This window comes from Flavobacterium sp. W21_SRS_FM6, from assembly GCF_052119645.1.
Classification (GTDB): domain Bacteria; phylum Pseudomonadota; class Gammaproteobacteria; order Enterobacterales; family Alteromonadaceae; genus Paraglaciecola.
This window is the reverse complement of record NZ_JBGQOM010000002.1, coordinates 1-115,343: the sequence shown is the minus strand read 5'-3', so window position 1 is coordinate 115,343 and position 115,343 is coordinate 1. Positions and strand designations below refer to the sequence as shown.

The 115,343-nt window shown below is 42.7% G+C and carries 90 protein-coding genes and 1 rRNA gene (1 of these 91 running past the window's edge); 45 read left to right on the top strand and 46 right to left on the bottom strand.

The features are described from left to right. Positions 1–271: the 3' portion of a hypothetical protein gene (locus ACEN2L_RS03715; RefSeq protein ID WP_306020417.1), read on the top strand. It extends 68 nt beyond the left edge of the window; 271 of the gene's 339 nt are visible here — the last part of the coding sequence; the start codon falls outside the window, past its left edge; the stop codon is at positions 269–271. A 20-nt stretch (positions 272–291) separates the two neighbouring features. Here ACEN2L_RS03715 and ppx read toward each other — a convergent pair whose 3' ends face one another. Genes ppx through ACEN2L_RS03700 form a run of 3 tightly spaced genes read right to left on the bottom strand, consistent with a single transcriptional unit; the run spans position 292 to position 4,480 of the window. Next, complete coding sequence (gene ppx, locus ACEN2L_RS03710) at positions 292–1,818, bottom strand: exopolyphosphatase (protein ID WP_306020418.1); 1,527 nt, start codon at positions 1,816–1,818, stop codon at positions 292–294. Beyond that, positions 1,802–3,916: a polyphosphate kinase 1 gene (ppk1, locus tag ACEN2L_RS03705; protein ID WP_441741795.1), complete on the bottom strand. Its 2,115-nt coding sequence runs from the start codon at positions 3,914–3,916 to the stop codon at positions 1,802–1,804. Before ppk1 ends, ppx begins: the two co-directional genes overlap by 17 nt. Before the next feature lie 60 nt (positions 3,917–3,976). Further along, complete coding sequence (locus tag ACEN2L_RS03700; protein WP_306020421.1) at positions 3,977–4,480, bottom strand: glycine cleavage system protein R; 504 nt, start codon at positions 4,478–4,480, stop codon at positions 3,977–3,979. 301 nt (positions 4,481–4,781) lie between these two features. On the opposite strand from ACEN2L_RS03700, the gene ACEN2L_RS03695 reads away from it, so the two are divergent. The 16 genes from ACEN2L_RS03695 to ACEN2L_RS03620 all read left to right on the top strand — a co-directional run bounded on the left by ACEN2L_RS03695 (position 4,782) and on the right by ACEN2L_RS03620 (position 23,255). Continuing rightward, complete coding sequence (locus ACEN2L_RS03695; protein WP_441741793.1) at positions 4,782–5,459, top strand: TIGR00153 family protein; 678 nt, start codon at positions 4,782–4,784, stop codon at positions 5,457–5,459. A gap of 12 nt (positions 5,460–5,471) precedes the next feature. Continuing rightward, positions 5,472–6,740, top strand: coding sequence for an inorganic phosphate transporter (locus ACEN2L_RS03690; RefSeq protein WP_306020424.1), 1,269 nt, complete (start codon positions 5,472–5,474; stop codon positions 6,738–6,740). A 228-nt stretch (positions 6,741–6,968) separates the two neighbouring features. Beyond that, positions 6,969–8,315, top strand: a complete 1,347-nt coding sequence (locus ACEN2L_RS03685; protein ID WP_441741791.1) for an OprO/OprP family phosphate-selective porin — start codon at positions 6,969–6,971, stop codon at positions 8,313–8,315. Positions 8,316–8,471: 156 nt separating this feature from the next. Continuing rightward, positions 8,472–9,383, top strand: a complete 912-nt coding sequence (locus tag ACEN2L_RS03680) for a hydrogen peroxide-inducible genes activator (protein ID WP_306020426.1) — start codon at positions 8,472–8,474, stop codon at positions 9,381–9,383. Positions 9,384–9,489: 106 nt separating this feature from the next. Beyond that, on the top strand, positions 9,490–10,032 hold the full coding sequence (locus tag ACEN2L_RS03675; protein WP_306020427.1) for an RNA polymerase sigma factor: 543 nt from the start codon (positions 9,490–9,492) through the stop codon (positions 10,030–10,032). Then, a complete protein-coding gene (locus ACEN2L_RS03670; RefSeq protein ID WP_306020428.1) occupies positions 10,025–10,681 on the top strand; it encodes a hypothetical protein in 657 nt (218 codons plus the stop codon). Before ACEN2L_RS03675 ends, ACEN2L_RS03670 begins: the two co-directional genes overlap by 8 nt. 10 nt (positions 10,682–10,691) lie before the next feature. After that, positions 10,692–11,630, top strand: a complete 939-nt coding sequence (locus ACEN2L_RS03665) for a hypothetical protein (RefSeq protein ID WP_306020429.1) — start codon at positions 10,692–10,694, stop codon at positions 11,628–11,630. Between the two features lie 177 nt (positions 11,631–11,807). Further along, the gene (locus ACEN2L_RS03660) at positions 11,808–12,932 is read left to right on the top strand and encodes a beta-ketoacyl-ACP synthase III (protein WP_441741788.1); all 1,125 of its coding nucleotides are present in this window, start codon (positions 11,808–11,810) and stop codon (positions 12,930–12,932) included. A gap of 51 nt (positions 12,933–12,983) precedes the next feature. Then, a complete protein-coding gene (gene prsK, locus ACEN2L_RS03655; protein ID WP_441741787.1) occupies positions 12,984–15,002 on the top strand; it encodes an XrtA/PEP-CTERM system histidine kinase PrsK in 2,019 nt (672 codons plus the stop codon). A gap of 30 nt (positions 15,003–15,032) precedes the next feature. After that, positions 15,033–16,388, top strand: a complete 1,356-nt coding sequence (gene prsR, locus ACEN2L_RS03650) for a PEP-CTERM-box response regulator transcription factor (RefSeq protein ID WP_441741785.1) — start codon at positions 15,033–15,035, stop codon at positions 16,386–16,388. A 66-nt stretch (positions 16,389–16,454) separates the two neighbouring features. Further along, entirely contained in the window at positions 16,455–16,826 is a 372-nt protein-coding gene (locus tag ACEN2L_RS03645) for a CidA/LrgA family protein (RefSeq protein WP_441741783.1), read from the top strand. Further along, the gene (locus ACEN2L_RS03640; RefSeq protein WP_441741781.1) at positions 16,819–17,547 is read left to right on the top strand and encodes an LrgB family protein; all 729 of its coding nucleotides are present in this window, start codon (positions 16,819–16,821) and stop codon (positions 17,545–17,547) included. The genes ACEN2L_RS03645 and ACEN2L_RS03640 overlap by 8 nt, the downstream gene beginning before the upstream one ends. Before the next feature lie 50 nt (positions 17,548–17,597). Further along, a complete protein-coding gene (locus ACEN2L_RS03635; protein WP_441741780.1) occupies positions 17,598–19,316 on the top strand; it encodes an Lcl domain-containing protein in 1,719 nt (572 codons plus the stop codon). Then, the gene (locus ACEN2L_RS03630; RefSeq protein WP_441741778.1) at positions 19,313–19,822 is read left to right on the top strand and encodes a DUF1566 domain-containing protein; all 510 of its coding nucleotides are present in this window, start codon (positions 19,313–19,315) and stop codon (positions 19,820–19,822) included. Before ACEN2L_RS03635 ends, ACEN2L_RS03630 begins: the two co-directional genes overlap by 4 nt. An 87-nt stretch (positions 19,823–19,909) precedes the next feature. Beyond that, the gene (locus ACEN2L_RS03625) at positions 19,910–20,698 is read left to right on the top strand and encodes a YggN family protein (RefSeq protein WP_441741776.1); all 789 of its coding nucleotides are present in this window, start codon (positions 19,910–19,912) and stop codon (positions 20,696–20,698) included. A gap of 499 nt (positions 20,699–21,197) precedes the next feature. Further along, positions 21,198–23,255, top strand: coding sequence for a putative bifunctional diguanylate cyclase/phosphodiesterase (locus ACEN2L_RS03620; protein WP_441741775.1), 2,058 nt, complete (start codon positions 21,198–21,200; stop codon positions 23,253–23,255). Positions 23,256–23,480: 225 nt separating this feature from the next. On the opposite strand, the gene ACEN2L_RS03615 is transcribed toward ACEN2L_RS03620, so the two are convergent. From ACEN2L_RS03615 to ACEN2L_RS03600, 4 genes are all read right to left on the bottom strand, one after another. Further along, positions 23,481–23,939 (bottom strand): hypothetical protein, encoded by a 459-nt coding sequence (locus ACEN2L_RS03615; RefSeq protein ID WP_441741773.1) that lies wholly within the window; start codon positions 23,937–23,939, stop codon positions 23,481–23,483. Further along, positions 23,936–25,138 carry a hypothetical protein gene (locus tag ACEN2L_RS03610; protein WP_441741771.1) on the bottom strand — a complete coding sequence of 401 codons (1,203 nt, stop codon included), beginning with the start codon at positions 25,136–25,138 and terminating at the stop codon, positions 23,936–23,938. The genes ACEN2L_RS03615 and ACEN2L_RS03610 overlap by 4 nt, the downstream gene beginning before the upstream one ends. Before the next feature lie 199 nt (positions 25,139–25,337). Beyond that, positions 25,338–26,408: a FecR family protein gene (locus ACEN2L_RS03605; protein WP_441741769.1), complete on the bottom strand. Its 1,071-nt coding sequence runs from the start codon at positions 26,406–26,408 to the stop codon at positions 25,338–25,340. Next, complete coding sequence (locus tag ACEN2L_RS03600; RefSeq protein ID WP_441741768.1) at positions 26,405–27,001, bottom strand: sigma-70 family RNA polymerase sigma factor; 597 nt, start codon at positions 26,999–27,001, stop codon at positions 26,405–26,407. Before ACEN2L_RS03600 ends, ACEN2L_RS03605 begins: the two co-directional genes overlap by 4 nt. A 220-nt stretch (positions 27,002–27,221) precedes the next feature. On the opposite strand from ACEN2L_RS03600, the gene ACEN2L_RS03595 reads away from it, so the two are divergent. Continuing rightward, on the top strand, positions 27,222–30,308 hold the full coding sequence (locus ACEN2L_RS03595) for a TonB-dependent receptor (protein ID WP_441741766.1): 3,087 nt from the start codon (positions 27,222–27,224) through the stop codon (positions 30,306–30,308). Positions 30,309–30,536: 228 nt separating this feature from the next. Beyond that, positions 30,537–32,687, top strand: a complete 2,151-nt coding sequence (locus ACEN2L_RS03590) for a pectinesterase family protein (protein WP_441741764.1) — start codon at positions 30,537–30,539, stop codon at positions 32,685–32,687. 107 nt (positions 32,688–32,794) lie between these two features. Here ACEN2L_RS03590 and ACEN2L_RS03585 read toward each other — a convergent pair whose 3' ends face one another. The 12 genes from ACEN2L_RS03585 to ACEN2L_RS03530 form a co-directional block, all read right to left on the bottom strand. Beyond that, positions 32,795–36,178 carry a mechanosensitive ion channel domain-containing protein gene (locus ACEN2L_RS03585; protein ID WP_441741762.1) on the bottom strand — a complete coding sequence of 1,128 codons (3,384 nt, stop codon included), beginning with the start codon at positions 36,176–36,178 and terminating at the stop codon, positions 32,795–32,797. Positions 36,179–36,256: 78 nt separating this feature from the next. Further along, positions 36,257–37,429 (bottom strand): radical SAM family heme chaperone HemW, encoded by a 1,173-nt coding sequence (gene hemW / locus ACEN2L_RS03580; protein WP_441741760.1) that lies wholly within the window; start codon positions 37,427–37,429, stop codon positions 36,257–36,259. Beyond that, positions 37,422–38,024, bottom strand: a complete 603-nt coding sequence (locus ACEN2L_RS03575) for an XTP/dITP diphosphatase (protein WP_441741758.1) — start codon at positions 38,022–38,024, stop codon at positions 37,422–37,424. The genes hemW and ACEN2L_RS03575 overlap by 8 nt, the downstream gene beginning before the upstream one ends. Positions 38,025–38,061: 37 nt before the next feature. Continuing rightward, on the bottom strand, positions 38,062–39,321 hold the full coding sequence (gene srmB, locus ACEN2L_RS03570; RefSeq protein ID WP_306023650.1) for an ATP-dependent RNA helicase SrmB: 1,260 nt from the start codon (positions 39,319–39,321) through the stop codon (positions 38,062–38,064). A gap of 100 nt (positions 39,322–39,421) precedes the next feature. Beyond that, positions 39,422–40,288, bottom strand: coding sequence for an ADP-ribosylglycohydrolase family protein (locus tag ACEN2L_RS03565; RefSeq protein ID WP_441741756.1), 867 nt, complete (start codon positions 40,286–40,288; stop codon positions 39,422–39,424). A gap of 234 nt (positions 40,289–40,522) precedes the next feature. Next, positions 40,523–41,815, bottom strand: a complete 1,293-nt coding sequence (locus ACEN2L_RS03560) for an O-acetylhomoserine aminocarboxypropyltransferase/cysteine synthase family protein (RefSeq protein ID WP_441741754.1) — start codon at positions 41,813–41,815, stop codon at positions 40,523–40,525. Positions 41,816–41,913: 98 nt separating this feature from the next. Continuing rightward, positions 41,914–45,063 carry an efflux RND transporter permease subunit gene (locus tag ACEN2L_RS03555; protein ID WP_441741753.1) on the bottom strand — a complete coding sequence of 1,050 codons (3,150 nt, stop codon included), beginning with the start codon at positions 45,061–45,063 and terminating at the stop codon, positions 41,914–41,916. After that, positions 45,060–46,577, bottom strand: a complete 1,518-nt coding sequence (locus tag ACEN2L_RS03550) for an efflux RND transporter periplasmic adaptor subunit (RefSeq protein ID WP_441741751.1) — start codon at positions 46,575–46,577, stop codon at positions 45,060–45,062. The genes ACEN2L_RS03555 and ACEN2L_RS03550 overlap by 4 nt, the downstream gene beginning before the upstream one ends. Beyond that, complete coding sequence (locus ACEN2L_RS03545; RefSeq protein ID WP_441741749.1) at positions 46,574–47,965, bottom strand: TolC family protein; 1,392 nt, start codon at positions 47,963–47,965, stop codon at positions 46,574–46,576. Before ACEN2L_RS03545 ends, ACEN2L_RS03550 begins: the two co-directional genes overlap by 4 nt. Before the next feature lie 109 nt (positions 47,966–48,074). Continuing rightward, a complete protein-coding gene (locus ACEN2L_RS03540) occupies positions 48,075–48,449 on the bottom strand; it encodes a hypothetical protein (protein ID WP_441741747.1) in 375 nt (124 codons plus the stop codon). A 91-nt stretch (positions 48,450–48,540) separates the two neighbouring features. After that, positions 48,541–49,893: an exodeoxyribonuclease VII large subunit gene (xseA, locus tag ACEN2L_RS03535; RefSeq protein WP_441741746.1), complete on the bottom strand. Its 1,353-nt coding sequence runs from the start codon at positions 49,891–49,893 to the stop codon at positions 48,541–48,543. A 145-nt stretch (positions 49,894–50,038) separates the two neighbouring features. Beyond that, on the bottom strand, positions 50,039–50,602 hold the full coding sequence (locus ACEN2L_RS03530; protein ID WP_306023641.1) for an outer membrane beta-barrel protein: 564 nt from the start codon (positions 50,600–50,602) through the stop codon (positions 50,039–50,041). Between the two features lie 326 nt (positions 50,603–50,928). On the opposite strand from ACEN2L_RS03530, the gene guaB reads away from it, so the two are divergent. Together guaB and guaA are read left to right on the top strand one after the other, a co-directional pair. Further along, positions 50,929–52,398, top strand: coding sequence for an IMP dehydrogenase (guaB, locus tag ACEN2L_RS03525; RefSeq protein WP_306023640.1), 1,470 nt, complete (start codon positions 50,929–50,931; stop codon positions 52,396–52,398). 198 nt (positions 52,399–52,596) lie between these two features. Further along, a complete protein-coding gene (gene guaA, locus ACEN2L_RS03520) occupies positions 52,597–54,177 on the top strand; it encodes a glutamine-hydrolyzing GMP synthase (protein WP_441741743.1) in 1,581 nt (526 codons plus the stop codon). Between the two features lie 247 nt (positions 54,178–54,424). On the opposite strand, the gene ACEN2L_RS03515 is transcribed toward guaA, so the two are convergent. Next, on the bottom strand, positions 54,425–56,497 hold the full coding sequence (locus tag ACEN2L_RS03515) for a M13 family metallopeptidase (RefSeq protein ID WP_441741741.1): 2,073 nt from the start codon (positions 56,495–56,497) through the stop codon (positions 54,425–54,427). A 250-nt stretch (positions 56,498–56,747) separates the two neighbouring features. Here ACEN2L_RS03515 and ACEN2L_RS03510 point away from each other — a divergent pair, with 250 nt between their 5' ends. The 5 genes from ACEN2L_RS03510 to ACEN2L_RS03490 all read left to right on the top strand — a co-directional run bounded on the left by ACEN2L_RS03510 (position 56,748) and on the right by ACEN2L_RS03490 (position 61,283). Further along, the gene (locus tag ACEN2L_RS03510; RefSeq protein WP_441741739.1) at positions 56,748–57,572 is read left to right on the top strand and encodes an oxidoreductase family protein; all 825 of its coding nucleotides are present in this window, start codon (positions 56,748–56,750) and stop codon (positions 57,570–57,572) included. Between the two features lie 65 nt (positions 57,573–57,637). Then, positions 57,638–58,630 carry a metal-dependent hydrolase gene (locus ACEN2L_RS03505; RefSeq protein WP_441741737.1) on the top strand — a complete coding sequence of 331 codons (993 nt, stop codon included), beginning with the start codon at positions 57,638–57,640 and terminating at the stop codon, positions 58,628–58,630. A 218-nt stretch (positions 58,631–58,848) separates the two neighbouring features. Further along, positions 58,849–59,055 (top strand): cold-shock protein, encoded by a 207-nt coding sequence (locus ACEN2L_RS03500; RefSeq protein ID WP_007104897.1) that lies wholly within the window; start codon positions 58,849–58,851, stop codon positions 59,053–59,055. Positions 59,056–59,466: 411 nt separating this feature from the next. Next, entirely contained in the window at positions 59,467–60,879 is a 1,413-nt protein-coding gene (locus ACEN2L_RS03495) for a diguanylate cyclase (protein WP_441741734.1), read from the top strand. After that, a complete protein-coding gene (locus tag ACEN2L_RS03490; RefSeq protein ID WP_441741733.1) occupies positions 60,876–61,283 on the top strand; it encodes a DUF1801 domain-containing protein in 408 nt (135 codons plus the stop codon). Before ACEN2L_RS03495 ends, ACEN2L_RS03490 begins: the two co-directional genes overlap by 4 nt. Positions 61,284–61,314: 31 nt before the next feature. Here ACEN2L_RS03490 and ACEN2L_RS03485 read toward each other — a convergent pair whose 3' ends face one another. Together ACEN2L_RS03485 and ACEN2L_RS03480 are read right to left on the bottom strand one after the other, a co-directional pair. Next, positions 61,315–62,247, bottom strand: a complete 933-nt coding sequence (locus tag ACEN2L_RS03485) for a mechanosensitive ion channel family protein (RefSeq protein ID WP_441741731.1) — start codon at positions 62,245–62,247, stop codon at positions 61,315–61,317. Positions 62,248–62,554: 307 nt separating this feature from the next. Next, positions 62,555–63,313 carry a substrate-binding periplasmic protein gene (locus ACEN2L_RS03480; RefSeq protein ID WP_441741729.1) on the bottom strand — a complete coding sequence of 253 codons (759 nt, stop codon included), beginning with the start codon at positions 63,311–63,313 and terminating at the stop codon, positions 62,555–62,557. A 193-nt stretch (positions 63,314–63,506) separates the two neighbouring features. Here ACEN2L_RS03480 and ACEN2L_RS03475 point away from each other — a divergent pair, with 193 nt between their 5' ends. Next, the gene (locus ACEN2L_RS03475) at positions 63,507–63,809 is read left to right on the top strand and encodes a YkgJ family cysteine cluster protein (RefSeq protein WP_306023631.1); all 303 of its coding nucleotides are present in this window, start codon (positions 63,507–63,509) and stop codon (positions 63,807–63,809) included. Here the strand turns inward: ACEN2L_RS03475 and ACEN2L_RS03470 are convergent. The 6 genes from ACEN2L_RS03470 to ACEN2L_RS03445 form a co-directional block, all read right to left on the bottom strand. Beyond that, entirely contained in the window at positions 63,806–65,023 is a 1,218-nt protein-coding gene (locus ACEN2L_RS03470; protein ID WP_441741727.1) for a methyltransferase, read from the bottom strand. The two genes, ACEN2L_RS03475 and ACEN2L_RS03470, sit on opposite strands and share 4 nt — an antisense overlap. Next, positions 65,020–66,414 (bottom strand): MFS transporter, encoded by a 1,395-nt coding sequence (locus ACEN2L_RS03465; RefSeq protein ID WP_441741725.1) that lies wholly within the window; start codon positions 66,412–66,414, stop codon positions 65,020–65,022. The genes ACEN2L_RS03470 and ACEN2L_RS03465 overlap by 4 nt, the downstream gene beginning before the upstream one ends. 67 nt (positions 66,415–66,481) lie before the next feature. Further along, the gene (locus tag ACEN2L_RS03460; RefSeq protein WP_441741723.1) at positions 66,482–69,346 is read right to left on the bottom strand and encodes a TonB-dependent receptor plug domain-containing protein; all 2,865 of its coding nucleotides are present in this window, start codon (positions 69,344–69,346) and stop codon (positions 66,482–66,484) included. Positions 69,347–69,468: 122 nt separating this feature from the next. Continuing rightward, the gene (locus tag ACEN2L_RS03455; protein ID WP_441741721.1) at positions 69,469–70,515 is read right to left on the bottom strand and encodes a FecR family protein; all 1,047 of its coding nucleotides are present in this window, start codon (positions 70,513–70,515) and stop codon (positions 69,469–69,471) included. Continuing rightward, positions 70,512–71,075 (bottom strand): RNA polymerase sigma factor, encoded by a 564-nt coding sequence (locus ACEN2L_RS03450; protein ID WP_306023626.1) that lies wholly within the window; start codon positions 71,073–71,075, stop codon positions 70,512–70,514. Before ACEN2L_RS03450 ends, ACEN2L_RS03455 begins: the two co-directional genes overlap by 4 nt. A gap of 159 nt (positions 71,076–71,234) precedes the next feature. Beyond that, complete coding sequence (locus ACEN2L_RS03445) at positions 71,235–73,814, bottom strand: TonB-dependent receptor plug domain-containing protein (RefSeq protein WP_306023625.1); 2,580 nt, start codon at positions 73,812–73,814, stop codon at positions 71,235–71,237. Between the two features lie 550 nt (positions 73,815–74,364). Here ACEN2L_RS03445 and ACEN2L_RS03440 point away from each other — a divergent pair. Both ACEN2L_RS03440 and ACEN2L_RS03435 read left to right on the top strand, forming a co-directional pair. Further along, a complete protein-coding gene (locus ACEN2L_RS03440) occupies positions 74,365–74,907 on the top strand; it encodes a YaeQ family protein (protein WP_441741718.1) in 543 nt (180 codons plus the stop codon). A gap of 123 nt (positions 74,908–75,030) precedes the next feature. Continuing rightward, entirely contained in the window at positions 75,031–76,173 is a 1,143-nt protein-coding gene (locus ACEN2L_RS03435; RefSeq protein WP_441741716.1) for a 1-acyl-sn-glycerol-3-phosphate acyltransferase, read from the top strand. An 81-nt stretch (positions 76,174–76,254) separates the two neighbouring features. On the opposite strand, the gene ACEN2L_RS03430 is transcribed toward ACEN2L_RS03435, so the two are convergent. Further along, a complete protein-coding gene (locus tag ACEN2L_RS03430) occupies positions 76,255–76,482 on the bottom strand; it encodes a hypothetical protein (protein ID WP_441741714.1) in 228 nt (75 codons plus the stop codon). A 136-nt stretch (positions 76,483–76,618) separates the two neighbouring features. On the opposite strand from ACEN2L_RS03430, the gene tadA reads away from it, so the two are divergent. Beyond that, positions 76,619–77,185, top strand: coding sequence for a tRNA adenosine(34) deaminase TadA (tadA, locus tag ACEN2L_RS03425; protein ID WP_441741712.1), 567 nt, complete (start codon positions 76,619–76,621; stop codon positions 77,183–77,185). Here the strand turns inward: tadA and ACEN2L_RS03420 are convergent. Together ACEN2L_RS03420 and mltF are read right to left on the bottom strand one after the other, a co-directional pair. Then, a complete protein-coding gene (locus ACEN2L_RS03420) occupies positions 77,182–77,334 on the bottom strand; it encodes a hypothetical protein (protein WP_306023621.1) in 153 nt (50 codons plus the stop codon). The two genes, tadA and ACEN2L_RS03420, sit on opposite strands and share 4 nt — an antisense overlap. Before the next feature lie 206 nt (positions 77,335–77,540). Beyond that, positions 77,541–78,998: a membrane-bound lytic murein transglycosylase MltF gene (mltF, locus tag ACEN2L_RS03415; protein ID WP_441741710.1), complete on the bottom strand. Its 1,458-nt coding sequence runs from the start codon at positions 78,996–78,998 to the stop codon at positions 77,541–77,543. A 180-nt stretch (positions 78,999–79,178) separates the two neighbouring features. On the opposite strand from mltF, the gene purL reads away from it, so the two are divergent. Both purL and ACEN2L_RS03405 read left to right on the top strand, forming a co-directional pair. Continuing rightward, positions 79,179–83,078 (top strand): phosphoribosylformylglycinamidine synthase, encoded by a 3,900-nt coding sequence (purL, locus tag ACEN2L_RS03410; protein WP_441741709.1) that lies wholly within the window; start codon positions 79,179–79,181, stop codon positions 83,076–83,078. Between the two features lie 279 nt (positions 83,079–83,357). Next, positions 83,358–83,504, top strand: coding sequence for a hypothetical protein (locus ACEN2L_RS03405; protein ID WP_306023619.1), 147 nt, complete (start codon positions 83,358–83,360; stop codon positions 83,502–83,504). 77 nt (positions 83,505–83,581) lie between these two features. Here the strand turns inward: ACEN2L_RS03405 and smrA are convergent, their stop codons facing one another. Continuing rightward, the gene (smrA, locus tag ACEN2L_RS03400) at positions 83,582–84,166 is read right to left on the bottom strand and encodes a DNA endonuclease SmrA (protein ID WP_441741707.1); all 585 of its coding nucleotides are present in this window, start codon (positions 84,164–84,166) and stop codon (positions 83,582–83,584) included. A 182-nt stretch (positions 84,167–84,348) separates the two neighbouring features. Between smrA and ACEN2L_RS03395 the strand changes: the two genes are divergently transcribed. Further along, entirely contained in the window at positions 84,349–86,241 is a 1,893-nt protein-coding gene (locus ACEN2L_RS03395) for a leukotriene A4 hydrolase C-terminal domain-containing protein (RefSeq protein ID WP_441741705.1), read from the top strand. Positions 86,242–86,363: 122 nt separating this feature from the next. Here the strand turns inward: ACEN2L_RS03395 and ACEN2L_RS03390 are convergent, their stop codons facing one another. Continuing rightward, positions 86,364–87,470 (bottom strand): nucleoside hydrolase, encoded by a 1,107-nt coding sequence (locus tag ACEN2L_RS03390; RefSeq protein ID WP_441741704.1) that lies wholly within the window; start codon positions 87,468–87,470, stop codon positions 86,364–86,366. 310 nt (positions 87,471–87,780) lie between these two features. Between ACEN2L_RS03390 and ACEN2L_RS03385 the strand changes: the two genes are divergently transcribed. Together ACEN2L_RS03385 and ACEN2L_RS03380 are read left to right on the top strand one after the other, a co-directional pair. Beyond that, entirely contained in the window at positions 87,781–88,638 is an 858-nt protein-coding gene (locus ACEN2L_RS03385; RefSeq protein ID WP_441741703.1) for a hypothetical protein, read from the top strand. 49 nt (positions 88,639–88,687) lie between these two features. Further along, on the top strand, positions 88,688–90,175 hold the full coding sequence (locus ACEN2L_RS03380; RefSeq protein ID WP_441741702.1) for a methyl-accepting chemotaxis protein: 1,488 nt from the start codon (positions 88,688–88,690) through the stop codon (positions 90,173–90,175). A gap of 59 nt (positions 90,176–90,234) precedes the next feature. On the opposite strand, the gene zapE is transcribed toward ACEN2L_RS03380, so the two are convergent. The 4 genes from zapE to xseB form a co-directional block, all read right to left on the bottom strand. Continuing rightward, complete coding sequence (zapE, locus tag ACEN2L_RS03375; protein WP_441741701.1) at positions 90,235–91,491, bottom strand: cell division protein ZapE; 1,257 nt, start codon at positions 91,489–91,491, stop codon at positions 90,235–90,237. 86 nt (positions 91,492–91,577) lie between these two features. Further along, positions 91,578–93,443 (bottom strand): 1-deoxy-D-xylulose-5-phosphate synthase, encoded by a 1,866-nt coding sequence (gene dxs / locus ACEN2L_RS03370; RefSeq protein WP_306023613.1) that lies wholly within the window; start codon positions 93,441–93,443, stop codon positions 91,578–91,580. 63 nt (positions 93,444–93,506) lie between these two features. After that, positions 93,507–94,397: a (2E,6E)-farnesyl diphosphate synthase gene (ispA, locus tag ACEN2L_RS03365; protein WP_441741700.1), complete on the bottom strand. Its 891-nt coding sequence runs from the start codon at positions 94,395–94,397 to the stop codon at positions 93,507–93,509. Further along, positions 94,394–94,648 (bottom strand): exodeoxyribonuclease VII small subunit, encoded by a 255-nt coding sequence (gene xseB / locus ACEN2L_RS03360; RefSeq protein WP_306023611.1) that lies wholly within the window; start codon positions 94,646–94,648, stop codon positions 94,394–94,396. The genes ispA and xseB overlap by 4 nt, the downstream gene beginning before the upstream one ends. Positions 94,649–94,965: 317 nt before the next feature. On the opposite strand from xseB, the gene pomA reads away from it, so the two are divergent. Next, entirely contained in the window at positions 94,966–95,730 is a 765-nt protein-coding gene (gene pomA, locus ACEN2L_RS03355) for a flagellar motor protein PomA (RefSeq protein ID WP_306023610.1), read from the top strand. A 3-nt stretch (positions 95,731–95,733) separates the two neighbouring features. Further along, positions 95,734–96,678, top strand: coding sequence for a flagellar motor protein MotB (locus ACEN2L_RS03350; RefSeq protein ID WP_441741699.1), 945 nt, complete (start codon positions 95,734–95,736; stop codon positions 96,676–96,678). A 37-nt stretch (positions 96,679–96,715) separates the two neighbouring features. On the opposite strand, the gene ACEN2L_RS03345 is transcribed toward ACEN2L_RS03350, so the two are convergent. The 6 genes from ACEN2L_RS03345 to ACEN2L_RS03320 form a co-directional block, all read right to left on the bottom strand. Beyond that, on the bottom strand, positions 96,716–97,270 hold the full coding sequence (locus ACEN2L_RS03345) for a DUF3833 domain-containing protein (protein ID WP_441741698.1): 555 nt from the start codon (positions 97,268–97,270) through the stop codon (positions 96,716–96,718). Next, entirely contained in the window at positions 97,267–97,806 is a 540-nt protein-coding gene (locus ACEN2L_RS03340) for a chalcone isomerase family protein (RefSeq protein ID WP_441741697.1), read from the bottom strand. The genes ACEN2L_RS03345 and ACEN2L_RS03340 overlap by 4 nt, the downstream gene beginning before the upstream one ends. Further along, positions 97,806–98,987, bottom strand: a complete 1,182-nt coding sequence (locus tag ACEN2L_RS03335; protein ID WP_441741696.1) for a class I SAM-dependent methyltransferase — start codon at positions 98,985–98,987, stop codon at positions 97,806–97,808. The genes ACEN2L_RS03340 and ACEN2L_RS03335 overlap by 1 nt, the downstream gene beginning before the upstream one ends. Before the next feature lie 74 nt (positions 98,988–99,061). Then, entirely contained in the window at positions 99,062–99,790 is a 729-nt protein-coding gene (locus ACEN2L_RS03330) for a DUF1365 domain-containing protein (RefSeq protein WP_441741695.1), read from the bottom strand. Then, the gene (locus tag ACEN2L_RS03325) at positions 99,790–101,052 is read right to left on the bottom strand and encodes an NAD(P)/FAD-dependent oxidoreductase (protein ID WP_441741694.1); all 1,263 of its coding nucleotides are present in this window, start codon (positions 101,050–101,052) and stop codon (positions 99,790–99,792) included. Before ACEN2L_RS03325 ends, ACEN2L_RS03330 begins: the two co-directional genes overlap by 1 nt. A gap of 16 nt (positions 101,053–101,068) precedes the next feature. Further along, the gene (locus tag ACEN2L_RS03320; protein WP_441741693.1) at positions 101,069–101,791 is read right to left on the bottom strand and encodes an SDR family NAD(P)-dependent oxidoreductase; all 723 of its coding nucleotides are present in this window, start codon (positions 101,789–101,791) and stop codon (positions 101,069–101,071) included. Between the two features lie 185 nt (positions 101,792–101,976). Between ACEN2L_RS03320 and ACEN2L_RS03315 the strand changes: the two genes are divergently transcribed. The 3 genes from ACEN2L_RS03315 (at position 101,977) to ACEN2L_RS03305 (ending at position 103,895) form a co-directional block, all read left to right on the top strand. After that, the gene (locus ACEN2L_RS03315) at positions 101,977–102,549 is read left to right on the top strand and encodes an LON peptidase substrate-binding domain-containing protein (RefSeq protein WP_441741692.1); all 573 of its coding nucleotides are present in this window, start codon (positions 101,977–101,979) and stop codon (positions 102,547–102,549) included. A gap of 73 nt (positions 102,550–102,622) precedes the next feature. Further along, the gene (locus ACEN2L_RS03310; RefSeq protein WP_441741691.1) at positions 102,623–103,219 is read left to right on the top strand and encodes a sigma-70 family RNA polymerase sigma factor; all 597 of its coding nucleotides are present in this window, start codon (positions 102,623–102,625) and stop codon (positions 103,217–103,219) included. Further along, the gene (locus ACEN2L_RS03305; RefSeq protein WP_441741690.1) at positions 103,212–103,895 is read left to right on the top strand and encodes a ChrR family anti-sigma-E factor; all 684 of its coding nucleotides are present in this window, start codon (positions 103,212–103,214) and stop codon (positions 103,893–103,895) included. The genes ACEN2L_RS03310 and ACEN2L_RS03305 overlap by 8 nt, the downstream gene beginning before the upstream one ends. A 68-nt stretch (positions 103,896–103,963) precedes the next feature. On the opposite strand, the gene ACEN2L_RS03300 is transcribed toward ACEN2L_RS03305, so the two are convergent. Next, the gene (locus ACEN2L_RS03300) at positions 103,964–104,731 is read right to left on the bottom strand and encodes an outer membrane protein assembly factor BamD (RefSeq protein WP_306023599.1); all 768 of its coding nucleotides are present in this window, start codon (positions 104,729–104,731) and stop codon (positions 103,964–103,966) included. A gap of 168 nt (positions 104,732–104,899) precedes the next feature. Here ACEN2L_RS03300 and rluD point away from each other — a divergent pair, with 168 nt between their 5' ends. The 3 genes from rluD to clpB all read left to right on the top strand — a co-directional run bounded on the left by rluD (position 104,900) and on the right by clpB (position 109,415). Next, a complete protein-coding gene (gene rluD / locus ACEN2L_RS03295) occupies positions 104,900–105,883 on the top strand; it encodes a 23S rRNA pseudouridine(1911/1915/1917) synthase RluD (protein WP_441741689.1) in 984 nt (327 codons plus the stop codon). Between the two features lie 2 nt (positions 105,884–105,885). Beyond that, a complete protein-coding gene (gene pgeF, locus ACEN2L_RS03290; protein ID WP_441741688.1) occupies positions 105,886–106,647 on the top strand; it encodes a peptidoglycan editing factor PgeF in 762 nt (253 codons plus the stop codon). A 197-nt stretch (positions 106,648–106,844) separates the two neighbouring features. Next, positions 106,845–109,415: an ATP-dependent chaperone ClpB gene (gene clpB, locus ACEN2L_RS03285; RefSeq protein WP_306023596.1), complete on the top strand. Its 2,571-nt coding sequence runs from the start codon at positions 106,845–106,847 to the stop codon at positions 109,413–109,415. A 65-nt stretch (positions 109,416–109,480) separates the two neighbouring features. Here clpB and prsT read toward each other — a convergent pair whose 3' ends face one another. Together prsT and xdp1 are read right to left on the bottom strand one after the other, a co-directional pair. Then, a complete protein-coding gene (gene prsT / locus ACEN2L_RS03280; RefSeq protein WP_441741687.1) occupies positions 109,481–112,270 on the bottom strand; it encodes an XrtA/PEP-CTERM system TPR-repeat protein PrsT in 2,790 nt (929 codons plus the stop codon). A gap of 96 nt (positions 112,271–112,366) precedes the next feature. Continuing rightward, positions 112,367–113,353 (bottom strand): exosortase-dependent surface protein XDP1, encoded by a 987-nt coding sequence (gene xdp1, locus ACEN2L_RS03275; RefSeq protein ID WP_441741686.1) that lies wholly within the window; start codon positions 113,351–113,353, stop codon positions 112,367–112,369. A 329-nt stretch (positions 113,354–113,682) separates the two neighbouring features. Here xdp1 and pssA point away from each other — a divergent pair, with 329 nt between their 5' ends. Both pssA and ACEN2L_RS03265 read left to right on the top strand, forming a co-directional pair. Next, entirely contained in the window at positions 113,683–114,495 is an 813-nt protein-coding gene (pssA, locus tag ACEN2L_RS03270) for a CDP-diacylglycerol--serine O-phosphatidyltransferase (RefSeq protein ID WP_441741685.1), read from the top strand. A gap of 565 nt (positions 114,496–115,060) precedes the next feature. Further along, a 16S ribosomal RNA gene (locus ACEN2L_RS03265) occupies positions 115,061–115,343 on the top strand; the annotation flags it as partial.

Below are 115,343 nucleotides of genomic sequence, written 5' to 3'. Positions count from 1 at the left end.
TTTGGGGCCTGATGGCATCGATCACATCGAAAAATTTTGTAAGTTTGCCAAGCAAGACGTTGCCACGCTGGATTCTGACTTTGTTCGTTGGGTTATCACACCGCGCTTTGATAAGTCATTACTTGAAACCGAATACAAAACTAACAATAAACGCTTGGATCACGATAAAGCGCAGAAGTATTTACGGGTATTTGGCAAGGAACTGGATGACTTTGAAGAGCATTTACAAGACAGGCTAGCGGAGCTAATTGACGAATTTCTGGGTCGTTAACTCCACTTTGCTTTGAATGCCTAATAGTGAAGCTTGAAGTCAATATCCTTTAAATATTCAAGTTCTCTTTCTAAATCAGCGCTAAAGACTGGTTTTTGGCTCAGCCAATCATCAGGCAGGTGTAGGGTAATTTTCTTGTCTAGTGCCGTTATTTTAATTTCAGGCAAGATGTCATCTTGACGTTTTATGTTCAATAACACCCCAATTCTGAGCAAGGTAATTAACTTCAATACTTGGCTCTGTTGTAACAACGTAAATTCTACGATGTCTGCTTTACGGATTTTCTTGCGATGAAAACGCACCAAGGTGGCCAGAATACTTTGCTGCTCTTGGCCAAAACCGGGTAAATCAATATTTTGCAGAATGTAACTCGAATGGCGTTGAATACCACGAGTATTAATGTGTAAACCAACTTCGTGCAGTAGGGCAGACCAACCCAACAGACTTTTTAACTCAGGGTGATTAATATCCCAACCTTTGCGAACCTGTTGAAATAGATCCATGGTTGTATTTAAAACCCGCTTTGCTTGTTCGATATCTACGTCATATCGCACCGCTAAACTTTCAGCACTGCGCTGGCGAATATCCTTTTGCGCTAACTGGTCGCCCATTTCATATAAAACACCTTCACGCAGCGCCGCAGATGAAAACTCCATTTCAGTAATGTGTAAGCTCTTAAATACGGCAATTAGAATGGACAATCCCGCTGCAAAAACCGGGCGACGGTCATCACTCAAACCTTCTAATTTTAAATCTTTACTGTTACCCGCCGCACAGCATAGGTCCATCAGTACGTTTAAGTCACTCAACGACACGCAGTTTTCACGATTGGTGGAGTCTAGTTGAGAGGCCAGCTCAATGATGCTTTTAATGGTGCCAGAGGTGCCTATACAGGCTTTCCAACCGATCTGATTAAACTTCTTGTCGATGAGTTCTAATTCTTGCTGGGCGCTAGTAATGGCTTTGGTAAAAAACTTAGCTTTGATTTCGCCCTGTTTGAAAAATTTATTGGTGTAACTCACGCAGCCCATTTGCAAACTACGTAAAATTTTGGTCTCAAATCCTTCACCAATAATAAATTCGGTAGACCCACCACCAATATCCACGATAAGGCGTTGGCCTGTTTGATGATTGGTGTGTGCCACACCTTGGTAGATCAAACGTGCTTCTTCGGCCCCTGAAATCACTTCAATGGGGAAGGGAAAGACTTTTTTGGCTGCCTGCAGAAATTCTTTTGCGTTACTCGCTCTTCTAAGGGTATGAGTGGCGACGACTCTTACCGACTCAGGTGCAAAATCTTGCAGACTTTCTGCAATAGTGGCAAGCGTATCAAGGCCACGTTGTTGGGCTTCTTCTGACAATGCGCCGTCAACACCCAGCCCATCAGCAAGGCGCACTTTTTGTTTGACCCGATGCAATATTTGCACTGAGCCTGCGACAATGCGCGCTACCACTAAGTGAAAACTATTGGAACCAAGATCCAGCGCAGCCACTTTTAGGGACTCTCTTACTTCAACGGTGTCAAAGGCGTTATTCAGATTTAGCATTTTGTTTTGTTTCCAACCCTTTTAGGTAGTCATAAATTGCAACTTGCGAACGAGTTTGTTTGCGATTGCCGCGTTTAACATATTTATTTGTTTGCTCGGCATCAATGACTCTGGCCTTAACCGTATCATGCCATTGGATATTTAAAATATTTAGTATGCGATTTTTAATATCAGGGTCAAAAATCGGGCAACCTACTTCAATTCGATTGTCCATATTGCGGGTCATCCAGTCAGCTGACGAAATAAAAACTTTTCTGTCGCCTCCATTTTCAAATACGAGGACCCGAGGGTGCTCTAAAAAGCGGTCAACGATACTAATGATACTGATATTTTCGCTTAAGCCTTTTACCCCTGGGATCAATGAGCAGATCCCGCGAATGATAGCCTTTACTTTCACACCTGCTTGACTTGCCTTATACAAATCGTCAATCAGCAATTCATCGTCTAAGTTATTTAATTTGAGAAAAATTTCGGCTTTTTGGCCTTCTTTACAATTTTGTATTTCTTGGCGAACCAGCAACTGAATTTTAGTCCGCGCATTAATAGGTGATACTTGTAAATGCTGAAACTTCACGCGCCTGTAGGGCTGTTGAATAAAGGTGAAGAGGTTTTCAGCTTCCTCTGTTATTTCAGGATTACGCGTAAATAGGCTAAAGTCTGTGTATATTTTGGCGGTTTTTTCGTTAAAGTTGCCAGTGCCTAAATGCGCGTAATTGACTAATTTGCCATTTTCTTCGCGGCTTACCACACAAACCTTACTGTGAATTTTTAATGCTGGCATACCAAATACGACTTTAACACCCGCATCGGTCATGGTTTTTGACCATTCTATATTGGCTTGTTCATCAAATCTTGCTCGTAGCTCAACCACGACGGTGACTTTTTTACCGTTATCCACCGCGTCAATTAACGAACCCATGACCCGTGACTTACTGGCAACACGGTAAATGTTCAGCCGAATATGTTTGACTTGCGGGTCAAAGGCCGCTTGGCGCACAAATTCTGTGAAGTGTAGAAACCGATGATAGGGGTAATACAACAAAATATCTTTGGCGGTGATGGCTTCAAATACCGTGTCGTATTTTGCAAAGTCAGTCGCTGTCATCGCCGGTAGTATAGGGTTTTCGAGATATTCACGGCCGATATTAGGAAAACCGATAAAGTCTTTAAAGTTACGATAGGCACCGCTGGCGATCAAGCTGTCAAACGACGATATCTTTAAACGTTTTTGCAAATCTTTCAGCATGTCTTCAGGCATTCGACCATCGTAAACCACGCGCACAGGCTCAGCGATTAAACGTTGCTTCATACTGTCAGACATCTTATCTACGTAACTTTCGTCAATTTCATCATTGATCGAATATTCTGAATCTCGGGTCATCTTAAATGAATAAGCGCTTAATTTATCAAATTTGATAAAGCCCCTAAAAATGCTCTCAAGGTTTTGCCGAATAATATTGTCGAGCAAAATAATGTATTTTTTCTTACGGCTTTTTTCTGGGGGTATTACCACAAAGCGGGACATAACCTGAGTGGGAACTTCTATAGTGGCATAACTAGTGGGCTTGCCTTCGTTATAAATACCAATATATAAATAGGTGACCGAATCATTTAATCGAGACACTAATTTTACTTTGTTATCCAGCAGAATAGGCGCGATATGCCGTAGAATTTTGTTTTTGAAATAGTCTCGCAACCACTGAGTATGAAAGGGGTTTAAATCTTTCTCATCGAGTAAATAAATACGATAGCGAGCTAAACGGGCAACAACGTCTTCGTATACTCGATCAAAATCTTTGGTCATCACGAGTACCCGTTGTTGAATTTTTTCCATCAACAATTTGGTGTCGTCGGCTTTTTGTGTATCGCCTTCGTTTAAATGAATGTAAATCTTACGTTTCACATCAGCAACGCGGACCCGATAAAACTCATCCATGTTACTTGAGTAAATACCTAAGAAGCGTATTCGCTCAATGATGGGATTTTTTTTATCAGCCGCTTCTTGTAATACGCGTTGATTAAATGCTAACCAGCTTAGTTCTCTTGGATAGTAGGTAGTGGTTTGTAATGGCATGGTTCTATTCAATTTATCCGTCATAAGACAAAACGTCGATCCTCAGGTGAGAATGTGACGTTTTGATGACAGCACAGCTAATAATTAAACTAAGTCCACGTCTATCATTAAGTCGTTGGCTATATTTTCAAGTGCGTCACGTAAATTAGACAAGTCAACCTCTGGTGCAATCTCGACAATGGCTTTTGCATTGAAAAGCGGGCTACCTGAGTTGGGGGCGCTGGTGCAACTCGAATCAAATTTAACAATATTCAAATTAAACTGATTTAGGACTCGCGTTAGCTCTTGCACTATACCTGCTTTGTCATTTCCCATGATAGTAATTTCAACGGTTTGTTGGTTCTTTAATTGGCTTGTTTGAGCCGAGACTAAATGGATACGCAGATCAGGGTGTTGGCTAAATAATTCAATCAGTTCGGCGTGTTTGTCTTCTGGCAAATCAATGTGCACAAAACCGGCAAAATGCCCGGCCATATGTGAAAAATTACTGCCTAGCCAATTTCCATTTCTTTGGTAAACGGCTTTAGATAGGTTGCTGATTAAACCCGGTTTATCGGGGCCAACTAAGGTAAAAATCAATGGTTTCATCTTATATCCTATTAATTTGATCAGTTTATCAATGACATAAAAGCATAACTTAATCTTGCTACTATGGGATGTAATTTAATTTGTGGTTTATTAAGAAGGTCTACCAACCTTCTATACTGATGAGTTTCTATCTTAGCAAGCCACGGAAACGCAGTGAATTATTATGACGAGAGTTTTAAATTTAGAAAAATTTGTTCACTGTAACAAAAGTGTCTTATTTCTGTAATAGAATGCGCGTCCAAGGGTGTGATGCGTGTTTATTCGTTTAAAGCATCAACTTAACTAAAGAGAAAAGTAAATTATGCCAATGAATTCTTTCTTAGGGGTGTTTGCAAAATCACCATTAAAGCCATTAGAAGATCATATTAACCTTGTGCATCAGTGCAGCCAGGGCTTATTGCCTTTTTTTGAAGCGGTTTACGCAGAAGATTGGAAAGCAGCGCAAGAGCAACAAGCTGCCATTTCAAAATTAGAAAAGCAAGCTGACACCATAAAGCGTGAATTACGGATAAATTTGCCAAGCGGTATTTTTATGCCTATTCAACGCCAAGACGTATTGGATTTGCTTACTCAGCAAGACAAAATAGCCAACAAAGCGAAAGATATTTCTGGACGAATTTTAGGCCGCCAGTTAACAGTGCCTAAACAGTTACAGAGCCAGTTTCTTGAATATTTGCAACGTTGCTTAGACGCCACTGACCAAGCGAAACAAGTTATAAACGAACTTGATGAATTACTTGAAACAGGTTTTAGAGGCCGTGAAGTAAAACTAGTTGAAGACATGATTGAGCGTCTTGACAGCATCGAAGATGACACAGACAGATTACAAATAGGGCTGCGCAGAAGCTTGTTATCCATTGAGAAAAATCTTAATCCTGTGGATGTCATGTTCTTGTACAGTATTATTGAATGGGTCGGCGAATTGGCCGATATTTCTGAACGAGTTGGTTCTAGGCTCGAATTAATGTTAGCCAATTAAGAGACGGATTTCATGGATATTTTAAATACATACGGTTTTATGTTGATCGTAGCTGCGGCTGCGGTTGGATTCTTAATGGCTTGGGGTATTGGTGCTAACGATGTTGCTAATGCTATGGGAACCTCGGTAGGTTCAAAAGCCTTAACAATCAAACAAGCAATCTTCATTGCCATGATTTTTGAGTTTGCCGGCGCCTATTTGGCGGGTGGCGAAGTGACTTCAACTATCCGTAAAGGGATTATTGACTCTGCTTTCTTTGTCAATACTCCTGAATTGCTTGTATACGGTATGATCGCCTCGCTATTGGCGGCGGGTATTTGGTTAGCCTTCGCTTCTTATTTAGGCTGGCCAGTGTCAACTACCCACTCTATTGTTGGTGCAATCGTTGGTTTTGCTGCGATTGGTGTGAGTTCTGATGCCGTTGAGTGGGCAAAAGTAACGGGTATTGTAGGAAGTTGGATCGTCACTCCTGCTATTTCTGGCTTTATTGCTTACTTAATTTTCCAAAGTGCGCAAAAGCTGATATTTGATACTGAAAAACCTTTTGATAATGCCAAACGTTATGTGCCTTTTTACATGGCAGCGGCTGGTTTTATTATGTCTTTAGTGACCATCAAAAAAGGTTTAAGCCATGTTGGTTTGCACATTGAAAGCAGCACTGGCTACCTAATTTCAATTGCGATTGGTCTTGTGGTTGCCATTATTGGTAAGGTTATTATTAATCGACTCAAGTTTGACCCGCAAGCAGGTCGCGCTGCTCACTTTGCCAACGTAGAAAAAGTCTTTGCGGTACTGATGATTGTTACTGCTTGTTGTATGGCGTTTGCCCATGGTTCAAACGATGTGGCGAATGCAATTGGGCCATTGGCTGCTGTAGTCAGTATTGTCAACAGTGGTGGTGAAATCGGTTCTAAATCAGCCTTAGTATGGTGGATATTACCCCTAGGTGGTATTGGTATTGTTGCAGGTTTAGCACTTTTTGGTCATCGAGTTATCAAAACGATTGGTAATGGGATTACCCATTTAACCCCAAGCCGCGGTTTTGCTGCAGAACTTGCTGCTGCAAGTACGGTGGTTATCGCATCAGGTACTGGTTTGCCTATCTCTACCACGCAAACCTTAGTTGGCGCAGTACTGGGTGTAGGTATGGCAAGAGGTATTGCGGCACTTAATTTAGGTGTAGTAAGAAATATCGTTATTTCATGGGTGGTAACACTTCCTGCAGGTGCTGGTTTATCAATTATGTTCTTCTACATGATTAAAGGTATCTTTGCCGCCTAAAACGCACTTTTTAATCAGTCAAAGTTAGGCTGAATTGCTATAAAACTAGGCCAGAACGTTACAACGTTTCTGGCCTTTTTTAGTGACAAAAAACGGCATCCTTTCGCTGTCATTTATCCTTATAATGTAAGTCACAAAAAGTTCATTAAAGCTTCATAAAATTGTCATTTAAGTCATTTTGGTCTATATTGCGCGCAATTTAAATCCTGCCAAAAACTGGAATGAGACGTGTCTAAAAAAAACATAGTGTTAACTTCATTTTTCTCCGCTTTTTTAACCTTATCTTTGCCATTGACGGCGCTTGCACAAGAAAAAGAAGGACAAAATGACACGGCTTTATTGGAACGCCTTAACCAATTAGAACAAGAAATTAGTGCCATAAAAGACAAGCTAAATGCGGTTGCAACAGACAAGGTAGAAATAGACAAAAAACTAAGCACTAAAAATGATACGTCGGTGAAATGGAAGGGCGCACCTGAAGTAAAAAGTCAGGGCGGGTGGAGTATTAAGCCACGAGGCAGAATGTTGTATGACTTTTCTAACCTCTCTTCTGTGCCATCGAGCATTGATATCCCCGGAGAAGGATTTTCTAATGAGGCTCGACGGGTACGACTTGGTATTCAGGGCTCTATGCCAGGCGGTTTCGCTTATAAATTGGAAGCTGATTTTCTGGATGGCACGACGTTAACTGATGCTTACCTTGATTACAAAAGCGATGGATTAAAAATCATTATTGGCCAGCATAATAATTTTCAAGGTTTAGAAGAATTATCCAGCAGTAATGATACAAGCTTTATTGAACGAGCAGCCTTTACTGATGCCTTTGGTTTTGAACGTAAGGTTGGTATTTCAGCATCATATAAAGTCGCTGATATTAATCTAGAAGGTGGGGTATTTACCGATAACATCGATAATTTGAACGACGGCAATAACTCACACAGTGTTGATGTAAGAGCCTATCTGGCCCCGAAAATAGAGGGTAAGCAATGGCATGTTGGTGCATCAGTGCACTGGCGAAATCTCGCAGACAGCACTGACACAGTCAGATATCGTGCGCGCCCTATGGTGCACACGGTTGATACTCGATTTATTAATACCAACAATATTGCCGGTGCCGACACTGAAACAGGTTTGGGCCTAGAGTTTGGCCTGATTGCTGATCGTTTTCATGCCATGGCTGAAATGTATTCATTAATGCTCGATAGAAACGGTTTTGAAGATGCATCTTTCTTTGGTGGTGCGATTGAGGCGGGTTATTTTTTAACAAATGATGCTCGCCAATATCAAGGTGGCATATTCAAGGGGGTGAAAGTCAGTGAACCCTTGGGTGCCGGTGGTATGGGCGCGTGGCAAATTAATGTCAGGTTTGACCGTCTAGACTTGGTCGACGCCGATATTGTTGGCGGTACTCAAAATGCGTATATGACCTCACTTATTTGGACACCGGTTAATAACGTTAGATTTTTAGTGAATTACGGACATATTAAGTACAGCGATGCCTTGGGTATTGTTGAGGGCGCGCCGCAAGATTTTTCGGTCAATGTGGTGGGGGCGCGCACTCAGGTCAGTTTTTAACGATCATGTAATGGGCTAATTGGCTCACCGAGTGGCTCACTGAGTGGGCCAATTAGCTCTCACGCCTCTGAGTTTAAATTTCTCACTCAAGTGTTTTTTTATCTACCAAACTAATCTAAACTTGTCGAACTAATCGTTTTTATAGATGAGTTTTTCATGAAATGGCCCAATCTTAAACATTTACACTACTTAGTTATTCTTCACCAAGAACAACATTTCCACCGTGCTGCCCAACATTGCCATATTAGCCAATCAACCTTAAGTACCGCGATTCAAAATTTAGAAGAGCAGTTTGGTACCCAATTATTAGAGCGTGACCATAAAAACTTTGTCTTCACGCCATTTGGTTTAGAGTTGGTCGAACGCAGTAGGGCGCTACTGACTGATGCCCATGAGCTAGTGGATTTTGCCCAAAGTGCTGGAAACTGGCAGGCTGGTAAATTGAAGTTAGGGGTGATCCCCACGATTGCGCCATTTTTATTTGAAGGTTTGATCAGTCAAATAAAACAAAATTTGCCTGATATCACTTTACAACTTCAAGAAGACACCACCACTAATTTATTAAGCCAGTTAAACGAAGGCGCCTTAGATCTATTGATTTTAGCCTTACCCATGGAAACACCGGGGTGTAAGCAATTAGTACTCGGTCATGATCCTTTTCATTTAATTGCCCACAGTGACTTAGTGCCTAATTTACCTGTTCCGCTTGATGTGTCTGCCTTGCCCAAAGAAAGTATATTTTTATTACAACAAGAACATTGCATGACCGGCCATGCGGTCAGTGCTTGTGGCTTGTCGTATAAAGACCAAGTTAGCTCATTGTCAGCCAGTAGCTTGTACACCTTAGTGCAATTAGCGAACAGTAAACTGGGCTACACCTTCATGCCAGAATTAGCCATTAAACATCATATTTTGAAAACCACACCTTTAGTTTCGATGCCAGCGGAAGATAAAGCCTATCGAGAGATTGGTTTGGTGTGGCGTACAGGTACAACGCGGGTGAGGTTGTTTCGCCATTTAGCCAATCTACTGGCTCCTCTGATCCCAATTCCCACCTTAGAAAGATAATGTCCTCTGTGGTCAAAAAATAGTGTTTATTTAGTTAATATTTTCAAACTATTTTTTGATCCTCTTCGACTTAAGCTGTGAACCTAAAAAACAGGGAAACTAACCAGTGTTTGAGAAAAGCGATGAACAGCTTATAGCGAAAGCACTGCAAGGCAATAAACAGGCTTGGGTCAATTTACTTAAGCGCTACGAAAAATCTATTTATAACTATGGCATTAGGATGACGGGCAAAAATGAAGACGCCCTGGATCTAATGCAAGAAGTATTTATTTCGGTTTATCGAAACCTTGCCACGTATCGTCATGAAGGCAGTTTTAAAAGTTGGTTATTTCGTATAGCCCATTTTCGGTGCATCGAATTCTATCGTCGTAAACGTCCTATGGAGGGCTTAGATGATGTGCCAGAAATTGAGTCTGAACAAATCCCCAATGAACAATATATTGATAGTGTCAAAGAAAACAAGCAGCTGATCCAAGCGATGCAGCGATTGCCCTTAGCCCAAAAAACGGTGATTGAATTGAAATTTTTTGGTCAATTTACCTTTGATGAAATTGCCGAACTAACGGGCATGTCGGCAAATACCGCAAAGTCCCGCATGTATGGGGCTTTAGAAAAGTTGAAAACCTTAATGGAGGTTGATTATGCCTGATGTTACCAACGAGCAATTACTTGCTCTGTGGCTAGACGGTCGTTTAAATGCACAACAACGATTAATGTTTGAGCAACGCTGTGTAGATGATGAGGTCTTTGCGCAACAAGTTGAGGCGGCGAACAACATAACGGTACATGCTCAACATTTTATTGAACAAGATGTGCCACATTGGGATCGTGCAGCAAGTTTTACCGAGGTCAAAAATACGCCATGGTGGCATTGGCAAGGGCTGTCTGGTCTATCTATTGCCATGTCTGTGGCTGCCATGTTGATGGTGGTGACAGGTTTACAAATTAAGGTTGATGACGGCGCGCTGACAATCAGTTTTGCTGATAATCAGAGCCAGCTGCAAATTGAACGGTTAGTAGAAGATAAGTTGCAAGAGTACAAAACCGAGCAACAGCTGGCGATGAATCGGTTTACCCAATCTTTGCAACAACAACAATTAGATGCGAGCAGTCAGTTGACCCAATATTTATTGACGTCAAGCCGCAAGGAAAGACGCGAAGACTTTGCCGAGCTGATTAAGTTTGTTAACGAACAGCGCTCAGACGATCAACTTTTTTATGCTCGTCAATTGAATCAATTACAGCAAGATATCTATACCAATCCCGCTCAATCGGGTTTGAATAGCAATAAAGAGTGAGGATATACCCATGAAATTTAACCTTAAAAATACCGTTTTAGCCATGACCTTAGCGGGCTTGACCATGACTCAGGCGAATGCCCAAGCGCCTACTAACATAAAGGATGTGCGTAACGAATTGGGTATAATGCTGAATATTTTGCAAGCCTCGTTACGTCAAAATAATAATAAAGAACTCAGATTCAGAGCCAATAGCGTCACTTACTTAGCAAATCAAGGGGTGGTTTTTGGCATTAGTAGTAATAACCATGGCAAGGTCTTCGGTTTTGATTTAGGCAATATGCTAAGTGATATTTCAGCCGCCATGCCGGTGGCGCCACCGGTTAATAATTCGGGCACCGGTTTTGGTTTTGATTTTGACGAGGTGGAGTTTGAAGAAGCCATTCGTGATGCCTTTGAACGTGACAGTGAATTTGCACAAGACACTCGCGATAAAATGCGTGAGCTAAGTGAGCGCCAACGTGATCTTGCCTGGGAGCAACGAGAATATGAACGTAACCGTCGTGATCTTGAGTTTGAAAAACGCAGCGCAGATGGTGAACGTCGCAAAGAGCTTGAAAAAGAGTTAAATAAACTTGCTAGTGAAGTAAAAAAACTCGAGAGCAAACGGGTAGAACTAGAGAAATACACAGAAGAGCTCGCACAAGAACAAAGTAAAGTCGCTGCCGAGCGAGAAACCGCGAGACAAAAGTTGTATAGCCAATCTTTAGCTGCTTTTGAAGATACCGTGGGGACCATGTTATGCCGTTATGGCGCGGGTTTGAAAGCCTTACCCGATGATGAAAATATTAGTTTTGTTCTCAATGATTTCATCCAAGCCCAAGATAACAGTGCAATCGGTACTCATGACAAAGTCTACGTGTTTAAAAATAAAGACGTTAAAGCCTGCGTAACGGGTAAAAATAACAAAGAGCAATTGTTGAGTGCGGTCACCACTTACTTGTTTTAAGGGGGCTACGATCGTTTGTCGAGGAAAGATTGAGTGCTTATTTGCCCATATGGCCAGCCTATGCTGGCCTTATGGGGTTCAATGACTCAATTTCACTTGATACAAGAGGCATTTTTGCTCATGACATTTTCAATTTAAAACGTTAACCTAGCATGATTTTTTATTTTGGGATTGAGTATGGCAACGTCAGTGGTAATGAGCGGTTCTGGTCTGTGGACCCCGTCACATAGCATATCAAACGAAGAATTGGTTCAGGCTTATAATGCCTATGCTGAACAATTCAACACAGACAATAGTGCCGCCATTGAACGTGGCGAAGTCAGTGCAAAGCCTTTTTCCAGCGCTGAATTTATCGAAAAAGCCTCTGGCATTCGCAGTCGTTTTGCCTACGTCAAAGAAGGCATCTTGGATATCAACCGAATGCGGCCCAGTATTGCCCCACGCTTAGATACAGAATTAAGCGACCAAGCCGAAATGGCGATTTATGCTGCTAAAAAAGCCCTTGAAGCGGCCAATAAAACTGCCGCTGATATTGATGTTGTGATTGTATCTTGTGCCTATACGCAGCGCTCTTATCCGGCCTTAGCTATTGAAGTACAAGACGCGCTAGGTATAAAAGGCTTTGGTTTTGATATGTTAGTAGCCTGCTCGGCTGCCACATTTGCTTTGCACCGAGCATATGAAATGATTGCAGCAGGAACGGCTAAGGGCGTATTGGTCATCAACCCAGAATTAACCTCACCGCAGGTTAATTATTGTGATCGGGATAGTCATTTTATCTTTGGTGATGTAGCAACGGCGATGGTGGTGGAAGCGGCAGAAACCGCTAATGCCGAACATGTCTATGAAATCATGAGTACCAAGGCTGTTACTTCATATTCAAACAATATTCGTTCAAACTTTGGCTATGTTAGCCGAGCAAATGACACTAATCCCTTTGCTGGGGATATGTTGTTTCATCAAGAAGGGCGCAAAGTTTTTAAAGAAGTATGCCCGATGGCGGTGGAGCATATTAGCGAGCATCTTCAACGTCACTCATTAGACTCTACTCATATAAAACGTTGGTGGTTACACCAAGCCAACATCAATATGAATACTTTAATCAGTCGTAAACTACTGGGCCGTGAGCCGAGCATTGAAGAAGCGCCGATTGTATTAGATAGCTATGCAAATACCGCTTCAGCGGGCTCGATTATCGCGTTTAGTTTGCATCATCAAGATTTGGTCAGTGGTGACATTGGTTTGTTGTGTTCCTTTGGTGCTGGTTATTCCATAGGCAGTTTATTGTTGAAGAAACGCTAAGCAACAATCAGGTAAATAACCAAAACATGAAGTCTGCCAAGGATCGATAATATGTTAGCTGTAGTGGGTTATGCCGTTAGTGCCATTGGATATGCATTTTTATTGCTGTTGATCTTAACGGTACGCAAGTCTGGTTTAGCAAAATACTTATTGGTTTTGGCGACCGCAGCGACCAGTGTCTGGTCGGGTGTACCATTTTTTTTCGCTGAGTTGTCTATCGAAAAAATCATTTTTTTTGATAATGTCAAAAACCTATTTTGGTTATTGTTTTTAGCCTCTTGTCTTAAAGATAACTTTAAAAACATTCAACAAGTGTTGGCGCGCAAAGAAACGTGGTTGATCGTATCTTTGCCGCTCTTTGGTATGCTGATCCCTTATCTGGGGCATTCGTTAGAGTCGTGGCAGTATTTAATCCAAACCACCATCGCCCTTGAGTTTCTTGTTTTGTTGGAGGTTATTTACCGGCAATCGGGCGACAATCGCTGGGCGCTCAAACCTCTCATCTTATATTTAGCGGTAATCAGTATTTTTGATTTTTTGACCTTTGCCAATGCGTTAATGATCGATCAAGTCCATGTTTACTATTTATCTTCTCGCGGTTTTATTTACGCGGCACTCATTCCTCTTTTAGTGTTAGCTATCAGGCGGGTCAAAAACTGGGGGGTAGAAATTTATATCTCCAGAGATATTGTGTTGCATAGTACCTTGCTGCTGGTGGCTGGTGGGTATTTGTTGTTTATGGCGTTGGTGGGCTATGTCGTTAAATATATTGGTGGCGAATGGGACACCAGCATCCAAGTAGTCTTGATATTTTTATCGTTAACCTTATTGCTTGCACTGTTTATGTCTACCAGTTTTCGTACTCGTATTAAGGTCTTTATTACGAAACACTTTTTTGCCAATCAATTCGATTATCGCCATGAGTGGGTCAAATTAACTGAGTGTTTAGAAAGTCCGCAAACTGAAATTAATGAGATAAATCTCACTGCGTTGAGGGGCTTTTTACAAGCAATAGAGTATCAAAGTGGCTGTTTACTGCGTTACCAGCACGGTGAATTGATCAAGCTAGCGGATGTTGATCACTCTGATTTAAATGACGATGAAATAACCGTCTTATTGACGTTATCTGAGTTTTTTAAACAGAAGGCTTGGATCATTGATTTAACTGAATTGCGGACCCATCCACACAATTATGAAGGGCTCAAAATTAATCACGCTTTACTCAATCAAGCTCGGTTCCAAATCATTGTGCCTTTGTATAAAGACAATGAATTTTGGGGGATGGCCGTAATGTTAGGGGCGCAGCATGCGACTAAAAAGCTGAATTGGGAACTACGTGATTACATCAATGCCGTTACGGCGCAAGTCTCTAACTTTTTGTTTCATCAGCAGGCTGCTAAAGAGTTGGCTGAAAATGCACAATTTGCTGCCTTTACCCGCATGTCAGCATTTGTATTGCACGATTTAAAAAACGTGTTGGCGCAAATCGACCTTATTTTATGTAATGCTGAACAGCATAAAAATAATCCTGAATTTATTGAAGATACCTTTGAGACATTGCATCATACTAAAGCGAGAATGGAAAAAATGCTGAGTCAATTGACTGAAAAGCATAGCACTGTGGCCAGTTCTGAATCTCTCGTGTTATTGTCTCAGTGTATTGAACAAGTTGTGCAGCAACGTTGCGCTACGTTATACCCGACACCCAATGTGTCGGTGAACAGCGAGACTGAAGTGGTACTCGACAAAGAAAAATTCGCCAATGTGATGTATCACCTTATCAGTAATGCACAACAAGCTACTCGAGATGATGGTCAAATTGACGTGATCTTGGATAAGTCTGACAATGAAAAATATATGCTGGTAAGAATAGTCGACAACGGCTGTGGTATGAGTGAAGCGTTTATTCAAACAAGGTTGTTCAAGCCTTTTGATACGACAAAAGGTAACGCAGGAATGGGGATTGGCGCTTTTGATGCCAAAATGTTCTTAGATAAGATTGGTGGACAACTTAGTGTAGAAAGTGAAGAAGGTCAGGGTTCAACCTTTACTTTACGCATTCCAATTTAATGATGACGAAATGATTCGAAGGGCATAGACATGGAAAAAATATTGGTCGTTGAAGACGACTTAGGAATACAAAAGCAACTGAAATGGAGCTTTGCCGGTTACGAAGTCATTTTTGCTGAAGATAGAAGCAGCGCGATAGCGCAATTACGTCGTTTTGAACCTAAAGTGGTGACCTTGGATTTAGGATTACCACCGGATCCGGCTAATGCTACTGAAGGCATGCAAACCTTGGAAGAGATTTTATCTTTAGCACCACAAACAAAAGTTATTGTAGTAACGGGCAACAATGATAAAAAAAATGCCTTAAAAGCCATCAATCTTGGGGCATACGACTTTTATCAAAAACCGATAGACTCAGACACTATTCAAATTTTGGTGAGTCGCGCGATTAATTTATTTAATTTAGAAATGGAAAACCGCCACTTAGCCGCAGTGGCCCCATCTATGGATAAAATTATTGGGCAAAGCGAAGGCATATTAGCCGCCAGCCGCAAAGCGGAACGGATTGCGCAAACCGATATCAGCACCTTATTACTAGGTGAAAGCGGTACAGGTAAAGAAGTCTTTGCTCGCAGTATTCATGAACACAGCTTACGAAAAGATAAACCTTTTATCGCCATTAACTGTGCATCGATTCCAGAGAATTTATTAGAGAGTGAGTTGTTTGGTTATGAAAAGGGCGCCTTTACTGGGGCGAACAAAACCACGCCTGGTAAGATAGAAACGGCGCAAAACGGCACTTTATTTTTAGATGAAATAGGCGATATGCCCATTGGTTTACAAGCTAAAATGTTGCGTTTTTTGCAAGAAAGAGTGATTGAAAGAGTGGGGGGGCGCAGTGAAATACCGGTGGATATTCGGGTAATTTGTGCAACGCACAGGGACGTACCCAGCATGGTGGCTGAGCAAACCTTTCGCGAAGATCTATATTATCGAATCGGTGAAATCAGCATTAATATTCCCCCTTTGCGTGAGCGCAATAACGACGTTATTTTATTAGCGAGAACCTTTCTAGCCCAATACAACGACGAATTTAAAACTAAAATAAAAGGCTTTAGCGATAGTGCGATCAAAGCAATGACGCAGCACAAATGGCCGGGCAATATTCGAGAGTTACAAAATAAATTAAAAGCTGCAGTGATAATGGCTGAGGGCTCGCATATTCAAGCTGATGACTTGAATTTAAGGGTCAATGATGAAGTCCCCTCCATCGATACCTTAAACTTGCGAGAAGTTCGTGAACAAGCTGAAAGCAGGGCTATTCGAAATGCGTATCAGGTAGCTGAGCACAATATGTCAAGAACGGCAGAGTTACTTGGGGTAACCCGTCCTACACTTTATTCTTTGATTGATAAATATCACTTAGATGATATCAAAACCGCTTAGGTGAGATATTTTTCTAAGGTATGATGATGGGCGGCTGGTTCACTCAGCTGCTTAATTTAGGTCTTTATGGCACATACGTTTTACCTTTCACTCGCGTTTGTGGCTCTTATCTGTAGTTGGCTAATTGGCAATTTTTTGAGCCCTTATGTAAACCTTCCTCCTTCTTTAATGGGCTTATTTGTGATGCTCGCTGCTTTGCTAATCCTCAAGCGAGTTCCATCATCATTGTTTATTGTCAGTGCTTGGGTGTTGCGCTGGATTGCTCTGTTATTTATTCCAGTTACAGTAGGCGCCGCTGCATTTATTGGTGAACTTGGTCCTTGGCTCGGCTTGTTGCTTTTTGCGGTGTTGCTCAGCACCGTTGTGAGTTTGTTATTGACCGCATGGCTCGCGCAAAAGCTGCTGCTTAATAGCTCCGGAGATTCAGCTGATGGTTAACTGGCTGGCTAGCGAATTACCTTGGCTGACTCAAAGTGTATTGCTGCTGATTACCATTACTACGTATATTCTTGCTGTGAAAATCAATCGCCTAAGGGGCACATTACTGTGGTTGCATCCTATTGTGCTAAGCAGTATCGCTATGCTTGCTATCTTAACCTTATTTGAGCATAGCATCGAAGCTTATGCCCAAGAGGTTGGTTTGTTAACATGGCTTTTAGGGCCAGCGACCTGTGCACTGGCCATCCCAATTTTTCGTCATTTGCGCTTAATTCATCAAGCAGGTATAAAAATGATCCTAATCATTTGTGTGGGGGGACTGACCGGCCCCTTAGTGACATGGCTAATTTTATATGCTGTCACCGCGCCAGACTGGCTGCAATTAAGCGTGCTGACAAAGTCCATTACTACGCCTTTGGCAATTGATACCAGCCGTTTGATTGGCGCTAATCCCTCATTAGCCGCGGGGATCGTCATATTAACCGGATTGTTAGGTGTGCTGGTCAGCGGACCAATATTTCGTCTATTCAATATCCATGATAGTAGTGCTCGAGGCCTTGCGTTGGGCACTGCAAGTCATGCCATTGGCACTGCCCATGCCATTAGCTTCGGAGAAAAAACAACAGCGTTTGCTACCGTCGCCTTATGCATCAACGGTGTTGCTACGGCTATTTTATTGCCGTGGATAATATCCGCATTTTTACCTTTATCTGGTACATAATCTGCATAGCCATAACCAAGGTTGCTGATAATCGTACTGTGTTTTATTTTATGAATTTAATTTTAAGCAAAAAAACTGGGGTCCGTTTAGCCTTCTTGAGCTTTGTAATGTTGTTAGTGGCTTGTGGGGGAGGATCATTAGATAGTGATACAAATTCTCCAGCTGCTAAGGTCATTGTTAATGCCGGCAGTAATAGAAGTGTGGATGAAAACACCACGATAACCCTCAGTGCAGAGGCTATTGGGGTAACTGAACCTTTGCGCTATGCGTGGCGCGCTAGCCCGAGTTTAGTTATTACTCATGAAGATACCAGTGTCGCTACCGCCAGTTTTGTGACGCCTACTACGACAAGTATTTTAAGCTACATATTGACCTTGGAAGTCACCGACGCGGATGGCAACAAGGGTTCAGATACGGTTGAATATCAGGTTTTGCCTGTCAACATCGCACCAAGCGCACAAATCGTGGTCAATCAAATTCAGGGGTTCGCGCTAAATCAGTTTCCTGCTGGTATTGAAGTTGTCCTTGATGGCAGTACCAGCTTTGATACCGATGCCTCAGATGGCAGTCAAACAGTGACGCAATTTAAGTGGCAACAAACTGCCGGAGAGGAAGTCTTAGGTGGCATTAGTACCGATGGCGATAGCTTAGCGTTTATCAGTCCTGTTTTAGATAATAACAATAGCCTTAGTTTTACATTAACAGTGACAGATGAAGAAGGGGCACAAGGCAGTGCTTCCGTTACTCTAAGTGTTCTTAGTGCCAGTAATACTGTGCCGGTAGTTAATGCTGGCGTTGATCATCAAGTGTTTTCTGGTGAGTCTATTATTTTAGCGGGTGAGGCGAGTACCAGTGTTGCGGCTGCGCGTCCTTTGCTTTACCAATGGTTAAATGATTCTGAATTAAACCCATTGATCAGCGATCCTAAACAACTACGGACGCATGGAGTCGCACCAAAAGTTAGCTCTACTCAAACGATGACATTTACCTTAGCGGTAAGCGATGCCTCGGGAAATGTAGTAGAGGATGCCGTTAATGTTGTGATTAATCCGCTATTGATCAGACCTTTAAATGATACTGGCATCTTATTACAAGCAAACAACTCCGCCAATACCACTGAACAACAACACGACTTTCCTGGCCAAGATGCTCAGCGTGGTCAAGACATTATCGCTACAAATGGTTTACTTGAGAAAGCGGGCAGAGGAGATGCTGGCTTTGATTTTACTCGCCTAGATAACATTGGTGATGAAGTGGATGATAGTCAACAAACATGGTCGTGTGTAAGAGATAATGTCACCGGCTTGATTTGGGAAGTGAAATCAGCGGCCACCTCTACTGATTTACATAGCAGTGCTCATACGTATTCGTGGTATTTAAGTGAGCAAGGTGACGAATTTAGCGGTGCGCAAAGTCCTACACTAGCAAGTTGTAGTTTAACTGAATGCAATACTGCCGCTTATGTTGCTGCTGTTAATAGTGCTGGCTTGTGTAACTTTAATGATTGGCGAATGCCTAGCCATCAAGAGTTACTGTCGATCGTGCATTTTGGTCGGACAACACCGCCGATGATTGACCCAGACTACTTTCCTAATACCGCAGATTCGACTTTAGCACCAGCATGGTACTGGACCAATCAATCCAGTGCTGATGGTGCGGATTCTGATAGCTCACGTACGGCATGGGCAGTAGATTTTAACTCTGGTAATGACAACTTCTTAATGAAAACAAATGTGGCGTTTATACGCTTGGTGAGGGCAGGTCGATGAAGCTCAGTCTTTTACTCTTTACGGTATGCGTGTCATGCTCGGGATTGGCCCAAACCTGCCTCGAAAGTATTAATGAAACCACGCCTAGCAGTAACTTTACGATAAACCTAAATGGCACGGTAACCGACAGTCGATTGGGCTTAATGTGGATGCGTTGCAGCTTGGGCCAAACGTGGAATAGTGCTTCGGCGAGCTGCACCGGGGACGCGCTTGAGTTAAATTGGCAAGAGGCCTTACAAACAGCCCATGGTTATATCTACGCGAATCAGACTGGATGGCGAGTTCCTAACGTCAAAGAATTGGCCAGCATTACCGAAGGTCAATGTGTGCGACCTGCCATCAATACTGAAATTTTTCCAAATACCCCAGCCGATGACTTTTGGACTTCCAGTCCGGCGGTGTCAGATCCCCAACGAGCGTGGGTTATTGCCTTTTTTAATAGCAGTAATTCAATTAAAGAAAAAAGTCTATTTGTGTATACCCGTTTAGTACGAACCGCAAATTAACCTAGTATTTCGAAAGCTTATCGGATCCTCCGTTGCTATTTTTAGCTGACAAGGCAAACTAAGCACAAAGATTTATTAGAGAAAACTATGGCGTTTAGATTTCTGCTTCTGTGTTGTTTCTGTGGCTCTGCTTACGCAGATCTCGACTGTGAAGTGGCCCTTAATTTTGGTTTAGTTATTAACCAGCAGCAAATTCGGGTTATTGATAATAGCCGAACAGTGTATCAAATCAATGGTGACTCCCAGCTTATGGTGGGTGGTCATTGGATTGAACTGCACGACGAACACCAACAGCAAAATTTAGCTGAACTTGCCAAGGGCTTGCACCTAGTGGTACCCAAAATGATTTTATTGGCAAACGAAGGCGTTGAACTGGCTGTTGATACCGTTGAGCAGGTCTATTCGGGACTCATGGGCAAAGACCATAAAAGTCAGCAAAAACTCCAAGCCTCCCTAGAGCGTGTACAAAAAAGTGTCCGAGAGAAATTTATTCATGCTAACGATACCTATTATATGGGGCCAGGTCGTCTAGAAAATGTCGATGATTTTGTTGATCGCGAACTTGAAGAGCAAATCGAACACGTGATGAGCACGTCTGTAGGTGGTATTTTATCGGCGATTGGCGGTTTGGTGGCAAGTGAGCAAAACACTGAGCAAAAAGTGGATGAACTGGCGCAAAAACTCGAAGACGTCGGTAACGTTATTGAACGGAATGTGGTTCCTAAGGCACAGTCCTTGAAACAAAAAGCTGAGTGGTTTTGTAATAAATTTAAAGAGTTAGATCGTGTCGAAGAAAACTTGCGGCAGAATGTGCCTGAGCTCAAAGCATATAATATTCTCAATACCAGCTCTAATACAATTAGCATCCCTCAATAAGCGTATCTACATCGACTTTGGCCGTGATACGCTCTCGTCAGTCAATATCTACCTGCCTAACTGCTAGCCCAGGCTGACAACAACGTCAATATTTATCATTGTTTTTTGCCTTGGATTTGCTTCTGTCAAGGATGTAAAGTCAACACGCCCGGATAAAACAAATTAAAATGTTTCATTGTGTGTCGTAATCTGCGCCGCTTTATTTCATAATATGTAACGGTTGTAGTGTCTGCGGCATGAGGGGGAACATAAGTAGCAGACCTCCCGATATATATTTACGACAAGATTATTCAAAGGAAAGTTAGGTCTTGGTACTACACTAAGACTATTAAACGCTTTTATCGTTTCAGAATTGACTGAGAAACGTTGAAGTAATTGGTTACTTTGGGCATCGCACCGACATATTCCATTTTATCCGGCAGCTAGTTTGTCGACGTTTATTTCGTTTGCGGGCTCTGTATTTATAACTGAAAAACGTATTTTGGAGTCTAGGCTGTCAATGATAAGTTCCGTCAAAGTTCCTTTGATATTGATTATCGTAATAACAACATTGAGCGTAGCGTTATTCTCGCTGACTATTTCCATTAATCAACACGAAATTCTCTATCGTGAATCGGTTAAGTCCGATTTGGACGGCCTATCTGAAAATTTATCTAACGACTTGGTTAGCGTTTTAGTCTCCTCCGATAATGAAATTGAACTAGACACGATTTTGTTGCGTTTAGACAGATACGAAAATGTAAAATTTGCGCATATTTTTACCGTCGATGGTGAACGTTTAAGCAGTTATTTTGGAAAGTCTGGGCGGCCAAATCAAACAGAAAATAAGCCATCTCTGGCTAATTTTTTAGATATTTATCCAATAGGTATGACAATCGAACGCTCACAGCTTATTGCCTTCAAGGTGATTGGGGATACGCGTTTAGCCCAAGGTTATTTGGTCATTGTGAATGACCTAAATAAACCCTTAGAAAAAAGTAAAAGGCAAATGCTGGAGAAAATCTCTCCCTTGTTAATTCTGATTGTGACAGTAGCACTGCTCGGATTGTATCTATTTTTAAATCGACTGTTATCTCCTCTTAGCGAACTATCCCAATTTGCCAATGAAGTTAAGCGAACGCACGACTATTCCTTAAAGCCTAATATTAATGGCAAATACGAAGTTGCTGAGCTCAGTGACGATATTGGCCATATGATGGATGCTATCAATGCCGAGGTGGAGCGTAATAAAGAATACACCATGCGCCTTTTATCTCAGCAAAAGGCGATGGAAAAATTAGCTAATTTTGATAGTTTAACCGGCTTACCAAATAGGCAATTTTTTGTAGAGTTGCTGCGAGTTGAAATTGCAAGAGCTAAACGTGTCGACTCTGATGTCGCTTTACTGTTTTTCGATTTAGACGGTTTTAAAGACGTTAATGATGCCTTTGGCCATGAAGTCGGTGACAAATTACTGATTAAAATTGCCGAGCGGGTAAAAAGTTATCTACGTGATGGGGATGTTATTTCTCGCTTAGGCGGTGACGAATTTTTAATTATGTTGCATAACAACCCTAATGAATACGTTATGACTGACATTGCCCAGCGGATTGTCAATGGCTTGAGTGAGACCATTAAAATTGAAGAATGGCAAATTAATGTGGGAGCCAGTATTGGTATAGCAAAGGCAAGTCAGTCTAATTTTAATCTGAGTGAATTTATCAGTAATGCTGACTTAGCAATGTATCGTTCAAAATTGGAGGGCAAAAACCGCTACACCATTTTTGTAGAATCAATGATGGAAGACAATAAACGTAAATTGTTAATTGCCAAAAATATTGATGAAGCCTTAGCTCACGACAAGTTTACGTTATTTTATCAACCTAAAGTTGATGAAAAGGCCATAGTGAAAGGTTTTGAAGTTCTGTTGCGTTGGCATGATAAGGAACTGGGTTTTATATCACCAGCAGAATTTATTCCCATCGCAGAGAACTGCGGTAAGATTAATTCAATTACCTCGTGGGTATTACGGCAAATGTGCATCGAGTTCACAGAGTTGCAAAGTACGCAAATTGAGCATGTCCGTTTGGCGGTCAATTTATCAGCAATAGACATAAAAAATGAAACGTTGTTTACCGAAATTAGCCAATTACTTGAAGACTACGACATTAACCCTAAGTGGATTGAATTTGAAGTGACTGAATCGGCCTACTTAGAAAACTTAGATATAGCCAATGGCTTCTTTGCTAAATTGCATGAATTGGGAGCAACGATCGCACTGGATGATTTTGGCACCGGTTATTCCTCTCTCGCTTATCTGACCCAAATTAACTTGGATACCTTAAAGATCGATAAACAATTTGTTGATAATCTCGGCGTGTCTGAGCGCAGCAGCCTTATCACCACCACAGTTATTGATATGGCAAGCAAGTTAAATCTGCAAGTTTGTGCAGAAGGGGTAGAAACCAGAGAGCAGGCGGATTATCTCATTGACCATGGTTGCCACTTATTACAAGGCTATTTGTTTGGTCGACCTGTCAGCTTAGAAGACGTCAAAAAAGCTGCCCTCTTAAATTGACCTTGCCTTTGGGTTGGCTGAGCCTCTCACTACCGGTATAGGTGCACTTAGCTGCGGTGTGATTTTAGTGATAGTGCGTTACTACCCCAGCCACTGCGATTTTAAGCGCAAAAATGTCGGCTGCGCTATTGCTTGGGGCAACTCGCCGATACCTACCGAATTGAACAACTAGGGATGTCAACTCAACGTGGGATAAAGCAAACCTTTGCTTATCCCACTAGTCAGTTAATTAGAGTTAGGGAGCATATAAATAACTTGCAAGCTATCCGGTAACTGTACCGTTGAAGGTAAATAGGTTACCGCCCCAGGAGTATTTTCAACATACTCAAGCAAAGCATCTATATCGTTCAATTCTTTAGGTTGCGTTTTACGACCAGAGAAGCGCATTTGCGCCCAGAAAGACTGAATACGATCCTCCGTCATGCCAATCACCTTAGTATTAAAATTCACTCTTACTAAGCTACTGGGAGGTAATGTCACCACTTTAAGTTCATGGCCGACAAATGAGCCCATAAATAAACTCTTAACCTGTTGCTTTGACAATTCTAATTCTTGTTGCTGAAGATTCGCAACCACCACAATTCTCAGTTCTTCATCATTAACCTGAGTAATAGCATTGGTTGAAAATGCTGAAAATAGCAACACTAACAAGGAGGTTTTAATTGAAGGAATGTGCATTTTCAAAATACCCACTCCCATGCAACCTGAATTAAATTGGCTTTATAATCGAATTTTTCTAAGTCTTGAATATTGAAGTAAGAACGCTCACCTTTCACACCACGTAAGTGAGTCACTTCAGCCTTTAGTGCCATTCCAACTTTAACGTCCCAACGAACGCCTAAAGCATAACTGGTTAGAACATCATTTGGGAAGGTATCAAAAATCGTTTTATAACCTGCAGACAAGGCGTCTATTTGCGGATCTAGGCCAGCGCGTATTTCGACAACAGGCTCAGCAAAGTCTGCATTATTGCGCCCATAGGTAAAATGGTAAGTGAATGAATCCACAGTTTTACCAGCAGATACATAATAACTAATAATGTCGGGAACAAAAATGACGGGCGAAGTCACTTGAGTGATTTCCGATTTAACAAAATAATCAATGTTATCGTAGGTCATGCCTAATTGATTAATTTGTACCTTACCTTGAGTCTTTAGCGAGTCTGCTGATAGGGTGTAATTAAGTTGGTATAAAATATCAGCCAGGGCTTTCATTTCAGGAATTTCGACTGAAAAGTCGGTGTTAACTGTAGACGCTCTAAACGTAAAATTTTGACTTTTAACCGTTAACACTAACCCCAACATGTTAGTGACTTCGGTGTCTATTTTTTGCACGCTACTAACAGATAACTCGTCTTTAAATTCACCCCAATAGGCCTCGAACTCCGCATTAAAATCCTCGGCAGAAATTTCATAGGTTAAATCGATACCATCAAATTGATCAAATAAATAACCGCTATACACTTGCTGAGGAGGATTAATCCAAGGATAAGCATAGCCAACATCTAAAGTATCACTGTACAAGTGAAAGGGCGCACGCTGCCTGCCTAATTTAACATTTAATTCTGGAATAGGGTGGTAACTTAAATACAGCCATTCAACACCGGAGTTTCGGTTTTCCGAACTATGGGCTAATAATTGGCTGGTTAAGGAAAAGGTCTCACTTAAATCCACATCGAGCTGCAAACCAAGTAAGGAACCTTCACCTGCACTGATATTATTATCATAACCTTCGTAGCTGGCATTTTTGTCGTCTAAGGTACCTAGCACAACACGAGAAAAACCGGAAAAACGAAACTCCGGTGTATCAGCATACGAATAAGTTGCACTTAAGCCGCTAAAACCACTTAAGGCTAATAAAAATAGGATTCTACTCAGTTTCAAAAAAAGCCCTTAACTTAAACGTTTCTGTTAATGATTCTAAGTGAGAACAATGATTTACACAAGGCGATAGGCCACCGCTTCTTGTTTTACAATTCACATTTAAAAAAACCGTTCATCTTTGCTAAGAATCATAGAAAAAGCCATTACTATCCTTAGCGCTGAAGTACCTATGTTTTTTTATTACTGATACTTCATTACCTTACTTGGAAACCAGTAAGATGTTGCCATTTTGAGTTCTTTCATGATGAATATTGAAATTTTGCGATAAGGTATTTAACAACACCTCGATATCATCTGTTTTAAATACGCCTGCAATCTTTTGGTTTCTGAGATTTTCCTCTGGAATAATAAATTTTGAGTCAGTGTAACGAGAAACTTCATTCATCGCATCCTGCAGTGTCTCGCCTTTAAAAATGAGTTTTCTATCTAACCAGCCTAAGGACACTTTGATATCCTCACCACCAAGGTTTGCTCTTTTTTGTTTACTCGTTTGAGATGACTTTATGATGACCATGTCACCAGGGGTCGCCGCATGTGTCACACCCGAAGGTAGATCCATTGCCATCTTAATACCACTTGCAGCATCAACTGACCGTTTAATATTTTTTAATTCAGCAATAAGTACTTTGCCATCGGTAACTAACAATTCGATACTTTCATTCAACACTTTTTTTACATTAAACGCAGTACCAACAGCTTGAAATACGGTGTCATCGGCAATGACGCTCAATGGTCGACTGGTATCGTGGGCAACATCAATAAAAATTTCACCCTTGACCAACTTAATGAGTCGCTCATTGGCGTTAAAGTCTACAGTGACGAAACTATTGGTGTTGATGGTTAATATACTACCGTCGGATAAATTAATGGTAGAATGTTGGCCCACTGCAGTTTGATAAGTGGAATGTGAGGACATAACTTTATCGGCAGTAAGAAATGATTCATCTTCTGTGAGAGAAAAGGTAGTAAATAACCAAACAAATAAAGAACAAAAGATGACCGAAGCGGCAATGAGGTAAGTTCTGCGTTCAAATTTTCCGGAATTGTTATGAATAGCGGGTTGGAATAGGGTAGACAACTGTGAAAAGCTATCTAATTTATCCCATGTACTTGCCATCATAAATAGCTCTCGTTCATTGCGCTCATTTTTCAACCAATGCTGTAACTCTTTTAATTCAGCTTTAGTCAAGCCTCGGTCTAGCCTAGTAACCCATATAGCGGCTTGTTTGTTGATTTGAGCCTGATCGCTGATGTCATATACATTACTCATTTGGCATTTCCTGATTTAGAATAAGATTGTGCCTTAAACGTTTGCATTCTGCGCATTTCATTACACTTTATCAGGCCATTTGCGATGTGGTTTTCCACCGTGTTTTCACTTAAATTTAAGCTTTTGGCGATTTCTTTCTGGGTATAGCCATACACTTTTTTCAACACAAATACTTTTCGACATTTAACCGGTAATTGTCGAACAACTTCACAAAAACGTGAAAATTCTTGGTCGGTGGCAAATCCTTCAAAGGTGGGGTCACCTTCTTGTTTTAAGGACGCAATATCTTCAAGTTTTAATTCTTCAATACTTTCGTTAAGCCTGTTTGATGCTTTATTTCTATGATCTAAAGCTAAATTTTTGGCCATTTTCAACATAAAAGAACGAGGGTATTCTATATTCACCTCAGACTTTACTAAACAGAGCTTAACATAGGTTTCTTGTACTATATCTTCAATATCATCGGGAGGTACTATGCTAGAAATAGTTTTAATTACCAACTTTCGTATTCCCAAAAAAACATCTGTCATATTGCCAGACATAATATCCTTAAGCCTTATAAGTACTCTATTAACTATTAGACGAAACATCATAGGCTTTCCACCAAAACCTATGGCACTTTATTTAGTCTCTTAGTAGCCAGTTCATCTGGTAAGTTTGCATACATTTTTAAAAATGAGTAACCCCCACTTTTGTTGAAATCCTTATGTATAACTAATGCCTAATTAGTTACGACAAATTCGTTTCATTTCGATAACTAGTGTTATTATTTTGTAAATAATTTTGGTGGAATCCACCGCCTTGTCCGTCTCTATGAACAGAGTAAGAAAATATCTTACTTCAGAGGTTGAGTTGAAAGTACTGATAAAAATAACATTTATTGTCGCTGCAACAGCTATGTCGTCTTTAGTTAGGGCCGATACTGCTTATTATGAAAAAGTACATCAATTCAATATTTCTCAAAAGAGTGCGGACCAATCATTAATTGAACTAGCATCACAAGCAGACTTTACCTTGGTCTTTCCCTATGACTCAGTGAAGTTTGTGACAGCCAACTCAATTAATGGGCAATACACAATCCTCAAGGCCATCGAATTATTGATTGATGGAACGCCATTACAGGTAAGTATTAACGCCCAAGGTTTGCTCTCTATTGATAACAAAGAAAATAAGAGTCGACCCACTACCATGAAAAAATCGAAAGTTTCACTCGGCATCTTTGCTGCCTTAGCTAGCATGATTGGTTTTACCAGCGAAGCACAAGAGATCCCGCAAGACAAAACACTCGAACAAGATGAAATAGAAGTTATCAACGTAACAGGATTCCGAAATGCTTTGGTTAAAGCCCTTGATGCAAAACGCGATGCATCAAATGTGCGCGAATCGATAATGGCTGAAGACATGGGCAAGTTTCCTGATTTAAACGTCGCTGAAGCCATTCAGCGTATTCCCGGAGTGGCCATTTCTCGTGAAGGTGGTGAAGGTCGAAATATAACCTTGCGAGGTTTTAGTCCCGGGTTTACTCGCACCACATTAAATGGCATGGAAGTACCAGCAGGTACAGACGGTCTCGATTCGGGCGGTGTAACTCTAAACAATAGCCGAGCTTTTGATTTTAATGTATTTGCTTCAGAGCTATTTAATCGAATTGATATTCAAAAAACCCAAACGGCCTCAATTGAAGAGGGTGGTATTGCGGGTACGGTAGATATGTATTCTGCTCGACCTTTCGACAGTACTGGTTTTCATTCTTCAGTATCATTAAAGGGAGGTTATAATACGGTAACCAAAGAAAACGACCCTAGATTTGCCTTTCTGGTCAGCAATACTTTTAACGATGATACCTTTGGTGCTTTATTGTCTGTTGCTGTTTCTGATCGTACCGTGCGTCAAGAAGGCTTTGGCAGTGTGCGCTGGCAACCAACCAATCAAATTGGTGATGGAACATGGGGCGATACCTCGCAGCTATCTACTATTAATGGTACACCAAGCAACTATTGTGGTGCGGAAGAAGCCATATCTTGTTTGTGGGTTCCACGCCTGCCTCGAGCTGATTTTTTTGGTAATGACCAAAGTCGTATCGGGGTAACGACCTCACTGCAATACAAACCCTCTGACGACATGTTGTTTACCCTTGATGTTCTGCATTCTGAGCTGGAAAACGACAGACGTAGCTACAATTCAATGGAATGGTTTATTAATCGCGGGGCACCAGGAAATTTCCAAGGACAAACACCACTTGAATTTACCGTAGATGAATCAGGTAAAATATTAGTTGCCGGTAGTTTTGATAATGTGACCTCTTGGTATGAAAGCCGTTATCAAGTATCTGATTCGACCTTCGATCAGTATGTTTTTTCAGGTGATATGCAACTCAACGACAGCCTGAAACTCGATGTAATGGTAGGCTATGCTAAAAATGATTCAGATAGAGAAGAAATTCGCTACTACTATCGTTCTGTGCCACATTTTTACTCTTATGACTACAGCAGCGCAGATGCAGCTAATGTTAGCTACGGTGATTACGATGCCACCGATCCTAACAATTTTGTGGATGCGGTTAATGCAGCAAACCGTAGTCATAATGTTAAAAAAACTAACCTTACCAGTAAAATTGATTTGCAATATTTAGGTGACAGTTTTGATATTAAAACAGGTATTGCGTTTAATGATCGCGAAGTAGACAGCCAAACCGGTAACGGCAACTTTGTTACCTTTGACCCCTCACAATACGCTACTGCTTTCCCTTACTCAGATTTTGGTCATGGCCTAGATGGCGCAACTTTAGTACCTTTCTTAGTGGCTGATTTTGATAAACTAGAACAAGATGGCATCCTCACTCATGATTATACCCCTAATACCGCCGCAGGTTGGGTAGTGGGCGAACAAACCAAGGCCTTATATATTGAATATAATGGTGGCGTTGATGTTGGCGATATGTTTTTACGCACTAACTTTGGTCTGCGCTATGTGAATACAGAAGTCACGTCAGAAGCCTTAGTGGGTGATAAAATGGTTTCAGTAAAACGCAATTACAATAACTTCTTACCATCGATGAATTTAGCCTTGGATGTTAGTGATGACGTTATTGCGCGCTTGTCTTATGGTCGAAGTATGACGCGCCCAAGTCTGGCAAGTTTAAATATCGCTGCACCGACCTTTGGCTATACAACGTTCACTGTCAGTAATTTAGGCAATCCTGGTTTAAATCCTTATGAATCAAATGATATCGACTTAGGGATAGAGTGGTATTTTGCGGAAGAATCGGTATTGGCATTTAATGTCTTTAACAAAGAGGTTGTTGTTTCCCTTGAAAACGAAGAAGTTGAAAAGTTAATTGACCAAGAATTTTGGCCGGTTATATATTCTGATCCCCAATACATCGCAACCGCCCCGATAGGCGATCCTGCAACTCAAGTTTATTCGCATAATATTCCCATTAATAATAATGATGGATTCACCGTAACAGGTTATGAATTAAGCTACCAACAGCCATTTACTTTTTTTGATGGTTGGTTATCAAACTTTGGTGTAGTGGCTAACTACACCCATGTCAGTGCAAAGGAAGTAGAAGGGGTATCACCTAATTCTTATAACTTTACTCTGTACTATGAAGAAGAGGATTATGGTGCGCGTATATCAATGAATAAACGTGATGACTACCTAGTAAATAAAGATGGCGGTAACGGCAATCTGCAAGAACGCAAATACGGCCCGACTCATGTGGACGTGTCAGCTTTTTATCACTTTAATGAAAATATTACCTTTTCACTTGAAATCATAAACTTGACTGGCGAAATTGAACGTATCTACGGAACAGGTGACGGTGACATGGATTTAACCCGTGAATACAGTCATACCGGCACCGAATATTTCCTCGGAGCTAGATATAACTTCTAAACGATAGGCTAAAACACGAAAGGGATGCTTACACATCCCTTTTTTACAACGATAAAAGGATATTCTTCAATCCTTTATGCCAATGCGCACTGGAGTAGATAGCGATGACGTTTTTTAGGGCGCGTTCAACATATTTGTTAACAAATACCTTAGCTGTTTTATTACCGGTGACATCTCCTCGTATTTTTGACAACAGAAAAAGTAAGTCGGCTTACAAAAGGGTGAAAAATGAGCACATATCACAATCGAAGTAGAATAAAGATTTTTAGCTTTATTTTACTATTTGGGCTTTCTATTTGCCATTTTCATATTGGGGCCACAACGCTTGACGAAAGTGACCCCGAAATCAAAGCCATTGTTGATCCGAGCAACCCTGAGGCTTTCAAAACAATCACTGAGGCCCTTAGCGCTGCGCCTAATAATTTGACCTTACCCTATACGATTAAAATTATGGCGGGGGATTATTATGAAAAAGTGGAAATATCCAAACCTTTTATCAGGCTTGTAGGAGAGAGTGCCACTACGACTCGACTCTATTTTGACGCGTATGCGGGATTAAAAACGTCTAGCGGCCAAACACTTGGTACATCAAAAAGTGCGACACTTACTATCAACGCACCGAACTTTAGCGCAGAAAATTTACACATTGAAAACACCTTTGATTACCCTTACTACGATGGGCTTGCTCAAGATAATCCTAGTCGTTTGAACGGTTTGCAGGCGGTGGCGGTGTTGACCAATCAAGGCAGTGATAAGGCATTTTTTAAAAATGTCAATATTAGTGGATATCAAGATACCATATACCTTAAGTCAGGCCGTTCATTTTTCTTGAATACAACCATCAGTGGTCACATAGATTTTATTTTTGGAGGCGGAACAGCGGTTTTTTATCGTTCAAATATTGTGACGCGATTTCGTCCAAATCAACCTTATCCCATAGGCTATCTCACGGCACCAAGCACGCCGATTGAACAAAAATTTGGCTTGGTATTTATAGACTCGAGTCTTAAAAAGGAAGCCGGTGTAGAGAAAAACAGCATGGCACTGGGAAGACCTTGGCATCCCACAACGTCTTTTGAAGATGGCCGTTATGCTGATCCACGAGCAATAGGACAAACGGTATTCATCAATACCTTTATGGACGACCACATACAGCAAGATCCTTGGCACCCCATGCATGGAAAATCTAAAACGGGGGAAATGATAATGTTTAGTCCCTTAGAAGCACGATTTTTTGAATATGCTTCATATGGCCCGGGTGCAAATCCGTCTAAAACTAGGAGACAACTTGCTTCAGCTGCAGGTTTTTCAGTGAGTAATATTCTGGCAGGTTGGCAGCCTCCAATCGATAACCAGTTGTATAGCGGTCATGTGGATACCAGAAAAGTCATAGACCAACTGTCTGGTGAAATGGCAGATTTCACCATTGAAACTGAGTTTGTAAAGAATGTCAGCAATTACCCCTTTATCACCCCCATAAATCAGACAAGCACAGATAACCTTGATGACTCAGTGATATCTCATCTCAATGTAGTCTATAAAACAGTGCAAGGGATTGAATTATACCTTGATGTATTCTCACCCAAAACAATAGCTAAACCTGTTCCTGCGGTTGTTATGGTTCATGGTGGTGCTTGGCGCTCGGGAGATAAGTCACATCAAGTGCCAACTGCTAAGTGGTTAGCAGAGCATGGTTACGTGGGTGTTGCAGTGGGATACAGGCTGTCAAAACAGGCGTTATATCCAGCAGGACTAGAAGATATTAATGATGCAATACTCTGGTTAAAACAGCATCATCAACGCTACTCTGTCGATCCTAATAGGATTGCAATTTTAGGCGCATCCTCTGGCGCACATATGGCGACATTGTTAGGTACGATGGGTACTGATCCCAATAGTGATTCACCTTACGAGGCCGTTAACGCCATTATAAATATTGATGGTGTGGCAGATTTGGCCTCACCACAAGCACGTGAATTTGAAGATAAACCCAATAAAATTTCATACGCCGCTCTTTGGTTGGGGGGCCATTATGCCCAAGAGCCTAGGCTTTGGCATCAAGCATCGCCTATTGAATATGTAGGGAGATATACCCCGCCTACATTATTTATTAATTCATCTTATGACAGATTCCATATTGGCCGCCCCGCTTATGTGGAAACCCTATCCCAATATGGTATTTACTCAGAAATTCACACCATACCCGATACCCCGCATCCGTTTTGGCTTTTCCATCCTTGGGCTGATACAACACGAGATATTTTACTCAACTTCTTAAATAAAGTATTTGCTCCGCCACTGTCAGAAGTAGACAAGTTACTCATGCCCTGTGCACAAGCTTGTGTAGAAGGTGAGGCCTTTAATGGTGCCCAACAATGATAGGTAATTAGAGTAAGCAACGCTTAAATCACTAGTTTGAGATGGGTTATCAATCTGCCGTCAAAGTGCTTGTCAGTGTTATACCAATGATAAGCACAGCACAAACTTTACTTCTTATTATCTAATGGCTCTGTATTTACAGCTTTGTCCTCTGGCAATGGATTAGGACTTGCGCCAATAATATGAATATCGCGTTGTGGGAAGGGAATTTCAAAGCCATTTTGGCTAAGAGCTTCGTTAATTAAGGTATTGATCTCATGGGTCACCGGCAGCCGTTTTGCCGGGCTGTCGACAAAAATACGTAATTCAAAATCCAATGAGCTTTCACCATGGTTGGTGAAAAATACGCTTGGGGCTGGGTTGGTTAGCACGTCAGGATGCGCCTCAAGTACACCAAGTAACAGGTCTTTTGCCGCCCGAGTATCTGAGCCATAAGCAATGCCTATTTTAACTACGAGTCGTGTTACTGGATTATGTAGTGTCCAGTTCGTGACGTTCTCGGTTATGATCGATTTATTTGGCAAAAGGACTTCTCGATTATCAAAATCGGTAATGGTCGTCGCTCGAATTTTGATATTACTTACCGTACCACTTAAATCACCAATGGTAACGGTATCGCCGACCCTGACCGGGCGTTCAAACAAAATAATTAAACCAGAGACAAAGTTGGCCACAATTTCTTGTAAACCAAAGCCGAGCCCTACACCGAGCGCTGCCACTATCCACTGTAATTTAGACCAATCGATACCGAGTTGACTTAAACCCAATACCAGTGTGGTACCCATAATGACATAACCTAAAATAGTCACTGCGGCATAACGGGCTCCTGGGTCAAGACTGACTTTGTCGAAAAAGCTGATCTCCAGCATGCCTCTGGCGTTTCGAGCCGCGATGAAGCCCCCCAGTAAAAAGAGTAACGAAACGATAATGTTCCATAGCGTCACATCTTCGCTGCTCGGAATACCATCCACCGTCATGTCTTTTTGCCACAAAACAATTTCGTTGACGATACCAAGGGCGGGTAGCAGGGGTAACCAGATAAACCATAAACCGGCGATAAAAAGTAAACTTGATAAGCCCATCGCACTCTTTCGCATTTTGCGGTCGGCTTCTTGATTATCACTGGGGCTGTCAGGAATAAGTTCGGGAACCGCTTCTCCACTGGCCGCTTTTTCTTCTTGTTGAGCGCGCTGGGCTTCTTGTTTAGCACGGCGAATTTTGGCTTTACGCAATAAATAACGGCGGTAAGCCACCATCAAAACCCGCATGGCAATACCATAAAATATGGAGACAAAAATGAGTGCCACACCTGATTGAAACAGCTTTGTGAGCAGCTCAACAGCGGTATCAAAAAAGCCAATAAGGGGCATTAATCCGATTAAAACTGGCGCGATAACCATGACGGGAAAGGCCAGTTGCGACAGCAGCGATTTAGGGCTATGGCCAACGATATTAACGGCTACGCCAGTTTTGGGTTTGAAAAAGCTAAAACTAAATATAGCAATACCCAATGACATCGTAATAAACGCGAAGATGGCTATGCCGTAGCGCAATTCTATTTGATTGCTGGCCATGGCAGAAGCAAAGATAAAGGTGGCTAGTCCTTGGTACCAGGCAAACCACGTTAAAAGTTCACCTAGTTTGGCACGAGCTTTATCACTCCATGCAAAATGTGCAACAAAAATCCCGTTTTTACGGCACATCGAGCGAAAAAATAACAAGGTTAAGCTTAAGCTTGAAACCGCAGCTAAGGCGGTCACTATCGCATTTGAAAATACATTGTCGTCGGCGCCGGCTCTGATTAATCCGGCAATCGCGCCAATCGCCAAAGGTAACGGTAGCGCCAGTATAATAGTTTCGAATAGGGCTAAAGGCGTTGCCCAATGGGTATCTTTACCTACATTGCCAATATGCATACTTAAGCGGCCCAAGGATTTTTTTAATACAGGGCGAAGTAATAGTAATAGGGCAAATAAAAATACCGCCACTAGGCTTAAAAGGGTATTTTTATTGATGCCTTGCCAAAGGTCATGACCCACTTGCGCCCATGATGCGCTGTCGGCATACCATTGCAAGCTCGTCATCAAATAAGGCAGTACGTTATCGGCAAGCTGTGTATAAGAGGGGAGCCATACCAAACGTCTATCAAGAAGGGCTTTTAGTTCAGCGGTACTGTTTTTAACGTCAACAATCATTAATTTTTCGTCGACCAAATTTTCAAGTTGATTATTAGCGGCGTCTATCAACTGCTGGAGTAAAACCGCTTGAGACGTCTTTAAGCTCCCTAAAGTACTGATTTCCTGTTGAGATAGCTTGTTAATATCTGTGCTGAGGGCGTTACTTTTTTTGGCTGATACAAGCGCTATGTAGGGCTTTGTTTCGTTGATCGTGCGCAGGTTATCTTGCCAAACGATCAGGTTAAGTTGATGTTTAACAATTTCTTCATTGATGTTTTCTAAACGATTACTAAGTGGGCTTTCTTGCGGTAAGCCAGACCGTAGGCGGTGTAATAATATGCCAAGCTCGTCGGTAATTTGCCCGGTAGCTAAAATTTGGCTGACAATCTGTGATGATTGTTTAATGTTTTGCTGTTGTTGCCTTAATCGTAAGCTGTTGTCATCAATTTGCGGAGTGTTCAGTACAATCGTTTGTAAATTGTTGGCCAGGCTAAGATTCTCTTTCGCGATGGTATTTAATACGCTTGAACCTTCAGTTTGTTGCACATCCCGTTTGGCATTTGCGATAGCGAGATTAGCCCCAGTGGTACGCTGTTTTTCAAGTTGAGTTTGAACTTGTTGGATGTCTATTTCACCCACTTCTAATTGCTTTTTAAGTTGGGCAACTTGCGCGTCTACCAAAGCTTGTCTAGCGGGAATGGTGGCGACTTCACGCTCTAGCAGAGCCACTTTGCTGCGCAAATTTAGCAGTTTGGCCTGCAGCGCTACAATATGACTTTGTACGTCCAGTTCATCATTACCAACTGGCTTTTTGTCTAAGGCCTCAACCGTTAGGTCGATTTCATTTTTTGTAGAATTTAACTCGTCGCTTATGGCATTAGGGCGGCGGCTCAAGAGGGTTTTTTGTTGCTGCAGTTCATCAAATTGCGTGAGCATATTGGTTTGTTTTGCCTGCAACAACATGAGTTTATTATCGAGTTGCTCAAGTGGCTGATTTTTCAGTGAACTGGCTGACTCGGCCTTGATGTTTTGTGTTTCAGTGGCTAATTTTGTGAGTTTTTCATCGATGTTTTCAGCGGTATTTTCATATTGAAGTAACTGATTTTCCGCCGCTGCCGCTTCATTTAGCGAGGCTTGGGCGTGCTCTACCTGTTCTTTGACGGCGACCTGCTGTGCGTCAGAGAGTTTGCTTGTTGATAGGCTGTCATTGATCGCATCAACACTGCTCTTGATACTCTCAACGGATTGGGCACAAAGGCTGGCATTGAAAAGTAAGCCTGCGATACAGAATAATGTTAGTGATTTAAATCGCATTACTACCTCCAGATAACTGAGAAAACAGGGCTAGAAATCTACATTAGGGGCAATTTCATAAGCCCTAGTGGCTTTACCTCACACTAATACTTCTAACAGAGTATTCAAATACCGCCGACCTAAGGGCGTCACTTGCCAATGAGAAGGCGTTTCTGACAACAAGCCTTTTTGTATCGCCTTGTCGAGATTATCTTGCACATCTGGGGTAATGGCGAGGCCGGTATAGCGCGTATAATCCGCTTTAGGACAGGCTTCTACCAAGCGTAAGCGATTCATAAAAAACTCAAAGGGTAAGTCACTGGGCTCAACAGCATGAGAACTGACGGTGTAAGATTTAGTCAAATCCATATAGCCTTTTGGATGTTTTACTTTAACCGTTCGCAATATTTGATTGTTATCGGCGTGAGTGATTTTGCCATGGGCACCGCACCCAATCCCTAAATAATCACCAAAACGCCAGTAGTTGAGGTTATGTTGGCACTGCTGCCCTTTTTTGCTGTAAGCAGAAATTTCGTATTGTTCGTAGCCTGCAGCCTCAAGTAAGGCATGCCCTTGTTCTTGAATATCCCACAGTAATTCATCTTGCGGCAGCTTGGGCGGCTTTGAATGAAATTGAGTATTCGGTTCGATGGTCAGTTGATACCAAGACAAATGCGGAGGTTGTTGTTCAATCGCTTGTTGAATATCAAATAGTGCATCCACTAAGTGCTGCTTGGGTAAGCCGTGCATCAAGTCAATGTTGAAACTATTTAAACCCACGCTTCGAGCAATTTTCGCTGCTTTACGGGCTTGTTCATCATCGTGAATACGGCCTAAATCAAGTAATTTGTCGGCTTGAAAGCTTTGCACTCCGATAGAAATACGATTTATACCGGCTTGCACATAGTCAGCAAAACGTTGACTTTCGACCGTGCCTGGATTGGCCTCTAGGGTGATTTCAGCATCAGGACGTACATTTACGCGTTGTCGTACGCCAGCTAAGAGTTTATCGATGGCTTGGGCGCTAAACAAACTCGGTGTACCACCCCCAATAAAAATACTGTGGATGGCTCTATCACCAATTAGCAAAGCATCGGTGCTTAAGTCTGCTAGTAAATGACTCACATATTCAGCTTCAGGTAAAACGTGCTGTTTTTGACCGTGAGAATTGAAGTCACAATAGGGGCATTTTTGTACACACCACGGAATGTGAATGTACAAAGAAAGCGGCGGTAACTGTAGGCTCGGTGTCTGAATAGTCGTATTAAGCAAGCTGACTTTCCATTGCCTGAACGAGTAATTTTAGTGCCTTACCACGATGACTTAAGGCATTTTTTTGCTCAGGGCTCAACTGAGCAGAGCTGCAATTTTGCTCAGCTAGCCAAAAGATTGGATCATAGCCAAACCCGTTTACGCCCATCACTTTGGTTGTTATTGTGCCATGCCATTCACCTTGGCAAATAAGGGGCGTGGGATCATCTGCATGGCGCAAATAAACCAAGACACACAAAAAACGGGCTTGGCGTTTTGCTGTGGGTACGTCTTTCATCTCAGCCAGTAATTTAATGATATTGCTATCATCGTTAGCTTTCTCACCTGCGTAGCGAGCTGAGTACACCCCAGGTGCGCCACCCAGCGCGTCAACTGCTAAGCCAGAATCATCAGCAATCGCGGGTAATCCGCTTATACGGGCAGCATGACGCGCTTTGATGATGGCATTTTCTACAAAGGTGGTGCCCGTTTCGGCCACGTCACCAATGTCAAATTCACTTTGCGCCACAACATCTAAAGCAAAAGCATTGAGCATATTACTCAGTTCTTTCACTTTGCCTTTATTACCGGTGGCTAATACGACTTTTTGACTCACGACTATCCTTTAATGAAGGGGGTATTAGAAAGAAACCTTAAGCCTCGGGGGATTTTTTCCCACGGCCCTTTTTCTTTTTCGCTTTTGTTTTGACTTTTTTACCCAAGCTTTTTTTCACTTTAGCGCTTAACTTTGGCTTTTTAGATATTTTGGCTTCTTTGTGTTTAGGTCTAAGCTCATCAATCACGCGGCGTTTAAGGGCTTGTTTAGTGTAACGTTCTATCTTAGGCACTATGGCAATATCATGAGCCTCAATTAAAGAAATCGCGGTGCCTTTTTTACCAGCACGGCCGGTGCGACCAATACGGTGCACGTACACATCAGCAGTGCGAGGCATATCGTAATTAATCACATGGCTAATATCGTCAACGTCGATACCCCGGGCGGCAACATCGGTAGCCACCAAAATTTTCACTTCTTTTTCGCGGAATCGGCGCATTGCGTCATTACGTTTATCTTGTGGCATTTCACCTTGTAACCACGCCACCGCAAAGCCATCACGCTCAAGCAATTGTTTAAGCTCGTTTAAACGATCGCGGGTTTTGACAAACACCACGGCAGATTCAATTTGGTGGGTAAGAATATGGCACAACAGGGCATATTTGTGTTTTGCATCATCGGCTAAATGCAGCCACTGATGAATTTTTGCATTTTCTTTTCGGCTTGGATCGGCAGTTAGCTCTACTGCTTCATTTAATAATTCATTGGCAAAACGAGCGATACCATTGCCTTCTAGTGTGGCAGAAAACAACATGCTTTGTTTACGCCAACGAGCTTCAGCCGCAATTTGGTTGACTACCGCAGAAAAACCCATGTCGAGCATGCGATCGGCTTCGTCTAACACCAAACACTCAATATCGCGACAATCAAACTTTTCAGTTTCGATATGTTCGAACAAACGGCCAGGCGTGGCGACTAATATGTCGAGGTTGCCTTCTAACAAATCTAAATCAGTTCCGTAGTTGATGCCGCCAGTAATAACCCCACAGTTAATATGAGGACAATATTTACTAATGGCCTTGGCTTGTTCAAAAATCTGTAAGGCTAATTCTCGCGTAGGGCTTAAAATCAACACACGAGCTGAACCCGGTTCGCGTCTAGGGTAATCTAATAAAAATTGGCAAATAGGCAGTAAAAATGCGGCGGTTTTACCGGTGCCAGTTGGTGCTGATGCAAGAATATCCTTGCCTTCCATTGCCGCAGGGATCACTAATTGCTGAATACTGGTAGGCTCTTTATAACCTAATTCGGCTACCGCACGGCATAAATCTTCGTCTAAATCGAGTTCTTCGAACATGTGTCATCTTTCTCTTTACAATATGGCGCGATTATAAAGGACTCGACAGCGTAAGGGCAGTATTAATCGACTCTAACACTATATGTTTTAAGAAAAGTGCTCATAGTAAGGTAGTATTTAACCTTAACCATGCCGAAGGGATATCATTTATTGTTCTGGTACTTGGGGCCATAAAAATAATGGCAGCGATCATCGCTCGGCCACTGGTATCTCCCCCTGCTTTGGCATTAGCAATGAGCATGTCTTCGAGTTTATCGTACTTTGTTAACAGGTGAATGATGCTCGGAAATCCGCCTTCAATTCCACAGGCGGGGCCAAATTCTCGTATAGCGTCAATGGTGTCATCTGAGGATGATCTTATACCTTGCTCAACGTAGCGCTGAATGTTCGTATTATACTGCGGTTTTAGTTGTGAAATAGCCTGAACGACGTCTTTGCCTGAGAGCACCTCGACTAATAAATCAGCAAAAAAGGTCGCTGGCGCAATGATTTCATCTGCATTATGGGTACTGCTCACAAAGAGCACGACGTTTTCTAAAAAACCTTGTCTTGAGTCTGATACTAACAATAAGGGGGCGATTCTGCCGACAATAGAGGTGTCGGTTGAAGATGAACCTGTTGGCGTAATGCCGGCCTGTATATTTTCCAAAGTGCCTTTCATTGCCCCGTCAATATAGCCCTTGTAAGTGGCCATTTTTATTTGCCAAAATGCGATGTACTCACCTACATCAAAATGGTTTTTGTCTTGTAAAAACTCATATAGCCATAATGTTTGATCACCATAATGGGTAAAATCACCTGCATGTTTTCCTTCATGCCACTTCGCTTTTGCGTCATTAAGTTGTTGCCAATCAATATCAAGTGCATCTAATTCTTTGGCATCATAAATCCAATGCGGCCCCAATGAATAGGTATCAGCGACCAGGGAAGTTAAGACGAGTTCGGTGGCTTTTTTGTGATCAAACATGCTCGTGTCCTTTAGGGTTAGATAGGCAAACAACTTGTTGATGAGTTACGCACTATAGTAAACACATTTTGCTGGTTATTTGAACCGCAAGTCCTTGGGTATTTGACTGTTTCACGAACGGCGTTTAGAAAATGGCTCAGGGAAATTTAAAGCTGTAAGAATTTGGATTCGTATTCTACATCACACGATGACCACTAAACCCCACCTAATGATGGCGTTTAGTGTGATGCGCGATTAAGCCGTGGCTTTGTCTAAGGCTTGGCTGACGTCGGCAATGATGTCATCGATATGTTCTATACCGACCGATATGCGCACAAGATCTTCTGATACCCCCGCCTTCGCCAACTCTACAGGGCTGAGCTGACGGTGAGTGGTACTTGCTGGATGACAGGCCAGCGATTTAGCATCACCAATATTCACTAAGCGTAAAATCATTTGCAGAGCATCGATAAAACGGCCACCTGCTATTTTGCTCTGCTCTGGTGAGTCCGCCTTAATGCCAAAGCTAATGATACCAGAGGCCTTGCCACCAGTGATTTTTTGGCAATTTGCTTGGTAAGGGCTAGAGGGCAGGGCGGCATAGTTAACCCAACTTACCTCAGGGTGTTGTGTTAGGTATTTGGCTAAGGCTAGAGCATTACTGCAATGGCGCTCCATTCTTAAGCTTAGGGTTTCTAAACCTTGTAGTAGCAAAAATGCACTTTGCGGCGCAAGGGCAGCACCGGTGTTTCGCAGGGGCACTACGCGGCAACGGCCAATAAAGGCGGCAGGGCCAAACGCCTCGGTGTACACAACACCGTGATACGATGGGTCAGGTTCGTTCAGCAGCGCAAAACGTTTTTTATTGGCTACCCAATCAAATTTACCCGAGTCAATGATCACTCCACCAATGGTGGTGCCATGGCCGCCGATATATTTAGTTAACGAGTGGATCACAATATCAGCGCCGTGGTCAAAAGCCCGACATAAAACTGGCGTCGCTACGGTGCTATCTACGATTAATGGCACGCCATGTTTATGGGCAATGTCCGCTAAGGTTTGTAAATCGACAATGTTCCCTGCTGGATTACCGATAGATTCACAAAAAAGCGCTTTGGTGTTGTCATCAATCAGAGCCTCTAAACCGGCAAAATCGTCAAAGGCAGCCATGCGTACTTCAACGCCTTGACGTGGCAGAGTATGCGCAAATAAATTGTACGTTCCGCCATATAATTGGCTGGTACTGACGATGTTATCGCCTACTTGAGTGAGCGCCTGAATGGCATAAGTAATTGCAGCCATGCCTGAGGCTACTGCTAAAGCGCCAATACCACCTTCAATTGCCGCTAGGCGCTGCTCTAGCACATTGGTGGTTGGGTTCATAATACGAGTGTAAATATTTCCAGCGACTTTCAAGTCAAATAAATCAGCGCCGTGCTGGGTATTGTCAAAGGTATAAGAGGTGGTTTGATAAATAGGCACCGCGGCCGCTTTGGTTGTCGCCTCTGATTCGTAGCCGTGATGTAATGCGAGTGACTCAAGTTTCATGTTCGTTCCCTTGTGTGAAAGTTGGCACTGACATTTACTCCCGTTAACATCAGTGCGCCCATTGAAGGAAAAACTCTAACATTTAGCCATCTAGATATCTAAGTATTGGGTTGCTTATTTTTAGTACTTTTTGTTAAAAATTGCTGCCAAAGCATATAAACGACGGGGACCAAAATGAGTGACAACAGTAAAGCGCTGAACATACCGCCTACCATGGGCGCAGCGATGCGGCTCATAATTTCTGAGCCCGTACCAGAGCCCACCATCACAGGCAGTAAACCTAATATAACAGTGGCCACAGTCATCACTATCGGTCTGATGCGCATCCCTGCACCTTGCTCAATAGCTTGGATCAGTTGTTTGTTATTTAATGGTGAGGCGCTATCAGGCGAAGCCGACTGTATTTGCTGATAAGACTGATTGAGGTACACCACCATCAGAACCCCAATCTCAATAGCCACACCCGCCAGCGCAATAAAACCGACGCCAACTGCCACTGATAAATTAAAATTCAGCAGATAAACTAGCCACAAACCGCCAATTAGGGCAAAGGGCAGAGTGAGCATGATCATCACCACTTCAGCCAAACGACGAAAGCTCAAATACAATAAAATTATAATAATGGCTAAGGTAAGAGGCACTACATAAGCCAGCTTTTGTTTAGCTCTTTGCATATATTCGTATTGACCTGCCCAGCTTAAGCTATAACCAACAGGTAACGTTAACGAGTTGGCTAAGGCTTGAGTTGCACGGTCGACATAGCCACCAATGTCTGTGTTGGCATCGAGGTCGATATAGATCCAGCCATTGATCCGAGCATTTTCACTTTTTATGCCAGGCGCGCCATCTTCTATGTACACCTTAGCCACGTCAGCCAGTGCGATATGCTGGCCCGATGGGGTGACAATAGGCAGGAGTGCCAACTGTTCGGGACTATCTCGATAATCTTGCGGGTAGCGCAGATTAATAGGATAACGCTCTAAGCCCTCAACCGACTGACTGACGTTCAAACCACCAATAGCGGTGGCGACAACTTGTTGCACATCGGCAATATTTAACGCGTAACGAGCGGCTAAATCACGGTTAATATCGACTTTGATATAGCGTCCTCCTGCTACTCTTTCTGCATAAACAGAGGCCGTGCCAGGCAAGGCGCCCAATATCTTTTCTATTTTTTGTCCGATACCTTGAATGACATTTAGATCGCCACCAGCTACCTTAATGCCAACAGGGGTTTTAATCCCAGTCGCGAGCATATCAATGCGGGTTTTAATGGGCATGACCCAAGCATTGCTTAAACCTGGAAATTGCACAACTTGGTTGAGTTCGTCCCTCAATTGCTCGGTGGTTAAACCGGTTCGCCATTGATTTTTAGGTTTAAATTGAATAAAGGTTTCAATCATGGTCAGCGGCGCCGGATCGGTCGCTGTGTCAGCTCTGCCAATTTTGCCAAATACCGTTAAAACCTCTGGGACGGTATAAATTAACTTGTCGGTTTGTTGTAATATTTGCCGCGCCTCACCCACCGACAGTCCTGCGTAAGTAGTAGGCATGTACATCAAGTCACCTTCATCCAAAGGTGGAATAAATTCGGTGCCTAATTTAGTCAAGGGGTAAAAGCCAACCATCGCCACAAGTACAAAAACCATGAGTGTCGTTTTTGGATAAGCTAATACCTTATGCAGCAGAGGCAGGTATAAAGCGACCAATACGCGGTTAAGTGGGTTGCGTTTTTCGCTTAGTATTTTGCCGCGAATAAAGTAACCCATTAACACTGGAATAAGGGTAACAGCTAAACCTGCTGAGGCGGCCATCGCAAAGGTTTTGGTATAGGCCAGCGGGGCAAACATCTTGCCCTCTTGGGCTTCAAGAATAAACACAGGTAAAAAGCTTACGGTAATGATCAGTAAGCTAAAAAATAGCGCAGGGCCGACTTCACTGGCAGATTTAGCCACAATATGCCAGCGATTTTCAGGTGTCAGCGGCGTACGCTCAATGTGTTTATGCATATTTTCAATCAATACAATGGCACCATCGGTCATGGCGCCAATGGCAATCGCAATACCGCCCAAAGACATAATATTGGCGTTGATACCTTGCCAATACATGATCACAAAGGCCATGAGTATGCCAAGGGGTAAACTGATGACAGCAACTAAGGATGAGCGTAAATGAAATAAAAAAGCCGCACATACTAAGGCCACTATCAATAATTCTTCCGCCAGTTTTGACCATAAATTATTAACCGCACTGCTAATCAGTTCGGAGCGATCATAAACAGTAACCACCTCAACACCTTTGGGCAAGCTGGCTTGTAAACGCTTTAATTTTGCCTTTACCCCTTCAATTGTTTGCTGAGCATTGCCGCCAGAACGCATGACAATAATGCCACTGGCCACTTCTCCTTCACCATTGAGTTCAGCGATCCCGCGGCGCATTTGTGGGCCTAAGTGAATATCGGCTACGTCACGTAACTGTAAGGGGGTGCCTTGTGCATTGAGACCCAAAGGAATCGCGGCTAAGTCTTCTAGGTTTTCAATGTAGCCATTGGTAACAACCATGTACTCAGCTTCAGCCATTTCAATTACTGAGGCGCCGACGATATGATTACCTTGAGTGATCGCCCGTTGAATATGGCTAAGCGGTATGTTGTAGGCTCGCAATTTATTTGGGTCAACCGTGACTTGATATTGCTTGACCATACCGCCTAGGCTTGCCACTTCAGAAACCCCCGGTACGGTTTGCAATTCAAATTTTAAAAACCAATCTTGAATGGCCCGAAGCTGACTTAAATCGTGCTGGCCGGTGCGATCAACCAAAGCGTATAAATACACCCAGCCTACGCCAGTCGCATCAGGGCCTATTTGCGGTTTGGCGGCATCGGGTAAGGTGCCAGATACTTGTGATAAATACTCCAATACACGGCTTCTAGCCCAATACGCATCGGTTTTGTCATCAAAAATCACATAAACATACGAGTCGCCAAAAAACGAAAACCCCCTCACTGTACTGGCACCAGGTACGGATAACATAGCGCTGGTTAGGGGGTAAGTGACTTGGTCTTCTACTACTTGTGGGGATTGCCCGGGGTAGGAGGTTTTAATGATGACCTGCACATCAGATAAATCTGGAATGGCGTCTATTGGCGTATTTTTAATGGCGAAGAGTCCGGCACCAATCATTATCACGGTGCACAGTAAAACAAAAATACGGTTGGTCACCGACCAATGAATAATACGCTCAATCATAAGCTGTCACCCTCATCAATGATCATCAGCTTTACGATAATAAATTCACTTTCTTGCTCAGCATTTTGGTGTATTTCAAAGGTAAAATGGATACGTTGTTGAGGTGCTAAGTCATTAATGCTGAGGTGGTCGGCTAAGGTAAAATCCATGGTGGTAGCGGGGCGCTGCCATTTTTCAATAGCGTCTCTGGCGATCGTTAAAATACGGCCTTCACTATCAATATTCACAATAGTGCCATTCACCATCGCACTGGGTACATCGGGGTTCATGTTGTCAGCCATCGCCATGTCAGCCATGACTGGTTGATGGAATACATGCTCTTTATGCTCCATACGTTTAAAGTCAGAGCTAATGCTGCTTTCTGAATCAAGTAGAAATTGCGCTGAGGTGACGATGGTATCGCCCTCTGCAAGTCCTGCTAGTATTTGTGCTTTGTCGTGACTGAGCATACCAAGTTGCACGGCAACAGACTTAAATTGGCCATCACCTAAGGCTAATACTACGCGGTCTTGTTTACCTGTGCGTATCACAGCTTCACGGGGCACAACTAAAGTAGGCGTTTGAGATAGAGCTTGAATACTAATCTGTGCAAACATGTTGGGTTTAAGCTTGCGCTGCGGGTTGTCGAACCTCAATCTTACTCTTACGGTGCGGGTTAGGGGATCGAGAGTGGGATAGATATAATCCAGTTTTCCATGCCATGATTCCCCGGGCAAAAAGCCAAGGGTCATGGTGGCACTTAAATCTGCTTTTACCATTGCCGCTTGGCGCTCAAAAATTTCAGCTTCTACCCATACTTCGTCTAAGGCACCAATCGACAATAAGGTGGTGCCTGGTTTAACGTAAAATCCCTCACGAATATTTAGGTTATCTACTACTCCAGATTGCGGAGCAGTAAAAATTACCGTTTGCTGCACTTGGTTAGTTTTAGCCAGTTTTTCAATACTTTTTAACGGCATTTGCAAGGCTAACAGTCGGGCGGTTGAGGCTTCTATTAGACTGGTGTTTTGGCGTTTTTGTGCCAGTAAAAACTCTTCTTGCGCATTCACTAATTGTGGCGAGTAAAGCGCATACAGCGCCTCGTCTTTGCTTACCTGCTGGCCCGTTGTGGTGACATACAGTTTATCTACCCATCCTTCAATCCGCGGATGAATATGCACCAACGAATCTTCGTTGTATTGCACATATCCGACAGTTTCGATACTGAGATATAAACGTTCACGGCTAACTTTGGCGCTTCGAAGCCCTAAATTATTGACGACATGGGGTTTGATTTTGACGATACCTTCATCGGCGTTTTTCTGCTGCTCAGCAAACACCGGCACTAGCTCCATGCCCATAGGCGACTTGCCAGGTTTATCCCGCCGATAATTCGCATCCATCGGCGCTACCCAATATAAGGGCTGTTGCTCATGGGTGTCTGCTGGACTTGGCTCTGATGACCATTGCAACATAGTGAAAGTCAGTGCACTACCCACCACGATGCCACCGATGCCAGTATTGATGATCTTCATGGTTGCTCACCTCTGTTTTGAGTGTTGTTTATGCGGTCAGTCGAGGCTGCTGCATCATTAAAATAGTAATCGAGTTGCACTAGGCTTAATGCATGGGCAGTGTGTAGTTGAATTAATTCAAGTTCGGTATTGAGCTGGGCAATGTTGGCGCGCATAACATCACTAAAATTACCATCATCAGTGGTATAGGCCGTTAAAGCGGCTTCAGACTGTTCTGCCATTTGCGGTAAGATCTTGGTTTCATAGTGTTCGATACGTTGATTGATACTGTCGAAAGTTTGCCAAGTACTCTGCAATTGCGCTAGCAAAGAACGCAGCGCGAGTAATTTATCGGTTTTTACTGACTCAGCTTGCAGGCGCGAAGCGAGCAGCGCCTTATCTTGTTTTTGGGCAGTAAAAAAAGGGATATCCACACTCACACCAATCGAAAAAAAGTCAGCGCGGTCATTTCCTATGGGGTCATTATCCCGCAAGGCATAACTGGCGTTAACGGCCCATTGAGGTTGATATTGTTGCTGGGCAATTTGAATGGCACTGCGTGATACCTTAATTTGTTGCTCGATTGCCAATATTGCAGGATGTTGGGCTAAACGTTGAGCCAATGCACTGCGATCTTGTTGCCTCAACAGGTGTTCAATAGCTGGTTCAAGGGTTGGTAGGCTTGGCCATGCCCGGTTGTAGTCGGGCATATCCATATCAATCCACTGGCTGTTTAATTGCACCCCTGTATACAGCCATTGGCTAAGTTTGGCTAGGTTGGTTGCTCTATCGGCTATTGAAGCACTCAGTCTGTCCTCTAAACGTGCCAGTTCAAGTTGTGCGTTGACAATATCTTGTTGACGCGTGCTGCCTTGAGCTGACGAATAATGGGCTTCGACGATTTCAACGAGTTGCAAAAACAAAGGTCGACTTTGTTCAATGATCTTGATGCGTTGCTGGGTACTGACCATCGTTAACCACAACTCTGCTACCATCACCTTAATTTTGGCCTGTCTGTCTTGGCGTAAATAGGGGTGTTGCGCAGCCTGTTGACGCATTTGCTGTCTTTTAAGGCTAAGGCTGTCACCACGGGACAACTGTTGGCTCAGCCCAACTTTGAATTGGGTCATGGGCTCTTGATTAAATCGAAAGGTGTCAGTGGGTAAATTAGCCAGGCCAACAGAGATAAGCGGGTCGGGCAAGGTTGCAGCAGCATCACTGCTTGCGATGAGTGCTTGTTCTTGCAAACGATTTCCAGCCAGCCACGGATCATTTTCTATAGCAAGTTGCTGGACTTGCGACAAGCTCAGCTCAGCTGCATTAGCGGTATAGGGCAGTACTAAAAAACTTAAATAACAAACCTTGCAAAAAAAACTAGCTGCGATAGGTAAATTGGTAGAGTAAAACATGGTCGATTCTCTTTCTCACCAGCGCACCCAAAAATAATGGTGCCCCTGGAAGTTTGGTTTATTTATGAGGACGAAAAGGCCCTTAAAAATTAGATAGATCTAGGGTGAGTTAAATCGATTGAGGGGGTTTTTGCTGTTGCTGAATAAAGGTAGTTAGGCTAGAAAATTGATAATGCGCAAGTAGGGTGTTACTCATTTTGCGGGCCTTGTGATGAGCACAATTGAGTAACAATACAGTGAAGCAGGCACTACTTGGGCAGTGGCAATCTGATGCACAGCATTCATCGTCTGCCTCAGAGTGATTTTGATTGTTTGCAGTGCTTTGAGGCATTTCATGACAGGGCATGTCGGGGGACTCCGCCGTCATACTCGTTGATGAACTGGTGTTGACATCGAGTGGGCACGCCATCGCAGACACAGTCAACCACTGGCTTAGCAGAAGCACTGTTATCAATACATAATGGGTAAACCACTTGCGTTTCATGTTTAAACGGACTTGCCTTTTGTAGTTTAATGGTAACCTTACTGGCTTACTTTAACCGAGTATCGCCGTAGAGTCATGCCCTTCGTTGCGTTTACTTATCTGGCTTTATGCTTAAAATTTCGCTGTTCACCTCACCATCAACAAAACGAGTAGTGAGTTTATCGCCTTGATTTAACTGGCTGACACTTTTCACAATCTTTTGCTGTTTAAAGTTAATACTGTAACCCCTCGCGAGCGTAGCAAGTGGACTAACGGTATCTAACAGTTGCCCCGCATTGGCTAATCGTTGATGTTTATTTTCAAGCAGCTTACGCCATTGATTCAGCAAGCGTTGCTCAAACTCATTGACTGATTTGAGCCGCTGAGCTCCCCCTTTTTGCGGATTATTCAGGCTTAAACGCTCGCTTAGATTTTGTTGTTTGACCTTTTCTGTGGCAACACGCGCGACCATATTTTTTTCTAAGCGCTGACTCAATTGATCCACCGCTTGAAATTTTTGCTCAAGTTGTTTTTGTGGATGATTACGCTGCAATCGTTGCAACATCAAGGTTTGCTCGTAGCCTAGCTCGTTTAACCTAGCACGAAAACGTTTGCTTAATTGTTGCTGCAGGGTATTAATCGCGAGTACTAAAGCGCTTTGATCGCGGCTGACTAATTCAGCGGCTGCAGAGGGGGTCGGAGCACGCAAGTCAGCGACAAAATCGGCTATGCTCACATCCACTTCATGCCCGACCGCACTGACAATGGGAACCGTCGAGTTGAAAATCGCACGGGCAACATTTTCATGGTTAAAGCACCATAAGTCTTCGAGTGAGCCACCGCCGCGGCCTACAATCAACACTTGCACTTCTTTGCGCCTATTCGCTATTTGAATGGCATGGCAGATTTGAGTTACCGCCGCCTCACCTTGCACTTGGGTAGGGTAAATTACCACCTCGATGGCGGGGTTACGTCGCTTAAGTACCGTAAGAATGTCGTGCAAAGCTGCGCCAGTGGCAGACGTTATCACCCCCACTTTTGAAATGGCTTCTGGTAAGGCTTGTTTTTGTTGGTGCGCAAATAATCCCTCGGCGGCCAATTTGATTTTTAATTGGTCAAATTGTTGTTTGAGCTGACCTTCACCCTCAGGCTCCATGAAATCAACGATTAGCTGATAGTCTCCACGTGGCTCATATAAACTGATATTGGCACGTACTAAAATTTTGTCGCCTTCTTTAGGGCGTTGACTAACACGTTGATTGGCGCCTTTAAACATGGCGGCTTTTATCTGCGCTCGTTCATCTTTTAAGGTGAAATACCAATGCCCTGAGCTTGCTGCGACAAAATTAGAAATTTCTGCCGACAACCAAATTTGTCCAATTTCGGTTTCTAGCACATTTTTGGCTAAGCGGTTTAGTTTACTAACAGTAAGCACTGCGCGAGTGGCAGATTGAGGGTGGGGCATCACGCATCACTGGCTTGAAAAATCATGCTAAAAGTCTACCTGCTAATAAAGAGGCATACCACCTCAAAATTACGCTTTATGATTGTTTTACGATGCAAAAAAAAGGAGCACCGCTTGGTGCCCCTTGGTGTTGTCATCGTAATAGTTAGAACATGTACTGAATTGACACCGATGCCACGTCTAAATCAGGATCAATGTCATCTTCTAGTTCAAAACGCTCATATTCGATACGGGCTTGGATGTTTTTAGTAAACGAATATTGCAAGCCTGCCCCGTAAAAAATGTCTCCTCCATCCTGTGAAGACGTCACCGTGCCTACTGCCGGAATATCTGCACTCACATCAGCGTCCCATTCAAACCACCCGCCTTTAGCAAAGATTGAAAGGTTTTCAGTTAGTGGTAAAGACGCAATCGCGGCAAGTGACAAACCATCAATTTCGGCGTTGTTGTCTATGTCGTTAGCTTCATCAAAATTTTGGTAGGCTAACTCAAGGCTAATGTAGCGATTAAATTGCGCGCCGATGTAGCCTTTTAGTACCGCTGAGTCATCATCAAAATCAATGTCATTTTCGCGGTCTTCAAATTGAATAGAGTATTGGCCGTAACCTGCACCTACATAAATGCCTGGTGCATCCATTTCAGCTTGAGCTGCGCCAGATAGGCCTAAAAACGCTAAAGAAAGTGCCGAAAGTGATAAGATCTTTTTCATGGTAAAACTCCTGTATTTATTAAAAAGAACTGGTTTATTCAAAACAGTTGCAGAGCCTATTGCAGAGCGTATGCCAAGTTTACATTGCACGTATTTCAGGCAAAAAAGCGCTGTTTTAGATAAAAAATAAACAAATAGAACGAAATTTATGCATCGAATAAAGGGGCCAAATGTAACGATTTCGCTGTCGTGTAATTTTTACAAGGTGGGTTTAACCGCAAATATTGGGTTTAATCAGCAGAAAAAGCAGTTTGCTAGTTTACCTTATGGCTTAATTCCGCTAGAATCGCGCCGCAATTAAAACCCCCTTTAAAGGTGAAAATTGCATGTTACGGATCGCCAAAGAAGCCCTAACGTTTGACGACGTTTTGATCGTACCCGGGCACTCTACTGTCCTCCCTCATACCGCAGAATTGAAGACTCAATTAACACGTGGTGTAAGCTTAAATATTCCCCTTGTTTCTGCTGCTATGGATACTGTATCCGAAGCGCGTTTAGCTATTGCTTTGGCGCAAGAAGGTGGTATGGGTTTTATTCATAAAAATATGACCCCAGAACAACAAGCTGAGCACGTTCGTATTGTTAAAAAATACGAAAGCGGCGTGATCTCTGATCCGGTTACCGTGCTACATACTGCCACAATAGGTGAAGTGAACGCCTTAGGACTACAGCATGGATTTTCTGGCTTTCCGGTAGTGGATGAAGACAATAACCTCATTGGTATTGTGACTGGTCGAGATTTACGTTTCGAAAAACGTTTCGACCAGCCTATCAGTAGCGTCATGACTCAGAAAAAAGACTTAGTTACCGTCAAAGAAGGCGCTAAGTCAGAATTAGTGCTTGAGCTAATGCACGAACACCGCATTGAAAAAATTCTGGTCGTGGATGATGCCTTTAAATTAACGGGCATGATTACCGTAAAAGATTTCCAAAAAGCCGAAAGTAAACCCAATGCTTGTAAAGATGAGCGTGGACGCCTACGTGTGGGCGCTGCGGTGAGTGTTGGCCCGGGCACAGATGAACGTATCGCCCTGTTAGTTGAGGCGGGGGTTGATGTGCTTTTGATTGATACTTCACACGGTCATTCACAAGGTGTAATCGACCGCGTTAGGAAGGTACGGGATGCTTATCCAGATGTTCAGCTTATCGCCGGTAACGTCGCAACAGGCGAAGGCGCTAAAGCGTTAGCAGATGCAGGTGTGGATGCGGTAAAAGTGGGGATCGGCCCCGGCTCGATTTGTACTACTCGCATAGTAACAGGTTGTGGTGTACCACAAATCACCGCAGTATCTGATGCCGTCGAAGCATTAAAAGGAACGGGTATTCCGGTTATCGCTGATGGCGGCATTCGATTCTCAGGCGATATCGCTAAAGCTATCGTCGCTGGAGCGAGTTCTGTGATGGTAGGCAGTATGTTAGCCGGTACGGAAGAAGCGCCCGGTGAAGTAGAACTTTACCAAGGCCGTTACTATAAGTCTTATCGTGGTATGGGGTCGTTAGGGGCCATGAATCAAAACAATGGTTCTTCAGACCGTTACTTCCAAGACAGTAAAAATGCTGAAAAATTAGTCCCTGAAGGCATTGAAGGTCGTGTGGCTTATAAAGGCCCGATTGCGACTATTATTCATCAGCAAATGGGCGGTTTACGTTCAGCCATGGGCTTAACGGGCTCTGCGACTATTGACGAACTGCGCACCAAGCCGATGTTTGTAAAAGTCACCGCTGCGGGCATGGGCGAGTCCCATGTGCATGATGTAAGCATTACCAAAGAAGCGCCAAACTACCGATTAGGTTGATGCTGAGCATCCTAGAAGTGGCAGCAGCATTGTCGTCATTATGAATCCCCATCATGTATTATTTTTGCGTTCATGGGGCTATATAATTTGACGGCTTTGTTTTCCATCCGTGCTGCAACTCCTATGATTGACAGCATTTACATTGTAATTAGGAATTGAGCGTTCTCAGTCCTTTTTTTTTTGCAAAAGAGTAACTACATGACCACGAATATCCATGACCAACGAATTTTGATCCTTGATTTTGGCTCGCAATATACCCAGTTGATTGCGCGTCGTGTGCGTGAAATCGGTGTTTACTGTGAACTTTGGGCTTGGGATGTGAGCGAAGCACAAATTCGCGAATTTAATCCAAATGGTATTATTTTGTCTGGTGGTCCTGAATCAGTGCATGCAGCCGATTCGCCTCGGGCCCCACAATACGTATTTGAAGCAGGCGTACCCGTATTTGGGATTTGTTATGGTATGCAAACCATGGCAGAGCAACTCGGCGGCGCGGTACAAGGTTCTGACAAACGTGAGTTTGGTTATGCTCAAGTCGAAGTTATCGCACCTGATATGGCATTATTGAATAACATCGAAGATCACATTGGCGGTAATGGCAATGCCTTACTGGATGTGTGGATGAGCCATGGCGATAAAGTGAGTGCGGCGCCTCCTGGATTTATTACTGCGGCAAAAACGGATAGCTGTCCGTTTGCGGCCTTTGTAAACCCTGACAAACAATTTTACGGTGTACAATTTCACCCTGAAGTGACCCATACCCGTCAAGGTCAGCGCATCTTATCGCATTTTGTACTAGACATTTGTGGCTGTGAAAAACTATGGACTCCGGGCGCGATTATTGAAGATGCCGTTGCTCGTATGAAAGCGCAAATTGGCGACGATGAAGTGATTTTAGGTTTATCAGGCGGCGTTGACTCCTCTGTCGTAGCCATGCTGTTGCACCGCGCCATTGGTAAGCAACTTACCTGTGTTTTTGTCGACAATGGCTTGTTGCGTCTTAATGAAGGCAAACAAGTCATGGACATGTTTGGCGACCACTTTGGTTTAAATATTCGTAAAATTGAAGCCGAAGAGCGTTTCTTGTCTGCCTTGGCTGGCGTTGATGAACCAGAAGCTAAACGTAAAATTATTGGTCGGGTATTTGTTGAAGTATTTGACGAAGAATCGAAAAAGCTAGTGGACGCTAAATGGCTTGCCCAAGGAACTATTTACCCTGATGTCATTGAATCTGCTGGCTCTGCTACCGGTAAAGCCCATGTGATTAAATCTCACCATAATGTAGGCGGCTTACCCGCTGACATGAAAATGGGCCTTGTTGAACCACTGCGCGAATTGTTTAAAGACGAAGTCCGTAAAGTGGGCTTAGAGCTGGGTTTACCTTACGACATGTTATACCGTCATCCTTTCCCTGGACCGGGTTTAGGGGTGCGGGTATTAGGTGAAGTGAAAAAAGAATATTGCGATTTGTTACGCCGCGCGGATGCTATTTTTATTGAAGAGCTGCACAACGCGGACTTATACAATAAAGTCAGCCAAGCCTTTACGGTATTTTTGCCGGTTAAGTCGGTTGGCGTCATGGGCGATGCGCGCAAATACGATTGGGTTGTATCGCTTCGTGCGGTAGAAACCATCGACTTTATGACGGCACATTGGGCCCACTTACCTTATGACTTTTTGGGTAAAGTATCGAATCGTATTATTAATGAAATTGACGGGATTTCACGGGTCGTTTACGATATTTCAGGTAAACCACCTGCCACCATTGAATGGGAATAAGCATCTAAGCTCTAAATGCTATTTACCTGATTAGATGTCATGAAACGTGCAGCTTCGGCTGCACGTTTTGCGTTAAGGCAAGCTGTTTTTTTAGGAGCGGTTTTGGTCGCGAACGTATTGTTGGTCGTTTTTTCTACTCGCCACATCCTTTTATCAACAACTCAGTCTCAACACTTCACTTTAGTCATATTGGGCGCCAAACTAGCATGTTAAAAAGCGCCGAAGCGCTTTTTACGTCAAGCTTGCCTTACCAAATTCTAACTCGTTGTTCAGGTGCGAGGTAAAGGGCATCCCCTTCTTTTACGTCAAATGCGCTATACCATGCATCGTGGTTACGAGGTGCTAAGGCCCTAAATTTGCCTGGTGCATGGGTGCCTGCTTTAAGCTGCGATAGCATACTTTGCTCGGTCCGTTTTTCACGCCAGACTTGCGCCCAAGCTAAGAAAAAACGTTGATCTCCAGTAGTGCCATCAATTATCGGGGCTTCCTGTGAATTCAAGCTTAGTTTGTAGGCATGATAGGCCATCGCTAAGCCACCCACATCACCAATGTTTTCTCCTAAACTATTGCGGCCATTAACAAAATTTCCTTCTATGGGTTCGTAAGCGCTGTATTGCGCGGCGAGGGCATCTGCTTTAAGTTCAAATGCGGCCCTATCTTGGTCTGTCCACCAGTTTTGTTGAATACCGTTGGCATCAGACTTAGAACCTTGGTCATCAAAGCCGTGGCCCATTTCATGACCAATAACGGCGCCTATCGCACCGTAGTTAACGGCAGGATCGGCATTGGGATCAAAGAAAGGCGGCTGTAAAATTGCGGCAGGGAATACGATTTCATTGAAAGAACTATTGTAATACGCGTTTACACGTTGCGGTGCCATACCCCAGCGCTCCCGATCGGTTTTTGCTAGTTCTTTAGCGGCACTGTCACTTCTAAAGAATTGGCGCATACGCACTACATTTCCCACTAAGTCGTCAGCTTTGATGTCGAGACCCGTAAAACTTTGCCAGACATCGGGGTAAGCGATTTTAGGATTAAAGGCAGCTAATTTTGCTTGAGCATTGACTTTGGTCGCTTCGCTCATCCAGTCTAGGTTTTCGATACGTTCGCCCAAGGCTTTGCGCAGGTTTTCTACCAGTTCAGCCATTTGCGCTTTTGAACTAGCGGGAAAGTGTTTTTCCACATAGGTTTTGCCAATGGCGAATCCTAAAGATTGGGTACCGGACATTTCGGATATTGCTCGTTTCCATCTAGGACGCGGCTCTTGTTGACCGTTTAAGGTTTTTCCGTAGAAATCGAAATTGGCATTAAAAATATCGTCGGACAGCAAATCGGCATGATTAGAAATAGTGTGATAGGTAAGATAGTCTTTCCAAACGCTTAACGGTTCATTGTTAATGATGTTGATAACATTTTTGATGGGCTCAGGCTGAGATACATTTAGGTGAGGAACTTGATATTCAGTTTGCGCAAAATAGTTATCCCAAGCAAAGTTGGGGTATTGGCTAGAAAGATTTGCTCGCTCTATTTGGTTTAAGCTTAAATCGCGGTTTCTACGTTTTTCTCGTGGCCATTGTGCTTCGGCAATTTTGGTTTCAAGCGCCAAGATGTGTTTTGCTCTATCTGCGGCATTTTCTACATTGGCAAAATTCAGCATTTGCTCGATGTGCTGCACATAGGCGGCCCTAATGCTAATAAAGCGTTCGTTATCTTCTAAATAATATGAGCGGTCTGGCATGCCTAAGCCACTAACCGCAATAGACATTTGATACTGGTTTGGATCAAGCCGGTTAAAGCCCATACCGCCAGAAATCGGGCTCACTGAACCATCTAACCAAGCTCGGCCGAAAGCCTCAGTGAGTTGTGGCATTGTGCTGATGTTATTGAGTTTATCCAGTACCGGCTGAATGGGGGAAATACCTGCTTGATTGATTTGTTCTGCATTCATAAAAGACGCGTAGAAATCAGCAATCATCTGCTGTTCATCACTTAATTCTGACGCCATACTGATTTCTTCGATGATGGCTTTAATTTGGGTTTCGCTTTGTTCTGCTAATTTATCAAATGCGCCATACCGCGTTTTATCGCTGGGCATGTCAAAGTTTTTGTACCACGTCCCTCCTGCATATTGGAAAAAATCATCACCAGGTTTAGTTGTCTCATCACGTGCATCTAACTCGATACCAAAACGTCCGAGTTGGGCGCTGGTAGTCTCGGTTGCAGCTGGCAGTGAAACGGTTTGGCTTTGTTTCGTGGGTTGACTGCATGCACTGAGTAACAATAGGCTAGCGACGCTTGCAGCAAGTATCGTTTTTTTCATAGAACCCCTGTTTTTTGTAATTTATGGTATTTTGTTAACGTAAATTAACCTAATTAAGGTCATTTTACTTATAGTTTTATTAATCAGTCAGTTACCTTATTAGGCAAATATGTATTCATCCTTAGACCAACTGCTTCGTGAGTATTTTGACGATAATCATTTGTTTAAGCGCAAGATTCTGCAGCGCTTATGGAGCAACTACGGTGAAATTGCTCGTTATTTTAGCCCCAAACTTAATAGGAGCATAATAGTGAAGCATGTTAAACCGCCCTCTGAAGTGCTTCATCCTCGGGGGTGGCATAGTGATGTCAGTCATCAGCGCAAAGTGACTTCCTATGCTGTAGAAGCTAATTTTTATCAATCTTTTGCCTCTTTTTGTGACGAAGCGTGTTACGTGCCGCAATTTGTCGGTTTAATACAGTGCTCTGAGCAAGGTGAGCAACAGACACTTATTATGGAAGACCTCGACACCTCAGGTTTTAACCGAGTACACCACAAAATAAATGAGATCCAAATAAAAGCGGTGCTGAGTTGGTTAGCTCATTTTCATGGGCGTTTTATTAATACCGAAACGCCCGGCTTATGGCCAATAGGTAGCTATTGGCACTTTGCCACGCGTCAAGATGAATACCAAGCAATGCCAAAAGGAGTGTTAAAAGACAAAGCAAAATATATTGCCGATACCATAGAAGCTGCACGCTTTCGTACCTTAGTGCATGGTGACGCTAAGTTGGCCAATTTTTGTTTCAGTCAAAGCGATGCTGTCGCGGCAGTGGATTTTCAATACGTCGGTACAGGGGTAGGGGTTAAAGACGTGATGTACTTTTTAGGAAGCTGCTTGCAAGACAAACAGTTATGGGCATCACATGATCAATTTATCGATTACTATTTTTCAGTACTTAAGCAGGTGATGAGCCAATACAGTCAAACTGAGTTTGAGCATCTAGAGCAAGAATGGCGTGCGCTTATTCCTTTTGTATGGGCTGATTTTCATCGCTTTTTGTTAGGTTGGAGTGCTGAACATCCTAAAATTAATGACTTTATGCACACGCAAACAGCATTAGCGTTGGAATAATGAACTTATACAAACCAACCGTCGTTGTTAGCTAGTAACTAATCATAGTGAAGATGGAGTGAGCTTTGGATTCTTTGACACAAATCGTTTTGGGAGCATCCGTTGCTGCAGTGTGCGTACCGCAAGGTGCTAAACGTAAGGCGGCGATAATGGGTGCTGCGCTAGGTACGTTACCAGACCTTGATGTTTTTATTGATTACGGTGATGCGGTAACGAACTTTACTTATCATCGTGGATTCAGTCATTCCTTATTTATTTTAATACCTGTCTCGTTAGTGCTTTGGACTCTGCTTAAACGCTGGTATCGCCCTGTGCAAGTCGCGCCTTACGCCTGGTGTGCTGCGATTTTTTTGGCCTTAATCACTCACCCTTTATTAGATGCCCATACCGCTTATGGTACCCAGCTGTTTTGGCCCTTAAGTTTCCCCCCCGTGTCTTGGAGCACCATATTTATTATTGACCCGCTTTATACTTTGCCCTTGTTAGTAGGAACCTTATTTATGTTAATTAAACCTAGGGCTTCTATTTCGCCTAAGGTTTTAGCAGCAGGAGTTGTCCTTAGTTCTGTCTATTTAATGTGGACATGGGCCGCTAAATTTTTTGTCGATCAGCAGGTATTGGTTTCAACCAAGCAAAATCAAACACAGATATTCAGCACCCCCACGCCTTTTAATTCGCTACTATGGCGTGTGGTTGTATTGCAAGATACCCATTATTTAGAGGGCTTTTATTCCTTATTAGATCCTGACCAAGCCATCGAATTTAACCGTTTTAAACTGAATAATGACTTATTGAACCAGGCCAAAGACTTCAATGCAGTGAAGCGTTTGGCGTGGTTTACTCATGGATTTATGCAAAGTGAGATTATAGAGGGCCAATTAGTAGTGTCTGATATTAGAATGGGGTTTTCTGATAATTATGTGTTTAACCATGCGGTAGCAGAGCTTGAAGTATCGCAGTTCTCTGAAATCGACAGTGTCTTGCTACCTTATCAGTTTAAGTCGCAAGACTTGGATTTCGTTTGGCGGACCTTAACAAGAAAAAGCAAACAGAATTAAACGAGCCCTTTGCTTCACATATCTGGCAAATATACTGGGATTTTTATAGGAAAGGAGGATTTATTGTTGTTTTGGCAACTAATTGCCAGATAGTGAAGTTAGTTGTATTGCTAAAGCCCTAATGCGTGTAAGCTACGCCCCATCAGTTTCTGGGTATGCGGATTGGTGAGTTCGGATACTATTAAACAACATTTCACCAAATTAAAAGAGTAAATTAAATGAGTAAAGGTACAGTTAAGTGGTTCAACGCAGATAAAGGTTTCGGCTTTATTACTCCTGAAGATGGCGGTAAGGACCTTTTCGTTCACCACTCTGAAATTCAAGCTGGTGGCCAGTTCGCCTCTTTGAACGACGGTCAAGCGGTTGAATTTGAAGTTGGCCAGGGTCAAAAAGGCCCATGTGCAAACAAAGTTGTTGCAATCTAATTTGACGATACAAGGGCTTTTGGGCGCTTGAATGATAAAACGGCTGCGTAAAGACGATTTACAAAGCTAATTTGATTGAATACAAAGGGTGCTGGTTTGGTTATACCGCTTCATTGAGTGGGTATAGTGGCCACAGCACCTTTTTTGTTGAATGCCAGTGATCCTTGGCTCACTTCTCATCCACTCATTACCACTCTCTAGCGCCAGCCTACTATTAACCTTTGCGTGATTCAGCCAGATTGACGCTGGTGTAAAATAGTTCTCTCCTGTTTTCTATTTCTGTTAACTACATACTAATGGCATTGATTTACATCAAAATTTATTTTTAAAAATACCTCGGTTTTGTCGATTTTTGGTCTACTCTTCGTTTTAGCGGTTTACATTGACTTTTAACTAGCAGAAGGATGTCTGATGGGGAATTTTGAAAGTCCAATTCTAAAAAATCTGCTCGAAAATGCTAATATTGCCGTTGTAATACATCGGTGGGACACCTCGGTGGTCTATGCTAATCCAACCGCTTTGCGTTTGCTGCGACTTACTCATGAGCAAATGTTAGGGAAAGATGCTCTTGATCCTGTATGGCGCTTTATTGATGAAGACAAACATCCTTTGTCCAGTGACCAATTTCCTGTCACACAGGTAAAGCGATTCAAAGGACCTGTGAATAATATGATTATGGGGGTGATAGACAGTGCTCAAGTAAAACCGTCTTGGTTTATGGTCAATGCCTATCCGGAAATAGCGAGTAAAGAAAAAGACAGTTTTATTGTTATTACCTTTAGCGATATTACCGAGCAGAAAGGCTTGTTCTCGTTTAAAGCTATTGCAGATAATTCTGCCGAAATAGTGATTGTTACTGAAGCGGACGATCTGGCTGCGCCATTAGGGCCTCGCATTGTCTACGTAAACGAGGCTTTTGTGAAACTAACAGGCTATAGCCGCGAGGAAGCAATAGGTGAGACGCCTCGGATACTGCAAGGTAAAGAAACTGATCCGGCAGAGCTTAAGCGCATCAGTACAGCGCTAAAAAATCGTTCAAGTGTGTCAGCTAAAGTACGTAACTACACAAAAACCGGTCACCCTTACTGGTTGGACATTAATATTTTCCCTTTAACGAATCGCTATAATGAAGTGACGCATTTTGCGGCAATTCAAAGAGATGTCACCCAAGAAATTTATAGTGCCGAGCAATTAGAAAGCAATAACAAAAAGCTTAAAGAGCTAAAAGTTGATCTTGAGAGGTTAATAAGAGAAAGAACAATTGAGCTACATGATGCCAATAAAAAACTCTTTCAATATGCCTACTACGACGTATTAACGCAAATTCCGAATCGAAGATGCTTTTTAGACCAAGCCGAAAAACTACTTAGTAGAGCCAAACGAGGGAGCATGTTTTTTTTGGTCGGTATCGTGGATGTCGATTATTTTAAAAACATTAACGATACGTTTGGCCATGATATGGGCGACAAAGTGTTGATAAAGGTAGCTGAGTGTTTTTCTTTGTTCTTTAGACAAGAAGATGTCTTCGGTCGTTACGGTGGAGAAGAGTTTGGCTTTTGTATATTACTGGAAGACGACTCTCAGGCAGTTGGTATTTGTGAGCGATTAAGAGTGAGTATTTCAGCACTTTGTTTTACCTCAGAAACCCATGAAAACTTTACTATCACTGCGAGCATTGGGGTATGTGTAAGTGAGGCAACGCCCTCACTCTCGGTTGATACTCAGCTCAAGAAGGCTGATATCGCGCTTTACAAGGCCAAAGGGGATGGCAGAAATAAGGTTGAAGTGATGTTAGTTAGCGCAATAGAAAAACAAGATGGATGATGAATGAACAGGTGCTAAGTACATTGAGTTGTTACCCTGACTCGGTTCAAACAACCCTACTGCAACTTAGAACTATTATTTTCGATGTCGCGGCAACTCACCAACTAGGTGAAGTGCACGAGAGCATCAAGTGGGGTGAGCCAAGTTATAGCGTCAAAGGCGGTACGCCAGTTCGCATGGGCTGGAAAGTCACTAATCCACAACAATGTTTCCTGTTTTTTAATTGCAACACTTCCCTGGTTGAGACCTTTCGAGAACGTTATGCCGAGCTGCTAATTTTGCAAGGCAATCGAGCTATTGTGCTCAATCTCGACTCTCCTATTCCAGTATTAACATTACGCCAATGTGTGAAAATGGCATTCACTTACAAAACCATCAAGCACTTACCTCCCTTGGGAAACTAAACGCGAATAATCAAAGTCAGATGGTGCACACTTACTTGGCAGAATCATCTGGTTTTATTTTGGCTTGAGCCACTTTGCTCGACAACATAGTATCAAGCTTTTCACCGCCCTTAGCCCCAAAATCAAGGGTTCTGATGGGGAAGGGGATAAGAATGTCAGCGTCTTCTAACGCTTTTTTGATTGTTACTATGGCTGTATGTCTTGCTTGCATGTAACCCGTTTCGCCCGGATAGTCTATCCAAAACCACACTAATAAATTGATACTGCTGTCGCCGAACCCTTCAGCGTACACTGCGGTTTCTTCCTTTTTAATGACGAAATCCAGCTCATTCACTTTTTCCACAATCAACTCCGCGGCCTTTTGAGGTTCGTCTCCATAGGATATACCTACTGGAACCTCAATTCGGCGGATCCCTAATACGGAATAATTGGTTAAGGTTTCCCTAAACAGAATTTTGTTGGGAACAATTTTGAGTTGGCCAAAAAATGTTTCCACTAAGGTATTGCGTAAATTAATGGTTCTTACGTTACCAAAAACATCATCAGCTTTAACCACATCACCTATTTTAAAGGGTTTTCGGATCCCCATGGCAATGCCTGCAATCAGATTCTCCGTCATGTCTTGAAAGGCAAATCCAATGGCCAAGCCTACAATTCCTGCTCCCGCCAATAGTGATGTTACGGTGCCAGACAAACCTAAAAAATCTAGCGCGATAAATAGGCCTATTACTAATACGACAATTCTGAATATGGAGGCTAGCAAGTCGGCAATTTGGCGGGATTCTAGAGTCGAGTGGAGCAGTTTTCGTAATGCATTACTCGCGACACGAGATATGAAGGCAAAACTAATGGCAATAAATAAGGCTACTACGAAATTGGGTAGATTTTTTATACTAACTTCTAACCACAGCTGCAATTTTTCATTGATGAGGTGCCAAAATTTATCTAGTGCTTCAAATTTCATTGTTTTTCCTATCGTCGTCTCTTGTGCTCGGGTCAAATGATGCTTACAAGCCAATTTGAAAGGCTTGCATAAATTGACACTTGGTTTTTATCTCTGACGACAAGGCATTCAAATCATGTACCAGCCCTTTATTCCTCATTTTAAAAGGGCTTGAGCCAATAAATCACTTTTAACTTTGCTTGAAAAATGAAATATTTACAAAGCACTGTGCAATATACACAAGTTGAAACCCTTAGGTATTTTTGCAATGGGCCACAGTGTAGGACACTTTTAAGGGGGTAAATACAGGCTAACCCTGATTGAGTGCTTAGGGGAGGGGATTTACAAGTGTGAGACAGGGGGTCTCAAGTGGAAAATTAGGGCTTGTTGCGTGGCTTGCTAAAGACTTTTCGGCTTTTCCACTATTTTTAAAAACGTGCAAGTACTGGTCGATAACAGATTTAACCTCAGTAAATTCGGGGCGCATCACAAAGTACAGATTAACCATGCTGGTAGGTTGCGGACTTTGATACACTTTAATATCGCAATATGTCTGCTTTGAAAATATCTCAGCCGCATTGTAGTTGTTCATAGCCATATAATCACAGCGACCATTTTTAAACATTGTGGCCATGGTTTGCTGACCACTGGCATCAACGCGCTTTATTTTTTTCTCTGCAAAAGAGTCAGTTAAGCCGCTATAGATAAAGTTTTGGTGGGTGCAAATAAGTTTATTGTTCAAGTTAGTCGTAGAAAACGATTCATCGAACGGACTGAGGCTATACAAGTACGTCGCGTGTTGAATTATTGGCTCACTAAAAATGAATTTATCCGCTTGGGCCAACCATGCTTTATTAGCCAAGTAGATATCTGCTTTACCACTTAATAAAAATTGTTCACTGCGCATTTGGTTAGAATCAATGTATTCGGTATCAAATAGTCCTTGCTCGTGCAATTGAACAAAAAAGTCGACGACCAAACCTGCATATTTTTGATTTTTTGCATCGAAGTACAAATAAGGCATTGAACCTGGAGAGTTAACTGATATTACGAGGTGTTTGTTTGTTGCTGAATAAACATCAGACACGCAGCTTGCATATAAACTAAAGAGCAGTATTGTTTTTATTAGGTAAGGGTGAAACACGTGCGCTGCTACTATCGTCGCTTAATTGTCATGATATCACATATTACTGAGCATAAGACCTTGATACAACCACGAAATTCACTCCTTACAAGGTATTTGCGTTAACATAGCGCTTCACTCAGGTTACGAATTAATTATGACAATAGAATATAGTGTCCTTCCAGACCCCACCATCACCTGCCAAAACTGCCAAGCCTGTTGTTGTCGACTTGAAGTTAGATTGTTGACTGATACTGGGGTACCTCAGTATTTTATTACTGAAAATGCCCATCATGTAGAGGTCATGAAGCGTCATGCTGACGGCTGGTGTGCAGCGCTGGATCGCAATACCCTAATGTGTACTATATATGCTTACAGGCCCTTAGTTTGCAGAGAATTTGAAATGGGCTCCTATGAATGTAAGATTGAACGAGCAGAGGTTTTAGGTATCACCGATTAGATTGAATAAGGCTGAAGATTAGCCTTTAAAGTGGCTTGAATAAGAATGTTACGAGGGGTCACTGCAGGTGAGCAGAAACGAGTAACACTCACCTTATAGCCCTGTTCTTCAAGCATCAGAGCGCGATCGAGGGCCAGCCACACTTCGATGGGCCGTCTAAATAAAAACCGCACTAAATCTAAGGCTGAAACTTGTTTAAAGCGGGTTTCACCTTGTTGTAAGTAGTCACTCCAATCAATGTTTAGTGGTAACTCAATATTGACTAAGTGGGCACAGTGGCGGCAAAAGTCACTGAATTCAGCCTTGGCCCAACTCATCGGTAGGGAAGGGACAGACAAAAATTCATTCTTAGCCAGTAAAACCCGTTGCAAACAGTCAAAACCCAGTCGCATGATTTGCAATTGCTTGCGTTGCCTTTGCACTGTGGCCCCTGCGGTAACGGTTTCCATAACAGCGGTATGCAGTTCAGTCTTGTTAAGTCCTAAATCCAAGGAGCGGCCGAGAGTGGATAAGGGCTGATAGACTGTCCCGCGGCGTTTATGGTAACAGCAGGGGGCAAGGTGTAACGCATTTACGTTGTGCGCAATACTCAGTTGCAATAAGTGCTCGTGCAGTTCACCACAGGCATGTAAGGCCACTACATGTTGCGATTGCCGTAAATATTGCTCAGCCTCAGGATTCAGTACGTCAATGCAGTGGGAATGCAGCGGTACATTGTGCTGCTGAGCCCTTTGATTGGCTTGTTCAACTAGGTTTGAGTCCCATTCTAGTGCCTCTATCTTCGATTTATGCACATGTTGTAAATAAAATCCCAAATGGGATTTACCTGCACACCATTCAGTAATAGTGGGTGAGGTGTGGTCCATGCTCTGCGTAAACGCTTTAATTTGCTGCCACTTCCGCCCCGGTATGCCAGCATAAAAATGAGGAGAAACATCGGATAACGTTTTTACAGGGGCCAGCTCAAGTTGAGATAAGGCAAAAAGTGCTGGGGCTGCGGGAATATTGTCGGATAAAAACGCTGTTAGTGTCTCAGAGCAGCCACCTAACTGGTCTATTTGGTCGTGGGATAAGGCGTATAAGCGCTTAACTAAATCAGGGTCTTCAGTCATCCATGCTAGGGTGTTATGATAAAACGCAACGGGTCGCCAAAAATGCTGGTGATGTAACAGCTGCTCACTGAGTTGCTGGAACATAGTGACGAGTTGACTCATTGTTGTGGCTGATTACTTTTAGTTTCTCGTCCCCTAAAAGCAGAGAAAAAACTAGCCAGTACAACGCAACCCACTGATATGTATAAAGACAATGAGATGGTATTCAACAATGCAGGATATTGTTGTTCAGTGAGTCTCGCATCCCCAAGATACAAATGAACGAGCAAATTAACTACACTCATTCCCACTAGATTTCCGATGGTACGCGATAAATTCATACTGGCAGATGCCACACCTAGTTCTCGACTATTGACCGCGCCCATGATGGCATTATTGTTGGGCGTAGAAAATAAACCGAAGCCTAGGCCAATTAACAATAATGAGGCGCCAATATAGGTGGCTGAGGTATTGATCCCGATTTGACTGAGAATAATAAAGCCGAATGCCACAATCGCACAGCCCGCTGAAGCGATTTTTCGCGGTTGCACACGGTCAGAGAATTTACCCGCAAAAGGCGCAACGATAGCCATTGAAAAAGCCTGTAAAAGAATAATTTGACCGGCATGGGCGGGACTAAACCCTTTTACATACTGCAAATACAAGCTCAGCAAAAAAGACAGGGGGTAAACACTGGCGTACATTAAAAACGATGTGCTCAAAGACATCGAAAACACCCGACTCTCACGAAACATTTGCACCCTGATTAGAGGTTCTGAATGGCGGCTTTGATGAAACACGAATAGCACCATGGTTGCAATGGCCACAGCCAATAAACCAAATCCTAACACGCTAGGCAGCAAACTCAGACCAAACACGAGAGCACTGGTGGAAATGGCGAAAATGCTGGTGCCACGCCAATCAAATTTTGAATGGCGTGCTGATTTCCACTCACCTTTAAGGCCTAATTTGATCACGAGTATTAACAAACACACTAAGGGGACTTGAAACAAAAACACCGCTCGCCAGCCCCATAATTCGGTCAGCCATCCGCCAATAGCAGGTGCCACCGTTAAACCTACATAAACGCAGGTGGCCGCTAATCCAAGCGCAAACCCTCGTTTATCGGCAGGGGTCACTGAACTTAGAATTGCCACACCGGTACCAAAAATCATCGCCGATGCGGCACCTTGTACAAATCGCCAAAACAAGACCCACTCGATCACGTCAGCCCAAGCACACATTAACGACGACAGTGCGTTTAGAAGCAAACCATAGGTATAAATACGTTTCCGGCCATAATTGTCTGCCAATTTTCCAAAAGGCAACATGAACGCCACATTGCTAAGAAGAAAAATGGTGGGTAACCAGCCGACTAATCTCGCATTTGCATGTAAGTCTGCTGCCAGATCAGGAATGGCAATATTGACCGAAGCCATACCCAGTGGACCGATAAAGGAACCAAGGCACACAACAATTAGTGCAATAGTGGTAGCTGGAAGTGGTTTAAACAAAGTGTCAGTGGCCTAGTTGATAGCACAAAGAAGTAAAGTGTACCTAAGCACTAAGTCTGTTACACGGTTAATATTCATAAATTGCACGTAAATAATAGAAGCCGCCGCTCAATCCTTGAGGCGCTGTTGCTGGGTATTTAGCGCCTGCAACATCCGCATAGGGATTGCTATCTGCTCTATCATCAAACAAATTTTTGGCTCCCACCGATAGACGAAAATGTCGATGTAAATAGTAGCTCAAGTCCACATCTAAGGTGATTTCTGAACCAGCCTCAATATCATAACCCGCAGCAGCGTTGAGATGATCTTCATAATATCCACCGTAATAATTCAATTGTAAATTACTACTGAATTGCTTGAAGCTTTGCTCAAGGGTGACACTAGCACGTTGGCTGGGTAGGTTGTCTTCCAGCATTTTAATGCGCTGAGGCGTTAAATTACTAGAAAGAATGATTTCGCCGTTTTCTGCAGTCAAGGGGTAGGTGTTCACGCGATCTATTTGGGTATCTGTCCAATTATAGATGAGCCCCACACGACTGCGCGCACCTAACAAGGTGGTGTCGTAATGCATCACTAGGTCTATGCCTTGAGTCGTGCTATCAAAATCATTAGTAAAAAATTTGGCACTGCCGTAATTGCTCGCTTCTGTAATGCCATTAGCCAGAAGCGAGGCTATGTCGTCACTACTTAAATATAAAGGCGATGTGGTACTGATTCGGTCGTTTAAGCGGATCCTAAAATAGTCCAAGGTAATAAATAAATTTTCAGTGGGCTGACTCACTAAACCCAAGCTGGTATTTATCGATTTTTCAGCTTTTAAAGGTTGCGCACCTAACTGAGCAGAAATAGGGTGAGTTGGGGGCAGCGTTGACTGATCTTCCAAGCCTTTGGGAGAAAATGCAGTTGTTACATTCACAACATTACTTTGACCGACCGTTGGGGCTTTAAAGCCACTACTAATAGAGCCTCTAACCTTAACCCTATCGTTAATTGGTGTAAGCAACGAGAATTTGCCATCTAAGGTTGTGCCAAAATCAGTGAAGTCTTCGAAGCGCATGGCCAAACCGAGCAAAGTTTGCTGATACTTCAGTTCTGCGTCGCTATAAATGGCCCAGTTGCTGCGCTGCCAGCTTCCTGCAGATTTAGGGCTATAGCCAGGAAAGCCATTGGAGCCAGCACTGAATCCTTGCGACAAGCCAGTAGCGGGGTCGTAAGCAAATTGCCCAATTTGATAAGAGGCTAAATCTCCGACTTTTTGTCTATATCTTTCACGGCGCCACTCCAAGCCAGCGGCAATCGTTAACATGGCATCGTCATTGAGCTCATAAGGCTTAAATACATCAAAATTAAGAGTGCGTTCGTATTGTGTTGCCGTGCCGGGGGAAAATTCGCTAGGCGAGTAAATACCCAATGAGGGGTTAACCGTTTGGCTAATATGATAGGAAATTTCTGAATAGCCTAAACCAGCACTGAGATCATAGTTCCAATTATCTGTTGTTTGCCCTTTTAGGCCGGCTACCATCGCGCCATCTCGCACCGTACCGCCAAACTGAGGCGTAAACCCACCAGGATATATCTCATTAAAAGCAAAGCAATTCGCGCCGACGGCTGTCGTGTTATCGGCAATTAAGCCATAATTTGCATCATCAAGTACGTTATCATCCGCTAAATAAATAATAGGGCAGCTAATACCCTGTCCCAGTCCATCTAAATCAGCAACGAGCAATTGATGCATGCCACTGCTGTCTGGCTCACTTTCAAACACGCCCTGACGAGTTTGTGGATTACGAAAATAAAAGCCACCCTCTATGCGCCGCTCAGAGGTATTGGTAAAAAGATACAGTTCTTTTTCATCAAGCTGATAGCCTACGTTTGCCGCAAATTTGGCATCGTAATGCAAGGTAGGAATGCCCCATTGTTGGGCGGGTGTGTTAACTGCTGTATTACCTGCATTAATAAGCGCAGCGGCATCAGAGCGTTGTACACTATTAGAGGTGGCTTCTTGCTGTTTATATTCAGCACTGATATGTGCAAATCCTTTGTCGTTTAATGAAAAGCCTACGTCTCCTAACAATTGCAGTAATTCACCATCGCCTTGGCCGTAAGACCCAATACGCGCCTCAAACCGACCACCTGCATCACTGTCGTTTAATTCAAAGTTAATGACCCCTGCGATTGCATCTGAGCCATATTGTGCGGCCGCTCCATCGCGCAAAATTTCGACTTGTTTGATTGATGAGACCGGAATTGTTGATAAATCTACGCCTTGTGCACCGTCAGATAAGGCGCCTCCTAAAAAAGTAATTGCTGCTGAGCGATGCCTTCGTTTACCGTTAATCAGCACAAGCGTGTGATCAGAAGCCATGCCTCTTAAATTAGAGGGGCGGACTAATGTTGATGCGTCGTTTATCGGTTGGTCGTTGACATTGAATGACGGCACAAGGGCGGCGAGCATTGAATTGATATCAGTAGAGCCTTGCCGAGTCAATTTTTCAACATTTAATATATCCAAAGGAACGGCTGAGTCAATGATGGATCGGGCCGACGAGCGACTGCCTAAAATGGCAATCGTTTCAATACTTTGTGTATCAACAAATTCAGTTTGTTGAACGCTTTGCGCTGACTCTTTAGTTTGCACTTCTACGAAACGAATAGGCTTAACGCTGAAACTACCGTCTTGCTCTTTGACGGGGTATAAGCCCGTACCTTCGAGTAATTTAACGATACCGATGGTTAAACTGTATTCACCCACTACGCTATTGGCTGTTTCTAGTTCGGCGATGTCGATGGGAAACAATAATGTGGTGTTTGCTTGTTTTGCAAATAAGGTTAGCGCTTTGTCTGCTTGCTGTGCAGGGATGTTAAATTGATAAACGCCTTCTGCAGATACATAAGATGAAAACAACAACAGTATGTAGAAAACATGGCGCATATCGAATAATAATGAAATTTAATTGCAGCGATTTTGGCAGTTTAGCACGCTTCGTTAAATTTAGAAGATGCATCAAGAGTGATAACATGACTCTTGATGCCTAGTTTTTGCGGATAGAAATATTAAATATCGGAGAACAATAAGATAGTGTTGTCGTTTACTTTTTTATATTGAATGTTGAAATTATTGTTTAATGCAGCAAGTAAACCATCAAGATCGCCCGCTTTGAAGTAACCGGCAACGCGTTTCTCTTTCAATTTTTCATTATCAAAATTAAAGTTTACTGGCATGTAGCGACTAATTTCATTTAAGGCTTTGACCAGTGGTTCACCATGAAAAACCACAATACCTTGTCGCCAAGCAAGCTCATTTTGGATTTGTTCGATACTCAAGTCATGCTCTTGGGCTGAGTTTTCAGCCACTAAGGCTTTTTGCCCAGCCACTAGCAGTAAACCGCCATGTTGTGTTGCAAGTGGGTCAAGTACTTCATCGGAAGCATCTGCATGGCTGGTCATTTCATTTTTGAGTAAGACTTTGCCTTCGGTGACCAATAATTCAAAACGTTGTTCGTCGAGCAGTTGCATATTAAATGCGGTACCTACTGCGGTTACAGTATTACCTGCTGCAGATACAATAAAGGGGCGCGCGGTATCATGAGCAACTTCAAATAAGGCTTCGCCTCTTATTAAAGTTATGTGGCGTGTTTGCTCAGTAAAATGAACACTAAGTTCAGAATTGGTATTTAAATACACGACCGAGCCATCCTCTAAGGTAACGGGTTTTTGTTCTCCCACATGGGTCATCAATTGGTGTGCTAGGGCGTCGTTGCCGTTCACTTGAGATGGCTTAAACATCAAAAAGCTCAACACAGAAAACATCACAAAAGCCACGCTAGCAGCTAAGGCTAAGCGGGGTGAGCGATATGGCTTTTGTGGCCCCACCGCTAATTTATTCAGTGGCATCAAATCTTTAAGTTCATTTAAGGCACTCATGTCGTCCCAGGTTTGGGCCATGTCGAATAAAATTTGTCGATGAGACTCACTGCTATTTACCCAGTTTTTAAAGGCTTTGTGTTCATCAGCGCGAAGGCCACGGTCGATTCGGCTGATCCATTCACTTGTTTGCTGCTGAATGGTTTCTTTACTGTTAAATGTTTTAATGTTGGTCATTTACTTCTTCGCAGATATTGAGGCATCTTTTTTGTTGTTTCTGTGCCTGTCTGTTGTTTTGTAGGTTCATTTAGGCTTTGTAGATACAAGGAACATTGCAATAGCCCTTTTGCCACATGTTTCTCAACGGTGCTTTCGCTGAGTGAACAATGTTGGGCAATGTCCTTTTGGCTCATGCCGTACACTTTTTTCATCAAAAAGACCCGCTTTACTTCTGGCGATAAGTTGTCGGTTGCACGGTAAAAATCAAGAAAACGTTGTTTACTTTCGATTTGTTTTTCTAAGCTTTGACTGGTTAAACTTGAGGGTAAGGTTTCAACATCGTCTAAGGATTGATTGTGTTTTTCACTGGCTCTTGATACGTGGTTGAGCGCTAGGTTTCTCGCTGTTCTGAACATATAAGTGCGTTCAAAGGTAATTTCGTTTTGCAATTCTGCTTCGTAACTTTTGATGAAGGTTTCTTGCACGATATCTTCGATGTCGTCGCGTTTAACGATGCGTCCGATCATTCTTTCTAATTGAGTGCGACATCGCAGGTAGGTTGCTTCAAGGTTTGACATGTTAGTACTGCAGGTTGGCCTATGAGTGCGTTGGGTTCTATTTCCGCGACATTATCCCTTTGTATGCGATAAATTGCTAGTTAAGCAGCTTGTTTGCAAAAAAACAAAATGGCCTAGCCTTGAAAACAATTCAAAGCTAGGCATATTGTCTACTGTAGCTTAGAAGCTGTAACTTGCTTTAACGTAGTAAAATCCACCATTGTAATCAAATGGACCACTTTCGTAATACACGCCACCCACTGCAGCATAAGAATCTGCGTTAAGTTTTTGTGCTTTTTGATCGAACAAGTTAGTGGCTCCGGCAGAAAGGGTTATTTGGTCAGTTACAAAATAACTCACTTCTGCATCGATAGTGAACGCAGAATCAGCCATTTCGTTCCAGCCGCCTGGTTCAGCATCATCAGCATGCACTGCAAAGTATTCACCAAAGTAGTTAGCACGGATAAAGGCACTCACATTATCCCAGTTTTGTGAGATGGTGAAGGTGGCTCTATGCTCAGGCTGGCCTTCTTCTAAACGACGAATTTTGCCCACTGATGTAGTAGCAGGGTTGAACTTGTCTACTTCGGTTTTATTCCAGTTGTAAGCAAGATTGAAGTTAGTATCACTGCTATCAAATATTTCAGCCTTGTAGCTCACTACCACATCAACGCCTTGAGTTGTGGTATCAAAGTCGTTAGCAAAGTAAGTCACTGCTGAAATAAGCTCAGGATTTTCTACACCAAGGGCACGAAGTTGGTCATAGTCATCAGCTTGCACGTCAATTTGGCTTGATTGAGCAATACGGTCTTCTACTTCAATGTTGTAATAGTCAACGCTGAGGAATAAATCACCTTGTTGATAAACCGCACCAAGCGCATAGCTGGTTGAGTCTTCTGGTGTTAACTCTTTACCGCCATAAAACGAGGACAAGGGATCCGTAGGGGGTGCTAAGAAACTTTGGATAAGATCACCACCAACAATTGATGTTTGCGTGTTCACAACATTGGCTTGTCCAACGGTAGGCGCTCGGAAACCTGTGCTTGTTGAACCGCGTAATGAAAAGTCTTCAGAAACGCTGTATTGGAACGTCAGTTTGTAGTTAGTGGTATCACCAAAGGTGGTAAAATCTTCATAGCGAATAGCTGCGCCTAAAAGCAAATCTTCCGTTAGTGGAGCTTCTACATCGACATATGCAGCCACGCTGCGTCGAGTATTCACGCCAGCACTTTCAGGACCAAAACCTTTGAAACCATGAGAGCCAATGTTGAAGCCTTGGTCAGCATAAGGGCCAGCTTCCCAAGAAGACTGTTCACCCGCGATGATTTCGAAAGACTCTTCACGCCATTCTAAACCACCCGCGACGCTCAAAGGCTCATATAAACCCGCATCGACTGATTTAACTAAGTCTAGGTTAAACATCTTTTCTAATTGGATGTATTTGCCCGTATCGAATTCGGTAGGCGTTGCTAATCCTAACGACGGATTTAGGGTGTTTTTTAGGTTAAATGCAGATTCACTGCGACCAACCGAACCGCTGATGTCATACATGACCTCAGCCAACATACCGCTTTTTATTTCTCCCTTTGTACCAATGGCAAGTGATGTATCAACAATATTACCGCCAAAAGCCGGTGTGTAACCGCCAGGGAAAATTTGGTTCATGGAGAAACAGTTTGGATCTGCTACCATCGCTTGGTATTCATCGGTCACTAATACGTTGGGTACATTTGCAGGTACTTCTGCACACGTACGTGCAAGCCCCTGTGATTGGCCGACATCGCCGACTAGCAAAGTGGCACCGCCATCTGCTGAATAAACCTGACCACGATTATGGGGGTTACGGTAATAAAAACCACCTGTTACATCGCGCTCCGAATAGTTACCAAACATGTAAAATTCTTTGTCATCGCCCAAATCTAAGCCCACATTACCGAACACAGTGATGTCGTCTTTTATTTCAGGGTTACCCCAAATTTGAGCAGGATCTTGAACTGAAGTATTGCCACCTGCAATAAGTCCAGCTGCATCAGGGCGTTGCACGCTACGGCTTGTTGCGTCAGCATTTTTTAGCTGAAAACTTAAATTGGCGAAACCGTCTTTGGTAAAGGGTAAACCAAGGTTACCCGCATAGGTTGTTGTACCCCCATCACCCTCGTAATATTCGCCGTGTTTAACTTCAAATGAGCCACCTTCAGCGGCATCTTTTAAAACAAAATTCATCACACCGGCAATCGCGTCAGAGCCGTATTGTGCAGCCGCACCGTCACGTAACACTTCTACTTGTTTAATTGCGATGCTAGGAATAACAGAAATATCAGGACCTTGAGCACCGTCATTTACACCACCACCTTGAAAGGCGATGACCGATGCACGGTGACGTCGTTTACCGTTAACAAGCACTAAAGTGCTGTCTGATGGTAGACCACGCAAATTGACTGGGCGAATTAAGGTTGCCGCGTCTGAGATAGGTTGTAAGCGAGCGCTAAAGGATGGAATGGCGCCAACCAATAAATCCAGCATATCTGCTGAACCTGCTTTATTAAGTTCATCGCCGCCAATAATGTCGACCGGTACGGGTGAGTCTTGAACTGAACGAGGTGCACCTCTTGAGCCCACGACTGCAATTTTTTCAACGTTGGCTTCTGCTTGTGGTGTTTCTTGCGCGTTTACCGAGCCAACCGCTGTTGCACCCAGTGCCGCAGATGTCGCTATGATGAAACGAATGTTTTTCGTTAAAGAGGACAGTTTAGTTTTCATGTATGCTTCCGAATTTTTTGTGTTTTTTATTCAATCTATCCACTGCTGAATCGCCAGAGATTAACCTGAAAGATACACCGTGATTAGTCGATTTATTATGCTACCTGTTACTAAAAATTATTTTAGCAACTTCAATATATACAATGCTAAATTGTTGAAAACAATGATTTTTTCTCAAATAAAAAATGTTTATTTTTTGATGGAGGATAAGGCTTTGTCACTTGTCTATATAAAGTTCGCTGCACTTGTTTTTATGAGGATTATCCGCTTTTAGCCGGAAATTTCGCTTTCGTGCGCCTATTCTAATCATCAAGCCCTTAATCTAAATTTGCCTGACATTTTGTGCTACTGTACTGTAAATTCTAACCAAAACTGGTTTGCGTTACTGTTTCAGTTGATAGCACCGCATTGTTTGTGAGCCGGGTTGCATAAACTGGTATTACGACATGCGATGTGCGACATGCGATGCCCGACATGCGATGCCCGACAATCAAGTAACACCACGAATGAATAGCACCCCAGTTTCAATGCCTTAATCAAGAGAATATAGATGGCCTTAAAGCCTACCATTTACAAATTTAAAATTGCTTTGGCCGATCTTAATCATGATCATTTTGCTAATTTTAATCTGACGCTTGCACAGCATCCCTCTGAAACAACGGAGCGTATGGCGGTAAGATTACTTGCCTTTTGTTTACACGCTCATGACGATCAAGAGCAACTGATGGCTTTTACCAAAGGTTTAAGTGCTATTGATGAGCCTGATATTTGGTTAAAAGGTCTGGATGACCAATTACATTGCTGGATTGATGTGGGTGAACCCGCGTTTGACCGAATTAAAAAAGCATGTCGTTTGTCTAAGCGTACTTTGATCTACAGTTTTAATAGCAAATGCGATGTATGGTGGAAACAAAGCTTGCCACAGTTTGAAAGCCTCAGCGCCGAAGTGAGACGTTTTTATTGGACTGAAATACAGACACTCAGTGCCACGATAGCACGAACCAGTGAATGGACAATAACTCTAAGTGGTCAATCTATTTATGTGGCTAGCACCAACGAACAGCTTGAAATTAACTGGCAAATCTTACAATAAACCGCACGATATTGAGTTTTTATACTGATCTGATTAGTTAAAAATAGGGGCAAAGAATTTGCTGTTCGCTTGATTAGTCGGCAAAATGCGCAGCTATTTTTTATATGGGATACATTGAGTTATATGAACGCTAAGTTTGATGCAATCAGACCTTTTGATGATGCTGATCTGCCTCGAGTCCTCACTCAATTATTTAATAATGACGAGTTCATTAGTACGCTTGTCGCTTTTAAGTTCGCGTCTTGGCCACGTTTTTCTCGACCTCTATTGGCTTATTTAACTCGCCTGTATATTAAATCAAAAATTGGCCAAATACGCAGCTTGCGAGGCTTTCAGCGGCTTGTTGAACCCTACATGCAGCAGATGATCGATACCACGACCAAAGCCTTCACCGTCAGTGGTTTGGATCAACTAGACCTGTCAAAAACCTGTTTATTTGTGAGTAACCATCGTGATATCGCCTTGGATCCTGCGTTTGTAAATTGGGTATTACATATTAATAAGCAAGATACTGTGCGCATTGCAGTGGGTGATAATCTACTTAAAAAAGAATGGGTTGCCGATCTAATACGCTTAAACAAATGTTTTATCGTTAAACGTTCTGCCCCAGATAGGCGAGAAAAATTAGCGGCAGCAAAATTACTCAGTGAGTATATCCACTACACTTTAAACGTTGAGCAACAACATATTTGGATTGCGCAACGAGAAGGTCGTGCGAAAGACGGTAATGATGTGACTAATCCGGCTATTATATCGATGTTGACCATCAACAAACCTAAAGAACTTGAATTTTCTGACTACCTTCAACAACTTCGTATTGTGCCTGTTTCTATTTCTTACGAATTCGACCCCTGTGACATCAGCAAAGCCAAAGAACTTCAACAGATTGATCTATTAGGCACCTACGATAAACCTGACAATGAAGATATGCGCAGTATTGTCAATGGGATTACGGGTCAAAAAGGTCGAGTACATGTGCATTTTGGTCAGGTATTGCCCGCTGGATTTGAGAACGCCAAACAAGTTGCAGAGCATCTTGATCGTGAAATTCTTCTCGGTTATCAATGTTTTTCTACGGGCAAAGCCGCAGCGCTCATGTTACATAATCGTTTGAGTGAAGCGGCTAATGAGGACGATGAACTACAGCAGGCGATCACATATTTGCGAGAGAGACTGGCGAGGCTAAACGAGCAAGAACAGCAAAAACTACTGCAGATGTATTCCAATGCATGGCAAAAGCAGCAAAGCAATAGAAACCTTCAGTAGGTGATAAGTTTACCTTCGACACTAAAAAACGCCTCAGTGGCGTTTTTTTACATATGCAGTTATCAATAAAGGGCAATTTAATTAAGCAACGCGCTCTTTTTTCAAATCATCAAATTGACGGTTTAAGTCATATTTTTCGTCAGTCACTATTTTCTCTAAGGTTTCAATGCGCTCTTTCAAGGTGACGATTTGTTGTTGTAAGTCGCTGTTTTTTTGCTCGTCTTTCTTTCCTTGCTTTTTTCCGCGAGTGCCATTTACGAGCTCCACAATTGCCCAACATACGATTGCTACTATTGCGATTGCAGTCATGTTCATTTCCTTTCCCTCTTTTGCTTGTCTCAATGATTAAAAAGTTTATGCTTATGTCTTTATCAAAGCAAATAATCGACCAACAAATTATTATTTATATAATTCAATGCTTTAGATAGTTTTTAGGGTTCTTCTGGTGAATTTAATTCGTCAATATCACCAATTAGTTAATCAATTACGCCACTTTTTAGAATTTATTATGATATCGACCAAGCAACAATGTGAACAACACGCTTTTTGGATGCAGCATGCACTGACGTTGGCTGACAAGGCCCAAGCTCAAGGTGAAATCCCAGTAGGTGCCGTCGTGGTGGTCAATGATGAGATAATAGGGCAGGGATGGAATCAATCTATTAGTCAGCATGACCCTTCTGCTCATGCCGAGATGATTGCCATTCGCGAGGCGGGCAAAGTAATACAAAATTATCGCATGTTAGACGCAACACTTTATGTGACACTTGAGCCATGCCCGATGTGTGCAGGCCTATTAGTGCACAGTCGAATCTCACGATTAGTGTTTGGAGCCTCTGACTATAAAACCGGTGCTGCGGGTAGCGTGATGAACTTGGTAAGCCATGCTCAACTAAATCATCAAATTGCAGTGCAAGGGGGGGTGCTAGAAGCACATTGTGCAGAGAAAATATCGAGTTTTTTTAAGCTACGCAGAGCGCAAAAGAAAGCGATTAGGCTGAGTGCTGATTAGCAGGCTTCAGCCAAATCGTTGGTAGATTCACAAATTTGAAATTGTTGGCGACGGATATTTACCTTTTGATGTAAACGTTTGATAAGTTGGCGTCTACGGCTGGTATTAGTAAATCGAGTTCTGTTCACCATATTGTGGCGTTTTTTCATATACTCTCCTTTGTTGTGTTGTTATATAGACAAATATTGAATAAAAAGTTCACTTGTTACAGTACAAGTTCAATATTGCTGAAATATGACACTATCCACAACTTAAAAATAATTCAAGATATTTCAAGTACTAAGAGTAAAAATTATCGCCGGCTGAACAGTGATTTTCTCAGCTTATCCAGAGTCAAGATTGATTAGCTCCTTGTTTATTCAATCGATTCAGATAAGGGGGCTTGGGATGCTTCTTCAAGCTGAATAGCTCGAGGGGGAGTTTCAGGTTGTTGTTCATCCAACCACACAAGTGTGTCGTAATAGCGGCGAATGTTATCGACATAAATGACTGCTTCATTGCCACGTGCGTATCCGTACTTTGTTGTTTTATAATATTTTTTTTGTCTCAACTGTAAAAGACGAATTTTAACATCCACCCACATATCAGGATTTGCTCCTTGGCGTTCAGCCAATACTCTGGCATCTTCTAAGTGACCTAAACCAACATTGTAAGCCGCAATTGCAAACCATAGCCTATCGGGGAATTCAATCCGATCAGGAATGCGTCTCAATAGATCTGACAAATAGGCGCCACCACCTTTTATACTTTGCTCAGGATCTAATCTAGATTCGATACCCAGATATTTCGCCGTATCTAAGGTTAGCATCATCATGCCGCGCACACCGGTGACTGATACGGCGTCAGGATCCCAGTGACTTTCTTGATAACTCATGGCCGCTAGGAGGCGCCAGTCGAGATCGCCTGCATAGGTTTGAAACCATGCTTTGTACTCGGGCAAAACATGATTTGCGGCTTTTATGAATTCAACGGTATCGACGTAATTAAATTGGCGTAAATGCCCAAAATACTTGTCTTCTAAGGCGGCCAGTACACCATTACTCTGTATTAGGCCGAAATATTCAATAACGGCTGCCAGTAAAGAATCGTCTTGTTCTTTGTTCACTGCCCATGCGATATCTTGCTCTGGGCTAACAGAAAAGCCGATTGCTAATTCTGGGTATCGGCGTCGCATTAACGCTAATATATTGGAGTCGACAATGGTGTAATCAAGCTCTTCACTGAGAACCAATTCCAATAATTCTTCAACGTCTTTCTCATCGGTTTCTTGCCACGAGAGTTGCTCATTTTGGGCTTGATAATTGTTTAACGATTCGCTATGACTGCTGCCTGTAGTCACTACAAGATTGCCATTTAAGCTGCTGATATCACGAGGCCAAACCTTTCCTTGTTTGAAAACAAGTTTTTCGCTAACGCGCTGGTATGCAGGTCCAAATTTAAATTTTTTGCTTCTCAAAGGGCTAACGCTAATACCGGCGGCAATTAGATCGAGGTGCTGATTTTGTAGCTGAGGGAATAATTCATTGAGGGTGTAATAGGGAAATACTTCTAGTTTTACCCCTAAGTATTCGGCAAAGCCTTCGGCAAGTTCGTACTCAAATCCAACTGGCCCCGTCGCACCATTATAATAAGTGGTTAAGCCATATGAAGTACCGACTTTTAACACGCCAGAATCTAATACTTCATTGAGACTGCTTGATTGCCTTTGGTCATTGCATCCGCTTATTAACACAAGCAGAACGACAAGCTTATAAAACCTGACTAGAATGACAATTTCTCCGATTAAACATCTCGATGGGTTTATTGTGACCAAAATATCACTTTTCAGCCAGCTTTAGTTTTTCTCCTAGTCGAATTCAGAAAAGACTATTTTATAGTCATCAAGCGCTTATCAATTGCATCGAATTACCCTATAATCCGCGCCTTAAAAATTCCTTCTCACCTGATTGAGTAAACCTTGCGGTTTTCAATCTCGCTAAATGGTAATGACCTTATGTTAGTGCTTCGTGGAACACCTGCCCTGTCTGATTTTCGTATTGATAAACTCTTAGGCCAATTTGCCTCTTGCAGCCTACCTATTAAGGAGCTTTACGCTGAGTTTGTTCATTTTGTGCACCTAGAATCAGGCGCATTGGCGTTAACAAGTCAGCAGCAAAGCATTCTTGAGCAGCTTCTTACTTACGGGCCTAAGCAGCAAGCACATGAGCCCTCAGGGCAATTATTTTTAGTGACACCACGTCCTGGAACTATTTCACCCTGGGCCTCAAAGGCCACTGATATTGCCCATAACTGTGGTTTGCATTCCGTTAATCGAATTGAACGCGGTATTGCTTACTATGTTCAAACACATGAATTGACAGCGCAACAGGCGTCAGAACTAAAGGCATTAGTACATGATCGTATGACCGAATCTGTTTTTAGTGACATCTCCGATGCAGCGATTTTGTTTAAGCAAGAAGCGCCACAAACCTTGTCTTCGGTGGATATTCTTGCTGGCGGTAAACAGGCTTTGATTGATGCCAATATGAGTTTAGGTTTAGCGCTAGCCGAGGATGAGATTGACTATTTGGTTGAGAATTTTGTTGCATTAGGTCGTAATCCAAACGACATCGAATTATACATGTTTGCCCAAGCCAACTCTGAACATTGCCGCCATAAAATATTTAATGCTGATTGGACCATTGATGGTGAAGTACAGCCTAAATCTTTGTTTAAGATGATTAAAAATACCTATGAGCAATGTGGTGCCAATGTTCATTCTGCTTATAAAGACAATGCTGCGGTTATGGAAGGGAGTTTTGCAGGGCGATTTTTTCCTGAAGCGAGCTCGAATGAATATCGTTACCATCATGAAGATATTGATATTCTCATGAAGGTGGAGACTCACAACCACCCCACTGCAATTTCTCCTTTTTCAGGTGCTGCTACGGGCTCTGGTGGCGAAATTCGAGATGAAGGTGCTACCGGTCGCGGTTCTAAACCTAAAGCTGGTTTAGTTGGATTTTCCGTATCAAATCTTAATATCCCCGGATTTGCTCAGCCTTGGGAGCAGCATTACGGTAAGCCAGAACGTATTGTTAGTGCCTTTGACATTATGATGGATGGCCCTCTTGGTGGCGCTGCATTTAACAATGAATTTGGACGCCCCAGTATTTTAGGGTATTTCAGAACTTATGAACAAAAAGTCATGAGTTTCAATGGTGAAGAGGTCCGTGGCTATCACAAACCGATCATGCTTGCTGGTGGGTTGGGGAATATTCGCAAACAACATACACAAAAAGGTGAAATCACTGTAGGGGCTAAATTAATCGCTCTAGGCGGGCCTGCCATGAATATCGGTTTAGGTGGTGGTGCTGCTTCTTCAATGGCCTCAGGGCAGTCGACTGAAGATCTTGATTTTGCGTCTGTCCAACGAGGTAACCCAGAGATGGAACGTCGTTGTCAGGAAGTGATTGATAAATGTTGGCAGCTTGGAGAAAACAACCCCATTCAGTTTATCCACGATGTAGGAGCGGGCGGTCTATCGAATGCCTTTCCTGAACTCATCAACGATGGCGGACGTGGCGGCGTATTTGACCTACGAAAAGTACCCAATGATGAAGCGGGTATGACACCCATGGAGTTATGGTGTAATGAGTCACAAGAGCGTTATGTGTTGTCAGTTGCTCCTGAAAATCTTGAAGTATTTGAACAAATTTGTTTACGTGAACGAGCCCCATTTGCGGTTGTGGGTGAAGCCACCGAACAAGCCCATTTAACCGTTGCTGATCCGCACTTTGGCAATAAACCCATCGATCTACCCCTTGACGTACTATTGGGTAAAACGCCCAAAATGCACCGTGAAGCCCAAAGCGCTCAAGTCGATAATAAAGCCTTAGATACTCAATCGATTGTCCTCGCCGAGGCGGCTGAACGTATTTTACGTTTGCCTACGGTAGCTGAAAAGACCTTCTTAATAACTATCGGCGATCGCTCGGTAACAGGCATGGTTTGCCGTGATCAAATGGTAGGGCCTTGGCAAGTACCTGTGGCGGATGTTGGCGTTACTGCGAGTGCCTTTGATACCTATCAAGGCGAAGCGATGTCGATGGGAGAACGCACGCCTATTGCACTGTTAAACCCCGCGGCCTCTGCTCGTATGGCAGTAGGTGAAGCCTTGACCAATATAGCAGCGGCGGATATTGGCGATTTTAAACGTATTAATTTGTCAGCCAACTGGATGGCTGCAGCTGGACACCCCGGCGAAGACGCTGGTTTGTATGCTGCGGTGAAAGCGATAGGTGAAGAGTTATGTCCTGCGCTGGATTTGACTATCCCAGTAGGTAAAGATTCCATGTCGATGAAAACTACCTGGCAAGAAAATGGTGAAGGTAAATCCGTCACCTCTCCTCTATCTTTGGTGATTACTGCCTTTGGTGCAGTGCAGGACGTGCGTAAAACCCTAACCCCACAATTGAATACCGACCTCAGTGATTCTGAGCTACTGGTCATAGACTTAGGCCAGGGGCAAAACCGTTTAGGGGCTTCTTGTTTAGCTCAGGTTTATCAACAGCTTGGTGATGTTGCGCCTGATGTTGATTCAGCGCCATTGCTCAAAGGGTTCTTTTTAGCCATTCAGCAACTGGTACACGAGAAAAAATTACTGGCTTATCACGATCGTTCAGACGGAGGTTTATTTACAACCTTACTTGAAATGGCCTTTGCTGGGAAAACGGGTCTTGATATCGACATTAGTCAGCTAACAGGCGAGCCAATCGCCAGTTTGTTCAATGAAGAGTTAGGCGCGGTTATTCAAGTCAGTGCTGCTGATAAAGCCCGTGTAATGAGTGTATTAGCTGAACATGGTCTTGAATCTGTCGTTCATCCGGTGGCTCGTTTAAACTCGACTGATCAAATAGTTGTGCGCCATCACGCGCAAATTATTTTACAAAATAGCCGTATCCATTATCGCCAAATTTGGGCGCAAACTACGCTGCACATGCAGCAATTACGTGACAACCCTGAGTGTGCTCAACAAGAGCATCAAGCTAAGGCAGATGCTCAGGATCCAGGTTTGCACGCCAAGTTAAGTTTTGATGTGAATCAGGATGTTGCAGCCCCGTATATTGCCAAAGGTGTTGCACCTAAAATCGCGATATTACGTGAACAGGGAGTCAACTCACATGTAGAAATGGCTGCTGCTTTTGACCGCGCAGGATTTAATGCCATTGACGTGCACATGAGTGATTTATTAGCCAATAAACAATCCCTTGCAAACTTCCAAGGCTTAGTGGCTTGTGGCGGGTTTTCTTACGGCGACGTATTAGGCGCAGGAGAGGGCTGGGCAAAATCGATTTTGTTTAATCAGCAAGTACGTGAACAGTTTGCAGATTTCTTTGCTCGCCCTGATTCTTTCTCTCTTGGCGTGTGTAACGGCTGTCAGATGATGTCTAATTTGAAATCGTTGATCCCAGGTGCTGAGCTGTGGCCACATTTTGTCACTAATCAATCAGAGCGTTTCGAAGCTAGAGTTGCGATGGTAGAAATACAGCAAAACAATTCTATTTTCTTTGATGGAATGCAAGGTTCTCGAATGCCAATTGCGGTGTCGCATGGTGAAGGCCGCGCTGAGTTTAAGTCAGATGCTGATTTATTCGCGGCACAAAATAATCAAGCGATTGCTTTACAGTATGTAAATAACTACGGAAAAGTGACACAACACTATCCAGCCAATCCTAATGGTTCACCTCTTGGGATTGCCGGTTTAACCAGCAGTGATGGTCGAGCGACCATTATGATGCCTCACCCAGAGAGAGTGTTCAGGACCGTGGCTAACTCTTGGCATCCACAAGAATGGCAAGAAGACGGCGCGTGGATGCGTATGTTCAGAAATGCACGGGTTTACGTAGCGTAGTTAAGTATTCAACATCACTCCCTACCCATTTAAATGATTGGAATTTATTTAAATGGGTAGATATATTTCTCAACTAAAATTACGGTCATATAACGTTAATTATTTTTTACTTGATTAAATTAAACCCCTTGTAAATCAGTAAAATACTCATTAACATCTATTACTCTATTGACAAGGTGTCGCTTCTCTGTTTGTTAAGAAAAAGTAAATGGAATTTTTTGCCTAAGTGGGTGTCTGACCTACTACCTATACACAATTTAATAAAAATAAGAGACGGAAATGAATCGTTCGAACAAAGGCTTTGGGTTAACCGGTGTGTTTGCCACCGTTGTCATACTTATTATCGCCGCTATTTTTAGTGCCTCAGCAAAATCTGACCAAACGACGACGGCTACTGCTACACAAGCGCAACAACAAAGTAAGTAAGTTATTGCCTGTAGGGTAAGACGAGAGCGAAGTAAGATTACTTGCTTTATTGGTTCAGTCACGCTTTACAAAGATGATTAACGTTTTCGATGAAACTCTCGATTTTCTGCTTTTTGTTCATCATTTTTCTTTAATAAAACATAACTTGCACCGCTGCCGCCGTGATGGGCCATTGCTGTATGAAAAGCAATTACCTGTGGCATTTCTTGCAGCCACTGATTAACATAACTTTTTAACATCGCGGGTACAGGTTTGCTGTGCAGCCCAATACCATGTTTTATCAGCAAGGTTCTACTGCCGTTTTTATAAGCCTCGTTGATCCGTGTAAACACAACATTTCTAGCTTGTTCAAATTTTTGATTTTGTAAATTAACCACACCCTCAATTTTATACTTGCCCATTCTGAGGTTTTTGAATACCCCGTCTTGCACGCCAGATTTTTTAAATGTCAAATGATCATAAGGATCAAGTGGCCGGAAACATTCTAGGCTCAAGTGGTTATTGGCCAGTTGCATACTGAGTTCAATATTTTGCCGCCTGGCTTGTTTGGCGATACTGTCTTTTGTGGGTGGCACAAATTCAATCGTATTCTGCTTTAGTGGCACAACGTCACTGAACTGTGCAAAAAAGTCGATATCATCGCTCTCTTCGTGATGTGACATACAGTTTATCTCTCTAGTTTTTCGGGGCTTCGCACTCGTGTACTAGCCTCGCGTTTTTTATGAGGTTTATCACTAAAAAATCAAGCCTTGACTGATATTTACAATTGGTATTCATTTGCTTGTTTAGATGTTTGTACGAATGTGACAGAATTTATGGCTCAGTATTTTTATCAGGAATAATAATGACAACTAAATTGATAATGAGCGCCGTTGTTTGCTGCTCTTTGCTTATGGGATGCTCACCGAACGGTAAAACAGAGCAAACGGCAGTCGTAACCGCTAGCGAGGCGGTGAGCACTGAGATTCAGGTGGGGAAAGATTACCATTCCTTTTCTAACCCAGATGAAGTGAAAGTGACCAATCTAGTGCTGGATTTAACTGTAGATTTTGAACAAAAGATGTTAAGCGGCTCAGTGCAGCTTGATTACAAAAGGGTGTTACCGAGCGCGGATAAATTAGTCTTAGATACTCGTGACCTAACAATTACCAATGTCAGTGCTAATGGCAAAACTATTCCGTTTGTTCTGGCTTCTCAAGATTCATTTTTAGGTGCTGCCTTGACCATTGACTTACCACAGGTAGGTGATTCAATTGTTGTTCAATATCACACCTCTCCACAAGCCTCAGGGGTGCAATGGCTCACTCCTGCGCAAACTGCGGGTAAACAGCACCCGTTTTTGTTTACTCAGTCTCAGGCTATCCATGCGCGCAGTTTTATCCCTTTACAAGACTCGCCGCAAGTTAGGGTGACATATCAAGCCACTATTCGCACGCCTGAAGCTTTATTGGCTGTGATGAGTGCGGCCAACGATCCTAATACCCCGCGAGATGGCGTATACGAGTTTTCTATGCCGCAGCCAATTCCGTCTTATTTAATTGCACTGGCGGTAGGCGACTTACACTTTAAAGCGATGGGGGAGCGCACTGGGGTATATTCAGAAGCGTCGATACTCGATGCCGCGGCGGCTGAATTTGCTGATACGGAGTCCATGTTAATTGCCACCGAAAAAACATTCGGGCCCTACAGCTGGGATCGATATGACTTGCTGATTTTGCCGCCGTCGTTTCCCTTTGGCGGCATGGAAAATCCACGATTGTCATTTATTACTCCTACGGTTATCGCTGGAGATAAAAGTTTAGTTTCGTTAATTGCGCACGAACTTGCGCATTCATGGTCAGGCAATACCGTCACTAATGCTACGTGGCGCGATCTATGGCTAAACGAAGGATTTACCACTTACCTAACTTATCGCATCATGGAAATGGTGTATGGTGAAAAACGCTACGCGATGGAAGCAGTTTTAGGACGTCAAGAGTTACAAACAGATATCGATAACTTAGCAAAAAATGATCAAGTGTTGGCTATCGATTTACGCGGGCGGGATCCGGATGATGTATTCAGTAATATCCCCTACGAAAAAGGCGCACTTTTTTTACGAGAGCTTGAACAAAAAGTGGGTAGAGCCGAGTTTGATAAGTTCCTATTGGCGTACTTTAAACATTTCAATTTTCAAAGTATTACTACCGATGAATTTGTCGCATACTTGCAAGATACACTCGTTAAAGAACATAGCGACGTATTATCGATGGGGCGTATTAACGAGTGGATACATTCGCCTGGCGTACCAGAAAACGCACCAGTACCGCAATCAGATGCGTTTACGGTGGTTGATCAAGCACGTGCTGATTGGTTAGCTGGCGCGATTGAAGCCAAAGACATTAAAGTCAAAGAGTGGGTAACCCATCAATGGCTGTATTTTTTAAATAATATGCCTGAAAAACTGAGCCAAAAGCAACTCGCTGAGCTCGATGATGCCTTTGATTTAACTCAAAGCCATAACAACGAAATAGCCCACAGTTGGTTACTGATAAGCGTAAATAATTGGTATGAGCCAGCGTTTACGCGTCTGCATGAATATTTGGTCTCAATTGGTCGTAATAAGCTGGTTAAGCCTTTATATAAAGCTTTATCTCACACTGCTGAAGGTAAGAAGATGGCGCAAAAAGCATTTACCGAAGCCAAAGACGGTTATCACCCATTGACGGTAAAAGCGAATGAAGGTTTTGTTGAATAAACCCCGCTAATTTGCAGGATTGATGAGAAACAGCCTGGCAGATATGTCAGGCTTTTTTATGCGGTTTTTACATTAAGGGCGACAGATCGACACGTTCTGAATGGTGAAAAGCGAGAGGTTAATTATCTCGCTTCAACCTCTATGTTTAATATCTCAATTAATCGATCAAACGCCACTTGGGGCTCGGTATGCCGGCATATTTTAACTGGCGGATTGTCACCTCCGATATGGGTAATACCAAAAGTAGCTGGATCGTAATGGCGTCGAGGTTGGCCTGATTCTGTCATTGGTGGCATGTTTTTATCTGTCCATTTGTCACCTTTTTCAACGTGTTGGTACTCTACCCATACCGGTTGCATATCACCCTGACACAAGTGTGGGTCAGCAACCACGAGTGCGGCTAATACATCCCAAAAATAGTATTCACCAGACTCGATAAACCAATCGTTGTCATCGAGTACTTGATCCCAAAACCGAGCGGCCTCTGCTTTTACTTGTGCTTTAAATCGTTGAGCGTATTGCGCTGTGACTTTAACTTGGTTAGTTAAATCCAGTCCCACTACCTCAATAGCTAAGCCAGATTGAAATACGCGGTCTGCCGCAATGGCATCGACATAAATATTCCACTCTGCTTTTTTGTTTGGATGATCTGTCGTAAAACCAGGAACGATAATATTACCAGGGGCATCAAAGCCTCCACCCATCATCACTAAACGCGATACCAGAGGTTTATCTTGCGGATATTTTTGGAGCCATAAGGCGATATTGGTTAAGCTTCCTGCTGTTAGTAGCACTACTTTTTCATCTTGTTGAGATAGCAGTTGATGAAGTAATTCAACCGCGTTTACTTTCGATGGTTGTCGTGCTGAAGGCGGAACGGCAACACCTGAAAGGGTATCAGCTTGTTTACGCCACGGTTCAGGAAATGCAAAGTAGCCATCAAGAGGATAATGATAACCGCAAGCAAAAGGCACATCTGGCGACATTGATAAGGCTAATAAGTCAGGGATATTGCGCATATTGGCTTCACAGTGCCCCTCTCCTGCACCGTTAGAGGTGATGCCGAGTAATTCAATGTCAGGGTGATTTGCCACCACTAGCATAGCTGACCAATCATCAATACCCATATCAGTATCGTAAATAACCTTCACAGCAGAGGCAGGAAAAACCAATAGTAGAATAAAGCCCGCAATAATACTTTTACAAAAAATAAAGCGAATGGGAAACATTGAGATACCAAGAAAGAGTTAGAAAAGGAGGGGAGCTTAAGCAAGAAGAACACCACTGTTTAACATTTAAAAAGGCCTATTTTCGTAGGCTTATGCCGCCGTTTCACTTACTAGTTGAATTCCTTTGCACCAATATTAACGGTTATGCACCACAATTATGATAATAAAGAAGAATCGCATTAAACAAGCTTATGACTTGCAAGTCTTCACATTTAGTTTGATTTTTTATTGATGATTTTTGACAAACATCACGGCGTGCCCTTAACTCATATACTCTTGTATATGAATGCGTTACGCAAAAGAGACCGTAATGAATCGAAAAAGACTATGGCAGACAACGCTCTTTTTAATGATGGCTTTTTTTACTTTTAGTACCCTTGCTGGTGATTATAAAATTCGAAAAATTGAGGGAGCTAAAGAAGCATTTGCCGCAGATATTCTTCAACTCATACTCAGCAAAGTCGATCCAGCGGCTCGCTTAGTACCTGATACTGAGTCTATGTCAGAAGCTAGACTAACTGATGCAGTAATTGACGGCCAAGTCGATATTATATGGGCTGGGACGTCACAAGCATTAGAAAAGCAGCTGCTGACGGTGCGTATTCCAATCTTAAAAGGGTTATTAGGCCATCGAATTTTTATTATCCGCAAAGCCGATAAAGAGCGTTTTAAAAACGTTACAGAGCTCAAGGACTTATTCGATTTCAAAGCTGGTCAAGGGACGTTTTGGGGGGATACAGCGGTGTTAAAAAATGCCAATATTCCAACCACTACGACGATTAAGTACCCCAATTTATTTCCAATGTTAGAAGGAGGACGTTTTGACTACTTTCCAAGGGCAGTGCATGAACCTTGGGTAGAAGTTGAAAGTCGACCCGAGCTGGACTTGATAGTTGATGAACATGTGTTGCTCATTTATCCCTATGCTATGTACTTTTTTGTTAATCCGTCTAATCAGATCTTACATGACAAACTATATCGAGGTTTTGAAATTTCTATTAGCGATGGCAGTTTCGATGCCTTGTTTTTTGCAAATTCGATGATTAAAGAAGCTTTGAGTAAAGCGGATTTAGCGAAAAGAAACATTATTAGAATTGACAATCCATATATGCACAAAGATACACCAACAAACAGAAGCGAATTTTGGTTGGACGTTTCTAAGCTCTAACACATTATTACCAAGTATAATCAGACCCTAATGATAAACGGTGCAAATAATGAAATCGATAAAACAAAAATCAATCACAATTTTGGCTCTCATTTCTTTTTTGGTCATGACATTGAGTTTTGTTACAAGCTATTTGTTGGCTAAAAACTACCTTCAAGATACCTTAGAAAAGAGTATTAATGATGCTAAATCATCCCTGCAGGTAGTGCTAATAGAGCCAATTTACTCTTACGACAGCACATTGATAAACAATATTATTTCTTCTTTTGTCGACTATCCCATCATTCAAAGCATTGAAGTCTTTGATCATCGCGGCAAAGTAATTTCTGAAGCTAAAAGTACCGGGAGTATGTCCAAACATGTGTCAACAGAGACTATTGAACTCGTTTGGGAAGACGGTAACAAGGTGGGGTACATAGACGTGGTTTTTAAGTTAGACAGTAATGATGGTGTACTAACTTCGATAACTTGGTTGTTTGTTTTAACCGCGAGCGCCATTTTATTTGCCATGTTAGTGGCGAACGCCTTCGTTCTGTCAAAATATGTGATAGAGCCCATTGAACTAGTTGCTAACGCCATTGCTGATATCGCAAAAGGAGGAGGAGATTTAACACGTCGTTTACATGTAAAATCTGCCGACGAAGTGGGGCAGCTATCTTCGAGTTTTAATGAATTTGTGCAAAATCTGCAAAAAATGGTTAATCAGATTGTGGGGTCAGCAGAAGAATTGGCAAATTGTGCCTTGCTCATCAAAAGTCATGCAAATACTAATCATCATGTTTCACAAGAGCAGTTAGCAAAAATACAGTCGATTTCCATCTCCATCAATCATATGAAAACAGTCTCAGAACAAGTATCCACTATAGTCAGTGAAGCAAACAGAAAAACCGATGACTGTAATCAATTGGCCGTATCTAGCAATGAGGTGGTCCAACGCTCTGCCAGTGAAATAAATTTATTAGGTAATGCGATAGAACAGACCTCTGATAAACTTGTAGAACTAAAACATAAAAGTGAACTGATTAATACCGTTCTCGACGTGATCAAAAGTATTGCAGAGCAAACAAACTTATTGGCCTTAAACGCTGCCATTGAAGCTGCCAGAGCAGGTGAACAAGGTAGAGGATTCGCAGTGGTTGCTGACGAAGTAAGAGCCCTTGCTCAACGTACTCAAGAGTCCACAATTGAAATTGAAAATATCATTGGCGACTTGCAAACTTCCTCTGAACAAGCCAATACACTGATGTTAACCACAAAATCCAACGTAGAAAAATCAATATCCGATGCCAACGGCACTATGGAAGCTCTCGGTCATATTAGGGAAAATGTGGCGGAAGTAGGGCGCATCAACAGTCGAATTGCGATTGAAACTACTGAAGAAAAAGCAATGGCCATATCGGTAAGTGACAACATTGAAGATTTCAACAAAATCACCTTAGAGGTCGCCGAAAGTGCGGTAAAAGTGAATGAATTGAGTGATAAATTAGGAACACTTAGTGCGGACATTAAGTTAGAGCTATCGACTTTTAAAGTCTAAGCTCGTCTCATCACTATTAACTACAGAGCCAGAATAGGTCTGTAGGGCGGTGAGTTCTTCTATTCGTTGATAGTATTTTTTGCTATCTCTATCAATCTGCTGTAAGTGCGGCGAAATTCAAAACTAAGGGCTCCACCCTGATAGAGTTCGTGTAATTCAACAGCCGTGCTGAGGTACAAATTAACTTTTTGATCATACAACTCATCGATCAAACAGATAAAACGTCGTGCTGCGTCATCTGTTTTTGCGTACGAGATGATGCGCTCACCCGTGCTACTTGCTTGATCCTTGCCTATACCATCTTCAGTTCCACGAGTTTTTATCCAATCACGTACCTTACCTCCTAGGCAGGGTACGTCACTTATCATGACAGTAGTAAATCGATTGGCAATTTCCATGTAGTCAAGTTGAGAGCGCGGACCTTCGCATAGCGCATAAAAATCAAACCAGGCAATTGCCTGATTAGCGTTCAACTGAGCTGCCTGCACCAGAGGAATAGCTCGGTTACAAATAGTGATTGTCTGATAGTGTATTTTAGGTTTTTTCTTTTCACGGCTAATTAGGGTATTAAAAATCGTCTTAAAATCAAGCTCTGTGTTCAAACCTATGTTAAGTGATTTTTGTTTTAAGGCACTAGGGCTAAGCACAGCATCAATGTTATGTAAGCGATGGTCTTGTTCGCCGTTTAAATGCAACATTTGAGTGTGGGCTTGCAGTAAGGCAATACAAGGCACAAACTTATGTCTGGCTAAGCCATTTTCATATAAACGCTCAATTGGAATGTTTGAGGTAGCCACTAAAATCACGCCGTTTTTAAACAAACACTCAAAAAGCCCTGCTAAAATCATGGCGTCGGCAATATCGGCGACAAACAATTCATCAAAACAGAAAATAGCGGTTTCACTGGCGAGTTTATTCGCAATAATAGTAAGGGGCGCTTGTTGGCCTTGGTAATACCTAAGTTCTTGATGTATCCGCGCCATGAATCGGTGAAAATGTAGCCGCGTTTTTCTGCCTTCAGGTAAGCATTGATAAAATAAGTCCATCAAAAAAGTCTTACCGCGGCCCACATCACCCCATAGATACAATCCTTTTACGGGCTTATTACTTGGTGACGTTGAGGTAAGCTGATGAAAGAGTTTATCTAGTGCCGCTATGGCTTCTTGCTGCGCCACATCAACTAGTAGATTGCGGCCAAGTTGAGCGCGATACATTGATAACGGTGAAGTAAGACCTGCATTGGATTCACTAGGTAATGACATGGTTGAAACGGTTACCGAGAGTTGCACTGGTTGCTTGGCGTCACGCTTGTTCATCAAACAATAAACAAGCGTAATTTAAGTAACAACTCATCAATCCTAAATAAAAAGACTTATTCATTGCGCGTCTTGTTGCTCAAGCCTCAACTAGTTTGAAACGCTGCTATTTTGGCCAATATTCCTGCGCTATCCATGCCAAGTTCTGCGTACATTTCTTGCTGAGTCCCTTGCATAATAAATTCATCGGGCAAGCCGACTTGCAAAACCTTACATTGATGTTTTGTAGATATTAAGTATTCCGCTACGGCGCCACCTGCGCCGCCCATAATCGCACCATCTTCGAGGGTAACAAACAAATTATGATCTGCTGCTAATTCTTCAATAATGGCAGTATCGAGAGGTTTAACAAATCGCATATCGATCACGGTTGCGTTGATACTGGCTGCCGCTTCTTCAGCAAACGGCAATAAAACACCAAAGTTTAAGATAGCAATGTTGTGCCCTTTTTTAATGGTGCGGCTTTTACCTATCGCCATCTCGCTCATACTTGACTCTGGAACTTGGCCGCTTGCCGAACCTCGTGGATAACGCACCGATGCGGGTTTGTCGAGTTTATGCCCGGTATATAACATTTGACGGCATTCATTTTCATCCGCTGGCACCATGATGACCATATTAGGAATACAGCGTAAAAAGGGAATATCAAACGCACCTTGGTGAGTGGGGCCGTCAGCACCTACTAAACCAGCACGGTCGATCGCAAACAAAACCGGTAAATTTTGTAAAGCCACATCGTGGATCAACTGGTCGTATGCGCGCTGTAAAAACGTAGAGTAAATAGCGACCACTGCATGTAGACCTTCTTTAGCCAAGCCTGCTGCGAACGTTACTGCGTGCTGCTCGGCAATAGCAACGTCAAAATATTGCTCTGGGTATTTTTGTGAAAACTTCACCATACCAGAACCTTCACGCATAGCGGGAGTTACTGCCATTAACTTAGGGTCTTGCGCTGCCATGTCACACAACCAATCGCCAAAAATAGCCGAAAAAGTTGGATCACTTGGCGCGGCTTTGGGTAGGCCTGAGGCATTAGGATTAAACTTAGGAACAGCATGAAATTTAATCGGGTCGCGTTCAGCTAATTCGAAGCCTTTACCTTTTTTGGTCACCACATGCAGTATTTGCGGGCCTTTAATTGAACGCATATTACGTAGGGTATCAACTACGCCTTTTACATCGTGGCCATCAATGGGCCCGATGTAGTTAAAACCGAGTTCTTCAAAAATAGTGCCAGGGACTACCATGCCTTTGATATGCTCTTCAGCTCGACTTGCAAATTCTTTGATGGGTGGTACGCTACTGAGCAGCTTTTTACTGCCATCACGAATAGAGTTAAACAAGCTACCGGTCAACAACCGAGCTAAATGACTATTCAATGCGCCAACGTTTTCAGATATAGACATCTCGTTGTCATTTAAAACCACAACTAGGTCTTTATCGATATCTCCACCATGGTTTAGTGCTTCAAAAGCCATGCCCGCTGTCATCGCACCATCGCCGATAACGGCAACGATCTTACGGCCTTTGTTTTCTTTTTCAGCGGCTACAGCCATACCAAGAGCGGCACTGATTGAGGTAGAAGAGTGTCCTACCGCAAAGGTATCGTATTCACTTTCTGGTGGCCAAGGAAAGGGATGTAATCCACCCTTTTGCCTGATAGTTGGCATGCGATCGCGACGTCCAGTCAGAATTTTGTGTGGATAAGCTTGATGACCCACATCCCATAATACACGGTCGAATGGAGTGTTATAGACATAGTGCAGAGCAACTGTCAGCTCTACCGTGCCTAAACCGGATGCAAAATGTCCGCTACTTTGACTCACACTGGTTAGTAAGTATTGGCGAAGCTCTGCAGAAAGTTGTTGCAATTTTTCTTGTGGTAAAGCGCGCAGCTCATCGGGCGTGTTGGCTAGTGCCAAAATAGGGTAATTTGCAAGATCTAGAGTCATGTATGGCTAGTCAACTATCTGGTTATTATTTTTCATGCAGTTGGGTGCAGGTTTTGATTTTTATCAATACTTACGCTGAATGATGAAATCAGTAAACGATTCTAATATGTGGGTATTGTAGGGCAAAGCGCGCAAAGCTTGAAGTGCTTGTTGATGTAATTCATGCAGATAGTCCTGAGCATGCTGCAATCCAAGCAGTGCGGGATAAGTACTCTTATTTAACGCTAGGTCAGAACCTTGTGGTTTACCAAGGGTTTCTGAATCACTTACTACATCGAGTATGTCATCTTGCACTTGGAACGCTAAACCGATAATTGCTGCGTATTGGGTCAAGGTTTGGCTATCTTTGAGCGCTATACTGTCTGCTAAGCTTATCGCCATAGCTACACAAGCGTTGATCAATGCGCCGGTCTTTTTGCTGTGCAGATCTTCAAGTTCAGCTTGTTTGATTTGTTTGTTAGTTGCCGCTAAATCCATAGCCTGACCACCACACATTCCTAAATAACCCGCCGATTGGCTTAATATCTTAACTAAATCAATACGTTTATTTCCAAGGTGAGAACTCAACTCACACTCACATAAAATTTCAAAAGCGAGGGTTTGCAATGCATCACCGGCTAAAATCGCCGTCGCTTCGTCAAATTTAATATGACAAGTTGGGTGTCCACGGCGCAGCTCATCGTCGTCCATCGCCGGCAGATCATCATGCACTAAAGAGTAGGCATGAATCGCTTCTATCGCTGCGGCAGGCCCAATTAAGTCTTGTTTGGCAATACCTAACATTTCACCCGTAGCAAAAACCAAAAAGGGCCGCATACGCTTACCACCTATCAGTAGGGTGTAAGCCATGGCGTCTTTTAAATGTTTAGCGTGCTCGGGTAAGGCGTCAATCTTATCGACTAAATATTGATCAACTGTTTCACGCACATAGTGCTGGTAGTCAGTTAAGATCATTCGTTTTCTGTTTGGCGGTTTGAAAAATCAACTAAGGTGTCTTGATTATTTTGGCTCATTAAGATTTGCACTTTTTGTTCAGCATCTTTTAATTTTTGCTGACTCATTCTGGCAAGTTGAATGCCACGCTCAAAGTTTTGTAGCGCATCTTCAAGAGGCAAATCACCTTGTTCCATTTTGCTCACAATGGATTCAAGTTCTTGCATAGATTGTTCAAAGCTTAAAATTTCAGTTTTTTTGCGGGTGCTCATAATGTCTTCAATTTAGTTGGCCTTAATGCCAAGTTGAGCGCACCATACCTGAGCGTAAAAAAACCGTCAAACACTTTTACCTTCGGTAAAAATCATTAAATTCTGCGATTTAAAGTAACTTTGACAGATTGCTGAAATTGCAGCTATAGAATATTCAACTTGAGTCGATAAAATATTGAAATATGTCGGTAATTTTATCAGATTAAAATGTGACTAATGTTTCAACAAGTCATTGCAAATTAGGCTTTTAATGCGGCACACTGCCTGTAGTTGGCGTTATGAATTTAGGTATATCAGTTAAAGATTGGGAGTAGATAGTGGATTTAGCAACTCTAATCGGCATGCTAGGCTCGATAGGCTTTGTTGTCATGGCAATGGTCCAAGGTGGTGACATTGCCATGTTTATTAACGTGCCTTCGATACTTATTGTATTTTGTGGCAGTCTGTTTGTGGTTTTATCTCAGTATACGCTCGGCCAGTTTTTTGGTGCGGGCAAAATTGCGGGTAAAGCCTTTATGTTTAAAATTGATACGCCTGAATCACAAATAGAAAAAATTGTTGAAATGGCCGATGCCGCTCGTAAAGGGGGATTTTTGGCCTTAGAAGAAGCAGAAATTGCAAATCCTTTTATGCAAAAAGGCGTTGATATGCTGGTGGATGGTCATGATGTAGATGTGGTAAGAGCCACCTTATCCAAAGACATCAGCATGACCTCTGAGCGTCATGAATTTGGTAAAACTATCTTTAAAGGTTTAGGTGATGTTGCCCCTGCAATGGGCATGATAGGCACTTTAGTAGGTTTAGTGGCCATGTTGTCTAACATGGATGACCCAAAATCAATTGGTCCTGCGATGGCAGTCGCATTGCTGACCACGCTATATGGTGCAATGCTGGCAAACTTAATTTGCTTGCCTATTTCCGTTAAATTGGGTAACCGCGCTGATGAAGAAAAATTAAATCAAAGCTTAGTGCTAGACGGTATTATTGGTATTGCAGATGGGCAAAACCCTCGTGTCATCGAAGGTATTTTGAAAAGCTATTTGGCGGCTAGCAAACGCGGTAAAGCCGCGGACGCAGAGTAAGCTATGTCAGACGAAGAAGAATGCCCTAAATGCCCCCCTGAAGGGCTTCCTGCATGGATGGGGACCTTTGCTGACTTAATGTCGCTGTTAATGTGTTTCTTTGTACTGCTGTTGTCGTTTTCTGAAATGGACGTACTGAAATTTAAGCAAATTGCCGGCTCCATGAAATTCGCCTTTGGGGTGCAAAACAAAATTGAAGTAAAAGACATTCCTAAAGGAACCAGCGTTATCGCCATGGAATTTCGTCCAGGGCGGCCAGAGCCCACCCCAATTGATACTATTCAGCAGCAAACGATTGAAATGACCCAGCAAATGCTAGAGTTTCAAGCAGGTAATGAAGACTCCGCCGGGGGCAGGCAAAAGCAGCGTGGCGAGCAACGAGGCGGCGCAGCTCAGCAAACGGCGTCAGAAGAGAGCGCCGCTGCGAGTCCGCAAAGTGCCCAAAGCCAAGATAGCAGCCAAGATCAGATTAATGAGCGCTTGAAAAAAGTAAGCATGCAGTTGGAAAAGGAAATCATGGACGGGGCGATCGAAGTTGAAGCTCTCGGTCAACAAATCACGATCCGTATTCGAGAAAATGGCTCGTTTTCGGCTGGCTCAGCGTTTTTACAGCCGCAATTTAGGCCAATTTTACGCAAAGTCGGCACCATTTTAGCCGACATGCCCGGTGACGTTGAAATTTCTGGCCACAGTGATAGTCAACAAATCTCCAATGAACTTTATCGCTCTAATTGGGATTTATCTTCCCAGCGCGCAGTTGCAGTTGCTGAAGAGTTGCGCCGAGCTCCTAACTTCGACGAGAGTCGCATGTCTGTTGTGGGTAAAGCAGATACTGCGCCCTTAGTTGAGGCAGAAGATCAGCAAGCACGAAGTCGAAATAGAAGGGTGGAGATTTCGATCAATCAAGGGAAACCAAAGATATCAGAGCCTATATCCGTGTTGCCTTAGACCGCTAACAATAAAAAAGGGACCGTATGGTCCCTGTTTAATTGACTGATTTACAGCCCCTTATCGGCGCCGTCTTGTCAAAAAATATGGATATTTCAGCCACAGTGACCCCAAATTTACTCATGTAGGAGCGGTTCATTACTCGATTGTCATCTAATTTGTACATCCAGTCGTCTACTGCAAGATCGTACTCAGTCCCATCTACAGGCACCCGTAAGGTGTATTTCCAATTAAACGCCGTGCCAGTCTCACTGCCTGAGGCTTGACCTACCACGTCACCCGCAGTCCCTGTAACCTTGCCATCCTCAGCTTGGCTGAGTTCCCACACTCGAATTTGTTGTTCGCCATCGTTGTAGTAGAAGGTCTCGTGTAACTGGCCTTTGTTGCCTTCCCATGTGCCAACGATATCGACACAAAACCGGCGGCTCAATTTTTTTGAATAATCTTCAACAATACCCCACGCAGTAACGTTGCCATCAAAATACCTGCTTAGTTCAAAAGCGGGGCCAGTATTGTTGTAGTCTTCAAGTGAGCTGCTGCAACTCGTTAACACCAATAAGCTGGCACTAGCAAGACCAAACTTCATGTTCATTTATTTTCTCCTATGAGTTGCCTTTGTAAGTCGGGATAGCTGGATTTCTCGTCCAGCCAAATACGTAGGAAATTGAAACCAAAGTCCGTATCTTCAATTTCACCTATGATGTCGTTATTAAAATAAAAGCGGCTGCGATGCTGTTGGTCGACCAATAACAACAACTCATCTCCCTTTTTGATATCTGGCCAAATAGCAGTGAGTTGCTCAAGCCAAGGGGCGGTTTGCGTTGCGCTGATGCCGAGCTTTTGCCACTCTTCGTCGGTGCGTTCGATTAAATCTTTAGACTTGATGTTCCGAAGGTAATGGATTTTCAAAGCCTGAGGGAAAATTTTAGCCTCGAAGGTGCCGCTGGGCGTATACAACTCTGAGCGGTACACATCCCAAAAAAGCACTTCGAGTTTTGCTTTGCCCACCATTTTAAAATCAGCAATGGGGTTGGCGAAACTGATGCTACTACACAGCAGGAACACCGCTATAAACACAGATGTTAAGGTGGAGCGCGCTATGTTGGTCCTGGGCATAATCGGCTTCATTATCTGGCTAATGGGGCACTAAATGCTGGTTTACTGACCACCAATTGTACCGTACTGATGGTCCGCTCTAAAAAACCACCTTCACAATAACTGAAATAGTAGCGCCACATCTTCATGAAGCGCTCGTCGTACCCATCATTGGCTAAGACGTCTTTATTTTCCAATAAACGATGATGCCAGTCTTGCAAGGTTTTGGCGTAATCCAAACCGATGTCGTGCAAATCGCGGATCATCAAATCTGTATATCGCTTTAAATGTTGGTTAATTAATAATTGAGAGGGTAGATAACCACCTGGAAAAATGTGCTTTTGGATGAAGTCGACATTTTTGCTGTAGCTTTCAAGGCGCTGGTCATTAATGGTGATTGCCTGTAATAACATGACCCCTTGTTTCTTTAATAAACTTGAGCACTTTTTGAAGAAGGTGGGTAAAAACTCTTTGCCTACCGCTTCAATCATTTCAATAGAAACCAGTTTGTCGTATTGACCTTCTAACAATCGATAATCTTGCTTTAATAAGGTAACTTTGTCCTGCAGACCTTCTTTTATAATCCATTCGTTTGCATAAGCATGCTGTTCTTCTGAAATCGTTGTTGTTGTCACGTTGCAGCCGTAGTGCTTAGCTGCAAATACTGCAAGGCCACCCCACCCAGTGCCAATCTCGAGTAGATGGTCATTTTCAGTTAGCTGTAACTTATCGCAAATGACCTTTAATTTATTATGCTGCGCTTGTTCTAACGAGGCATCTGCTTGAGGGTAAATAGCAGATGAATACATCATGCTATTGTCTAAAAATCGAGTGTAGAGTTTATTCCCTAAGTCGTAATGGGCCGCAATATTTTTCTTGGCGCCGCTGTGGCTGTTCTTATTTGCAATATGTTTTATTTTTCGCAGCGGTAACGCCAACCATTCCATTTTGGCTTCCCACGCATCAAGCATGTCAAGGTTGCGGGCAAATATACGAATAACATTGGTAAGATTTGGCGTTGTCCATAATCCTTCAGTATACGTTTCTCCTGAAGCGACACTGCCGCCAAAAAGCAATCTTTTATAGGTCGATAAGTCGTTAATATCAATTTCGGCGTGCAAATCACTGTTACGCTCACCAAAGCTGTCGATAAGTACGCCTTTTTCTTTAATCACCAGTTGCCCTTGTGGCAAACTTGCAAAGATTTTGAGCATAATGCTTCGGCACACCTTATCTGACCAAGTCTGGGTTCTTGGTGCGTTGAGGGTTTGTTCTCCATTTACCATAACTACTGTTTACCTTGTGCTGGATGAGAATAAATAGGCATGCCCTTAATAAAAAGCTTGAGCGCTTGCCAGTAAATTCCTACTACTGTTTTTAACGTCATAAAGGGAATATTGATTACTACGCGTTTAAGGTTGTGAGAGTTCAATTCTTTACGGGATAAATTAATATTGGCCACAAAGTGTTTCGTTTTTCGATGACAAGCAAGGCTTAATTTTAGATTTTCAGCAGGTTGCTCAATTTTCCATTTGTATTGCATATCAATAGGGTTGAAGGGCGATACATGAAAAACTTTTTGACTGTCTTTTTGCTCTGATAAATCAACTAAATAACAATGTCTTTCGTTCCATGGCGTATTGCTAACTTCTGCCAGAAGATGACTGTAATAACCACTTTGGTCTTGTAAGTAGTAGAAATTAACTGGACTGAAATACAAACCGAACGTTCGCATTGGGCTGAGTAAATATACCTTTCCTGCGAGCGGTTTACCTGCTAGCTCGGACATTTTCTCGATCACACAGTCTTGTAGCAAGCGTTCTGGGTCACCTAAAAAGTCACTGCGCCTGAATTGGATAGGAGCAAACTTTTTTGTTGAAAACCAGCTGAGTGCCGACACGGTTTCTTCGAGTTTAGTGAGATCTAACCAAAACAAATTAATCCGATAACTAAACCGATGCTGTTTAGGAATAAACCGCGCATGCATGACTTCACCGCTGTATATTGCATCATGCATTACAGCGACACGCCAAATTCAGCACAGACATCTAAGGCACTACGAACCCCATCTTCGTGAAATCCATTGTACCAATACGCCCCACAAAAATGTAAACCGTGTTGGCCTGAAATATGTTTATGCCTAGCTTGAGCAGAAATAGCTTTTTGATCAAATTGCGGATGAGCATAGGAATACTGGCCCAATATTTTGTTCGGATCGATTGCCGCTGCATTATTCAGGGTGACGCAAAAAGTCGTGCTTGATTCTAATCTTTGCAAAATGTTCATGTTGTAACTTAATACGGCGGGCGCACTTTGCTCGTCTTTGTCACCGGTGAGTGAATAGTTCCAGCTAGCCCACGCTAACTTTCGTGTGGGCAACACACTAGTATCGGTGTGCAAAACCACATCGTTTTTGGCATATCGGATACTGCCGAGTATGTCTTGTTGTAATTCACTGGGCTTAGCTAGTAAGCGCAGAGCTTGGTCGCTGTGGCAGGCAAAAATAACCTCGTCAAAATAGTGCTCGACTTGATTCACAGTAACGGTGTAGCCGCTATCGTTAGTGGCGACAGATGTAACGGCGCTATTGAGGAAAATTTTGTCTTCAAAACCTTGAGTCAGTGGCGCAATGTAGCTTCTTGAACCGCCTACAATGCTGTACCACTGTGGCCGATCAGTTATATTCAATAAACCATGGTTATTGAAAAATTTGAGGAAAAACTGAAAAGGAAAGGCTTTGATGTCTTCTAGACTGGTAGACCAAATTGCGGCGCACATGGGCAAGATATAGTTGTAGGCAAAGTCTTCACTGAGTTTGTGCTGCTGAATAAATTCAAACAGGGTCATATCACCATAGTCAGTTGCTTGCGCCGCATTACGTTTACATAATTTGTTAAATTTTAGGATGTCTCGGACAATACGCCAAAACTTGGGTCGTAATACATTTCGACGTTGAGCAAATAAACTATTGAGTGTGTTGCCGTTATATTCCAAGTTTTGGGCGCTGTTTTTTACACTAAAACTCATCTCTGTCGGTTGAGATTTTACCCCTAACTTATCCATTAGCTTGATGAAATTAGGATAGGTCCAATCATTGAATACAATAAAACCTGTATCAATCGCATAGTGCTGGCCATTGATCTCAACGTCTTTGGTTGCAGTATGGCCACCAATGTAGTCATTGGATTCAAATACGCTGATCTCGTGTTCGTGATGCAATAGGTGGGCACAGGTTAAACCTGAAATACCAGAGCCGATAATTGCAATTTTTTTGTCCATCTATTGATTTCCTTAATTATTGTTCTTGTTCTTTCATCTTTTTACACAAAGCCACTTGCCAACTATTTGGCAGCACATGCAAAAAGCGTAGTATCAAACTAAAAAACCATGGAAAATAAATACTACGTTTACGTTTTACTATGCCTTTTAACATGCTTATTGCCGCTTGCTCAGCGCTAATTTTCATCGGCATGTCGAAGTCATTTTTTTCCGTCAGAGGTGTTTCAACAAAGCCAGGAGACACACTTTGCACAAGCACCTGACGGTTAGCTAAATCGACTTCGAGACTTTTTATAAAATAATGCAGGGCTGCCTTACTGGCGCCATAAGCTTGGCTTCGGGTAAAAGGTAATAATCTTGCTGTACTGTCGACGATTACAATTTGATTGCCTGATTTAAGCTCAGGCAATATGGCTTCTACGCAATGAACGATACCAAAGAAATTAGCAGCAAAAACCCGATGAAATAACGCTGATTCAAACCTCTTTACATCCACATACTCACACACACCGGCGTTGAATACATAAATATCAGCCTTGATACTGGCTAATGCATCTTTGCTTTCTTGCAGGTCACTAACGTCAAAGGCAAGGGACTCAATATTTTTATGGGCTGCCAGCTCATCTAATTTGGCTTTGTTGCGTCCACAGGCAATAACGTGGTAGCCGGTGTCGGCAGCCTGTTTTGCCAAGGTTTGCCCGATGCCCGATGTTGCTCCCGTTATTAACATTGTTTTCATAAATATTGCTAGCCGCTTTAAAAGTTCAATTAAGTAAACTGCTTTGTCGCAGCTGTTTTTGATAAATACCTTATACACTTTAATTGAGATCATATTTGCAAAAGAGTTTAATTATTAATAGCGATCCATTCTCATTGAGGTGGCGTAACAGATATCATTAATAAATGAGTAAGCTTTTTACAGATATGAAACCCATAATCCCTTTTTTTCCACTATCAGCGCATGTACTGCCAGGCGGGCGTCTTCAGTTGCGTATTTTCGAACCGCGATATGTTCGGATGGTGAAAGAAGCGTGTGCTAATGACACCGGTATTGGTATATGTATGTTTAATGCCAAAGGTGCTAAGGAGTCTAACGAACACATTTTTCCAATTGGGACATATGCAAAGGTAGTTGACTTTGATTTATTACCTGATGGCATGTTAGGCATCACCGTCGAGGGTAAGCAATGTTTTCAGATTTTATCAGTTGAAACCGAAGCAGACGGCCTTCGGGTGGGGCAAATTGAATGGTTAACAGAATGGACGTTGCCGGAAGACCAACAACTGTTAAGCCCAATCAACGAGCGCCTAGTAGAGATTTTTGAAAAATATCATGAGTTAAAAAATTTATATGAAACCCCTCATTTCGACGATCCTATTTGGGTCATTTACCGCTGGTTAGAGTTAATCCCTGTCAACGCTGAACAAAAGCAACAATTGTTAAAAGATAAAGATTGTATGAAAGCCCTCTCTTTTCTGACACAATTGGTGGAGTGATCCTTTTTTAGTTAACCCCAGTATAAGAGTTAAACATCAACTTTTTGGGTAACTTATGTTAGTCGGAATACCTTTGGAATCTAGGTCCTCTCATTCTGTTAAACCGATAGAATGCGCCGATGAAATGGCTGCATTTTTAAGTGCTGTTGCAGAAAAACGTTGTGAACGCTCGTTTGCCAACGTCTTTAATTATTTTGCTCCTAGGCTGCTGTCGTATTCGTTAAAGCAGATGGGTAACGAAGCCCTCGCAATGGAGTTGGTGCAGGACACAATGGCAAATGTGTGGCAAAAAGCGCATTTGTTTGACGCATCCAAGGGTTCTGCGTCTACGTGGATCTTTACAATAGCCCGAAATATTCGCTTTGATTTACTTCGTAAGTTAAGAAACCGTAAGGAAGATATTTGTGCCGACGACTTGTGGCCAATATTGTGCGAACAGACCGCCGACGTTAATGAAGTGTCTCATGATCACCAAGTAACGATGGACGAGATAGGCATATTGTTTGAATCGCTCCCAGATAAGCAGAAGGCGGTCATTGAAGCGATTTACATAGAAGGCAAGTCGCAACAAGAAGTGGCTGACGAGATGAACATTCCCTTGGGAACGGTGAAATCAAGAACCCGTTTAGCCTTACAAAGATTGAAAGAGATGATTGATACTAATGATTAAGCACCATCCAACCTCGCAACAGTTAAATGCTTTTGTCTCTGGTGTGTGTGAGCCAACTCTAGCGCTAATGATCTCAGCTCATACGGATCTATGTGCAGAGTGCCAAGCTAAGTGTTTGAAATTACAACATGTAGAAACCATTGATGCATTTAGTTCGCCGGTGGCCAGAACACCCGAGCTTGACAAAATGTTTTCTCGCATCACCCAGTTGCCTCAGCAACAAAAAACGCTAACCGCAGACTCACCTTTCGAAGGATCTGGCTTGAGTCATTTCGACATCGAGCTTGAAGGTAAGCGTTTTGTATTGCCCAGGACCTTAAAACGATATGCTAAGCACACAGGTAATTGGTCTCGTTTAGTAGGCAAGTTATGGCAAGCTCCAGTTGATTTAGGGTGTATGGGCAAGGCCAACTTTATATACATGGAGAAGGGAGGCAAGGTTCCAGAGCACACTCATAAAGGTTCAGAGATGACGCTAGTGATCGATGGGCAGTATGGAGATGGCGTTGCCAATTACGATTGCGGCGATTTTACTTTGCTTGATGGTACCCATAATCATTTGCCTCATTCTGAAGCAGACGAAGGTTGTTTAGTGTTTACCATCGTCGATAAGCCGCTGTATTTCACTTCGGGTATAGCCAGACTGTTGAACCCATTCAGTCATTTATTTTTTTAGTAAATGATGAAACAAAAAAACGCGCTTCTGATTAGCGCGTTTTTTTATGCTTCAATTAATTCATAAAATCAGCTGATAAAACTGCTATTGGGGTAGTTTAGCTTCAACGTTTTCATCGCATTCACTTTCAGCTCTTCTAATTTTAATTGGTCGTAACATTCAACCATGATTTCTAATGCTTCTTGTACGTGCGAGGTATCAGAATAATACTCAAGTACGTAACGACCTCTATTAGCGGCGGCCACAAAAGCCTCACGGCGCATATAAAAACGCGCGATGGCAATTTCATACTTCGCTAAGCGGTTTTTAATGTGCAACATTCTTTTTTGCGCATCAGCCGCATATTTACTTTCAGGGTATTTTTCAATCAAGCGTCTGAAATCTTCAAAGGCCTCTCTTGATTTACTTGGATCTCTGTCAGAGCGGTCAATTCCAACAAGCTCTTGAAACAAGTTTTTATCCGCCTCCATGTTAGTTAATCCGCGCATATAAATTGCGTAATCAACATCTGAATGATTGGGATTTAAGCGGGTGAAACGATCAATAGTGGCAATGGCCTCTTGGGTCTTGCCCGATTTGTAATAGCTATAAATCAAATCAAGTTGTACTTGGTGTGAGAACGGGCCAAAAGGGTATTTAGAATCAAGTGCACTCAGTGTTGCAGTCGCAGCATTAAAATTGCCTAATTTCATTTTTTCTTTGGCATCTTGATACAGAGCTTGTTCGCCGCGATTGCCAATAACAATATCTTGATCATCAGGAGATGAAGAACAACCTGCCATTAAAGCAAGCATGCCTCCCAGTATTAATGTATTTATTCGTGAACTATTGGTCATATTGTCTCTAATTACTCTTATTTATATAGGTGATACTTGATATGCCATTCATTGAGTATCAAAAATCCGTTAGAATAGACGTTTATCGATCATTGTTGCGCATTCTACCCCAGCACTTTGGGCTATGCACATATAAATCGTCATGTAACCTTATTGGATCCTTATTGTATGTCTACCCACAGTGAAAAAATTCATTTGCAAGCAAGTGTACCGCAAGATTTATTCGGCAAACGCTTAGATCAAGCTTTAGCCGAAATGTTCCCTGATTATTCACGTTCTCGCTTAAAAGAATGGATTTTAAGTGATTGCGTTAAAGTAAACGAGCAAATAGCCAATACGCCACGTGAAAAATTAGTGGGAGAAGAGCTCGTTGAGATCAATGCAGTAATAGAAGTTCAAGTTCGTCATGAAGGACAAAATATCAAACTTGATATCGTCTATGAAGACGATGATATTCTGGTGATTAACAAACCGGCTAATTTAGTTGTTCATCCGGGCGCGGGGAATTCTAGCGGCACAATATTAAATGCCTTGTTAAACCATGCACCTCAAATCGCTAATGTGCCACGAGCAGGTATTGTGCATCGATTAGACAAAGACACCACGGGGTTAATGGTGGTAGCTAAAAATATCATAGCGCAAACTCATTTAGTTGAGCAGCTTCAAGCCAGAGAAGTCAGTCGCGAATACGAAGCCATTGTGTATGGCACTATGGTTGCTGGTGGAACGGTTGATGCCCCCATTGGCAGACACCCGACAAAACGAGTGAACATGGCCGTGATTGAATCTGGTAAACCAGCGGTGACTCACTATCGAGTGAAAGAGAAGTTCCGTGCTCACACCTATGTAAGATTAAAATTAGAATCGGGTCGTACCCATCAAATTCGCGTACACATGTCGCATATTCGTTATCCATTAGTGGGTGATATTAGCTATGGTGGCAGACCACGTCCGCCAAAATCAGCTAGTCCAGAATTTATCGAAACACTGAGAGCTTTTCGTCGTCAAGCCCTACATGCTGTCCAATTAGAGTTAGTGCATCCTGTGACGGGTGATTGGATGAGCTGGCAGGCGCCTTTACCAGATGATTTTGTGCATTTGCTATCAGTCATTCGTGAAGACAAAACCATTAACGGCAGTGGAGATGTATAAGCTTGGCCTTGCCAAATTTTATTAAACCTGATTGGAAGGTACCACCTCATATTGTGGCCTACACCAGTTGCCGTGGAGGAGGGGAATCATCCCCTCCTTTCGACTCGTTAAATGTGGCGCAGCACGTTGGCGATGACCCACAAGTAGTTGAACAAAATCGCAGCAAACTACCTAATTTTCAGCACTATCATTGGCTCAACCAAATACACAGTGATATCTGTCTTGAATTACCCCATGAACATTCCGCCAGTGCAGATGCTAAGTTACCTGGCGCTGACGCGTGTTTTACGTCACACAAAAATCAGGTTTGTGCCGTTATGACAGCTGATTGTTTACCGCTGTTGCTATGCAATGCCCAAGGTACAAAAGTTGCCGCTGTGCATGCTGGCTGGCGGGGATTAGCTAATAATATCATTGAAAAAACCATCGACAAATTAGCCTGTGATACCTCGTCTATGTTTGCTTGGCTCGGCCCTGCTATTAGTCAACAATATTTTGAAGTGGGCGCAGATGTGAAACACAGCTTTGCTGATTTTCCAGAAGCATTCATGCCCTCGTCAAATTATTCAGCTAACCAAGCTAAGTACTTAGCAGATTTGTATGCCATCGCCCGAGCAAAGTTAGTCGCGATGGGGTTACACAATATCAGTGGTGGAGAGTATTGTACGTATGAGCAAGCTGATTTGTTTTTCTCTCATCGCCGTGCGACTCACCAAGGCTTAAGCACTACAGGCAGAATAGTGACTTCCATCTACATATCCTAAACATGAATGCCTAGCGAGCGGTGTGCTCGCACAACGCTCCTTGTTTGATTAAGATCAAACTCCCTTGTTATTTTGTGTTTCTCACCCTTCTATCTTGTATAACCTTACTTGAAATGTGGTCATTTTATACCCATAACTAGAACAACTTAGTTTTAATGGTCATTCGACCAGGGTTTACCCGCATTTGGAGTCCTAATATGCAATTAGACCGTTTTACCAGTAAATTACAAATGGCCCTTTCTGAGGCACAATCTTTAGCTTTAGGCCGAGATCATCAGTATATCGAACCGGTGCATCTACTGAGCGCGTTGTTAAATCAGCAGGGCGGTTCGGTTCGTTCTTTGTTTGACCAAGCTCAGCTAAATGTAAATGGCTTACGTTCTGCCTTAGCTGAAGCTTTAGACAAGGTGCCCCGTGTTGATGGCGTGGGCGGCGATGTACAATTAAGCAAAGACACCGTGGTACTGCTTAATTTAAGTGACAAAATTGCGCAAAAGCGCAAAGACCAGTACATCACCTCAGAAATTTTTGTGCTTGCCGCTTTGCAAGATAAAGGACGTTTAGGCGACATACTCAAACAATTTGGCGCTGACCAAGACAAAATCGAAAAAGCCATTGAAAAAATGCGTGGTGGTCAAAAAGTGACCGATCAAAACGCCGAAGATGTCCGTCAAGCGCTGGATAAATTCACCACAGACTTAACCGAACGAGCTGAGCAGGGCAAACTCGACCCAGTCATCGGCCGCGATGATGAAATACGTCGCACTATCCAGGTATTGCAACGCCGGACAAAAAACAACCCGGTCTTAATTGGCGAACCTGGTGTGGGTAAAACAGCCATTGCCGAAGGCTTAGCCCAGCGTATTATCAATGGTGAAGTACCTGAAGGACTTAAGAATAAACGAGTGTTGTCTTTAGATATGGGCTCCTTAATCGCGGGCGCGAAATTTCGCGGGGAATTTGAAGAACGACTCAAAGCAGTGCTTAATGAATTGGCTAAAGAAGAGGGTCGAGTCATCCTGTTTATCGACGAATTGCACACCATGGTGGGTGCTGGCAAAGGTGAAGGTGCCATGGATGCAGGCAATATGCTCAAGCCCGCGTTAGCAAGGGGCGAACTGCATTGTGTAGGTGCCACAACGCTAAATGAATACCGCCAATATATCGAAAAAGATGCGGCCTTAGAGCGCCGATTCCAAAAAGTATTGGTCGAACAGCCCAGTGTAGAAGACACCATCGCAATATTACGAGGTTTAAAAGAGCGTTATGAGCTTCACCATTCGGTAGAAATTACTGATCCTGCTATTGTTGCCGCAGCGTCCCTATCACACCGCTACATCAGTGATCGTCAGTTACCGGATAAAGCCATCGATTTAATCGATGAAGCCGCTTCGAGTATTCGCTTGCAGATGGACTCTAAACCGGAAGAAATGGATAAGTTAGAAAGACGTATTATCCAGCTCAAACTAGAAGAACAAGCGCTGTCTAAAGAAAAAGACGAGGCCAGTCATAAACGACTAGAGTTAATTGAAATTGAACGTGAGCAAGCAGAGCATAAATTTTCAGATCTAGAAACCGTTTGGTTATCTGAAAAACAAGCCATGCAAGGCACACAAAACATTCGTTCCGAATTAGAGCAAGCAAAACTGGACTTAGAGATTGCCCGTCGAGCCTCTGACCTTAGTCGCATGTCTGAACTACAATATGGCCGAATTCCTGAACTTGAAAGCAAATTAGAACTCGCCAGCGAAACCGAAAACGTTGAGACCACTTTATTAAAAAATAAAGTGACTGAAAACGAGATTGCCGATGTGTTATCCCGATGGACCGGCATTCCCGTATCCAAAATGCTAGAAGGCGAAAAAGAAAAACTGCTGTCTATGGAGAGCGCGCTACACAAACGAGTAGTAGGCCAAGCTGAGGCTGTAAACGCGGTGTCCAATGCCATCAGACGTTCTCGCGCTGGCCTCTCTGATCCTAATCGTCCCATTGGTTCTTTTTTGTTTTTAGGGCCAACAGGAGTGGGTAAAACAGAATTATGTAAAACCTTAGCTGGCTTTTTGTTTGATACCGAAGATGCCATGATACGCATCGATATGTCAGAGTTTATGGAAAAACACTCTGTCGCTCGTATGGTAGGTGCCCCTCCTGGCTACGTTGGTTACGAAGAAGGCGGCTATTTAACCGAAGCGGTACGCCGTAAACCCTATTCAGTGATTTTGCTTGATGAGGTAGAAAAAGCCCATCCCGATGTATTTAATATACTGTTGCAAGTGCTTGATGATGGCCGTTTAACCGATGGACAAGGCCGTACGGTTGATTTTAAAAATACCGTGATCATCATGACCTCGAATCTGGGCTCTGATATTATTCAAGAATCTAATCGCACCAATAACTACGAGCAAATGAAAGCTTTAGTGATGGGCGAAGTAGGGCAGCACTTTAGACCCGAATTTTTAAATCGAATCGATGATGCCGTGGTGTTCCATCCACTCGGCCGTGAACAAATTAAATCCATTGCTAAAATTCAATTGTTGTCACTACGTGAACGACTTGCGGTTAAAGGATTTAAGTTGGAACTCAGTCACGCGGCTCTTGATAAACTCGCAGAGGCCGGTTTTGATCCAGTATTTGGAGCCAGACCCTTAAAACGTGCCATCCAAACTGAAATTGAAAACCCCTTAGCGCAAATGCTATTAGGCGGCACCCTAGGTGTTGATGGAGTGGTTAAAATTGATGTAAAAGACCAGCAGTTCACGATTATTTAGTGAGTTAATGTGTCCCATTTAGCATGGTTAAACGGGACACATTTAAAGCGGGTTTATTAACTGCACTATTTGATACTATCGAGTAAAGCCTGTGCTTTAGGGCGATTGTAAAAAGGGCGTTGAACATTAACAGCCATAGTCAGTTCATTTTTAGCTTCTTCCAGTCGCCCTAATTTAATTAGGGTATAACCGATGTGGTATCTAATTTCAGGACTGTTTGCATCACGGGCGTAGGCTTTACGCAATAAGCCTAATCCTTCTTCGTACCAGCCTTGCAGGCTTAATACCCATCCGTAAGTATCGAGGATTTTGGCGTTGTTTTCATTTAATGCAAAGGCCTGTTCAATGTAGCTCGCGCTTTGCTGCAGGTCATCTTCTAGGCTCATGATGGCGAGCTTATTGTATATTTCTGCCTTGTTAATTTGTACTTCTGCTTCCAGAAGTGCTTTATATAAAGCTGAGGCCTGGGCAAAGTCTTGCTGTATGTAATAAAACTGCGCCAGTAAATTTTTTGCCAAGATGTTATTCGGGTTGACCTCAAGCAATTTTCTCGCTTGTTTCACAAAGTCTGTCTCTTGGCTTCCACGTATACTCATGTCATACAAGATAATTAAGGCTTGATGAAAATTAGGATCAAGACCTAACGCTGTTTTTAAATATTTAACAGCATTTGATTCGCTTTTAAGCGCATTAGCATACAGTGCTTTAATCAACCAAAAGTTAGGATTTTGCTGATTAGTCGATTCAATACGGCTAATAATGGCTGCGGCTTCATCAAGCTGAGAAGACTCGATCAATAGCTTCACTTTATCTAGAGTGATGTAGGTATTGTTGGGCGCTAATGTTTCAGCGCTAGTGAGTGAGCGAATTGCGCCAGTGTAATCCTTAATGGCTCTTTGCAATTGGCTAGTGAGTATCAATGACTCAAGGGGTAAATCACTAAACAGACTGACCCGTTTTAATATTTCATCAAGCTCAGTAAAGCGTTTTAAAGGCAGTAAAATTTGTGCTTTTTGCAGTTGATATTCAGCGTTATCAAAGTTTTCTGCTAACAAGCGATCAACATGATACAACGCACTTTCATAGTTACCCATACGCATATAAATAGTAGCCAACTGACTTTTTGCGTACTGATCGCGAGGGTTTAATACAATTATGTCGCTATACAGCGCAATGGCGTTATCTAACTGACCATCAGCCACTAAATTATGGGCTTTTAACGTTAGAACTTGCAGGTGAGTAGGTGATACCGCTAGTAAGCTTTCAATTAAGTTATTTGATTTAGTTAATTCGCCCTGGCGACTATAAATTGACGCTAAATTAAATTTTGCTGGAAACAAATTAGGCTCAAGACTCAAGGTTTTTTCAATTAAGACGATGGCCTCATCAAGCTTGTTTAAGCGAATAAGAATACCCGCTTTCAAATTAAGAAAGTTAGCGTCGTTTGGGTACAACTTGATTAAGGCATTGGCACCGTCGAGGGCTTTTTCTTTTTTATTCCCTTGTAAGTTCAGCATACTGTAGGTGAACAAATACGTTGGATTTTTGATGTTCTGTGCTAAACCCTTATCTAAGATAGCCAAGGCTTCTTCTTGTTTGCCCCGCACCATCATCAGTTTAATTTTAAATAATTGCAGGCGAGAGTCATTAGGGTAAAGCGGTTCAAGCTCATCTAATAAACTTTGTGCTTTAAAGGCACGGTTAGAGTTAATAAATAACTCGCCAAGTAAAAGTGCTGAGTCTAAGTTTTCAAGTAACTTACTTTGATACTTTTCTAACAACAATAAGGCCTGTTTGTTTTGCTGCGTTGCCATGTAAGTGCGACTGAGCAAAATAACGGCTTGCATGTCATTCGGGTTTTTAGTTAGGTATTTTGCAAAATCTTTAGACGCTTGTTCGGTATTACCATTAAAAAAGGCGGTTAATCCGCTAATATAAAGCAGCTCTGGTTGCGCGGCGATAACATCAGGTCCCAGGCTAGATAGTATGTTATTTAGCCGGTCTAAACGCTCATTATTTACCGGTTTGCTTTTGTCTTTACTGTCTAACCAGCTACTTAACAATATTGCCAATGGATCATCAGGGGTTTTTTCGATAATTTCATTTACGAAGGTTCGAGCCCCATCAAAGTCATTACTTTCTAAATATAAATCGGCCAAACTACGCAAGGTCAGTGGATCATTGCTGTTTAATTTGAGCGCTTGTTGTAATTCATCTATCGCTAGGTCGATGTTACCCATCGCGCGCGATAATTGGCCTTTTTGTCGCCAGGTTGTGGCTTCAGTGCGTGAAATAGCCATGGACTGGTTAATAAAACCTTCGGCAGCCTTATAGTTTTTTTGAAACAAGGCAATCGCGGCTAAACCATTTAATGACATGGTGCTGTTAGCATCTAAAGCTAATGCGTCGTTGTAAGTTGTTGTTGCACAATCATATTGCTTTAACCTGACACAGGCAGTGGCTCGAATAAGTAACCACTTTACTTTTTGTTCTAGAATAAGCTTATCGGTGTAATTGAGATCCAAAATCTCTTGGTATTTATTTTGAAAGAGCAGGGCATTGCCCAAAGGCTCAGCAATAATATTAATATCAGCCCCTTGTTGTAAGGCCTCGTTAAATTCAACTTCAGCCGCTGTTAAATAGCCGTTAATTAACAATATTTGCCCCATTAGTATTTTAGCGGCTAAATTGTCGGGGTCTTGTTGCAGGCTATTTTTTAAATGAATAAACGCTTCATCGTATTTTTTTGCATTATAAGAGGTTAAGGCTTTTTCGTAGTCTCCCAACGAGCTAGCTAACGCGTTAGATTGGCTGAATATAAGAATAAAGAATAAAGCAATGAGTTTTAGTGGCATAAAAAATAACTTCAGTTTTACGAGTAAATATAACAAGAGTTTGAACAAAAAAGGTGGCATAAGCCACCTTTTTTAGTTTGTAAAATAATTTGCTTATTAGGCTTTGCGTCTACGCCATGCCATTAAACCGCCGCCTAAAATAAGTAAGGCGAAAGAGCTAGGGGCATTTACATCTGTTGGTGGTTTGGTACCTGTGTCTGGAACCTTAGTAAATCCAACACTTGCAAGTTTAAATGAATCGTTGCCTAAGCTCCCGTCGTCACCTAAGTCTCCGAACACTGTGTTATACGCTCCAATCAACCAATATTGCGCTGGACCTATAGCGGCGAAATCTGACACATAAGTACTTCCATAAGGAGTTTCACAATTTATAACCTGGAATGAGTTGCTAGCAACACTGCCATTGGCTATATCTTGCCAGTTTTGCTGACCGCTCACTAATCCACTAATGTCGTTTAGACCGGCTACTGAGACCTGAGTCTTATCCACACCGCCTTTACCTAACCATGAAAATGTAGCACCGTCTAAAGTGACAGCTTCAGAAAACGATAACAATATCATATCGTAATCCGTATAATGTCCGGAGTAATTATCGACTCCATGAGAATAATCGCCAGAACCGCTATTTGTTTCGTATGAATTTAGAACACCTAGACCTTTGTCAGTGCCTTCAGAGTTCAAATAATCTTTTATAGTTGCAGTTTTAACTAAATCTTCTTTTGGAGCATCTAGATCTATTTGAGACCAAGCACTTACTTGTATACCAACTCCGTCGACATGCACAGAGCTTAATGAACCATCGGTTCCCTCATCTACTTTAAGGCCAGTTGATTTTTCGTATATGTCATAATTAAAATTGTTTTCAAATGAATCGCAAAAGGTTGACGTGCTTGAACCGCCACCAGTTGAACCGCCACCAGTTGAACCGCCACCAGTTGAACCTCCACCAGTTGAACCTCCACCAGAATGGCACCCTGAACTATACCACTTGCTGTAAGTTTTTCCTGTCGCATAAGCATTGCTAGCAACGCATGAAACGATTATGGTCAGAGCAAGTATTTTTTTATTACTGAATAACTTCATTTTATTCTATCCTACGGCAAATTACTAAGGCTCGTTAAGCATAAACTGTGCCTGAAATTTTATTGTGTTATAAATCAGGCGGATACGCCGTGAAACTAGTTGATGACTAAAGTTAGTGTAAATTTAACTGACAGTCAGTTTAGGGAGTTGCAAGCTATTAACTACATTCTCCCTTTTTAAATAAATGGTTTAAAGATGTATTTTTATAGATAGGTATAATTTTTGATTTTTAATGAGCAGGCACAGCACCGGAGACTTTCTTTATCCAGGTCGCTTTATATTTTAATTGGCTGTGATATCTTGCTAGCACTATTTTTTGGAGTAACTAAATGTCTGAACAAAAACGTAGGGGCATCTACCTTCTACCTAATTTATTAACTACTGCTGGATTGTTTTCTGGTTTTTTTGCCGTTGTATCTTCGATGAACGGTCGTTTTGAAGCGGCCGCAGTCGCCATCTTTATAGCGATGATTTTTGACGGCCTTGATGGACGTGTAGCGCGAATGACAAATACCCAAAGTGCCTTTGGTGCCGAATACGACTCAATGGCGGATATGGTGTCCTTTGGGATGGCCCCCGCATTAATAGCTTACAACTGGGGCTTAAGCGACCTTGGTAAAATAGGTTGGTTGGCTGCTTTTATCTATGTTGCGGGTGCAGCACTAAGGTTAGCAAGGTTCAATACCCAACTAGGCACTGCCGATAAACGTTACTTCCAAGGCTTAGCCAGCCCCGCAGCCGCCGCTTTAGTTGCAGGCTTAGTGTGGGTGGGCGTTGAATATAATGTACAAGGCAGTGATATTGGCATCGTTGTTGCCATTCTAACAGGCTTGTCAGGTTTATTGATGGTCAGCAACTTTAAATACAACTCTTTTAAAGAACTTAACTTACATGGCAAAGTCCCTTTTGTTGCCTTATTGGTCATCTTATTAATATTTGTTGTAGTAGCGACCGAACCGGCTTTGGTGTTGTTTATTGCTTTTGCTTTGTATGCATTAGCAGGCCCAGTGAATACCTTTAGAAGTGTCGATAAAGTGCGTCTAGAGCACGTGTTAGGCGATCCAGAGGAAGAGGATGCTGACTTTGGGCGTGAAGAGACAAAAGATAAAGCTAGCGATGCGGTCAATCAAGAAGTGAAATAGTCGCTACGTTCGCTGGGCAATATTTAATTAAGGCAGGTAATTCTGCCTTTTTCTATTTTAAGCGTTGTAAGGTAGCCAAATTTCACCATCTTGCTGAAATAATAACCACTTAAACAGGTATTTCAAAAAAGGTGTTGCAAGTCGAAACGGGATCTCTATAATGCGCCTCCTCGCTTCGGGACAGACTTTAAAAGGCTGAAACGACACAGGCTTTGGCCAGTGAGCGAGACTCTTCGGAGTCAAGCAGTTAGCGGGTTGTAAGGAAGGGTTTTAAAAATTAATTTAAAAACTTTCTTGACAACGAAAACGGATAGCGTAATATGCGCCTCCCGCTTGAGAGGGTCTTCGGACAGCATCTTAAAGCAGAAAAAGATTTACTAGGCGGTCATCAAATAGGATGGTCACCCAGTACAAGCGTTATTTCAGAAATAAGTGTTCGTTACGTTCACGCATTTCTCTTCGATAATGTTGTACTAAATGCTCTTTAACAATTAATAACAAGACAATCTGTGTGGGCACTCACTTGATGAGTGTCTACCAAAAAAAATTCATGTTTTATATATTTCAATTGAAGAGTTTGATCATGGCTCAGATTGAACGCTGGCGGCAGGCCTAACACATGCAAGTCGAACGGTAGCACAAAGAAGCTTGCTTCTTGGGTGACGAGTGGCGGACGGGTGAGTAATGCTTAGGAACATGCCTTTGTGTGGGGGATAACTATTGGAAACGATAGCTAATACCGCATAACGTCTACGGACCAAAGGGGGCTTCGGCTCTCGCGCAAAGAGTGGCCTAAGCGAGATTAGCTTGTTGGTGAGGTAAAGGCTCACCAAGGCGACGATCTCTAG

Coding starts and splice junctions, on each gene's coding strand:
- guaA (WP_441741743.1), top strand. CDS start 52,597: ATGACCACGAATATCCATGACCAACGAATTTTGATCCTTGATTTTGGC.
- smrA (WP_441741707.1), bottom strand. CDS start 84,166: ATGTCACATCACGAAGAGAGCGATGATATCGACTTTTTTGCACAGTTC.
- xdp1 (WP_441741686.1), bottom strand. CDS start 113,353: ATGAAGTTATTCAGTAATAAAAAAATACTTGCTCTGACCATAATCGTT.
- ppk1 (WP_441741795.1), bottom strand. CDS start 3,916: ATGACGGATAAATTGAATAGAACCATGCCATTACAAACCACTACCTAC.
- ACEN2L_RS03450 (WP_306023626.1), bottom strand. CDS start 71,075: ATGTCAAACCTTGAAGCAACCTACCTGCGATGTCGCACTCAATTAGAA.
- ACEN2L_RS03340 (WP_441741697.1), bottom strand. CDS start 97,806: ATGAAGCCGATTATGCCCAGGACCAACATAGCGCGCTCCACCTTAACA.
- ACEN2L_RS03605 (WP_441741769.1), bottom strand. CDS start 26,408: ATGAGTAATGTATATGACATCAGCGATCAGGCTCAAATCAACAAACAA.
- ACEN2L_RS03470 (WP_441741727.1), bottom strand. CDS start 65,023: ATGAGTCAACTCGTCACTATGTTCCAGCAACTCAGTGAGCAGCTGTTA.
- xseB (WP_306023611.1), bottom strand. CDS start 94,648: ATGAGCACCCGCAAAAAAACTGAAATTTTAAGCTTTGAACAATCTATG.
- ACEN2L_RS03430 (WP_441741714.1), bottom strand. CDS start 76,482: ATGACTGCAATCGCAATAGTAGCAATCGTATGTTGGGCAATTGTGGAG.
- ACEN2L_RS03485 (WP_441741731.1), bottom strand. CDS start 62,247: ATGAAATTTGAAGCACTAGATAAATTTTGGCACCTCATCAATGAAAAA.
- ACEN2L_RS03630 (WP_441741778.1), top strand. CDS start 19,313: ATGAAGCTCAGTCTTTTACTCTTTACGGTATGCGTGTCATGCTCGGGA.
- ACEN2L_RS03540 (WP_441741747.1), bottom strand. CDS start 48,449: ATGAAACGCAAGTGGTTTACCCATTATGTATTGATAACAGTGCTTCTG.
- ACEN2L_RS03545 (WP_441741749.1), bottom strand. CDS start 47,965: ATGTTTTACTCTACCAATTTACCTATCGCAGCTAGTTTTTTTTGCAAG.
- ACEN2L_RS03305 (WP_441741690.1), top strand. CDS start 103,212: ATGATTAAGCACCATCCAACCTCGCAACAGTTAAATGCTTTTGTCTCT.
- ACEN2L_RS03515 (WP_441741741.1), bottom strand. CDS start 56,497: ATGAAAAAAACGATACTTGCTGCAAGCGTCGCTAGCCTATTGTTACTC.
- ACEN2L_RS03645 (WP_441741783.1), top strand. CDS start 16,455: ATGGCACATACGTTTTACCTTTCACTCGCGTTTGTGGCTCTTATCTGT.
- ACEN2L_RS03555 (WP_441741753.1), bottom strand. CDS start 45,063: ATGATTGAGCGTATTATTCATTGGTCGGTGACCAACCGTATTTTTGTT.
- pssA (WP_441741685.1), top strand. CDS start 113,683: ATGTCTGAACAAAAACGTAGGGGCATCTACCTTCTACCTAATTTATTA.
- ACEN2L_RS03600 (WP_441741768.1), bottom strand. CDS start 27,001: ATGATGTTTCGTCTAATAGTTAATAGAGTACTTATAAGGCTTAAGGAT.
- ACEN2L_RS03455 (WP_441741721.1), bottom strand. CDS start 70,515: ATGACCAACATTAAAACATTTAACAGTAAAGAAACCATTCAGCAGCAA.
- ACEN2L_RS03585 (WP_441741762.1), bottom strand. CDS start 36,178: ATGCGATTTAAATCACTAACATTATTCTGTATCGCAGGCTTACTTTTC.
- ACEN2L_RS03335 (WP_441741696.1), bottom strand. CDS start 98,987: ATGCTCAAAATCTTTGCAAGTTTGCCACAAGGGCAACTGGTGATTAAA.
- ACEN2L_RS03495 (WP_441741734.1), top strand. CDS start 59,467: ATGGGGAATTTTGAAAGTCCAATTCTAAAAAATCTGCTCGAAAATGCT.
- ACEN2L_RS03395 (WP_441741705.1), top strand. CDS start 84,349: ATGACAACTAAATTGATAATGAGCGCCGTTGTTTGCTGCTCTTTGCTT.
- ACEN2L_RS03300 (WP_306023599.1), bottom strand. CDS start 104,731: ATGACCAATAGTTCACGAATAAATACATTAATACTGGGAGGCATGCTT.
- ACEN2L_RS03530 (WP_306023641.1), bottom strand. CDS start 50,602: ATGAAAAAGATCTTATCACTTTCGGCACTTTCTTTAGCGTTTTTAGGC.
- ACEN2L_RS03385 (WP_441741703.1), top strand. CDS start 87,781: ATGAATCGAAAAAGACTATGGCAGACAACGCTCTTTTTAATGATGGCT.
- purL (WP_441741709.1), top strand. CDS start 79,179: ATGTTAGTGCTTCGTGGAACACCTGCCCTGTCTGATTTTCGTATTGAT.
- prsR (WP_441741785.1), top strand. CDS start 15,033: ATGGAAAAAATATTGGTCGTTGAAGACGACTTAGGAATACAAAAGCAA.
- ACEN2L_RS03435 (WP_441741716.1), top strand. CDS start 75,031: ATGAACGCTAAGTTTGATGCAATCAGACCTTTTGATGATGCTGATCTG.
- ACEN2L_RS03405 (WP_306023619.1), top strand. CDS start 83,358: ATGAATCGTTCGAACAAAGGCTTTGGGTTAACCGGTGTGTTTGCCACC.
- ACEN2L_RS03635 (WP_441741780.1), top strand. CDS start 17,598: ATGAATTTAATTTTAAGCAAAAAAACTGGGGTCCGTTTAGCCTTCTTG.
- ACEN2L_RS03670 (WP_306020428.1), top strand. CDS start 10,025: ATGCCTGATGTTACCAACGAGCAATTACTTGCTCTGTGGCTAGACGGT.
- zapE (WP_441741701.1), bottom strand. CDS start 91,491: ATGAACAAGCGTGACGCCAAGCAACCAGTGCAACTCTCGGTAACCGTT.
- ACEN2L_RS03565 (WP_441741756.1), bottom strand. CDS start 40,288: ATGTTTGATCACAAAAAAGCCACCGAACTCGTCTTAACTTCCCTGGTC.
- ACEN2L_RS03595 (WP_441741766.1), top strand. CDS start 27,222: ATGAACAGAGTAAGAAAATATCTTACTTCAGAGGTTGAGTTGAAAGTA.
- ppx (WP_306020418.1), bottom strand. CDS start 1,818: ATGCTAAATCTGAATAACGCCTTTGACACCGTTGAAGTAAGAGAGTCC.
- ACEN2L_RS03475 (WP_306023631.1), top strand. CDS start 63,507: ATGACAATAGAATATAGTGTCCTTCCAGACCCCACCATCACCTGCCAA.
- ACEN2L_RS03680 (WP_306020426.1), top strand. CDS start 8,472: ATGAAATGGCCCAATCTTAAACATTTACACTACTTAGTTATTCTTCAC.
- xseA (WP_441741746.1), bottom strand. CDS start 49,893: ATGCCCCACCCTCAATCTGCCACTCGCGCAGTGCTTACTGTTAGTAAA.
- ACEN2L_RS03490 (WP_441741733.1), top strand. CDS start 60,876: ATGATGAATGAACAGGTGCTAAGTACATTGAGTTGTTACCCTGACTCG.
- prsT (WP_441741687.1), bottom strand. CDS start 112,270: ATGCCACTAAAACTCATTGCTTTATTCTTTATTCTTATATTCAGCCAA.
- ACEN2L_RS03695 (WP_441741793.1), top strand. CDS start 4,782: ATGCCAATGAATTCTTTCTTAGGGGTGTTTGCAAAATCACCATTAAAG.
- ACEN2L_RS03460 (WP_441741723.1), bottom strand. CDS start 69,346: ATGCGCCATGTTTTCTACATACTGTTGTTGTTTTCATCTTATGTATCT.
- ACEN2L_RS03640 (WP_441741781.1), top strand. CDS start 16,819: ATGGTTAACTGGCTGGCTAGCGAATTACCTTGGCTGACTCAAAGTGTA.
- ACEN2L_RS03380 (WP_441741702.1), top strand. CDS start 88,688: ATGAAATCGATAAAACAAAAATCAATCACAATTTTGGCTCTCATTTCT.
- ACEN2L_RS03350 (WP_441741699.1), top strand. CDS start 95,734: ATGTCAGACGAAGAAGAATGCCCTAAATGCCCCCCTGAAGGGCTTCCT.
- ACEN2L_RS03390 (WP_441741704.1), bottom strand. CDS start 87,470: ATGTTTCCCATTCGCTTTATTTTTTGTAAAAGTATTATTGCGGGCTTT.
- ACEN2L_RS03700 (WP_306020421.1), bottom strand. CDS start 4,480: ATGAAACCATTGATTTTTACCTTAGTTGGCCCCGATAAACCGGGTTTA.
- ispA (WP_441741700.1), bottom strand. CDS start 94,397: ATGATCTTAACTGACTACCAGCACTATGTGCGTGAAACAGTTGATCAA.
- ACEN2L_RS03500 (WP_007104897.1), top strand. CDS start 58,849: ATGAGTAAAGGTACAGTTAAGTGGTTCAACGCAGATAAAGGTTTCGGC.
- ACEN2L_RS03665 (WP_306020429.1), top strand. CDS start 10,692: ATGAAATTTAACCTTAAAAATACCGTTTTAGCCATGACCTTAGCGGGC.
- ACEN2L_RS03325 (WP_441741694.1), bottom strand. CDS start 101,052: ATGGACAAAAAAATTGCAATTATCGGCTCTGGTATTTCAGGTTTAACC.
- ACEN2L_RS03560 (WP_441741754.1), bottom strand. CDS start 41,815: ATGAAACTTGAGTCACTCGCATTACATCACGGCTACGAATCAGAGGCG.
- ACEN2L_RS03420 (WP_306023621.1), bottom strand. CDS start 77,334: ATGAAAAAACGCCACAATATGGTGAACAGAACTCGATTTACTAATACC.
- dxs (WP_306023613.1), bottom strand. CDS start 93,443: ATGACTCTAGATCTTGCAAATTACCCTATTTTGGCACTAGCCAACACG.
- ACEN2L_RS03345 (WP_441741698.1), bottom strand. CDS start 97,270: ATGAACATGAAGTTTGGTCTTGCTAGTGCCAGCTTATTGGTGTTAACG.
- prsK (WP_441741787.1), top strand. CDS start 12,984: ATGTTAGCTGTAGTGGGTTATGCCGTTAGTGCCATTGGATATGCATTT.
- ACEN2L_RS03445 (WP_306023625.1), bottom strand. CDS start 73,814: ATGAAAACTAAACTGTCCTCTTTAACGAAAAACATTCGTTTCATCATA.
- ACEN2L_RS03620 (WP_441741775.1), top strand. CDS start 21,198: ATGATAAGTTCCGTCAAAGTTCCTTTGATATTGATTATCGTAATAACA.
- ACEN2L_RS03590 (WP_441741764.1), top strand. CDS start 30,537: ATGAGCACATATCACAATCGAAGTAGAATAAAGATTTTTAGCTTTATT.
- ACEN2L_RS03550 (WP_441741751.1), bottom strand. CDS start 46,577: ATGAAGATCATCAATACTGGCATCGGTGGCATCGTGGTGGGTAGTGCA.
- srmB (WP_306023650.1), bottom strand. CDS start 39,321: ATGTTCGAAGAACTCGATTTAGACGAAGATTTATGCCGTGCGGTAGCC.
- rluD (WP_441741689.1), top strand. CDS start 104,900: ATGTCTACCCACAGTGAAAAAATTCATTTGCAAGCAAGTGTACCGCAA.
- ACEN2L_RS03625 (WP_441741776.1), top strand. CDS start 19,910: ATGGCGTTTAGATTTCTGCTTCTGTGTTGTTTCTGTGGCTCTGCTTAC.
- ACEN2L_RS03315 (WP_441741692.1), top strand. CDS start 101,977: ATGAAACCCATAATCCCTTTTTTTCCACTATCAGCGCATGTACTGCCA.
- guaB (WP_306023640.1), top strand. CDS start 50,929: ATGTTACGGATCGCCAAAGAAGCCCTAACGTTTGACGACGTTTTGATC.
- ACEN2L_RS03330 (WP_441741695.1), bottom strand. CDS start 99,790: ATGCATGATGCAATATACAGCGGTGAAGTCATGCATGCGCGGTTTATT.
- ACEN2L_RS03690 (WP_306020424.1), top strand. CDS start 5,472: ATGGATATTTTAAATACATACGGTTTTATGTTGATCGTAGCTGCGGCT.
- ACEN2L_RS03440 (WP_441741718.1), top strand. CDS start 74,365: ATGGCCTTAAAGCCTACCATTTACAAATTTAAAATTGCTTTGGCCGAT.
- ACEN2L_RS03320 (WP_441741693.1), bottom strand. CDS start 101,791: ATGAAAACAATGTTAATAACGGGAGCAACATCGGGCATCGGGCAAACC.
- ACEN2L_RS03660 (WP_441741788.1), top strand. CDS start 11,808: ATGGCAACGTCAGTGGTAATGAGCGGTTCTGGTCTGTGGACCCCGTCA.
- clpB (WP_306023596.1), top strand. CDS start 106,845: ATGCAATTAGACCGTTTTACCAGTAAATTACAAATGGCCCTTTCTGAG.